At 71.1% G+C, this 113,933-nt stretch carries 99 protein-coding genes, 1 other RNA gene, 1 pseudogene and 1 riboswitch (2 of these 102 cut by a window edge); of the genes and pseudogenes, 61 read left to right on the top strand and 40 right to left on the bottom strand.

From position 1 onward, the window contains the following. Nucleotides 1-1,948, top strand: partial view of a TonB-dependent receptor plug domain-containing protein gene (locus tag EAT51_RS09300; protein WP_130517225.1) — the 3' portion only. It extends 488 nt beyond the left edge of the window; the window shows 1,948 of its 2,436 coding nt (coding positions 489-2,436); its start codon lies off the left edge, out of view; it ends in the stop codon at nt 1,946-1,948. A gap of 8 nt (nt 1,949-1,956) precedes the next feature. Here the strand turns inward: EAT51_RS09300 and EAT51_RS09295 are convergent, their stop codons facing one another. From EAT51_RS09295 to rluD, 3 genes are read right to left on the bottom strand one after another with little or no spacing between them, the layout of a single operon-like run. Next, on the bottom strand, nt 1,957-2,397 hold the full coding sequence (locus tag EAT51_RS09295; RefSeq protein WP_130517223.1) for a thiol-disulfide oxidoreductase DCC family protein: 441 nt from the start codon (nt 2,395-2,397) through the stop codon (nt 1,957-1,959). Then, the gene (gene pgeF / locus EAT51_RS09290; protein WP_130517221.1) at nt 2,394-3,164 is read right to left on the bottom strand and encodes a peptidoglycan editing factor PgeF; all 771 of its coding nucleotides are present in this window, start codon (nt 3,162-3,164) and stop codon (nt 2,394-2,396) included. Before pgeF ends, EAT51_RS09295 begins: the two co-directional genes overlap by 4 nt. Next, nucleotides 3,161-4,165, bottom strand: a complete 1,005-nt coding sequence (rluD, locus tag EAT51_RS09285; RefSeq protein WP_130517219.1) for a 23S rRNA pseudouridine(1911/1915/1917) synthase RluD — start codon at nt 4,163-4,165, stop codon at nt 3,161-3,163. The genes pgeF and rluD overlap by 4 nt, the downstream gene beginning before the upstream one ends. Before the next feature lie 106 nt (nt 4,166-4,271). Here rluD and EAT51_RS09280 point away from each other — a divergent pair, with 106 nt between their 5' ends. Both EAT51_RS09280 and EAT51_RS09275 read left to right on the top strand, forming a co-directional pair. Beyond that, nucleotides 4,272-5,150, top strand: a complete 879-nt coding sequence (locus EAT51_RS09280) for an outer membrane protein assembly factor BamD (RefSeq protein WP_130517217.1) — start codon at nt 4,272-4,274, stop codon at nt 5,148-5,150. 308 nt (nt 5,151-5,458) lie between these two features. Next, nucleotides 5,459-6,319: a PhzF family phenazine biosynthesis protein gene (locus tag EAT51_RS09275; protein WP_205965171.1), complete on the top strand. Its 861-nt coding sequence runs from the start codon at nt 5,459-5,461 to the stop codon at nt 6,317-6,319. On the opposite strand, the gene EAT51_RS09270 is transcribed toward EAT51_RS09275, so the two are convergent. From EAT51_RS09270 to mrcB, 4 genes are all read right to left on the bottom strand, one after another. Further along, the gene (locus EAT51_RS09270) at nt 6,307-7,944 is read right to left on the bottom strand and encodes an NAD+ synthase (RefSeq protein ID WP_130517213.1); all 1,638 of its coding nucleotides are present in this window, start codon (nt 7,942-7,944) and stop codon (nt 6,307-6,309) included. The two genes, EAT51_RS09275 and EAT51_RS09270, sit on opposite strands and share 13 nt — an antisense overlap. Nucleotides 7,945-8,309: 365 nt before the next feature. Next, nucleotides 8,310-10,322: a DNA repair helicase YoaA gene (yoaA, locus tag EAT51_RS09265; protein ID WP_130517211.1), complete on the bottom strand. Its 2,013-nt coding sequence runs from the start codon at nt 10,320-10,322 to the stop codon at nt 8,310-8,312. A gap of 31 nt (nt 10,323-10,353) precedes the next feature. Then, nucleotides 10,354-10,881, bottom strand: coding sequence for a tetratricopeptide repeat protein (locus tag EAT51_RS09260; protein ID WP_130517209.1), 528 nt, complete (start codon nt 10,879-10,881; stop codon nt 10,354-10,356). Continuing rightward, nucleotides 10,878-13,307 (bottom strand): penicillin-binding protein 1B, encoded by a 2,430-nt coding sequence (mrcB, locus tag EAT51_RS09255; RefSeq protein ID WP_228257870.1) that lies wholly within the window; start codon nt 13,305-13,307, stop codon nt 10,878-10,880. The genes EAT51_RS09260 and mrcB overlap by 4 nt, the downstream gene beginning before the upstream one ends. Nucleotides 13,308-13,404: 97 nt before the next feature. On the opposite strand from mrcB, the gene EAT51_RS09250 reads away from it, so the two are divergent. Further along, on the top strand, nt 13,405-15,510 hold the full coding sequence (locus EAT51_RS09250; RefSeq protein WP_130517205.1) for a glycosyltransferase: 2,106 nt from the start codon (nt 13,405-13,407) through the stop codon (nt 15,508-15,510). 63 nt (nt 15,511-15,573) lie between these two features. Here the strand turns inward: EAT51_RS09250 and EAT51_RS09245 are convergent, their stop codons facing one another. From EAT51_RS09245 to EAT51_RS09235, 3 genes are all read right to left on the bottom strand, one after another. Next, entirely contained in the window at nt 15,574-16,434 is an 861-nt protein-coding gene (locus EAT51_RS09245; RefSeq protein WP_130517203.1) for an EcsC family protein, read from the bottom strand. 2 nt (nt 16,435-16,436) lie between these two features. Next, nucleotides 16,437-18,038: a hypothetical protein gene (locus EAT51_RS09240; RefSeq protein WP_228257869.1), complete on the bottom strand. Its 1,602-nt coding sequence runs from the start codon at nt 18,036-18,038 to the stop codon at nt 16,437-16,439. Nucleotides 18,039-18,415: 377 nt separating this feature from the next. Continuing rightward, complete coding sequence (locus EAT51_RS09235; RefSeq protein WP_130517201.1) at nt 18,416-20,587, bottom strand: RelA/SpoT family protein; 2,172 nt, start codon at nt 20,585-20,587, stop codon at nt 18,416-18,418. A gap of 225 nt (nt 20,588-20,812) precedes the next feature. Here EAT51_RS09235 and EAT51_RS09230 point away from each other — a divergent pair, with 225 nt between their 5' ends. Continuing rightward, the gene (locus EAT51_RS09230) at nt 20,813-22,564 is read left to right on the top strand and encodes a chloride channel protein (protein WP_165421951.1); all 1,752 of its coding nucleotides are present in this window, start codon (nt 20,813-20,815) and stop codon (nt 22,562-22,564) included. Between the two features lie 172 nt (nt 22,565-22,736). Here EAT51_RS09230 and hrpA read toward each other — a convergent pair whose 3' ends face one another. Continuing rightward, nucleotides 22,737-26,921: an ATP-dependent RNA helicase HrpA gene (hrpA, locus tag EAT51_RS09225; RefSeq protein WP_130561541.1), complete on the bottom strand. Its 4,185-nt coding sequence runs from the start codon at nt 26,919-26,921 to the stop codon at nt 22,737-22,739. 84 nt (nt 26,922-27,005) lie between these two features. Between hrpA and EAT51_RS09220 the strand changes: the two genes are divergently transcribed. The 3 genes from EAT51_RS09220 to EAT51_RS09210 all read left to right on the top strand — a co-directional run bounded on the left by EAT51_RS09220 (nt 27,006) and on the right by EAT51_RS09210 (nt 30,217). After that, entirely contained in the window at nt 27,006-27,554 is a 549-nt protein-coding gene (locus EAT51_RS09220) for a Dps family protein (protein ID WP_130517195.1), read from the top strand. 257 nt (nt 27,555-27,811) lie between these two features. Next, complete coding sequence (gene recQ, locus EAT51_RS09215) at nt 27,812-29,611, top strand: DNA helicase RecQ (protein WP_130517193.1); 1,800 nt, start codon at nt 27,812-27,814, stop codon at nt 29,609-29,611. Between the two features lie 36 nt (nt 29,612-29,647). Beyond that, the gene (locus EAT51_RS09210) at nt 29,648-30,217 is read left to right on the top strand and encodes a DNA-3-methyladenine glycosylase I (RefSeq protein ID WP_130517191.1); all 570 of its coding nucleotides are present in this window, start codon (nt 29,648-29,650) and stop codon (nt 30,215-30,217) included. Nucleotides 30,218-30,814: 597 nt separating this feature from the next. Here EAT51_RS09210 and EAT51_RS09205 read toward each other — a convergent pair. The 4 genes from EAT51_RS09205 to EAT51_RS09190 all read right to left on the bottom strand — a co-directional run bounded on the left by EAT51_RS09205 (nt 30,815) and on the right by EAT51_RS09190 (nt 34,573). Further along, nucleotides 30,815-31,510 carry a YitT family protein gene (locus EAT51_RS09205; RefSeq protein ID WP_165421950.1) on the bottom strand — a complete coding sequence of 232 codons (696 nt, stop codon included), beginning with the start codon at nt 31,508-31,510 and terminating at the stop codon, nt 30,815-30,817. Nucleotides 31,511-31,647: 137 nt separating this feature from the next. Next, the gene (locus tag EAT51_RS09200; RefSeq protein ID WP_130517189.1) at nt 31,648-32,217 is read right to left on the bottom strand and encodes a hypothetical protein; all 570 of its coding nucleotides are present in this window, start codon (nt 32,215-32,217) and stop codon (nt 31,648-31,650) included. A gap of 60 nt (nt 32,218-32,277) precedes the next feature. After that, nucleotides 32,278-33,408, bottom strand: coding sequence for a PilT/PilU family type 4a pilus ATPase (locus EAT51_RS09195; protein ID WP_130517187.1), 1,131 nt, complete (start codon nt 33,406-33,408; stop codon nt 32,278-32,280). A 127-nt stretch (nt 33,409-33,535) separates the two neighbouring features. After that, on the bottom strand, nt 33,536-34,573 hold the full coding sequence (locus EAT51_RS09190; RefSeq protein ID WP_130561540.1) for a type IV pilus twitching motility protein PilT: 1,038 nt from the start codon (nt 34,571-34,573) through the stop codon (nt 33,536-33,538). Between the two features lie 101 nt (nt 34,574-34,674). Here EAT51_RS09190 and EAT51_RS09185 point away from each other — a divergent pair, with 101 nt between their 5' ends. From EAT51_RS09185 to EAT51_RS09170, 4 genes and pseudogenes are all read left to right on the top strand, one after another. Further along, a complete protein-coding gene (locus EAT51_RS09185; protein WP_130561539.1) occupies nt 34,675-35,355 on the top strand; it encodes a YggS family pyridoxal phosphate-dependent enzyme in 681 nt (226 codons plus the stop codon). 241 nt (nt 35,356-35,596) lie between these two features. Then, nucleotides 35,597-35,722: pseudogene (locus EAT51_RS09180) on the top strand (YggS family pyridoxal phosphate-dependent enzyme); the annotation flags it as partial. A 319-nt stretch (nt 35,723-36,041) separates the two neighbouring features. After that, the gene (gene proC / locus EAT51_RS09175; RefSeq protein WP_130528448.1) at nt 36,042-36,893 is read left to right on the top strand and encodes a pyrroline-5-carboxylate reductase; all 852 of its coding nucleotides are present in this window, start codon (nt 36,042-36,044) and stop codon (nt 36,891-36,893) included. A gap of 5 nt (nt 36,894-36,898) precedes the next feature. Continuing rightward, nucleotides 36,899-37,369, top strand: coding sequence for a DUF4426 domain-containing protein (locus tag EAT51_RS09170; RefSeq protein WP_130561538.1), 471 nt, complete (start codon nt 36,899-36,901; stop codon nt 37,367-37,369). Nucleotides 37,370-37,388: 19 nt separating this feature from the next. Here the strand turns inward: EAT51_RS09170 and soxR are convergent, their stop codons facing one another. Next, nucleotides 37,389-37,823 (bottom strand): redox-sensitive transcriptional activator SoxR, encoded by a 435-nt coding sequence (soxR, locus tag EAT51_RS09165; protein WP_130517177.1) that lies wholly within the window; start codon nt 37,821-37,823, stop codon nt 37,389-37,391. 94 nt (nt 37,824-37,917) lie between these two features. On the opposite strand from soxR, the gene EAT51_RS09160 reads away from it, so the two are divergent. Continuing rightward, entirely contained in the window at nt 37,918-39,288 is a 1,371-nt protein-coding gene (locus EAT51_RS09160; protein ID WP_205965170.1) for an MFS transporter, read from the top strand. Nucleotides 39,289-39,291: 3 nt separating this feature from the next. On the opposite strand, the gene EAT51_RS09155 is transcribed toward EAT51_RS09160, so the two are convergent. From EAT51_RS09155 to pdxH, 3 genes are read right to left on the bottom strand one after another with little or no spacing between them, the layout of a single operon-like run. After that, nucleotides 39,292-40,086 (bottom strand): ABC transporter substrate-binding protein, encoded by a 795-nt coding sequence (locus EAT51_RS09155; protein WP_130517653.1) that lies wholly within the window; start codon nt 40,084-40,086, stop codon nt 39,292-39,294. Between the two features lie 5 nt (nt 40,087-40,091). Next, nucleotides 40,092-40,553 (bottom strand): aminoglycoside 6'-N-acetyltransferase, encoded by a 462-nt coding sequence (gene aac(6') / locus EAT51_RS09150; RefSeq protein ID WP_228257868.1) that lies wholly within the window; start codon nt 40,551-40,553, stop codon nt 40,092-40,094. A 55-nt stretch (nt 40,554-40,608) separates the two neighbouring features. Continuing rightward, the gene (gene pdxH, locus EAT51_RS09145) at nt 40,609-41,223 is read right to left on the bottom strand and encodes a pyridoxamine 5'-phosphate oxidase (RefSeq protein WP_130561537.1); all 615 of its coding nucleotides are present in this window, start codon (nt 41,221-41,223) and stop codon (nt 40,609-40,611) included. Nucleotides 41,224-41,271: 48 nt separating this feature from the next. Here pdxH and EAT51_RS09140 point away from each other — a divergent pair, with 48 nt between their 5' ends. The 3 genes from EAT51_RS09140 to aroB all read left to right on the top strand — a co-directional run bounded on the left by EAT51_RS09140 (nt 41,272) and on the right by aroB (nt 43,800). After that, nucleotides 41,272-42,081, top strand: a complete 810-nt coding sequence (locus tag EAT51_RS09140; RefSeq protein ID WP_205965169.1) for a kinase — start codon at nt 41,272-41,274, stop codon at nt 42,079-42,081. 64 nt (nt 42,082-42,145) lie between these two features. Continuing rightward, nucleotides 42,146-42,691 carry a shikimate kinase gene (locus tag EAT51_RS09135; RefSeq protein ID WP_130517171.1) on the top strand — a complete coding sequence of 182 codons (546 nt, stop codon included), beginning with the start codon at nt 42,146-42,148 and terminating at the stop codon, nt 42,689-42,691. After that, nucleotides 42,688-43,800 carry a 3-dehydroquinate synthase gene (gene aroB, locus EAT51_RS09130; protein ID WP_130561536.1) on the top strand — a complete coding sequence of 371 codons (1,113 nt, stop codon included), beginning with the start codon at nt 42,688-42,690 and terminating at the stop codon, nt 43,798-43,800. The genes EAT51_RS09135 and aroB overlap by 4 nt, the downstream gene beginning before the upstream one ends. A gap of 15 nt (nt 43,801-43,815) precedes the next feature. On the opposite strand, the gene EAT51_RS20615 is transcribed toward aroB, so the two are convergent. After that, nucleotides 43,816-44,760: an isochorismatase family protein gene (locus EAT51_RS20615; RefSeq protein ID WP_130561535.1), complete on the bottom strand. Its 945-nt coding sequence runs from the start codon at nt 44,758-44,760 to the stop codon at nt 43,816-43,818. A gap of 94 nt (nt 44,761-44,854) precedes the next feature. Between EAT51_RS20615 and EAT51_RS09120 the strand changes: the two genes are divergently transcribed. From EAT51_RS09120 to hemE, 4 genes are read left to right on the top strand one after another with little or no spacing between them, the layout of a single operon-like run. Next, nucleotides 44,855-45,805, top strand: a complete 951-nt coding sequence (locus EAT51_RS09120; RefSeq protein WP_130561534.1) for a helix-turn-helix domain-containing protein — start codon at nt 44,855-44,857, stop codon at nt 45,803-45,805. Between the two features lie 29 nt (nt 45,806-45,834). Continuing rightward, complete coding sequence (locus tag EAT51_RS09115; RefSeq protein WP_130517162.1) at nt 45,835-46,092, top strand: WGR domain-containing protein; 258 nt, start codon at nt 45,835-45,837, stop codon at nt 46,090-46,092. Between the two features lie 2 nt (nt 46,093-46,094). Next, nucleotides 46,095-46,652 (top strand): GNAT family N-acetyltransferase, encoded by a 558-nt coding sequence (locus EAT51_RS09110; RefSeq protein WP_130561533.1) that lies wholly within the window; start codon nt 46,095-46,097, stop codon nt 46,650-46,652. Between the two features lie 32 nt (nt 46,653-46,684). Further along, on the top strand, nt 46,685-47,755 hold the full coding sequence (hemE, locus tag EAT51_RS09105) for a uroporphyrinogen decarboxylase (protein WP_130517649.1): 1,071 nt from the start codon (nt 46,685-46,687) through the stop codon (nt 47,753-47,755). 31 nt (nt 47,756-47,786) lie between these two features. On the opposite strand, the gene EAT51_RS09100 is transcribed toward hemE, so the two are convergent. The 3 genes from EAT51_RS09100 to EAT51_RS09090 form a co-directional block, all read right to left on the bottom strand. Continuing rightward, nucleotides 47,787-49,535: a hypothetical protein gene (locus EAT51_RS09100; protein ID WP_205965168.1), complete on the bottom strand. Its 1,749-nt coding sequence runs from the start codon at nt 49,533-49,535 to the stop codon at nt 47,787-47,789. 127 nt (nt 49,536-49,662) lie between these two features. Continuing rightward, nucleotides 49,663-53,178 carry a hybrid sensor histidine kinase/response regulator gene (locus EAT51_RS09095; RefSeq protein ID WP_130561531.1) on the bottom strand — a complete coding sequence of 1,172 codons (3,516 nt, stop codon included), beginning with the start codon at nt 53,176-53,178 and terminating at the stop codon, nt 49,663-49,665. A gap of 437 nt (nt 53,179-53,615) precedes the next feature. Further along, nucleotides 53,616-57,137: a hybrid sensor histidine kinase/response regulator gene (locus tag EAT51_RS09090; protein ID WP_130561530.1), complete on the bottom strand. Its 3,522-nt coding sequence runs from the start codon at nt 57,135-57,137 to the stop codon at nt 53,616-53,618. A gap of 188 nt (nt 57,138-57,325) precedes the next feature. Here EAT51_RS09090 and EAT51_RS09085 point away from each other — a divergent pair, with 188 nt between their 5' ends. From EAT51_RS09085 to EAT51_RS09070, 4 genes are all read left to right on the top strand, one after another. Further along, nucleotides 57,326-58,006 carry a YceI family protein gene (locus EAT51_RS09085; RefSeq protein ID WP_130561529.1) on the top strand — a complete coding sequence of 227 codons (681 nt, stop codon included), beginning with the start codon at nt 57,326-57,328 and terminating at the stop codon, nt 58,004-58,006. Then, complete coding sequence (locus EAT51_RS09080; RefSeq protein ID WP_130524258.1) at nt 58,003-58,581, top strand: cytochrome b; 579 nt, start codon at nt 58,003-58,005, stop codon at nt 58,579-58,581. Before EAT51_RS09085 ends, EAT51_RS09080 begins: the two co-directional genes overlap by 4 nt. Before the next feature lies 1 nt (nt 58,582). Next, the gene (locus EAT51_RS09075) at nt 58,583-59,152 is read left to right on the top strand and encodes a YceI family protein (protein WP_130524259.1); all 570 of its coding nucleotides are present in this window, start codon (nt 58,583-58,585) and stop codon (nt 59,150-59,152) included. 303 nt (nt 59,153-59,455) lie between these two features. Beyond that, nucleotides 59,456-59,905, top strand: a complete 450-nt coding sequence (locus EAT51_RS09070; protein WP_165421944.1) for a nuclear transport factor 2 family protein — start codon at nt 59,456-59,458, stop codon at nt 59,903-59,905. A 13-nt stretch (nt 59,906-59,918) separates the two neighbouring features. Here the strand turns inward: EAT51_RS09070 and EAT51_RS09065 are convergent, their stop codons facing one another. Then, a complete protein-coding gene (locus tag EAT51_RS09065; protein WP_130524261.1) occupies nt 59,919-60,149 on the bottom strand; it encodes a glutaredoxin family protein in 231 nt (76 codons plus the stop codon). A gap of 179 nt (nt 60,150-60,328) precedes the next feature. Here EAT51_RS09065 and EAT51_RS09060 point away from each other — a divergent pair, with 179 nt between their 5' ends. The 4 genes from EAT51_RS09060 (at nt 60,329) to EAT51_RS20285 (ending at nt 64,012) form a co-directional block, all read left to right on the top strand. Further along, entirely contained in the window at nt 60,329-61,054 is a 726-nt protein-coding gene (locus EAT51_RS09060) for a GntR family transcriptional regulator (RefSeq protein ID WP_130561528.1), read from the top strand. Between the two features lie 33 nt (nt 61,055-61,087). Next, nucleotides 61,088-62,470, top strand: coding sequence for an L-serine ammonia-lyase (locus EAT51_RS09055; protein ID WP_130561527.1), 1,383 nt, complete (start codon nt 61,088-61,090; stop codon nt 62,468-62,470). Between the two features lie 169 nt (nt 62,471-62,639). Then, on the top strand, nt 62,640-63,638 hold the full coding sequence (locus EAT51_RS09050) for an alpha/beta fold hydrolase (protein ID WP_130561526.1): 999 nt from the start codon (nt 62,640-62,642) through the stop codon (nt 63,636-63,638). A 215-nt stretch (nt 63,639-63,853) separates the two neighbouring features. Next, nucleotides 63,854-64,012 (top strand): hypothetical protein, encoded by a 159-nt coding sequence (locus EAT51_RS20285; RefSeq protein WP_165394628.1) that lies wholly within the window; start codon nt 63,854-63,856, stop codon nt 64,010-64,012. A gap of 165 nt (nt 64,013-64,177) precedes the next feature. Here the strand turns inward: EAT51_RS20285 and EAT51_RS09045 are convergent, their stop codons facing one another. The 3 genes from EAT51_RS09045 to metX are packed head-to-tail and all read right to left on the bottom strand — an operon-like array spanning nt 64,178 to nt 67,511. Continuing rightward, the gene (locus EAT51_RS09045) at nt 64,178-65,263 is read right to left on the bottom strand and encodes a homoserine dehydrogenase family protein (RefSeq protein ID WP_130561525.1); all 1,086 of its coding nucleotides are present in this window, start codon (nt 65,261-65,263) and stop codon (nt 64,178-64,180) included. Next, the gene (locus EAT51_RS09040; protein ID WP_130517135.1) at nt 65,260-66,477 is read right to left on the bottom strand and encodes an O-succinylhomoserine (thiol)-lyase; all 1,218 of its coding nucleotides are present in this window, start codon (nt 66,475-66,477) and stop codon (nt 65,260-65,262) included. Before EAT51_RS09040 ends, EAT51_RS09045 begins: the two co-directional genes overlap by 4 nt. Beyond that, nucleotides 66,474-67,511 (bottom strand): homoserine O-succinyltransferase MetX, encoded by a 1,038-nt coding sequence (gene metX / locus EAT51_RS09035; RefSeq protein ID WP_130517133.1) that lies wholly within the window; start codon nt 67,509-67,511, stop codon nt 66,474-66,476. The genes EAT51_RS09040 and metX overlap by 4 nt, the downstream gene beginning before the upstream one ends. Before the next feature lie 92 nt (nt 67,512-67,603). Beyond that, nucleotides 67,604-67,729, bottom strand: a riboswitch (SAM riboswitch). Between the two features lie 131 nt (nt 67,730-67,860). Here metX and EAT51_RS20610 point away from each other — a divergent pair. From EAT51_RS20610 to EAT51_RS09005, 6 genes are all read left to right on the top strand, one after another. Continuing rightward, entirely contained in the window at nt 67,861-68,955 is a 1,095-nt protein-coding gene (locus tag EAT51_RS20610) for an NHL repeat-containing protein (protein ID WP_130517131.1), read from the top strand. Then, nucleotides 68,943-69,860 (top strand): M23 family metallopeptidase, encoded by a 918-nt coding sequence (locus EAT51_RS09025; RefSeq protein WP_425478226.1) that lies wholly within the window; start codon nt 68,943-68,945, stop codon nt 69,858-69,860. The genes EAT51_RS20610 and EAT51_RS09025 overlap by 13 nt, the downstream gene beginning before the upstream one ends. Before the next feature lie 54 nt (nt 69,861-69,914). Next, nucleotides 69,915-70,433, top strand: a complete 519-nt coding sequence (locus EAT51_RS09020) for a MarR family winged helix-turn-helix transcriptional regulator (protein ID WP_228257866.1) — start codon at nt 69,915-69,917, stop codon at nt 70,431-70,433. Beyond that, nucleotides 70,430-72,580 (top strand): FUSC family protein, encoded by a 2,151-nt coding sequence (locus EAT51_RS09015; protein ID WP_130517127.1) that lies wholly within the window; start codon nt 70,430-70,432, stop codon nt 72,578-72,580. The genes EAT51_RS09020 and EAT51_RS09015 overlap by 4 nt, the downstream gene beginning before the upstream one ends. Continuing rightward, a complete protein-coding gene (locus EAT51_RS09010) occupies nt 72,567-72,770 on the top strand; it encodes a DUF1656 domain-containing protein (protein ID WP_228257865.1) in 204 nt (67 codons plus the stop codon). The genes EAT51_RS09015 and EAT51_RS09010 overlap by 14 nt, the downstream gene beginning before the upstream one ends. A gap of 70 nt (nt 72,771-72,840) precedes the next feature. Further along, nucleotides 72,841-73,851 (top strand): HlyD family secretion protein, encoded by a 1,011-nt coding sequence (locus EAT51_RS09005; protein WP_130517123.1) that lies wholly within the window; start codon nt 72,841-72,843, stop codon nt 73,849-73,851. Nucleotides 73,852-74,314: 463 nt separating this feature from the next. On the opposite strand, the gene EAT51_RS09000 is transcribed toward EAT51_RS09005, so the two are convergent. The 9 genes from EAT51_RS09000 to gmk all read right to left on the bottom strand — a co-directional run bounded on the left by EAT51_RS09000 (nt 74,315) and on the right by gmk (nt 84,098). Next, nucleotides 74,315-75,595 (bottom strand): citrate synthase, encoded by a 1,281-nt coding sequence (locus EAT51_RS09000; RefSeq protein ID WP_130517122.1) that lies wholly within the window; start codon nt 75,593-75,595, stop codon nt 74,315-74,317. 247 nt (nt 75,596-75,842) lie between these two features. Beyond that, nucleotides 75,843-76,085, bottom strand: a complete 243-nt coding sequence (locus EAT51_RS08995) for a type B 50S ribosomal protein L31 (RefSeq protein WP_130517121.1) — start codon at nt 76,083-76,085, stop codon at nt 75,843-75,845. Between the two features lie 71 nt (nt 76,086-76,156). Further along, nucleotides 76,157-77,095, bottom strand: coding sequence for a nucleoside hydrolase (locus EAT51_RS08990; protein ID WP_130517119.1), 939 nt, complete (start codon nt 77,093-77,095; stop codon nt 76,157-76,159). A 149-nt stretch (nt 77,096-77,244) separates the two neighbouring features. Then, a complete protein-coding gene (gene recG, locus EAT51_RS08985; RefSeq protein ID WP_130517117.1) occupies nt 77,245-79,479 on the bottom strand; it encodes an ATP-dependent DNA helicase RecG in 2,235 nt (744 codons plus the stop codon). A 101-nt stretch (nt 79,480-79,580) separates the two neighbouring features. Beyond that, nucleotides 79,581-79,967 (bottom strand): RidA family protein, encoded by a 387-nt coding sequence (locus tag EAT51_RS08980; protein WP_130517115.1) that lies wholly within the window; start codon nt 79,965-79,967, stop codon nt 79,581-79,583. An 83-nt stretch (nt 79,968-80,050) separates the two neighbouring features. Then, on the bottom strand, nt 80,051-82,219 hold the full coding sequence (locus EAT51_RS08975) for a RelA/SpoT family protein (protein ID WP_130517113.1): 2,169 nt from the start codon (nt 82,217-82,219) through the stop codon (nt 80,051-80,053). A 191-nt stretch (nt 82,220-82,410) separates the two neighbouring features. Further along, complete coding sequence (gene rpoZ, locus EAT51_RS08970; protein ID WP_130517111.1) at nt 82,411-82,707, bottom strand: DNA-directed RNA polymerase subunit omega; 297 nt, start codon at nt 82,705-82,707, stop codon at nt 82,411-82,413. Between the two features lie 145 nt (nt 82,708-82,852). Continuing rightward, nucleotides 82,853-83,440, bottom strand: coding sequence for a macro domain-containing protein (locus EAT51_RS08965; RefSeq protein ID WP_130517645.1), 588 nt, complete (start codon nt 83,438-83,440; stop codon nt 82,853-82,855). Nucleotides 83,441-83,483: 43 nt separating this feature from the next. Next, nucleotides 83,484-84,098 (bottom strand): guanylate kinase, encoded by a 615-nt coding sequence (gene gmk, locus EAT51_RS08960; protein ID WP_130517109.1) that lies wholly within the window; start codon nt 84,096-84,098, stop codon nt 83,484-83,486. Between the two features lie 143 nt (nt 84,099-84,241). Between gmk and EAT51_RS08955 the strand changes: the two genes are divergently transcribed. The 10 genes from EAT51_RS08955 to EAT51_RS08910 all read left to right on the top strand — a co-directional run bounded on the left by EAT51_RS08955 (nt 84,242) and on the right by EAT51_RS08910 (nt 94,693). Beyond that, a complete protein-coding gene (locus EAT51_RS08955) occupies nt 84,242-84,778 on the top strand; it encodes an RNA polymerase sigma factor (protein ID WP_130517107.1) in 537 nt (178 codons plus the stop codon). 103 nt (nt 84,779-84,881) lie between these two features. Next, on the top strand, nt 84,882-85,943 hold the full coding sequence (locus EAT51_RS08950) for a FecR family protein (RefSeq protein ID WP_130517106.1): 1,062 nt from the start codon (nt 84,882-84,884) through the stop codon (nt 85,941-85,943). A gap of 129 nt (nt 85,944-86,072) precedes the next feature. Continuing rightward, nucleotides 86,073-89,210: a TonB-dependent receptor gene (locus tag EAT51_RS08945; RefSeq protein ID WP_130517103.1), complete on the top strand. Its 3,138-nt coding sequence runs from the start codon at nt 86,073-86,075 to the stop codon at nt 89,208-89,210. 88 nt (nt 89,211-89,298) lie between these two features. After that, the gene (locus EAT51_RS08940; RefSeq protein ID WP_130517101.1) at nt 89,299-90,060 is read left to right on the top strand and encodes a Slam-dependent surface lipoprotein; all 762 of its coding nucleotides are present in this window, start codon (nt 89,299-89,301) and stop codon (nt 90,058-90,060) included. 182 nt (nt 90,061-90,242) lie between these two features. Next, the gene (locus tag EAT51_RS08935) at nt 90,243-91,655 is read left to right on the top strand and encodes a surface lipoprotein assembly modifier (RefSeq protein WP_130517643.1); all 1,413 of its coding nucleotides are present in this window, start codon (nt 90,243-90,245) and stop codon (nt 91,653-91,655) included. A gap of 65 nt (nt 91,656-91,720) precedes the next feature. Continuing rightward, entirely contained in the window at nt 91,721-92,326 is a 606-nt protein-coding gene (locus tag EAT51_RS08930; RefSeq protein WP_130517100.1) for a biliverdin-producing heme oxygenase, read from the top strand. A 31-nt stretch (nt 92,327-92,357) separates the two neighbouring features. Beyond that, nucleotides 92,358-92,738 (top strand): YbaN family protein, encoded by a 381-nt coding sequence (locus tag EAT51_RS08925; protein ID WP_130517098.1) that lies wholly within the window; start codon nt 92,358-92,360, stop codon nt 92,736-92,738. Nucleotides 92,739-92,784: 46 nt separating this feature from the next. Beyond that, nucleotides 92,785-93,519 (top strand): tonB-system energizer ExbB, encoded by a 735-nt coding sequence (gene exbB, locus EAT51_RS08920; protein WP_228257864.1) that lies wholly within the window; start codon nt 92,785-92,787, stop codon nt 93,517-93,519. Between the two features lie 8 nt (nt 93,520-93,527). Further along, nucleotides 93,528-93,953, top strand: coding sequence for a TonB system transport protein ExbD (gene exbD / locus EAT51_RS08915; protein ID WP_130517096.1), 426 nt, complete (start codon nt 93,528-93,530; stop codon nt 93,951-93,953). Continuing rightward, nucleotides 93,950-94,693 carry an energy transducer TonB gene (locus tag EAT51_RS08910; RefSeq protein WP_130517094.1) on the top strand — a complete coding sequence of 248 codons (744 nt, stop codon included), beginning with the start codon at nt 93,950-93,952 and terminating at the stop codon, nt 94,691-94,693. The genes exbD and EAT51_RS08910 overlap by 4 nt, the downstream gene beginning before the upstream one ends. A 24-nt stretch (nt 94,694-94,717) precedes the next feature. On the opposite strand, the gene EAT51_RS08905 is transcribed toward EAT51_RS08910, so the two are convergent. Further along, nucleotides 94,718-95,578 carry a YicC/YloC family endoribonuclease gene (locus EAT51_RS08905; RefSeq protein ID WP_130517092.1) on the bottom strand — a complete coding sequence of 287 codons (861 nt, stop codon included), beginning with the start codon at nt 95,576-95,578 and terminating at the stop codon, nt 94,718-94,720. A gap of 103 nt (nt 95,579-95,681) precedes the next feature. Here EAT51_RS08905 and rph point away from each other — a divergent pair, with 103 nt between their 5' ends. The 7 genes from rph to pepQ all read left to right on the top strand — a co-directional run bounded on the left by rph (nt 95,682) and on the right by pepQ (nt 103,692). After that, nucleotides 95,682-96,410 carry a ribonuclease PH gene (gene rph / locus EAT51_RS08900; protein ID WP_130517090.1) on the top strand — a complete coding sequence of 243 codons (729 nt, stop codon included), beginning with the start codon at nt 95,682-95,684 and terminating at the stop codon, nt 96,408-96,410. Beyond that, on the top strand, nt 96,407-96,793 hold the full coding sequence (locus EAT51_RS08895) for a VOC family protein (protein WP_130517088.1): 387 nt from the start codon (nt 96,407-96,409) through the stop codon (nt 96,791-96,793). The genes rph and EAT51_RS08895 overlap by 4 nt, the downstream gene beginning before the upstream one ends. Next, nucleotides 96,793-97,389: an RdgB/HAM1 family non-canonical purine NTP pyrophosphatase gene (gene rdgB, locus EAT51_RS08890; RefSeq protein WP_165421949.1), complete on the top strand. Its 597-nt coding sequence runs from the start codon at nt 96,793-96,795 to the stop codon at nt 97,387-97,389. The genes EAT51_RS08895 and rdgB overlap by 1 nt, the downstream gene beginning before the upstream one ends. Nucleotides 97,390-97,470: 81 nt before the next feature. Next, nucleotides 97,471-98,664 carry a radical SAM family heme chaperone HemW gene (gene hemW / locus EAT51_RS08885; protein WP_228257883.1) on the top strand — a complete coding sequence of 398 codons (1,194 nt, stop codon included), beginning with the start codon at nt 97,471-97,473 and terminating at the stop codon, nt 98,662-98,664. 420 nt (nt 98,665-99,084) lie between these two features. After that, complete coding sequence (locus EAT51_RS08880; protein WP_165421943.1) at nt 99,085-101,403, top strand: DUF1631 domain-containing protein; 2,319 nt, start codon at nt 99,085-99,087, stop codon at nt 101,401-101,403. Continuing rightward, nucleotides 101,400-101,738: a PilZ domain-containing protein gene (locus EAT51_RS08875; RefSeq protein ID WP_130517082.1), complete on the top strand. Its 339-nt coding sequence runs from the start codon at nt 101,400-101,402 to the stop codon at nt 101,736-101,738. Before EAT51_RS08880 ends, EAT51_RS08875 begins: the two co-directional genes overlap by 4 nt. Before the next feature lie 628 nt (nt 101,739-102,366). Continuing rightward, nucleotides 102,367-103,692, top strand: coding sequence for a Xaa-Pro dipeptidase (pepQ, locus tag EAT51_RS08865; protein ID WP_130517078.1), 1,326 nt, complete (start codon nt 102,367-102,369; stop codon nt 103,690-103,692). A gap of 663 nt (nt 103,693-104,355) precedes the next feature. Here the strand turns inward: pepQ and EAT51_RS08860 are convergent. Both EAT51_RS08860 and EAT51_RS08855 read right to left on the bottom strand, forming a co-directional pair. Beyond that, nucleotides 104,356-105,684: an aminopeptidase P N-terminal domain-containing protein gene (locus EAT51_RS08860; protein WP_130517076.1), complete on the bottom strand. Its 1,329-nt coding sequence runs from the start codon at nt 105,682-105,684 to the stop codon at nt 104,356-104,358. Beyond that, nucleotides 105,684-106,223, bottom strand: coding sequence for a UPF0149 family protein (locus EAT51_RS08855; protein WP_130517074.1), 540 nt, complete (start codon nt 106,221-106,223; stop codon nt 105,684-105,686). The genes EAT51_RS08860 and EAT51_RS08855 overlap by 1 nt, the downstream gene beginning before the upstream one ends. 216 nt (nt 106,224-106,439) lie before the next feature. Between EAT51_RS08855 and EAT51_RS08850 the strand changes: the two genes are divergently transcribed. The 7 genes from EAT51_RS08850 to rpiA all read left to right on the top strand — a co-directional run bounded on the left by EAT51_RS08850 (nt 106,440) and on the right by rpiA (nt 111,718). Next, entirely contained in the window at nt 106,440-108,626 is a 2,187-nt protein-coding gene (locus EAT51_RS08850) for a putative bifunctional diguanylate cyclase/phosphodiesterase (RefSeq protein WP_205953506.1), read from the top strand. A gap of 68 nt (nt 108,627-108,694) precedes the next feature. Further along, nucleotides 108,695-108,916: a TIGR02449 family protein gene (locus tag EAT51_RS08845; protein ID WP_130517071.1), complete on the top strand. Its 222-nt coding sequence runs from the start codon at nt 108,695-108,697 to the stop codon at nt 108,914-108,916. Continuing rightward, on the top strand, nt 108,913-109,209 hold the full coding sequence (locus tag EAT51_RS08840) for a cell division protein ZapA (RefSeq protein WP_130517069.1): 297 nt from the start codon (nt 108,913-108,915) through the stop codon (nt 109,207-109,209). Before EAT51_RS08845 ends, EAT51_RS08840 begins: the two co-directional genes overlap by 4 nt. Nucleotides 109,210-109,678: 469 nt before the next feature. Continuing rightward, nucleotides 109,679-109,863, top strand: a non-coding RNA gene (gene ssrS / locus EAT51_RS08835) — 6S RNA. Between the two features lie 53 nt (nt 109,864-109,916). Continuing rightward, nucleotides 109,917-110,504, top strand: a complete 588-nt coding sequence (locus EAT51_RS08830) for a 5-formyltetrahydrofolate cyclo-ligase (RefSeq protein WP_130517067.1) — start codon at nt 109,917-109,919, stop codon at nt 110,502-110,504. Beyond that, nucleotides 110,501-110,974 (top strand): EVE domain-containing protein, encoded by a 474-nt coding sequence (locus tag EAT51_RS08825; protein WP_130517065.1) that lies wholly within the window; start codon nt 110,501-110,503, stop codon nt 110,972-110,974. Before EAT51_RS08830 ends, EAT51_RS08825 begins: the two co-directional genes overlap by 4 nt. A gap of 96 nt (nt 110,975-111,070) precedes the next feature. Further along, on the top strand, nt 111,071-111,718 hold the full coding sequence (rpiA, locus tag EAT51_RS08820) for a ribose-5-phosphate isomerase RpiA (RefSeq protein WP_130517063.1): 648 nt from the start codon (nt 111,071-111,073) through the stop codon (nt 111,716-111,718). Nucleotides 111,719-111,970: 252 nt separating this feature from the next. On the opposite strand, the gene EAT51_RS08815 is transcribed toward rpiA, so the two are convergent. Continuing rightward, nucleotides 111,971-112,396: a helix-turn-helix domain-containing protein gene (locus tag EAT51_RS08815; protein ID WP_130517061.1), complete on the bottom strand. Its 426-nt coding sequence runs from the start codon at nt 112,394-112,396 to the stop codon at nt 111,971-111,973. A gap of 155 nt (nt 112,397-112,551) precedes the next feature. Here EAT51_RS08815 and EAT51_RS08810 point away from each other — a divergent pair, with 155 nt between their 5' ends. The 3 genes from EAT51_RS08810 to EAT51_RS08800 all read left to right on the top strand — a co-directional run. Next, a complete protein-coding gene (locus tag EAT51_RS08810) occupies nt 112,552-113,046 on the top strand; it encodes a hypothetical protein (RefSeq protein ID WP_130517059.1) in 495 nt (164 codons plus the stop codon). Nucleotides 113,047-113,127: 81 nt separating this feature from the next. Then, nucleotides 113,128-113,583, top strand: coding sequence for a DUF192 domain-containing protein (locus tag EAT51_RS08805; protein ID WP_130517057.1), 456 nt, complete (start codon nt 113,128-113,130; stop codon nt 113,581-113,583). A 60-nt stretch (nt 113,584-113,643) separates the two neighbouring features. Continuing rightward, on the top strand, nt 113,644-113,933 hold the 5' end (the start) of the coding sequence (locus EAT51_RS08800) for a SirB1 family protein (protein WP_130517055.1). The gene runs 556 nt beyond the window's last position; 290 of the gene's 846 nt are visible here — the first part of the coding sequence; its start codon is at nt 113,644-113,646; its stop codon lies off the right edge, out of view.

Here is a 113,933-nt window from a genome sequence, read left to right as displayed (position 1 = left end):
ATACGGCTCGGATGCGGTGGCCGGGGTGATCAACGTGATCCTGGACGACGATCCGGACGCCAGCGCGATCGAGGCCAGTTTCGGCGCCAACCACACCGATGTCGAACCGATCCACCGCGAGATCACCGACGGCCAGACCAGCTTCTTCAGCGCCAAGGTCGGCGATCGCATCGGCGAGGACGGCTTCTTCAAGCTGGGCGTGGAGCTGAAGAACCGCGAAGGCACCAACCGCGCCGGCTTCGACCAGATTCCCTTCTTCGAGGAGCAGACGCCGGACAACCTGGCCCTGGCCGGCAAGCGCAACTACGTGCTGGGCGACGGCAAGTCCAAGGACCTCAACGCCTGGATCAACGCCGCGGTGCCGTTCGGCGCCACCTCCGAGTTCTATGCCTTCGGCACCTTCAACCAGCGCGACACGCAGGGCGCCAACTACTTCCGCTATCCCGACAGCGTGGCCAACTGGAAGCAGGTCTACCCGCGCGGCTACCGCCCAGTGTCGCTGGGCGAGAACCGCGACGCCCAGGCCGTGGCCGGCGCGCGCGGCCAGTGGGGCGAATGGGCTTACGACGCCAGCCTGGACTACGGGCACAACGACTTCACCTACCGGCTGAAGGATTCGCTCAACGCCTCGCTCGGCCCGGGCAGCCCCACGCGCTTCAAGACCGGCGACTACGCCTTCGACCAGACCGTGGCCAACCTGGACCTGAGCCGGGTGTTCGAGGCCGGCACGGCCACCCACACGCTGGGCACCGGCGTGGAGTTCCGCCGCGAGCGCTACGAGACCGGCGCCGGCGACCCGGCCAGCTACGCGGCCGGCCCCTACACCGACCGCCCGACCGGCTCGCAGGCCGGCGGCGGCCTGACCCCGCAGGACGTGGCCGACCTGTCGCGCAACGTCGCCAGCGCTTACGCCTCGCTGTCCAGCCAGTTCGGCGAGCACTTCTCCACCGACATCGCCGGCCGCTACGAGCACTACCAGGACTTCGGCGGCCAGTGGACCGGCAAGCTGGCCGCGCGCTACGAGTTCGTGCCCGCCTTCGCCGTGCGCGCGGCGGTGTCCAACAACTTCCGCGCGCCCTCGCTGAGCCAGATCGGCTACGAGGCCACCTCCACCGGCTACGACGCCGCCGGCCGCCTGGTGCAGGGCCGGCTGCTGTCGGTCAACAACCCCATCGCCCAGGCGCTGGGCGCCCAGCCGCTCAAGCCGGAGAAGTCGCACAACTACAGTCTCGGCTTCACCAGCCGCATCGGCAGCCAGTTCGACCTGTCGCTGGACTTCTTCCAGATCGACATCGACGACCGCGTCGCGCTGTCCGAGGACATCACCGGCGATGCGCTGACCGATTTCGTGCAGGACCGCTTCGGCGTGGGCGGCGTGCAGAGCGCCAGCTTCTTCGTCAACGCCGCCGACACTCGCACCCGCGGCGCGGAACTGGTCAGCAACTGGCGCCAGTCCGTCGGCGATGGTCAGCTGCTGCTGACCGGCACCTGGAGCTACGCCAAGACCGAGTTGAAGCATCTGGTCGCCACGCCCGGGCAGCTGCTCGCGCTGGACCCGGACTACGTGCTGTTCGGCGTGGAAGAGAGCAACACGCTGACCGAGGCCACGCCGCGCACGCGCGCCGCGCTGGCGGCGAGTTGGAGCGACGACAAGTGGTCGCTGACCTCGCGCCTGAGCCGTTATGGCAAGGCCACGCGCGTGTTCGACTTCGGCGACGGCTTCGTTCCGCGCCAGACCTATAGCGCCGAGTACCAGCTTGATGCGGAAGTCGAATACCGCATCACGCCGCAGTGGAGCATCGCCCTGGGCGGGCAGAACCTGCTCGACCAGTATCCGGACCGCTCGATCCCGGATATCGCCTACTTCGGCAACCTGCCCTACGACGTGCTCTCGCCGATCGGCAGCAACGGCGCGTACTACTACGGGCGGGTGCGCTTCACCTTCTGAAGCCGCCCTCAGTCCAGGAAGCGGTCGCGTTGCTCGGGGCTGGGCACGGTGCAGGTGGCGCCGGCCCAGCGCCGGCGGTTGCGGGCGACCCAGCGATAGACGCGGTCGCGCGCGCCGCGCGGCACGGCGCGCGCGGCCGTAGCCAGCACCGGCCAGCCGCCGCCGAGGCCACCGAGCACGCGCGCGATGGCGTCGGTCTCGACGTGGGCGCCGTCGCGGTCTACCAGCAGGAACGAGGACGGGTCGTGCGGGTCCAGGCCGTGCTCGGCCAGCAGGGCCGCGCCGGTGCGGCCCTGCATGGCGGCGAAGCGATAGCGCGCGGCGCGATCGTGACGCAGCAGGAAGCGCACCCAGCCGTTGCACATGGCGCACGCGCCGTCGAACACGATGATCGCCGCGCCCCGCGTCTCCACGGCGGAATCGCCGCCGGAGGGCGCGGGCGCGCTCATGTCGGCGCCCGCCACACCAGGGTGGCCATGCGACCGCTGCGGCGGTCGCGGCGATGCGAGAAGAAGCGCTGCGGGTCGCCGATGGTGCACAGCGTGCCGCCGTGCACGTCGGTCACGCCGACCGCGGCCAGGCGTCGGCGCGCCAGCGCGTACAGGTCCACGCGCCAGTGGCCGGGGCGGGTCGCGACGAAGGCCGCGGCGGCGCCGGGGTCGCTCGCGGTGAACGCGTCGAACACGTCCTGGCCGATCTCATAGGCCTCCGGTCCCGCCGCCGGGCCCAGCCAGGCGCGCACATGCGCGGCCGGCGTGCGCATCGCGGCGACGGTGCGCTCCAGCACCCCATCGGCCAGCCCGCGCCAGCCAGCGTGGGCGGCGGCCACCTCGCTGCCGTCGGCGGCGGCGAACACCACCGGCAGGCAGTCGGCGGTGAGGATGGCCAGCACCACGCCGGGTACGTCGGTGACGGCGGCGTCGCCTTCCGGTTCATCGTCCTGCGCGCGCGGCGCGCCGAGCGGTGTCTCGAAGCGCGCCACACCGGTGCCATGCACCTGGCGCAGCCAGTGCGGCAGCGACGGCAGGCCCGCCAACGCGGCCAGCTCGGCGCGGTTGGCCTCCACCTGTGCGGGGTCATCGCCCGCGGCGGCGCTGCGGTTGCCCAGGTTGAAGGTGTCAAACGGCGCAGCCGAGCCGCCGGCACCGAAGCGCAGCGTCACCAGCGCGCGCACGCCGGGCGGCGCGGGCCAGTGCGCGGGCAGCAGGGCGCTCACTTGCGCTTGTGCGCGGCCGCGTCGTCGCGCAGCGCCGCCATCAGCGCCAGCATGTCGGCCGGGACCGGCGCACTGGTGCGCACCGGCTCGCCGGTGGTCGGGTGGCTGAACTCCAGCGTCTCGGCGTGCAGGGCCTGGCGGCGGAAGCCGCGCAGCTGGGCGTTGAGTTCCTCGCTCGCCCCGCGCGGCAGGCGCAGCGGACCGCCGTAGAGCGGATCGCCGACGATGGGAAAGCGCAGATGCGCCATGTGCACACGGATCTGGTGGGTACGGCCGGTCTCCAGCCGGCACTCGACCGCGGTATGGCCGCGGAAGCGTTCGCGCAGGCGCACGTGGGTGACCGCATCGCGCCCGTCCTCGCGCACGGCCATCTTCAGCCGGTCGCGCGGATGGCGGTCGATCGGCGCATCGACGGTCGCGCCGGACACCATCGCGCCGACCACCACCGCCAGATACTGCCGATGCACCTCGCGTGCCGAGAGCTGCGCCACCAGCGAGTTGTGCGCCGGCAGGGTCTTGGCCACGACCATGACCCCGGAGGTGTCCTTGTCCAGGCGATGGACGATGCCGGCGCGCGGCAGCGCGGACAGCGCCGGGTCGCGGAACAGCAGGGCGTTGACCAGGGTGCCGGTCGGGTTGCCGGCGCCGGGGTGGACCACCAGCCCGGCCGGCTTGTCCAGCACCAGGACCTCGCTGTCCTCGTACAGCACCTGCAGGGGGATGTCCTCGGGCTGGGCGTGGGTCTGGGGGTCCAGCACGGCGTCCAGCGTGGCGACCTGGCCGGGGGTGACCGGGTCGCGCGGGCGCACCACCTCGCCGTCCAGGCGCGCGTCGCCGGACTTGATCCATTCGGACAGGCGCGAGCGGGAAAACTCGGGGAACAGCTCGGCCAGCACCGCGTCGAACCGGCGCCCGGCCGCGTGCGTGGGTACCTGGGCGCTGCGCGGGACCTGTGTGGCGGGGGCGTCCAGGGGGGCGTCGTCGTCGGCTACGGCAGTCATCCGGTCAAGCGGTTCCAGTGAAGAAGTTGGCCGGAATTCATGGCCCGGCAGCCGCCTAGGCTATCATCGCCCCCTCGTTTCCCCGATGCGGCCCGTCCGCCAGCCCATGTCCCAGCGTTTCGCAGCCCCGTCCGCCCGCGCCACCGTCCGCGTCCTGCTCCTGCTCCTGGTGGTGGCCCTCACGGCCACAGGCTGCGGCCGCAACAAGAAGGACAAGGCGGTCGACTCGCGCCCGGTCGAGGCCATCTACACCGAAGCCCACACCGACATGACCCGCGGCAACTGGTCCGGTGCGGAGAAGCAGTTCCAGTCGCTGATCGCCCAGTACCCGTACGGCCCGTACACCGAGCAGGCGCAGATGGAGCTGGCCTACGCGCAGTACAAGTCGGGCAAGCTGGAGGAGGCCGTGTCGAGCATCGACCGCTTCCTGCGCACCTACCCGACCCAGCGCAACGTGCCCTACATGTACTACCTGCGCGGCCTGGCCAATTCCAACCGCGACACGGTGTTCCTGCAGAAGGTCTGGAGCCTGGATTCCAGCCGCCGCGACCTGTCCACCCCGTTGCAGGGCTATAGCGACTTCAACACCGTCTCCGAGCGCTACCCCAACAGCCGCTACGCCGCCGACGCGCGCCTGCGCATGGTCCAGCTGCGCAATACCTTCGCCCGCCACGAGATGGACACCGCGCTGTACTACCTGCACCGCGGCGCCTACACCGCCGCCGTGGGCCGCGCCAAGTACATCCTGGAGACCCTGCCGCAGAGCGAGTACCAGTACGACGCCGTCGCCCTGCTGGGCGAGGCCTACACCCGTCTGGGCAACAAACAGCTGGCCGACGATGCGCGCCGCGTGCTGCAGATGAACGACCCGCAGCACCCTTGGCTGGCCGGCAAGTGGCCGGACTTCCCCTCGACCATACGCAAGCTCAACCCCTTCGCCGGCGAGAAGTCGGCGCTGGATAACGAGCGCGAAGACGCCCACTGAGCGAAGCGGATCGTTGTGGGATGAAAGGGGCCTTTGAGGCCCCTTTTCTTTTTTGGTGGCAGAAGGCGCCAACAAGAGCGGGGTCGCGCGGAAGCGCTGAGCCTTCTCTGGCGTTCGGCACGAAAGTCCCTGGGTTCCCGCTTTCGCGGGAACGACGATGGTGGTGTGATCGGTTGGGCGACGATATCCGCGCCATTGACGACTCCAAGGCACGGCTGCGGTTGGAATCCAGCATCGCGCCGTGGCGCTGGGCCGCGTGCGCGCCACGCCCTAAGCTGAGGCGACTCTCCCGCTCCCAAGGTCCGTGCGTGTCCTCACCTCATGTCCTGCACTACAGCGCCTTCACCGATCGGCCCGAGGGCGGCAATCCGGCCGGCGTGGTCCTCGATGCCTCGGGCATGGCGACGGCGGACATGCAGGCGCTGGCCACGCGGCTGGGCTATTCCGAATCGATCTTCGTCCAGCCGGGCGAGGCGGGCGCGTTCGACGTGCGCTACTTCAGTCCGCTGGACGAAGTGCCGTTCTGTGGGCACGCCACCATTGCCGGCGCGGTCGCGCTGGCGCAGCGCGACGGCCCGGGCACGCTGCGCTTCCGCACCCGCGCCGGCCTGGTCGAGGTGGTCACCGCACGCGAGGACGCCGGCATCGGCGCGACCCTGACCAGCGTCGCCCCGCACGTGCTGCCCGCGCTGCCGCCGGGCCTGCTCGACCTGGCCCTGACCCGGTTGCGCTGGAGCGCCGACGAGCTGGACCCGGCGCTGCCGCCGGCCATCGCCTACGCCGGCGCGCGCCACCTGATCCTGGCCGCTGCCACGCGCGAGCGGCTGGCGCGGCTGGACTACGACTTCGCCGGGCTCAAGGCGCTGACGCAGGCGCACGAGCTGGCCACGGTGGCGCTGGTCTGGCGCGTCTCGGAGCACGCATTCGCCGCGCGCAATCCCTTCCCCGCCGGCGGCGTGGTCGAGGATCCGGCCACCGGCGCGGCCGCGGCGGCCTTCGGCGCCTATCTGCGCGCGCTCGGCGCGGTCCAGGCGCCGACCGACCTCCACATCGTGCAGGGCGAGGACATGGGCCGGCCGAGCCAGCTGCGGGTGCACATCCCGGCGGCGGGTCCGATCCGGGTGAGCGGGCGCGCCGTGCCGATTCCGGCGCCGGCTCAGGCCGGGTAGCGGTTGCTGATCGGGTAGCGGCGCTCGCGGCCGAAGGCGCGTAGGGAGACCTTCGGGCCGGGGGCGGCCTGCTGGCGCTTCCATTCGTTGACCCGCACCAGGCGCAGCATACGGTGGACGGTGTCGGCGTCGAAGCCGGCGGCGATGATCTCCTCGCGCGACTGCTCCAGATCGACATAGCGCAGCAGGATCGCGTCGAGCACGTCGTAGGGCGGCAGCGAGTCCTGGTCGAGCTGGTTCTCGCGCAGCTCGGCCGAGGGCGGGCGGTCGATCACCGCCGGCGGGATCACCGGCGCGCCGCCTACGGTGTTGCGCCAGCGCGACAGCGCGAACACCTCGGTCTTGTACAGGTCCTTGATCGGCGCATAGCCGCCGCACATGTCGCCGTAGATGGTGGCGTAGCCGACCGCGTACTCGCTCTTGTTGCCGGTGGTCAGCAGCAGCCCGCCGAACTTGTTGGACAGGGCCATCATGATCGCCCCGCGCGCGCGCGACTGCAGGTTCTCCTCGGTGGTATCGACCGGGTGGCCTTCGAACAACGACCCCAGCGCCTCCAGGTAGCCCTTGAACGGCGCCTCGATCGCCACGGTCTCCATGCGCACGCCCAGCGCGCGGCACTGTTCCTCGGCCAGCGAGTTGGACAGCCCGGCGGTGTAGCGCGAGGGCATGCGCACGGCGGTGACGTTGTCGGCGCCCAGCGCATCGACGGCCAGCGCCAGCACCATCGCCGAGTCGATGCCGCCGGACAGCCCCACCCAGACCTTGCTGAAGCCGTTCTTGCCACAGTAGTCGGCGATGCCGCGCACCACCGCGCGCCAGGCCAGCCCGTCGCGGCTCTCGTCGCCCTCGTCGCGCCACAGCACCGGCGAGAACACGCGCGTGGCGGCGTCGTAGTCGGCCACCAGCCACTGCTCGGCGAAGGCCACCGCCGCCGGCGAGATCTCGCCGTTGCCGCTGGCCACCACCGAGGCGCCGTCGAACACCAGCGCGTCCTGGCCGCCGACCACGTTGAGATAGGCCAGCGCCACGCCGGTCTCGGCCACGCGCTGGGCCAGCAGCGCATCGCGCTGGGCGTGCTTGCCGTGTTCGAACGGCGAGGCGTTGGGCACCAGCACCAGCTGCGCGCCGGCGCGCGCGGTGTCGGCCAGCGGTTCGGCGAACCACAGGTCCTCGCAGATCACCACGCCCACCGGCACGCCCTTGACCTCGAACACGCAGCTGCCGCCGTCGGGATCGACGTGGAAGTAGCGGCGTTCGTCGAAGACGTTGTAGTTGGGCAGTTCGCGCTTGCGATACGTCGCTTCGATGCGGCCGTCGCGCAGCACGCTGGCGGCGTTGTAGAGCACGCTGCCGGCGCTCTCGGGCCAGCCCACCACCGCGACGATGCCGGTCGCGGCCTGGGCGACCTGGGCCAGCGCGCGGTGGCAGTCGGCCAGGAACGAGGGCCGCATCAGCAGGTCCTCCGGCGGATAGCCGCTCAGCGCCAGCTCGGGGAACAGCACCACGTCGGCGCCGTATTCGTCGCGGGCGATGGCGATCTGCTCGATGATGCGCCGGGTGTTGCCCGCCACGTCGCCGACCGGATAGTCGAACTGGGCCATGGCGATGCGAAGCGTTGCGGGCATGGGTCACCTGATGCGATGCGGGACAGACCCGCGCATTATTTCAGAAGCGCCCGGTCGGCCTGTGCGAACGACGCGGCGGGCGCGACCGTCGGTAAAGTCGGACCTCGTCGGTAAAGCCTCATCGTCACCCAGGCGGATCCCCGCTGTGTAGAGCGGAGCTTGCTCCGCTGGGGCTTTCCCGAAGACCGATCGAAACGCAGCGGAGCAAGCTCCGCTCTACAAGGAGGCGGCGGCTTGATCTGGGGATTGTCTCCCCACCCAATCCACCGCCGTGCCTTTGCTCGGTGTGAACCGCCATGCCGGCGATGGGCTTTCCCTGGCCTCCTCCCTCAAATTCCGCACCGGCTCCCCAATCAGCGCTTCGCTCACTTGCCGAAGAACGCCGCCACATCGGCCACTTCGCGGGTCCGCGCGAACGGCGGCAGCGATTGCATGAACACTCGGCCATAGGCCTTGCCGGACAGGCGCGGGTCGCACAGCACCAGCACGCCGCGGTCGGTCTCGCTGCGGATCAGCCGGCCCACGCCCTGCTTGAGCGCGATCACCGCCTGGGGCAGCTGTTCGTCGCGGAAGGGGTTGCCGCCGGCGTTGCGGATCGCCTCCAGCCGCGCCTCGAACACCGGGTCGTCCGGCGCGGCGAAAGGCAGCTTGTCGATGGCGACCACGCTCAAGGCCTCGCCGACCACATCCACGCCCTCGCGGAAGCTGGCCGAGCCCAGCAGCACGCCATTGCCCGATTCGCGGAAGCGCTGCAGCAGCGTGGCGCGCGGCGCCTGGCCCTGCACGAACAACGGCCAGGGCGCATCGCGCAGCGCCTCGGCGGCCTCGCGCAGCGCGCGGTGCGAGGCGAACAGCAGGAAGGCGCGCCCGTCCGAGGCATGCAGCACCGGCAGCAGCGCGGCGACCAGCGCCGTGCCATAGCCGCGCGCATTGGGATCGGGCAGCCCCGGCGGCTGATAGCACAGCGCCTGGCGCGGCCAGTCGAACGGGCTGGGCTGCAGCAGCGTGTGCGGGTCATCCAGTCCCAGGCGCTGGGCGATGTGGTCGAAGCCACCGCCCACCGTCAGCGTGGCCGAGGTGAACACCCACGCCGCATGCGAGGCCTGCCGGTGCTGGCGCAGGGGCCCTGACACATCGAGCGGCGTGCGCTGGCAGCGGAAGCCGCGCGGGGTCAGTTCGTACCAGAACACATCGGTCGAGGCGTCGTGCGGCGCGTCGTCCGGCGCCAGCGGCAGGTCGTCGAGGTCCGCCGGGGGCACATCGGCATGGCGCAGCAGGGCTTGTGGCCCGTTCGCCGAGGGATCGCCGAGCCAGCGCAACAGCCGCCCCTCGATATCGCGGCAGCGCGCGTTGCAGGCGTCCAGGCCGGGCGTGGTGTCGGCCAGCGGCGCCAGCGCGCGGGCCAGGTCCTCCAGCGCCACGACCAGGGCGTCGAAGCCCTCGCGCACCGGCGCGCTGCCCAGCGCGCGCTCGCGCGTGCCGCGCGGCGGCAGGAACTCCATCGCCGCGCGTAGCTCGCGCAGGGTCTGCTCCGCCGTGGCCACCGGCGGCTGCAGCGGCGCCAGCGCGCCGGGCGCCTGGCGCGCCTCGACCAGGACATCGCGCAGCAGTTCCTGCAGCGGGCGCAGGCCGAAGCCTTCGCCGAAAAAGTTCGCCGCCAGCTCCGGCAGCTGATGCGCCTCGTCGATCACGAAGGCCTGCGCGCCCGGCAGGATCTCGCCGAAACCCTCCTGCTTGAGCGCCAGGTCGGCCAGCAGCAGGTGATGGTTGACCACCACCACGTCGGCGGCCTGCGCGCGCTGGCGCGCCTGGACCACGAAGCAGTCGTCCCAGAACGGGCATTCGGTGCCCAGGCAGTTGTCCACGGTCGAGGTGACCATGGGCAGCAGCGGCGAATCCTCGGGCAGCGATTCGAGCTCGGCCATGTCGCCGTAGCGGGTGCGCCCGCTCCACACCACGATGCGCTGGAACTGGTCGGCCTGTTCGCGCGAGACGAAGCGCGGCTCGCCGCGCGCCTGCGCCAGCCGGTAGCGGCACAGATAGTTGGCGCGCCCCTTGAGCAGCGCCGCGCTGTGGCCCACGCCCAGCGCGGCGCGCACGCGCGGCAGGTCGCGGTGGAACAGCTGATCCTGCAGCGCGCGGGTGCCGGTGGACAGGATCGCCTTCAGACCGGACAGCAGCACCGGCACCAGGTAGGCGTAGGTCTTGCCGGTGCCGGTGCCGGCCTCGGCCAGCAGGGTCTCGCGCGCATCCAGCGCATCGGCGATGGCCCCGGTGAGGGCCAGCTGCGCCTGGCGCGGGACGAAATTCTCGAGGCGCTGTGCCAGGGCACCGCCCTCGCCCAGCGCCTCGCAGCTGGCCTGCGACAGCTGCGCCATCAGCGCGCCGCGCGGCGGCGACCGGCGCCGCTCACATCCGGTCGAAGCCGGCCACAGTGCAGGCCGCGATCTGGGCGTGCGCCGAGGCGGCGTTCTGGGTCTCGCCGCGGGCGATCTGCGACTGCTCGATGGTCGACCAGTGGCGCCGGCACAGCGGGCCGGTCTTCGAGCCCAGCGACAAGGCCTTGCGCGCCAGGGTCTCGGCGCGCTCCCAGTCGCCCAGGGCCAGGGCGACCTCGGCCCGCTCCTGCAGCACGGCCGGGTCGTCCGGGCTGATCAGCAGGGCCTGGTTGAGCGCCTCGGCCGAGGCCTGCCAGTCGCGGCGGCGCTGGGCGGCGACCGAGGCCTCGCGCAGGTCTTCGACCTGCGGGTCGCGGATCGGCTGCACGTCCAGCTCGCGGTCGTCGGTCTTGGCCACGGCCAGCACGGCGTTCAGCGCCTGGGTCGGGGTCAGGCGCGGCGGCGCCGGGGCGGCCGGCGGCGGCGGCGGTTCGGTCACGCAGGCGGCCAGCGGCAGCAGCAGCGCGCAGGCCAAGGCAAGACGGCAGGGACGGGTCATAGCGGGCTCGTGGACGGCGGCGGCGGGGTCGGGGTCGGCAGTTCGCGGGCCGGGGTCTCCGGCTCCTCCTTGGGCGGCAGGCCGAACCAGCGCCGCCAGCCGCCGGACTGTTCCTCCGGCGTGGAGAACTGCTGGCAGGCCTGGTACGGCGGCGCGTGGCCGGCCACGAACGGGAAGCGGCGCGCGCCCGGGCAGCTGGCGTCGGTGGCGGCCGAATCGGCCACCCACTGCCAGTCCAGGCCCTGGCTGGAGACCTGCAGCGGGGCGCTGGGCAGGCGCGAGAAGATGCCCGACCAGACCTTCATCGCGCCAGTGGCGCCATACAGGCCGGTCTCCAGGTTCTGGTCGTTGCCCATCCACACCACGGCCAGGTGATCGCCGGTGTAGCCGGCGAACCAGCTGTCGCGGCCATCGTTGCTGGTGCCGGTCTTGCCGGCCGGCGACAGCCGGCCCAGGCCGTCGCTGAGCAGCTGGCGGCCGGTGCCGTCGGTGACCACCGCCTGCAGCGCCACGGTGACCAGGTGGGCGGCGATCGAATCGCCCTCCTGCGCCTTGGCCGGGGTCTTGTCGTAGCGGTTGAGCACCCGGCCCTGGGCGTCGATCACGCCGCGCACGGCGTGCAGCGGCTGGATCTGCCCGCCGGAGGCCAGGAACTGATAGGCCTGCGCCATCGCATACGGGCTCTGGTCGGTCGCGCCCAGGATCAGTGAGGGGTTGGGCTCGGCCTCGACGCCGGCCAGCACCTTGAGCAGGTCGGCCACGCGCTGCGGGTCGACCTTCAGGCCCACGCGCACGGTGGCCTGGTTGTAGGAATGGGCCAGCGCGTCGATCAGCCGCACCCGGCCGTGGCTGCGGTTGTCGGAGTTGGACGGGCTCCAGCTCCGGCCACGACCCAGCGGCACGGTGATCGGCTCATCGTCCACCCAGCTGGCCAGCGACCAGGTGTCCGGCTGCGACAGCGCCAGCAGGTAGACGAAGGGCTTGATGATCGAGCCGACCTGGCGCTGGGCCTCGACCGCGCGGTTGAAGCCCGGCACGGCCACGTCGCGGTTGCCGATCACCGCCAGCACGTCGCCGTTGTGCGTGTCGGTCAACACCAGGCCGGCCTGCAGCGGCGGGCGCTTGCCCTTCTGCAGCTGGTCGATGGTGCGCTTGACCGCGCCTTCGGCGTAGGCCTGGGCCGAGGGCGACATGCCGGTCATCACGGTCAGGCCGGCGCCCTGCAGGGCGTCGGACGGATAGTCGTGGGCCAGCTGGCGGCGCACCAGGTCCACATAGGCCGGGAAGCGGTTGGCCGCGGTGATGCCCGGGTCGGTGGTCACGCCCAGCGGGGCCTTCACCGCGCGGTCGAATTCCTTCTGGTCGATCAGCCTGGTCGCCAGCATGCGGCGCAGGGCCAGGTCGCGGCGCTCGCGGGCGCGCTCGGGATGGCGGCGCGGATCGTAGTAGGACGGGCCTTTGACGATGCCGATCAGCAGCGCCATCTGCTCGGTGGACAGGCTGTCCAGATCGCGGCCGAACCAGAACTCCGAGGCCGCCGACACGCCGTGGATCGCCTGGCTGCCGCGCTGGCCCCAGTACACCTGGTTGAAGTAGGCCTCCAGGATGGTGCGCTTGTCGTAGCGCGCCTCCAGGATCAGCGCGTACAGGATCTCGTTAAACTTGCGGCCCACGGTCTGCTCGCGGCCGATGCCGAGCAGGCCGCTGCGGGCCAGCTGCTGGGTCAGCGTGCTGGCGCCCTGGCGCACCTGGCCGCCGCTGCTGACGAACTCCCAGCCCGCGCGCGCGATGCCGGACAGGTCGATGCCGTGGTGGGTGGCGAAGTCGCGGTCCTCGACCGCCTGCAGGCCGGTGACCAGCAGTTCGGGCACGTCCTCCAGCCGCACCAGCCGGCGCTCTTCCTGCTGCTGGCCGTAGAGGGTGGCGATGCGCGCCGGGTCCAGCCGCGCCGAGCGGATGTTGCGGCCGCGGGCCAGGTCGCGCAGGCCCTGCACCTCGCCCGCCGACAGCGTCACCTGGATGCGCGTGGCCGGGATGATGTAGTCCACGTCGGTGAAGCCGCGGCTGGCGATGGTGAAGCGGTTGCCGTCGCGCGCGTAAGTGCCGGGCAGCTGGCCCTTGCCGTCGTCCTGGTAGGAGGCCGCGTCCAGCTCGGTCTTGAGCGTGGCCGCGTCCAGCGCCTCGCCCTCGGCCAGCGGCAGCGGGCGGGCGTAGACGCGGGTGGGGATCTGCCACTGCAGCGCGCCGAAGCGCTGGCTGACCTGGTGGTTCAGGTAGGCCACGTACGGAATCATGAAGCCCAGCCCAAGCCCCAGCAGCGCCAGAACGGCGGTGATCAGGCGGCTGCGCCAGGCCGGGGGGGCCGTTGTGGCCTCGTCGTGCTCGTCGTCGTACGCCTCGTCGGCGTCGTAATCGTTGCGGGCCACAGGTGGTGCGACAATGAAAAGGACAGGAGAGTCTAGCGCAGCCCCGCACGCGGCCGGCCGCGCGGCCTTCCGCCCGATCAGCCGGAGTTGAGTTCTGATGAGGATGTTGTGGGATGAGGCGCGCTTTGCCTGGACGCGCGCGGCCTCCACCCTGCGGCGCGTCATCGCCAGCGCGCGCAGCCGCGGCCTGGCCCCGACCGCCCGCCGCGCCTGGCAGCGCCTGGCCGGCGCCCTGAACCGCCCCGCCCCGGCCCGGCCGCTGTGGCTGCCGGCCTCGCAGCCGTTCTCGCCCTTCGCCGTGCCGGCCGCCGAGGCGCCGCTGGCCAGCCTGGTCATCCCGGTCTACGGCCAGCTGCAGATGACCCTGGACTGCCTGCGCGCGCTGGCCGCCCGGCCGCCGGCGCTGCCGGTGGAGATCATCGTGGTCGACGACGGCTCGCCCGACGACACCGCCGCCTGCCTGCCGCAGGTGCAGGGCCTGCGCTACCACCTGCGCCCGCGCAACGGCGGCTTCATCGCCGCCTGCAACGACGGCGCGGCGCTGGCGCGCGGACGCTACCTGGTCTTCCTCAACAACGACACCCTGCCCCAGCCCGGCTGGCTGGAGGCGCTGCTGGGCACCTTCGACACCCATCCGGGCACCGGGCTGGCCGGGGCGAAGCTGGTCTATCCGGACGGCCGCCTGCAGGAGGCCGGCGGCGTGGTGTTCGCCGATGGCTCGGCCTGGAACTACGGCCGCTTCGACCCGCCCGACGACCCGCGCTATGACTATGTTCGCGCGGCCGATTACCTCTCCGGCGCCGCGGTGGCGATCCCGCGCGCGCTGTTCGAACAGGTCGGCGGCTTCGACACCCGCTACGCGCCGGCCTATTACGAGGACACCGACCTGGCCTTCGCCGTGCGCGCGGCCGGCCGGCGCGTGCTGTACCAGCCGGCCTCGGTGGTCGTGCACCGCGAAGGCGCCACCGCCGGCAACGACACCGGCAGTGGCATCAAGGCCTACCAGGTGCGCAACGCCGCCGTGTTCGCCGACAAGTGGCAGGCCACGCTGCAGGCCCATCCGACCCAGCGCAGCGAACCCTCGCCCGCCAGCCTGCACGCGCACCAGCGCCAGGTGCTGCTGATCGATTCGATGACGCCGCGGCCGGACCGCGACTCGGCCTCGCTGCGCCTGGTCAACCTGATCGCGCTGCTGCAGGAGGAAGGCGCGCACGTGGTGTTCGTCGCCGCCGACCTGGCCCATGTGCCGGGTTATACGCAGGCGCTGCAGGCCATGGGCGTGGAGGTCTGGTACGCGCCGTTCGCCACGGCCCTGCCGCGCTTCCTGCGCCAGCACGGCGCGCGCTTTACCACGGCGATGGTGTGCCGCCACTACGTGGCCGACGCGGTGGTGCCGCTGCTGCGCACGCATGCGCCGCAGGCCAAGGTGGTGTTCGACACCGTGGACCTGCACTACCTGCGCGAGCAGCGCGGCGCGCAGACCGGCGGCGATGCGGCCATGCTGCGCCAGGCGCAGGCCACCCAGGCGCGCGAACTGGCGGTGATGGCCGCGGCCGACACCACCGTGGTGGTCAGCCCGGTCGAGGCCGAGGAACTGGCGCGCGTGGCGCCGCAGGTGCGCGTGGAGATCCTGTCCAACCTGCATCGCCCGGCCACGCCCGGCGGTGCGTTCGAGGACCGCGCCGATCTGCTGTTCGTCGGCGGCTTCCACCACCCGCCCAATGTCGATGCGGTGGTGTGGTTCGGCGAGCAGGTGCTGCCGCTGATCCTGGCCCGCGCCCCGCGCCTGCGCCTGCACGTGGTGGGCATGGACCCGCCGCCGCAGGTGCGGCGCCTGGCCGGCGCCCATCTCATCGTCCACGGCCACGTGCCCGACCTGCAGTCGCTGCTGGACACCAGCCGCATCGCGCTGGCGCCGCTGCGCTTCGGCGCCGGGGTCAAGGGCAAGGTCAACCAGGCCATGGCCCACGGCCTGCCGGTGGTGGCGACCTCGATCGCGGTCGAAGGCATGCACCTGCGCGACGGGCTGGATGTGCTGGTCGCCGACACGCCCCAGGCCTTCGCCGACGCCGTACTGCGCCTGGACGGCGACGCCGCGCTGTGGCGCCAGCTGTCCGACAACGGGCTGGACAATGTGCGCCGGCACTTCTCGCTGGACGCGGCGCGCGCGACGGTGAGGCGGCTGTTTTTGGAGCAGGAGTGAGGGGAGATGAGTGAGTGAGCGAATGCAGGCGCTCGCTTCCGCTCACGCCTCACTTCTCTTCGCTCACTCCTCCATCAGTCGCGCCAGCGCCTCATACGCCACGCGCACCGTCTCCGGGCCGTGCAGGCGTTCGAGGCGGCGGACGACGAAGTGGCCGCGGGCCATGCTCTGGAAGTGGTCGGTGAACACGGCGTTGACCGTCGCCCCGCCCAGCGCGCCCAGTACCGGCATCCACTGCGCGGCGGCCTTCTCGCTGACCTGGATCGAGTAGCGCTCGGCGATCGCCTTGACCAGGCCGACCAGCACCGGCGCGCCTTCCTTCTGCAGGCCGTGGCGGGCCACGTGCGTGGCCGCGTCGGCGACCATGCGGCTCATCGCCTCGCGCGCGGCGTAGTAGCCGACCTCGGTCGCGTCGTCGGCCGACGACGGCCCGCCCATCGCCAGCACACGCACGCATTCCAGGCGCACGGCCGGGTCGTTGAGGTCGGCGCCCTCGCTGCGGGCGATGTCGGCGATGGAGCGCAGCATGATCGTGGTGGTCAGCGGCAGCTCGATCGCCAGCGCGGTCAGGCCGAACGCGCCGCCGAACGCGCCGGTGGCCGAGGTCGCGCCCAGGTGCCACCAGTCCGAGGACTTGCGCGCGCCTTCGGCCGGCACGCGCGTGTCCAGCGTGGTCAGCGACAGGCGCAGGGCCGCGCCGATGGCCTTGCGTGTGGCCGCGGCGATCAGCGCATGGGCCCGACGCGGCAGGAAGCCGACCAGCCGCTCCACCGGTGCGCCGACCAAGTTGGCCACGCGCGCGCCGAAGCTGGGGTGTTCCAGCCTGCGCACGGCCTGGCGCAGCTGTTCGAGCTCGTGCGGGCCGAGCGTGCCGGCCTGGCCTGCCGGGATGAGTTCGCCGACCAGCGGCTGTGCGCGGGCCATGCTCAGCCGCCTCCGGCGCGGGCGTGGGCGATGCGCGCGGCGAAGTCGGCCAGCCCCGGCGCGCTGCGGTCCAGGCCGCGGGCGCGCTGCAGGGCCTCGCTGGCCACGCCCAGCTCGCCGGCGCCCAGGCGCTCGCTGCCGATGTCGATCCAGCGCATCGCCAGCTGCCGGCGCGCCGCCGCCAGGCTGGCATCGCCCGGCGCCATCGCCTGCCAGGCGTCCAGGCAGGTCTGCGCGGCGCGCACGCGGTTGGCGGCCAGCGCGCGGCTCACGCAGCCCTGCACGTTGGGCAGCAGGCGTTGCGCGGCGCGGCGCACGGCCGCGTCGTCCGGCGCCAGCGCCTGGGCGGCGCGCAGCTTGTCGTAGGCGCTTTCGCCCGGCGGGTCGACCCAGTCGCCGCGGGCCTGGGCGCGTTCGGCCTCTTCCAGCAGGGCGATCACGCGGCGCTGGCGCTGCGGCGAGGGTGGCGCGGCGTGCTCCATCCGCGCCTGGCTGCGCTGGGCGCGCTCGATCGCGCGCGTGGCCTCGGCCACGGCCGACGACTGCGGCGCCAGCGCGCGGGCCTGGGCCAGCGCGGCGCGCGCCTGCTCGAAATCGAAATCCGCCGCCTGCCGCTCTGCGTCCTCGGCGTAGGCCCGGGCGACCTGCTGCACGCCACTCGTGGCGGCGGCATCGCCGGGCGCGGCGGCGAGGACGGCGCGGTAGCGCTCCAGCGCCGCTTCCAAGCGGCCGCGGCGCAGATCGGCTTCGGCCTGGCGACGCTGATCGTCCAGGGCGCGCGCCAGCTGCGCGCGCGCGGCCGGCAGGTCGAAGTGGCCGGCGTCGAAGCCGCGCACCTGCTCGATCAGCTGCGCGCCCTGGGCCAACTCCCCGGCGGCCAGTTCACGGCGCGCCTGCTGCAGCTGGTCGGACAACAGATCCTCGCGGCCCTCCAGCGCGGTGGTGTTGTCCGGCTGCAGCGCCAGCACGCGCTGGAATAGCGGCAGCGCGGCATCGTCGCCACCGACGATGCGCCCGGCCGCACGCGCGGCCACGGCCTGGGCCAGCAGCGTGCCGATACCTGCGGCGCGGGCCTCGCGCTGGCGCAGTTCGGCCGCGATCGCGTCGGCGTCGGCGCGCGGTACCTGCAGTTGGCGGGCCAGGTCCAGTGCCGCGCCCGCACCTGCGAGGTCGCCTGCATCCAGCGCGGCGCGCGCCTGACCGATCGCGGCGCGACCGACGCGGGCCAGGCCGTCGCGTGCCTCGCTGCGGTCGTTGTCCAGCGCCAGCGCGGCCTCGAAACGCTGGCGCGCGCCGCTGCCGTCCGGCGCGCTCAGCCGGCCCTGTTTGAGCGCCGCCTCGCCCTGGTCGAGCAGGGCCTGCACGCGCGTGCCTTGCCAGAGCCGATCGGCGATCGGCTGGCGCAGCGCCACCGCCGCGACCAGAAGCGCGAGCACGGCCGCACCCAGGATCCACGGCCAGCGCCGGGTCTGGCGCGGAACCGGCAGCGGGCGCACGCGATCCGGCTCGCCTGGCGTGGCCTGCCAGTCGATGCGCGGTTCGATCCTGCCGTCAGGCAATCGGTCGTGCGGCTCCATCACGCGCGGCAGTATCCGCCAGCCCACGTGACAAGCCGTTCCCTATGCTGAACGGCAGATTTGCGGGAGAAGGCGGGGCACCGAGATCCACCGTCATTCCCGCGAACACGGTGGATCCAATGCCTCTCGCGCTGCGTGCACAAGGCTGGGTTTCCTAAGTCCACGGGAACGATGATCAAAGAGGTCATCTGCCCCTCCCCTTGCCCGCGCGGGCAGGGGGAGGTTGGGAGGGGGTGCTTTTCGCGCGGCGCCTGAAGTGCAAGAGCAAAAAAGCACCCCTCCCCAGCCCTCCCCTTCGTGCTACGCACGAAAGGGCGGGGGCCTAAAGCTGCGGTGGAACAGCTGCGCGGCGGCGCAGCCGGAGGCGCGCTTCCCGTGTGGCAAAAGCGCTTTGAAAGCTGCGCTCAGCCGGCGCGACGCGCGTCCTGCACGCCGGGCAACGCGTCCAGCTTGCCCAGCAGGGTGGAAAGCTGACCGTAGTCGGAGACCTTCAGCCTCAGCCGGAAGCGGATCTTGCCGGCGCCGCCGGCGCTGTCGCTGTGGATGTCCAGCACGTGCGCATCCTCCTGCGCGATCAGCGTGGTGATGTCCTTGAGCAGCCACTTGCGGTCGATGGCGCTGATCAGCGCATCGACCTCGTAGCCGCCGCCGGCCACGCCCCACTCCACCGGCAGCACGCGCTGCGGATGCTGGGCGGCCAGCCGGCGCAGCGCGGCGCAGTCGCGCCGGTGCACGGTGACGCCGCGGCCGCGGGTGAGGTAGCCGACGATGGGTTCGCCGGCCACCGGCTGGCAGCACTTGGCCAGCTGCACCAGCAGATTGCCCACGCCCTGCACGGTGAAACGCGACTTGTCCGCGCCGGGGGCGCGCTGCACGGGGCGGCGGATCGGATTCTGCGGCGGCAGCGGGCCGTCGCCGGCCTGCGCACGCTGCTCTTCCTGCAGCGCACGGGCGACCTGGCTGGGGCCGGTGTCGCCCAGGGCCACCTGGATGTACAGCTCCTCGGCGGTCTCGGCGCGGAACTTGCGCAGCGCCGGTCCCAGGTCCAGCTGATGCAGATGCAGGCGCTTGAGCTCGCGCTCCAGCAGCTCCTTGCCGGCGGCGATGTTGCCGGCGCGGTCGAGCTTGTGGAAATACGCGCGCACCTTGTCGCGCGAACGCGCGCTGGCCAGAAAGCCGTTGGCCGGCAGCAGCCAGTCGCGCTTGGGCTCGCCGGTCTTGGCGGTCATGATCTCCACGCGGTCGCCGCTGCGCAGCACGTGGCCCAGCGGCACGATGCGGCCGTTGACCTTGGCCCCGCGCGTGCGGTGCCCGACCATGGTGTGCACGTGGTAGGCGAAATCCAGCACCGTGCCGCCGCGCGGCAGGTCGATCACTTCGCCCTTGGGCGTGAGCGTATAGATGCGGTCCTCGGCCAGCTCGGCGGCGAACTCCCCGCCCAGCGCGGCCTCGGCCTTGGCCGTATCGCCCGCTTCGCTGTCGCCGGCATGCTCCAGCAGCCGGCGCATCCAGGCGATCTTGCGGTCGAAGGCGGCATCGCCGCCGCCCTCCTTGTAGCGCCAGTGCGCGGCCACGCCCAGCTCGGCCTGGGCGTGCATCTCGTGGGTGCGGATCTGCACCTCCAGCGCGCGCCCTTCCGGGCCGATCACGGCGGTGTGCAGCGAGCGGTAGTCGTTGGCCTTGGGCCGGGCGATGTAGTCGTCGAACTCCGACGGGATCGGCGTCCACAGCGCATGCACCACGCCCAGCGCCGCGTAGCACTGGGCCACGTCGCTGACCGCGATGCGCACGGCACGCAGGTCGAACAGCTCGTCCAGCGCCACCTGCTTGCGCTGCATCTTCTTCCAGATGCTGTAGATGTGCTTGGGCCGGCCGCTGACTTCGGCGGCGATGTGGTGCGCGGCCAGGGTCTGCCGCAGGTTCGCCTTGACCTGCTCGATGTAGCGCTCGCGCCCGCCGCGCTTGTCGTCCAGCTGCGCGGCGATGGAGCGGTAGGTGTCCGGCTGCAGGTAGCGGAAGGAAAGGTCTTCCAGCTCCCACTTCAGCTGCCAGATGCCGAGCCGGTTGGCCAGCGGCGCATGGATGTCGCGGGTCAGCAGGGCCAGCTCGCGGCGCTGGTCGGCCGGCAGCGTCGCGGCCGTGCGCATGCGCGCCAGCTGCCGCGCCAGCAGGATCGGCACCACGCGCAGGTCGTGGACCATGGCCAGCAGCAGCCGGCGCAGGCCTTCGGTGTTGCGCGCCGAGGCCGGCTCGGCATGCAGCGCCCAGACCTGCGCGGCGGCGGCCTGGCCATCCAGCAGCGCCGGCAGGCCGGGATGGCGCGTGCGCAGCGTCCCCAGCAGCGCCGGCTGCAGGCCCGGCAGGCCGAACAGCAGGGCGGCGCCCAGCACCTCGGCATCGGCGGACAGCCCGGCCAGGGTCGCCAGAGTGTTGGCCAGCACCGGCCACGGATCGGGCATGCCGTCCTGCGCGCCGGGCTGGGCCAGGGCGGGCTCGACCTGGTCGCGCAGGCCGGCGGGCAGCACGGACAGGGCGGCGTCGGAGGCGGACAGCGGCAGCGTCGGTGAAACGGACATCAGGCGTGCACCATCACACGGTGGGGATCGAAGGGTACGACTACACTAACGGCCTGCCCCTCGTTGAAGAACACCCATGCCGCGCACACACCGTGCGATCCGCCCCCGGCGCCCCGCGCATCCCTGCGCCGCGCCGGTCTGCGCGTACACAGGCAGGGACCGTTCGCGTGCGTATTGATGCAAGGCCTCGCCGATAGGCTGCAGCCGCTGGCGCACTGGTGCGGCATGCAGGCGCACCGTCCGCTGGACTGGCTGCGCCGCCAGTTCCGCGCCAGCGACCTGTGGTTCATCGGCCTGGCCGCGCTGGTCGGGCTGATCGCCGCGGCGCTGACCGTCCTGCAGAGCGGCATGGCCCATCGCCTGCAGGCCTGGCTGTACGGCCTGGCGCCGGACCAGCGCCTGAGCATGCTCGACCATGTCAGCCTCAGCCAGCTGCTGGTGCTGCCGCTGGGCGGCCTGCTGGTCGGGCTGGTGACGCTCATCGCGCGGCGGCGCAAGCGCGCGCTGATCGACTCGGTCGAAGCCAACGCCCTGCACGGCGGCCGCATGTCGATGCGCGACAACCTGATCGTCGCCGCGCAGACGCTGCTGTCCAACGGCTTCGGCGCCTCGGTCGGGCTGGAGGCCACCTACACCCAGATGGGCTCGGGCGCCGGTTCGCAGCTGGGCCGCATCCTGCGCGTGCGCCGCACCGACATGCGCACCCTGGTCGGCGCTGGCGCGGCCGGGGCGATCGCCGCGGCCTTCGGCGCGCCGCTGTCCGGGGCGTTCTACGCCTTCGAGATCGTCATCGGCGCCTACGTGCCCTCGGCGCTGGCGCCGGTGGCCGCCGCCGCACTGGCCGGGGCGTTCATGGCCGACACGCTGGGCGCGTCGGCCTATACGCTGCCGGCGGCCACCGCCTACCAGCTCGAGCCGCGCGACTACGCCATCTACATCGCCCTGGGGCTGACCTGCGCGCTGATCGGCATCGCGGTGATGCGGCTGGTGGCCGGGATCGAACGCGGCGTCGGCAAGATCCAGCTGCCGATCTGGGGCCGGCCGGTGATCGGCGGCCTGCTGCTGATCCCGCTGGCGCTGGTCTCGCCGCAGGTGCTGTCCTCCGGACACGGCGCGCTGCACCTGGACATCGGCGGGGACAACACCTTGCAGCTGCTGGCCACGCTGCTGGTGCTCAAGTGCCTGGCTTCGGGCATCTGCCTGGGTTTCGGCTTCCGCGGCGGCCTGTTCTTCGCCTCGCTGTTCATGGGCTCGCTGGTCGGCGCGTTCTTCGCGGTGGGCATGAACCAGCTGGTCCAGGCCTCGGTGGTGGACGTCACCGGCGCGGCATTGGTGGGCATGGCGGCCCTGGCCGCGGCCATCGTCGGCGCGCCGATGACCATGGCCATGCTGATCCTGGAGGGCACCCACGATTTCGTGCTGACCACCGCGGTAATGGTGGCGGTGCTGGTGGCCAACACGGTGGTGCGCCAGGCCTTCGGCTATTCGTTCTCGACCTGGCGCCTGCACCTGCGCGGGGAAAGCATCCGCAGCGCGCGCGACGTGGGCTGGGTGCGCAACCTGTCGGCCGGCAAGATGATGCGAAAGGACGCCAACCACACCCTGCAGGACACCAGCGTGGCCGAGTTCCGTCGCCGCTTCCCGCTGGGTTCGACCCAGCGCGTGGTGCTGGAGGACGAGGGCGGCCACTACGCCGGGCTGGTGCCCCTGTCGACGGTCTACGCCGACCGCGTGCGCGAGGACGCCACCGTGGCGCAGTACGCCCAGCACCGCGACACGGCACTGACCGCCGACACCGACATCGTCTCGATCATGAAGGTCTTCGACGCCACCCAGGCCGACGAACTGGCCGTGGTCGACGACGAGCGCAAGGTACTCGGCGTGCTGTCCGAGAATTTCGTGCGCAAGCGCTATGCCGAGGAGCTGGAGAAGCGGCAACGCGAGCTGATGGGCGAGCGCGTCAGCGGAGATGAGTGATCCCTGGGCGCTGCCGCGCCCCTCCCCCTCCCCCTCCCCCTCCCCCTCCCCTTGCCCGCGCAGCGGGCAGGGGGAGGCTGGGAGGGGGGGCTTTCGCGGAGCGCCTGAAGAGCCAAAGCAACAGCACCCCTCCCCAGCCCTCCCCTTCGCTACGCGAAAGGGAGGGAGCGTGTCAGCGCCCCTGGAGGGCGGCCACGCGCTGGGCCAGCTTCTTCGGGCTGACGCCGCTGCGGGCGCCCAGCTCCTGGGCGAACAGCGACACGCGCAGTTCCTCCAGGTCCCAGCGCAGCGCCTGCCAGTCGTCCGAGGCGGCGCGGCCCAGCGCGGCGGCATCCTCGAGCGCCTGCATGAACGGCACCAGCTCCAGCATGCGCTGCTGGTCGCGGGTCGGATCGCGCTTGGCCCGCTCGGCGCGCAGCTTCATCGCCTTGAGATAGCGCGGGAACTGGGCCAGCGCCGGCGCCGGCGTGTCGCGCAGGAAGCCCGGATGCACCAGCGCGGCCAGCTGGGCGGTGAGATCGTCCAGGTTGCCGCGCGCCCAGCCCATCAGCGGCGCCTCCAGCTCGGGCTTGAGCTCGGCCACGCCGGCCAGGATCGCCTCGGCCAGCTTGAGCCGCTCCATCGCCTCGCCGAACAGCGCCTTGCCGGCCGCATCGCGGCGCTGGGCGAAGCTGCCCGGGTCGCGGATCTCGCCCAGGCCCTCGGCCAGCACCGCATTGAGGGCCGCATCGACGATATCGCCGCGCAGGCGCTCCTGCGACTCGATGGCCGCATACAGCAGCCCGGTCTTGGGCGAGACCGGCAGCTGCTTGCGCGCCTGCTTGACCTTGTCGGCCAGCGCCAGCTCCAGCAGGCGCCGCACGCCGCGGGGATGCGCGGAAGCCGCCTGCGCGCGGTCGGCGAAGATGCGCAGCGCGGCGCTGTCGCCCTCGTCCACCAGCGCCGGATACGCCGGCACGCCGGCTTCGCCGGGCACCTGCAGCGGGATCGGGTCGTGCGGGAAGGCGTGCAGGCCCTCGCTGGCCAGCGCACGCCCGGCGCGCGCGGCGAAGGCATGGCCGGCCTGCGTGCCGAAGCGCTCGCGCAGCGTCTCCAGATCGCGCGAGGACGCCAGCACCTTGCCCTGCTCGTCGCGCAGCCGCAGGTGCATGCGCAGATGCGGCTCCAGCGCGGCCTCGTCGAAGTCCAGCGCGCTCACCGCCACGCCGGTGGCCTTGGCCAGGAAGCGCGCCAGCTCGCCGCGCAGATCGTCGCCGGAGGGCTTGCGATGCGCCTCGAAGAACGCACGGCCGAAGTCCGGCGCCGGCACGAAGTTGCGCCGCTGCGCCTTGGGCAGCGTGCGGATCAGCGCGGCCGCCTTCTCCGCGACGAAGCCCGGCGCCAGCCACGACAGCCGCGCCGCCTCCAGGGCGTTCAACAGGTGCAGCGGCACCTCGAGGGTGACGCCGTCGTCCTCCGCGCCCGGCTCGAAGGTGTAGTGCAGCGGCAGGCGCGCATCGCCCAGCGCGAAGTACTTCGGATAGCGATCAGCCTCGCTGCCCTCGCCGGGCAGCAGATCGGCCAGCGACCAGCGCAGCCGGCCGCGCTTGTCGTCGGGCAGCGTCTTCCACCAGGCGTCCAGGCCTGCGGCCGAATGCAGCTCGCCCGGGATGCGATCCAGATACCAGCGCGCCTGCCAGTCCTCGTCGGCGACGATGCCGGCGCGGCGCAGCTTGGCCTCTTCCTCGTGCGCGGCGGCCAACACCTTGCCGTTGTCGGCGGCGAACGAGGCGCGCGTGTTGATCTCGCCCGGCACCAGCCCCTGGCGCACGAACAGCTCATGCGCCTCCTGCGGCGCGATGCGGCCGTAGTGCACAGGCTTCTTCGGCGCCAGCACCAGGCCGAACAGGCTGATCTGCTCGGAGGCCAGCACCTGCCCCTGCGCGCGCGACCAGTGCGGGTCGAAATGCTTGCGCGCCAGCAGCTGGGGCACCTCGGCGATCACCCAGTCCGGCTCGATCGCCGCGTTGGTCAGGCCCCACACGCGCTGGGTGTCCAGCAGCGTGGCGGTGAGCACCCAGGCCGGCGGCTTCTTGGCCAGGGCCGAGCCGGGGAACAGGTGGAACCGGCGCTGGCGCGGGGCCAGGAAATCGCCCTTCTCGGTGCGATGCCCGACCTGGGTCGGCAGGCCCGCAATCAGCGCGCGGTGCAGCGACTGATAGGCCGCGCTGCGCTCGCGCTCGCTGATCCGCGGCGCGCTGTCGTCCTGCGCCGCGGGCGCAGGCGCGGCCTGGGCCGGCGCTGCGCCCGGCGGCGAGGCCTTGCCCTCGCGCGCCAGGCGCGCGGCGCGATGCAGTTCGCCGCGCGTGGGGCGCGAAGCGGGCTTGCCGTCCTGCCCCAACGGCGCGGCGGGCGAGCCGGCCAGCAGCGGCGCCATCGCGGCGGCGGCCGGCTCCTCGGCCCAGCCCAGTTCCTCGCACAGCACCCGCAGCTGGCGATGCAGCTCGCGCCACTCGCGCATGCGCAGGAAGCCCAGGAAGTGGCGCCCGCACCAGTCGCGCAGCTTGGACTGGGTCAGCTCCTCGTGCGCCTGCGCATAGCCGTCCCACAGCCGCAGGATGCCGACGAACTCCGAGCGCGCATCGGCGAACTTGGCATGCGCGTTGTCGGCCGCCTCGCGCGCCTCGGGCGGGCGCTCGCGCGGATCCTGGATCCCCAGGAACGCGGCGATCACCAGCATCGGCCGCAGGCAGCCGTGCGCCTGCGCGGCGACCAGCATGCGCGCCAGCTTCACGTCCACCGGCAGGCGCGCCATGCGCCGGCCGACCTCGGTCAGCTTGCGCAAGCCGTGGCGGTCGGCCTCGGTGACCGCGCCCAGCTCGACCAGCTGCTGCCAGCCATCGGCGATGGCGCGCTCGTCCGGCGCCTCCAGGAACGGGAAATCCTCGATCCGGCCCAAGCCCAGCTGCAGCATGCGCAGGATCACGCCGGCCAGCGAGGAACGCCGGATCTCCGGGTCGGTATAGCGCGGACGCGCCTCGAAATCGGCCTGCGCGTACAGGCGCACGCAGATGCCTTCGGCCACGCGCCCGCAGCGGCCCATGCGCTGGTTGGCGCTGGCCTGGCTGACCGGCTCGATGTGCAGGCGGTCCAGCTTCTGCCGTGGGCTGTAGCGCTTGACCCGCGCCAGGCCGGGATCGACCACGTAGCGGATGCGCGGCACGGTCAGCGAGGTCTCGGCCACGTTGGTGGCCAGCACGATGCGCCGCTGCGCGCCGGGATTGAACACCGCGTCCTGGTCCTTGGCCGACAGCCGCGCGTACAGCGGCAGCACCTCGGTGTGGCGGTACTTGCGCCGTTCCAGCGCCTGGTGCGCATCGCGGATCTCGCGCTCGCCAGGCAGGAAGATCAGCACGTCGCCGCGCGCGTCTTCGCGGGTGATCTCGTCGACCGCCGCGACGATCGCCTCGTTGACGGTGAGGTCGGGAGTGGGGATTCGGGAGTCGTGATTGGCGGAAGCACGGGATGTCGAGCGCTCGCGGGCATCCGCGGTCTCCAATCCCGAATCCGCACGCTCCACTCCCGGCTCCGCCAGGGGGCGATAGCGCACTTCCACCGGGAAGGTGCGCCCTTCCACGCTGACCACCGGCGCGTCGTCGAAGTGCGCGGCGAAGCGCGCCGTGTCGATGGTCGCCGAGGTGACGATGACCTTCAGGTCGCGGCGCTTGCGCAGCAGCTGCTTCAGATACCCCAGCAGGAAGTCGATGTTGAGGCTGCGCTCGTGCGCCTCGTCGACGATGATCGTGTCGTAGTTCGACAGCCAGCGGTCGCTGGCGATCTCCGCCAGCAGGATGCCGTCGGTCATGAACTTGATGCGCGTGTCGTCGCCGACGTTGTCGTTGAAGCGCACCTGGTAGCCAACCGCGCCGCCCATGGGCACCTGCAGCTCCTCGGCCACGCGCCGGGCCACCGCGCGCGCGGCGATGCGGCGCGGCTGGGTGCAGCCGATCATGCCGGCCGCGCCGCGCCCGGCCGCCAGGCACAGCTTGGGTAGCTGGGTGGTCTTGCCCGAGCCGGTCTCGCCAGCGATCACCACGACCTGGTGCTGGCGGATCAGCTCGACGATCCGCTCGCCCTCGCGCGCGATCGGCAGCGCCTGGTCCAGGGTCACCGCCGGCAGGTTGGCCGCGCGCGCCTGGCAGGCGGCCACCGACTCGGCCAGCGCCTGGCCGAAGCGCGCGCACAGCTGCGCGTCCTCCGGCGCGGCCTTCCAGCGCGACCACAGGCCGTGCAGGCGGCCACGGTCGCGGCTCAGCGCGCCATCGATGGCGCGCCGCGCGGCGTCGGGCTGGGCGGGAAGCGGGGCGATTGAAGCCATGAATCGTTCTGCGTGAATCTTTTGATTACCAATCTTCATCTGCGGCGTTTATTGTGACGCATCGCCACTGATGAGGAGTTGCACATGGCCAAGACCAAGACCAAACCCGCCACCAAGAAGAAGGGCACGCCGCTGGCCGCCGCCGCGCCGAGCGCCCCGCGTGTGGATATCGGGATCAGTCCGGCCGATCGCAAGGACATCGCCGCCGCCCTGTCGCACTACCTGGCCGACGCGTACACGCTGTACCTGAAGACCCATAACTTCCACTGGAACGTGACCGGGCCGATGTTCAACTCGCTGCACCTGATGTTCGAGACCCAGTACACCGAACAGTGGGGCGCGCTGGACGAAGTCGCCGAGCGCATCCGCGCCCTGGGCTACAACGCGCCGGGTTCGTACCGCGAGTTCGTCGCGCTCAGCTCCATCCCCGAGGAGGCCGGCCTGTCCGACAGCGCCGACTGGAAGGAGATGGTGCGCCAGCTGGTGGTCGGCAACGAGGCGGTCTGCCGCACCGCGCGCCAGACGCTGAAGACCGCCGAGAACGGCAGCGACGACCCGACCGTGGACCTGATGACCCAGCGCCTGAACACCCACGAGAAGTACGCGTGGATGCTGCGGTCGCTGTTGCAGTAATCCCTTCGGGACTTCGTCCCTGCGGGCTTACCCCAAAGTTTCGCCTTTGGCGAAACCTTGGGCCCCTGCTCACTCGTCTGCCAGATCCCCGCGCCTTCGGCGCGCCCCCTTGACTCAAGGGGGCTCTCCACCAGCCAGTGCATCGGGGGCTGCAGCCGGCACCCAGACATTTCCGACGTGTTTTGTAGTCGATGCCCGGCCCTGCGCCGGGCATTGCGTATCTGGGGGATGAGACCGCGGCCCGGTATCCTGTGCACATGCAGGAACGTGCGCTAGAAATCCTCCACCGGGTGTTCGGACACCCTGGTTTCCGCGGCGAGCAGGCCGCCATCGTCGAGCACCTGGCCAGCGGCCACGACGCCCTGGTGCTGATGCCCACCGGCGGCGGCAAGTCGCTGTGCTACCAGGTGCCGGCGCTGCTGCGCGAGGGCACGGCGATCGTGGTCTCGCCGCTGATCGCGCTGATGCAGGACCAGGTCGAGGCGCTGCGCCAGCTGGGCGTGCGCGCCGAGTTCCTCAACTCCTCGCTCGAGGCCCAGGCCGCCCAGCAGGTCGAGCGCGACCTGCTGTCCGGCGAGCTGGATCTGCTGTATGTCGCGCCCGAGCGGCTGTTGACCCCGCGCTTCCTGTCGCTGCTCGATCGCGCGCGGGTGAGCCTGTTCGCCATCGACGAGGCGCACTGCGTGTCGCAGTGGGGCCACGACTTCCGCCCCGAGTACCGCCAGCTCACCGTGCTGCACGAGCGCTGGCCGCAGGTGCCGCGCATCGCGCTGACCGCCACGGCCGATCCGCCGACCCAGGCCGAGATCGCCGAGCGCCTGCAGCTGGAGGACGCGCGCCGCTTCGTCAGCTCCTTCGACCGGCCCAACATCCGCTACACCGTGGTACAGAAGGACAACGGCCGCCGCCAGCTGCTGGACTTCCTGGAGGACCACAAGGGCCAGGCCGGCATCGTCTACTGCATGTCGCGCAAGAAGGTCGAGCAGACCGCCGAGTTCCTGCGCGAGAAGGGCTTCGACGCCCTGCCCTACCACGCCGGCCTGGATGCGCGGCTGCGCGCCGAGAACCAGCGCCGCTTCCTGCGCGAGGACGGCATCGTCATGTGCGCGACCATCGCCTTCGGCATGGGCATCGACAAGCCGGACGTGCGCTTCGTCGCCCACACCGACCTGCCCAAGTCGCTGGAGGGCTACTACCAGGAGACCGGTCGTGCCGGCCGCGACGGCGAGCCCGCGCAGGCCTGGCTGGCCTATGGCCTGGGCGATGTGGTGCTGCTCAAGCAGATGATCGAACAGGGCGAGGCCGCCGAGGAGCGCAAACGCCTGGAGCGGCGCAAGCTCGACCAGCTGCTGGGCTATTGCGAATCGATGCAGTGCCGGCGCCAGGTGCTGCTGGCCGGCTTCGGCGAGACCTATCCGCAACCCTGCGGCAACTGCGACAACTGCCTGACCCCGGCCGCGACCTGGGACGCCACCGAGGCCGCGCGCAAGGCGCTGAGCTGCGTCTACCGCACCGGCCAGCGCTTCGGCGCGGCGCATCTGATCGACGTGCTGCGCGGCGCCGACACCGAGCGCATCCGCCAGCTCGGCCACGACCAGCTCACCACCTATGGCATCGGCAGCGATCTCGATGCGGCGACCTGGCGCGGCGTGTTCCGCCAGCTCGTGGCCGCCAGCGTGCTGGAGGTCGACGCCGAGGGCCACGGCAGCCTGCGCCTGACGCCCTCGGCCAAGCCGGTCCTGCAGGGCCAGCAGACCCTGCTGCTGCGCAAGGATTCGCCCAAGCTGCGCCAGCGCAGCGGCGGCACCAGCCCGGCCGCCGCCGAGGTCCCCGAGACCGACCAGCCGCTGTTCCAGGCCCTGCGCCGCCTGCGCGCGCAGCTGGCCAAGGAGCAGAACGTGCCGGCCTACGTCATCTTCCACGACGCCACGCTGCGCAACATCGCCCAGCAGCGCCCCACCGACCTGCGCGCCCTGGCGCGCGTGGGCGGCGTGGGCGGCAGCAAGCTGGACCGCTATGGGCCGGCGCTGATCGACGTGGTCCGCGAGGCGGGCTGACGCCTGCCCCTCCCTTCACCGACCCGGACTGCCCCCATGAGCGGCTACTGCGCCATCGCCCTCGGCCACCCGATCCACGGCGACTACCACGACACCGAATACGGCTTTCCGCAGCGCGAGGAGTCGGTGCTGTTCGAGCGCCTGCTGCTGGAGATCAACCAGGCCGGCCTGAGCTGGGAGACCATCCTGCGCAAGCGCGCCGCGTTCCGCGCCGCCTACAGCGGCTTCGACGTGGACCAGGTGGCCGCCTACGGCGAGGCCGACATCGCGCGGCTGCTCGCCGACGCCGGCATCATCCGCAACCGCCTCAAGGTGCTGGCCGCGATCCACAACGCCCAGGTCATCCAGACCCTGCGCGCCTCGCACGGCAGCTTCGCCGCCTGGCTGGACGCGCACCACCCGCTGGAGAAGGCGGACTGGGTGAAGCTGTTCAAGCGGACTTTCCGCTTCACCGGCGGCGAGATCACCGGTGAGTTCCTGATGAGCCTGGGCTACCTGCCCGGTGCGCACCACGAAGGCTGCCCGGCGTTCGCCGCGGCGGCCAGGCACAAGCCGGCGTGGATGCAGGCGAGCAGGCCACTGAGGTCGGCGAAGACGAAGAAGTAGCGCCAGCGCTTCGTCACTTGCCCCAAGCCCCACTCCCCGCGGACACGGGCACTTCATCGTTCGCGCCACTCCCTGCAAGTGCGCGAATCTCGCGGTTCGCTCTACTCCGTCGCTCTCACGGAAGCGGGACCTCGTCGCCCTCGCTACTCCGTCATTCCCGCGAGCACTTGAACCTGTTCGTTCACCCCATTCCGTCATTCCAGCGAGCGCTTGAATCTCTTCGTTCACTCCATTCCGTCATTCCCGCGAAAGCGGGAATCCAGGGACTGTGCGCTTTTCGCTTTTGCTGCTGCTTTTCCAGCAGCTTAAGGCAGGATGAATAGACATGACGAAACGCGCAGAGCCGACCGATATCGCTGACGCGGAAACCCATGCGTCGATGCGTCGTGTGCCGGGACGGGACGTGAACCCCTGCGAATCCCATGGCGCGTGGTGAGCCGTCTCGACGACAGCGCATGGCGTTTGGGACCGGCTAAGTCACTTATCAAAAGCCTGAAAAGCAACGTCCCTGGATTCCCGCGTTCGCGGGAATGACGACTCAAAGATTCAAGCGGCCTGTCACTGAGGTGCACATCCGGCGCTCGCTTAAGCCCCGCCTCAAACGCCCATATACCGATGCGGCCGGTGGTTGAACATCAGTACCAGGCTCAGCACCACCGCGCCCAGCGCCGAGTACAGCACCTTCGACGGCGCCAGCGTGAAGCAGGCCACGCCCATCAGCACCGCATCGAAGGTCATCTGCACCTTGCCCGCGCTGATGCCGCGCGTGCGCTGCAGGTAGACGGCCAGGATGCCCACGCCGCCCAGGCTGGCGTGGTGGCGGATGAAGAACAGGATGCCCATGCCGACCAGCGCGCCACCGACCAGCGCCGAGTACAGCGGCGTCATCTGCGCGTACGGCGCCCAGTGCGGCAGCAGGTCGGTGAGCACACCGCACGCGCCGACCGCCACGAAGGTCTTGAGGGTGAACTCCCAGCCCATGCGCCGCACCGAGAGCCAGTAGAACGGCAGGTTCACCAGCACGAACATCAGACCGAAGTTCCAGCCGAAGGTGTAATGCGCCAGGAAGGCCACGCCCGCCATGCCGCCGATCATCAGCCCGCCCTTGGCGAACACCGCCAGTCCCAGCGAGGCGGTCAGCGTGGCCAGCACCATGCCCTGCACGTCTTCGGCCACGGAGTGGTGGAACGCCCGATCATCGACCACCGTGCCTTCCGAATCCGGCGGCGGCGTCAGCGGCCCCGAGGTGACTACCACGCCCGGCGGCGAATGATCGGCGCCGCCATCGTCCAGGCCGATCTCCTGCGCAGGCGTATCGAGGGCAGAAGCGTCGGAAGGCGACTTGTCAGGTGTCACGGCGGGCGGCAGCAAGGAGGAGGCGCGTGCAGTTTAGCGAGCCAAGTCCCGACTTTCGTTACGCCGGAAACTCTTCAAGCCGAATCTGGAAAGAATTCCACACCCCAACCCAACGCGAACAGGCAGAACCCGAGGACCACGAGGGTCCATGCACCCCAGGAAAGTCGACCATCAGCACACACATCTTCCGCGCTGGACCGCGCGGTGGCACGAACGCGCAGGTTGACCCATAGCACCGGAAGCGGCGCCAGGATCGCGATCATCGAGAACGGGTCAGGTGTGTACGCCATCACCGAGAGCGCCAGGTACAGCAGAGCCATCAGGCCGCCATGGAGCTGCACGGACTGGCGTTCCAGACGCTTGGCGAGAAGATCCTCCATCTGCTTGAAGCAGAAGTAGGCGGTCACATCGGAGAAGAATGCACGCGCCACAGGGGACAGCGAGACCTGTCGCGCGCGACGGACGGCAACCCAGTTGCGATAGAACCAGATAAGGAGATAGAGGTTAAGCGTGCTGAAAGACAGCAGCAGGAACTTCCAAGCCGGTGGGGCGTAGAGCAGAAGTCCTCGAATGGCCGGGGCGGCAGGCGCACTGTCAAGCGGCGCGCGCGGCGACTGATACGGATTTTCCGCCTGCAGTTCCATCAACGTCCCCTGTCGCTACTGGCGGTGCGGACCAACCGACGCCGATTCCTGATGACCGGCTCAGCGCGCCTCGGCGACCTCGACGCCATCCAGGCCCTGGGCCAGGGTGCGCGCGTCGCCGCCCTGGGCCAGCTTGATGCGCAGGCGCACCTCGTTCTGCGAGTCGGCGTAGCGCAGGGCGTCCTCGTAGGAGATCTCGCCGGCCTGGTAGAGCTCGAACAGGCTCTGGTCGAAGGTCTTCATGCCCAGGTTGGTGGACTCCTTCATCACTTCCTTGAGCTTGTGGATCTCGCCGTCGCGGATGTAGTCCTGGATCAGCGGCGTGCCCAGCATGATCTCCATCGCCACCCGGCGCGCCTTGCCGTCGGGGGTCGGCACCAGCTGCTGGGCGACCACGCCCTTGAGGTTGAGCGAGAGGTCCATCAGCAGCTGGCTGCGGCGGTCCTCGGGGAAGAAGTTGATGATGCGGTCCATCGCCTGGTTGGCGTTGTTGGCGTGCAGGGTGCACAGCACCAGGTGGCCGGTCTCGGCGAAGGAGATGGCGTGGTCCATGCCCTCGCGGGTGCGCACCTCGCCGATCATGATCACGTCCGGCGCCTGGCGCAGGGTGTTCTTCAGCGCGTTCTCCCAGCTGTCGGTGTCGATGCCGACCTCGCGCTGGGTGATGATGCAGCCCTCGTGCTTGTGCACGAATTCGATCGGGTCCTCGATGGTGATGATGTGACCGGTCGAGTTCTGATTGCGGTAGCCGATCATCGCCGCCAGCGAGGTCGACTTGCCGGTGCCGGTGGCGCCGACGAAGATGATGATGCCGCGCTTGGTCATCGCCAGGGTCTTGATGACCGGCGGCAGGTTGAGCTCATCGACGCTGGGGATCTTGGTCTCGATCCGGCGCAGCACCATGCCCACCTGGTTGCGCTGATAGAAGCAGCTCACGCGGAAGCGGCCCACGCCGGCCACGCCGATGGCGAAGTTGCACTCGTGGGTCTTCTCGAACTCCTCGCGCTGGGCGGGGGTCATGACGTTGAGCACCAGGTCGCGCGACTGCTGCGGCGTCAGCGGCGTCTGCGTGATCGGGGTGAGCTTGCCGTGCACCTTGATCGACGGCGGCATGCCCGAGGTGATGAACAGATCCGACGCCTTCTGATGCGCCATCAGCTTGAGAAACGAGGTGAAGTCGATGGCGCTCATGCGTGCTCCTTCGGAGCTGGGAATCGGGAATGGAGAATCGGGAATCGCGGCAGCGGGCACCTCGGGAGCGGAAAGCGCGGGATGGCGGCCTGCCCCATTCCCGATTCCCTACTCCCGATTCCCGGCCTTACTCGAACAACCGCTTGTCCTTGGCGTATTCCTTGACCTGGTGGCGCGTGATCTGGCTGCGCTTGACCAGGTCCTGCAGGTGCTGGTCCAGGGTCATCATGCCGTACTGCTGGCCGGTCTGGATGGCCGAGTACATCTGCGCGACCTTGTCCTCGCGGATCAGGTTGCGGATGGCCGGGGTGCCGACCATGATCTCCCAGGCGGCGGTGCGGCCGCCGCCGACTTTCTTCAGCAGCGCCTGGCTGATCACCGCGCGCAGCGATTCGGACAGCATCGAGCGCACCATCGGCTTCTCGCCGGCGGGGAACACGTCGATGATGCGGTCGATGGTCTTGGCCGCCGAGCTGGTGTGCAGGGTGCCGAACACCAGGTGGCCGGTTTCCGCAGCGGTCAGCGCCAGGCGGATGGTCTCCAGGTCGCGCAACTCGCCGACCAGGATGTAGTCGGGGTCTTCGCGCAGCGCCGAGCGCAGCGCTTCGTTGAAGCCGTGCGTGTCGCGGTGCACCTCGCGCTGGTTGATCAGGCACTTCTGCGAGGTGTGGACGAATTCGATCGGGTCCTCGACGGTGAGGATGTGGCCGTATTCGCTCTTGTTGATGTAGTCGATCATCGCCGCCAGCGTGGTCGACTTGCCCGAGCCGGTCGGTCCAGTCACCAGGATCAGGCCCTGCGGCTGCTGCACCATCTCGCGGAACAGCGGCGGGCAGGCCAGGTCCTCCAGGGTCAGCACCTCGGACGGGATGGTGCGGAACACGGCGCCGGCGCCGCGGTTCTGGTTGAAGGCGTTGACGCGGAAGCGCGCCAGCGAGGGGATCTCGAAGGAGAAGTCGACCTCGAGGAATTCCTCGTAATCGCGGCGCTGCTTGTCCGACATGATGTCGTAGACCAGCGCGTGGACCTGCTTGTGATCCAGGGCGGGGATGTTGATGCGGCGCACGTCGCCATCCACGCGGATCATCGGCGGCAGCCCGGCGGACAGATGCAGGTCCGAGGCCTTGTTCTTGACCGAGAAGGCCAGTAGTTCGGCGATATCCATGCGTCTGGTTTGCCCCTGTGGAAAGTGTTGCGAACTGGAACCCTACATCCCCGAAAGGCAGTATAGCGCCCTTCCCGACACTGCCAACGGGCCTGTTTACCGTGCTTTCCGAGCGTCTGAGCGACACCCTGAACAGGCTGCGGGACGCAGCCGACGCGGCCAAGCGGCCCATGCCCACGCTGGTGGCCGTGTCCAAGTTTCATCCGGCGCAGGCGGTGGCCGAGTTGGCCGCCGCGGGCCAGCGCGTGTTCGGCGAGAACTATGTGCAGGAGGCGCAGACCAAGCGGGCCGAGCTGTCCGCGCTGGCGCTGGAGTGGCATCTGATCGGCCATCTGCAGTCCAACAAGGCGGCCCTGGCGGCCGAGCTGTTCGACTGGGTGCAGACGGTGGACCGGCCCAAGCTGGTCGCGGCCCTGGCGGCGGCGCGGTCGCCGCAGCGCGGGCCGCTCAACGTGCTGATCCAGGTCAACATCGACGATGAATTGAGCAAGCATGGCTGCGCGCCCGAAGCGGTCGAGGCGCTGGCCGAGGCGATCGCCGCGCAGCCGCGGCTGGCGCTGCGCGGGCTGATGGCGATCCCGGCGCCGCACGAGGATCCGGCGCTGCGCCGGGCCGCGTTCGTGCGCATGAAGCAACTGTTCGATGCGCTGGCGGCGCGCCATGCCGGCGTGGATACGCTGTCGATGGGGATGAGCGAGGACTGCGCGCTGGCCGTGGCCGAGGGCGCGACGATGGTGCGGGTAGGCACCGCCCTCTTCGGCGCGCGGCCGGTCAAAGCCTGACGCTTGGTGGGAGCCACTGTCCCTCAAATCTCGCAGCCGCCTGGCTGTAGAGCGGAGCTTGCTCCGCTGGGGCCTTCCCACGCACCGAGCGAAGAGCAGCGGAGCAAGCTCCGCTCTACAGGTGGGAGCCGCCCTCGTGGCCTTTTTAGCCAATGGCGGCGCGAGGCTCTACCGGGAAAGCCTCATCGCCGCCATGGCGGCTCCCACAGGAGCAAGGCGAAGCGACTACATGAATGCGCCACGCCGCGCCGCAATGGATACGTTGTCGATGGGGATGAGCGAGGACTGCGCGCTGGCCGTGGCCGAGGGGGCGACCATGGTGCGGGTGGGCACCGCCCTGTTCGGCGCGCGGCCGGTCAAGGCCTGACGCTTGGCGGAGCCACTGTCTCTCAGGTCTCGCAGCGGCCTGCCTGTAGAGCGGAGCTTGCTCCGCTGGGGCTTTCCCGCGAACTGAAGGAAGAGCAGCGGAGCAAGCTCCGCTCTACAGGTGGAGCCGCCCTCGCGGCCTTTTTGGCCAATGGCGGCGATGAGGCTCTACCGGGAAAGCCTCATCGCCGCCATGGCGGCTCCCACGGGGGGAAGAGGCTTCGAAAGGGAGAGAGAATCCCACAGGAGGCTTCCACATCGGTGCGCCGGGAACGGCGATAATCCGGGTGATCCTTCACCGCACCGGGCATCAGGCCGCCATGACCGTATCGAGTTCCGAATCCGCAGCGCCGGCCGTCGACACGGTCGCCTTCATCGGCGGCGGCAACATGGCGCGCAGCCTGATCGGCGGGCTGATCGCGCGCGGCGCGGCGCCGGCCAGCATCCGCGTGGCCGAGCCGGTGGCCGAGCTGCGCGAGGGCCTAGCCCGGCAGTTCGGCGTGCAGGTGTTCGCGGAGGCCGGCGAGGCCGTGCAGGGCGCCTCGCTGTGGCTGTTCGCGGTCAAGCCGCAGGTGATGCGCGGGGTGTGCGAAGGCCTGGCCGCTGCGGCGCAGTCGGCCAGGCCGCTGGTGGTGTCGATCGCCGCCGGCATCACCGCCGCGCAGCTCTCGCGCTGGCTGGGTGGCGAGGTCGCGGTGGTGCGCGCCATGCCCAACACGCCGGCGATGCTAGGGGCGGGCGTGACCGGCCTGTTCGCCACGCCGCAGGTCGACGACGCCGGGCGGGCGCGCACCGATGCCTTGCTTTCCAGCGCCGGCCCGACCGTGTGGATCGACACCGAGGCGCAGATGGATGCGGTCACCGCCGTGTCCGGCAGCGGGCCGGCCTATGTCTTCCTGCTGGCCGAGGCGATGGAGGCGGCCGGCATCGCCCAGGGCCTGCCCGCCGAAGCGGCGCGCGCGCTGACGCTGCAGACCGTGCTCGGCGCGGCGCGCATGCTGACCGAGGCGGGCGAACCGCCGGCCGAACTGCGCCGGCGCGTGACCTCGCCCAACGGCACCACCCAGGCCGCGATCGAGACCTTCCAGGCCGGTGGCTTCGAGGCGCTGACCGCCCAGGCCATCGCCGCTGCCGCGCGGCGCGGCGGCGAACTGTCGGCGGCCAACGACTGATCGCCATGCCGGCGCGTCTGCCCTCGCGCTTGCTCCTGCCGCTGGCGAGCCTGCTGGCGCTGGCCGCGTGTTCGGGCGGGCAGGCGCCGCAGCGCGTGCAGCCGGTGGCGCCGGTGGACAGCGTGCGCACGCTGGGCGCGCTGCAGGTGCGCTACAACGCCCTGCCCAGCCTGGCGCTGCCCGAATCGGCGGCCGAGGCCTACGGACTGGACCGTGGCGCCGGCCGGGCGCTGGTGATCGTGGCGCTGCGGCAGCGGCAGGGCGACGACGAGGTGCCGGTCCAGGGCAGCGTGCGCGGCGTGGCGGTGGATCTGTCCGGCCGTCGCCAGCAGATCACCTTCAAGCCGGTGCGGACCGGCGATGCGGTCGATCAGGTCGGCAGCGTGGAGATCAGCCCGCGCGACACGCTGCGCTTCGAGCTGGACGTGGCCAGCGACATCGGCGGCGGCCCGCTGCGCTTCGAACGCAGTTTCTGAAGCGCCCTCGAAAGCGCGCCTACTCCACCTGCCACCGCTGCGGGCCATCGCCCTGGGCGCCCAGCGCATCGCCCGGATTGCTCAGCCGGCAGCGGCGCAGGGACAGGCAGCCGCAGCCGATGCAGTCGGTGAGCTGGTCGCGCAGCTGGTGCAGCGCGAGGATGCGCTGATCCAGCTCGTGCTTCCAGGCGGCCGACATGCGCGCCCACTCGGCCCGGGTCGGCGTGCGCGATTCGGGCAACGCGTCGAAGGCGCGCCGCACCGATTCCAGCGGCACGCCCACGCGCTGGGCCACGCGGATCACCGCCAGACGCCGCAGCACATCGCGCCGGTAGCGCCGCTGGTTGCCGGCGGTGCGCAGACTGCGGATCAACCCCTTCTTCTCGTAGAAGTGCAGCGCCGATACGGCCATGCCGCTGCGCTGGGCCACCTCGCCGACCGCCAGTTCCTGCATGGCTTGACCTCAAGCAAAGTTGAGGTTGCATGCTGCCGTCCCCGCCGCCGCCAGGCAAGCGTGTCCGCCGCGGCGCCTGAAGAGCAAAGTTCGCATGAATGCTTCCGTTTCGACTTCCACGCCCGAGCAGGGCATCGCCGTCACTTCGGTCCTGGCGCCGCGCTACCGGGCCACCACGCTGGGCATGGTCGCGCTGGTCTCGCTCAGCGCCTTCGAGGCCCTGGCCATCGCCGCGGCGATGCCGACGGTGGCCACGGCGCTGAACGGCCTGCCGCTGTATGCCTTCGCCTTCGGCAGCACGCTGGCCACCAGCGTGGTCGGCATGACCGTGGCCGGGCGCTGGTGCGACCGGCGCGGCCCGGCCGGTGCGCTGTGGGGCGGGCTGGCCTGCTTCGTCGTGGGCCTGCTGCTGGCCGGGTTGGCGATCGGCATGCCGATGCTGATCGCAGGGCGCCTGGTGCAGGGCCTGGGCGCCGGCGCGCTGTCGGTATCGCTGTACGTGCTGGTCGGCCGGCAGTATCCGCAGGCGCTGCGGCCGAAGATCTTCGCGGCGTTCTCCGCGGGCTGGGTGGTGCCCTCGCTGATCGGTCCGGCCTTGAGCGGGCTGGTGGTCGAGCACCTGGGCTGGCGCTGGGTGTTCCTGGCGGTGCCGGTGCTGGCGCTTCCGGCGGCCTGGCTGCTGCGGCCCGCGCTGGCCGCCCTGCCCGCGCCGACGCAGGCGAGCGCGCCGGGACATGCGATCGGCTGGGCCGTCGGCGCGGCGATCGGCGTATGCGCACTGTCCGTGGCCGCCCATCTGCCGGGCGGGCGCGCCGTGCTGGCGCTGCTGCCTGCCCTGGCGCTGCTGCTGGTCAGCGTCTGGCGGCTGCTGCCGCGCGGGACGCTGCGCGGGGCGCGCGGGCTGGCCAGCGTGGTCGGCCTGCGCGGCGTGGCCGCGGCGGCGTTCTTCGGTAGCGAGGCCTTCCTGCCGCTGGTACTGGGCCAGGCCCGCGGCCTGTCGCCCAGCCGGGCCGGCATCGCGCTGAGCGTGGGCGCGCTGGGCTGGTTCTGCGGCTCGTGGTTCCAGGGCCACCAGACCCGCCTGCGCCGCCAGACCCTGGTGCGCACGGGCTGCGCGCTGCTGGCGATCGGCGTGGCCACCACCGTCGCCGTGGCCTGGCCGACGCTGCCGGTCCTGGTGCCGATCCTCGGCTGGGCCTGCACCGGACTGGGCATGGGCCTGCTCTATGCCAGCCTGTCGGTGCTGACCCTGACGCTGTCGCCGCCGGCCGAGCAGGGCCGCAACAGCGCCGCGCTGCAGCTGTGCGAAGCGGTGACGGTGGCCACCATGCTGACCATCGGCGGGGCGGTGTTCGCCGCCCTGCTGGCGCGCGCGCCGCTGCTGGCGCATGCGGCGCCGTTCGCGCTGTCGGTGGGCTGCGCGCGCCTGGCGCTGTGGCTGGCGCGCCGCACCGGCGCCGCCTGAGCGTCAGCGCGTCCGCCGGCTCCAGGCCTGGATGATCGCGGCGATCGCCTGCACGCCATCGGTCAGCGCGGCCGGGCCGGGCTGCAGGATCAGCGGCGACTTGATCTCGTGCAGCTGGCCCTCGCGCACCGCCGGGATCGACTCCCAGCCCGGCCGCGCGGCCACCTGCTCGGGGCGGAAGCGCTTGCCGCACCAAGAGCCCAGGATGATGTCCGGCGCCGCGGCAATCACCGGCGCGCCATCGGCCAGGATGCGGCCCTTGGCCAGCGGCTCGCGCGACAGCGCTGGGAAGGCGTCGCGGCCGCCGGCGATCTCGATCAGCTCGGCCACCCACTGGATGCCGGTGATCAGCGGCTGGTCCCATTCCTCGAAGTACACCGTCGGCCGCCGCGGCAGCGACGCGGCCTGCGCCCGGATGGCATCGAGGCCGCGCTCGAGCGCGCCGGCATACGCCTCGGCGCGCGCCGCGCAGCCGACCAGCGCGCCCAGCCGGCGCACGTAATCGACGATGCCCGCCACGCTGCGGTGATTGGCGATCCACACCTCCACGCCGGCCTTGACCAGGGCGGCGGCGATCTCGGCCTGGATGTCGGAGAAGCCGATCGCCAGGTCCGGCTTGAGCGCCAGGATCTTGTCGATGTTGGCGCTGGTGAATGCGGCGACCTTGGGCTTCTCGCGCCGCGCCTGCGGCGGGCGCACGGTGAAGCCGCTGATGCCGACGATGCGCGCCGATTCGCCCAGCGCGTACAGCGTCTCGCAGGGCTCCTCGGTGAGGCAGACGATGCGGCGCGGGCCGATCGCCATCAGGCCTCGTCGTCCAGCGCCATGCGGAAGTACACCACGCGCTCGGTCTCGGCGAAGCCGCACGCGGCGTGCGCGCGCTGCGCGGCCACGTTGTCCAGCGCGGTGTCGGAGGCCAGCTCGGTACAGCCCTGGGCCTGCGCCCAGTGCCGCACCGCCGACAGCAGCGCGCGTCCGACGCCCTGACCGCGCCAGTGCGCATTGACGTACCAGCCCTCCAGGAAGGCCACCGGCGAGCTGTCGGTGCCGTTGACGTAGTCGTTGCGCAGCGCGGCCTCGGCGAAGCCGACCGCCGTGCCGTCCGCGGCGAAGGCGAGGAAGTTGCCGGCATCGGCGCGCTGCAGCGCCTCGGCCACGTGCGCGCGGGCGTCCAGGTCCTGGTCGGGCCACAGCTCGCCCTGCAGGCTGGCCCAGGCGCGCAGGTCCTGCGCGCTGGCCGCGCGGATCGAGAACGCGGCGCTCAAGACAGCGGCAACAGGACGGTCGGCCGGCGCACCGGCAGGCGTCGCAGGCGGCCGATCAAGGAAACAGCATCCGCTTGGACCAGTGGCCGTCCGGCGCGCGCTCATAGCGCCAGCGCTCGTGCAGGCGGAACCTGGCGCCGTACCAGAACTCGAAGCTGTCCGGCACCACGCGAAACCCGGTCCAGCCATCCGGACGCGGCACCGGGCCGCCGTCGAACTCAGCCTCGACCTGGGCCAGGCGATCGTGGAATTCGGCCGCGTCCTTCAGCGTGTGCGACTGCGCCGAGGCCCAGGCGCCGAGCTGGCTCTCGCGCGGACGCGTGGCGAAGTAGGCATCGGCCTCGGCGTCGGTGACCAGCTGGACCGCGCCTTCGATGCGCACCTGGATGCCGGCCTCGCGCAGCGTGCGCCACAGCAGCAGCAGCGCCGCGCGCGGATTGGCCTGCAGCTCGCGGCCCTTCTGGCTGTCCAGATGGCTGTAGAACACCAGGCCGCGCGCGTCGTGCGCCTTGAGCAGCACGGTGCGCAGCGAGGGCTGGCCGTCCAGCGTGGCGGTGGCCACGCTCATGGCGTTGTACTCGGGCTCGGTGCCGCTCTGGCGGGCTTCTTCGTACAGGGCCGAGAAGGTGTTCAGGGCTTCGGCGTACAGATCGACTTGCACTTCGCTCATCTGGTTGGATACGGCAGCGGCCCGCGGGCGGTGCGCTATTGTCGCCCGATGACGCATCCCACGCACGGCTTCCCCGATTCGCTGGTGTCCGCGGCGCTGCGCAGCGCGCGTGCGCTGCCGCAGGCGGTGCCGGTCTGGGGCCTGTCGGCGCTGCAGGGCACCGGCAAGTCCACGCTGGCCGCGCAGCTGGCGCAGGCCGCGCAGCGCGAAGGCCTGCGCAGCGCGGTGCTGTCGCTGGACGACTTCTACCTGACCCGCGACGCGCGCCAGGCCCTGGCACGCCAGGTGCACCCGCTGCTGGTCACCCGCGGCCCGCCCGGCACCCACGACCTGCCGCTGGCCCTGCACACGCTGCAGGCCCTGCGCGAGGGCCGCCCGGTGGCGCTGCCGCGCTTCGACAAGCTGGCCGACGACCGCGCGGCCGAATCGACCTGGCCGCGGCTGGACGGGCCGGTGGATCTGGTGATCTTCGAGGGCTGGTGCCTGGGCACACCGGCCCAGGCGCAGGCCGCCCTGGTGGTGCCGATCAACGCGCTGGAGCGCGACGAGGACCGCGACGCCACCTGGCGCAGCCACTGCAACGCCGCGCTGGCGCGCGACTACCCGGCGCTGTGGCGGACCTGCGACACGCTGTGGTTCCTGCAGCCGCCGGGCTTTGAGCATGTCGTGGACTGGCGCTGGCAGGCCGAAAAAGGCCTGCAGGCCGAGCATCCCGCGCGCGCCGCCATGACCCGCCCGCAGCTGGAGCGCTTCGTCCAGCACTACGAGCGCGTCAGCCGCCAGGCGCTGCGCACCCTGCCGGCGCTGGCCGACCACGTGGTCCGCGTGGACGCGCAGCGGCGGGTGATCGCCGGCTGAGGCCGCAGTTTCGCCTGCAACGGCCGTGGCCGGTGCGCGCGAGGCGCCAGTATCATCCGGAGCGATGAATCCCGCCCCCAACCTCGTGATGGTCGGCCCGATGGGCGCCGGCAAGACCTCGATCGGCCGCCGCATCGCCGAACGCTTCGGCCTGCGCTTCGTCGATGCCGACCACGCCGTGGTCGAGGCCGCCGGGTCGAGCATCCCGGAGATCTTCGAGCACGAGGGCGAGGCCGGATTCCGCGCCCGCGAACGCGCGGCGCTGGCGCAGCTGCTGGCCGGCGAAGGCCAGGTCGTGGCCAGCGGCGGCGGCGCGGTGCTCGATGCAGATAATCGAGCGCTGATGCAGGCGCGCGGCTTCGTCATCTATCTGCGCGTGGACGTGGAGACCCAGCTGCGGCGCGTGGCCCGCGACCGCAACCGCCCGCTGCTGCAGAACGTCGACCGCCGCCAGGTGCTCACCGACCTGATCGCCGTGCGCGATCCCCTCTACCGCCAGGTCGCCGACCTGGTGCTCGACGCAGACCGCCTCACGCCGGGCGAAGCCACCGCCGCCCTGGTCGGGCGGCTGGCGCGCGACTGGCAACCCACCGGAGCTTCCACCGCATGACCCCCGCCACCCAGACCGTCCACGTCGGCGGCGACGCGCCCTACGCCATTCACATCGGCCCCAGCCTGCTGCGCGCGGGCAAGGCGCTGGCCCAGCACGTGCGCGGCCGCCATGCGCTGCTGGTCAGCGATACCCACGTGGCGCCGCTGTATGCCGACGCGGTGGCGCAGGCGCTGAGCGAGGCGCGCCCGGAGCTGCAGCTGGCGCGCTTCGTGCTGCCGGCCGGCGAGGAGTCCAAGACGCTGGCCCACTTCGGCGCGGCCATCGAGGCGCTGGCCGAACTGGGCGCCACCCGCGATGCCTGCGTGTTTGCCCTGGGCGGCGGCGTGGTCGGCGACCTGGCCGGCTTCGCCGCGGCGTGTTGGATGCGCGGGGTGGACGTGGTCCAGCTGCCGACCACGCTGCTGTCGATGGTCGACTCGTCGGTGGGCGGCAAGACCGCGGTGGACATCCCGCAGGGCAAGAACCTGGTCGGCGCCTTCCATCCGCCGCGCGCGGTGTTCGCCGACACCACGGCGCTGACCACGTTGCCGCCGCGCGAACTGCGTGCCGGGCTGGCCGAAGTGGTCAAGTACGGCGCGCTGGGCGATCCGCTGTTCTTCGAATGGCTGGAGGCCGAGCACACCGCGCTGCTCGATGGCGATGCCGGTGCGCTGGCCACCGCCATCGCACGCAGCTGCGAGGCCAAGGCCGCGATCGTGGCGCGCGATCCGCTGGAGAAGGGCGAGCGCGCCCTGCTCAACCTGGGCCATACCTTCGGCCATGCCATCGAGACCGAACAGGGCTACGGCGGCGTGGCCAACGACAACCTCAACCACGGCGAGGCGGTGGCCGTGGGCATGGTGCTGGCCGCGCGGCTCTCGGCCAGGCTGGGCATGAGCGAGGCCGCCGACACCGAGCGCCTGATCGCGCTGCTCACCGCCTGCGGCCTGCCCACCGACATCCCGCCCGGCCTGTCGCCACAGGCCCTGCTGGCGCGCATGCGCCTGGACAAGAAGAACATCGCCGGCCGCCTGCGCCTGGTGCTGTGGCGCGGCATCGGCAAGGCCGAGGTGGTGCCCGACGTGGACGAGGCCCAGGTGCTGCCGGTGCTGGCCGGCATGGGCTGAAGCTAGGCCGCGCCGCTAGACACTGCCCTCGCGCTCGATCACCAGGATGCGCGCCGCGCCCTGCGGATGGGCGACGTGCTCGGTGCCTTCCGGCGCGTGGAAGACATCGCCGGCTTCCAGCAGCGCGGTCCGCTCGGCGCCGTCCTGGCGCCAGTGCATCCGCACGCGTCCGTCGAGCACGGCGAAGACCTCCTGCCCGTCGTTGACGTGCCAGACATAGGGCTGATCGGTCCAGTGCAGGCGCACGCCGACGCCGTCGAGCCGCGCGATCGGCAAGGCCTCCCAGGCGTGCGTCCCGGTGAAGTCGCGGCTGCGGATCACCGTCGGCATTGGCTGGGCCGTGGCGGACCGCGCGCACTGGTGGGAGCTCAGCACATTGTCCGGCCGCAGCGCCTGGCCGGCCTGCAGCGCCGCGATCCAGGCGTCGGTGCTCACCACGGCGGCGAAGTTGCTGTGGAAGACCACGCTGAAGACGCGGTGGATTTCTTCTGCGCTGGCCTGGCCGGCGGCGTTGGCGTAAGGCAGCGCGCCGCTGGCATCGCCGAGCACTTCCACGCGCAGGCCGCGATGGAAGGCCTCCAAGACGCTGGACGCGTTGCAGTTGTGGGTCATGTAGCCGACCACCGTCACGGTATCGATGTCGCGCGCGGCCAGCCACGCGGCCAGGTCGGTGGCGGTAAACACGCTGGGATGCGCCTTGAGGAGGTGGTGATCGCGCGGGCGTGCCGCCACATCCGGATGCAGCGCCCAGCCGTCGCTGCCATCGGCGAACACCGGCGCGTCGGCCGCCATGGTGTGCTGGAACACGACCACCGGTACCCGCTGCGCGCGGGCGGCGTCGATGGCGCGGACGATGTTGGGCAGCGATGCGGACACCGGCGGGTGGGCGATGCGCAGCTGGCCGGTGAAGTATTCGTTCTGGACGTCGATGACCAGCAGGGCGCGACGGGGAGCGGGCATGGCGGCAGCCTTTCGTTGAAGAAGGCGGCCAGTCTGGGCACCGGTCGCGGGGTCGACGAGTGGCCCGATGCGCGACTTTCGATAGAATCGGGCCATGTCGCCGCATCGCATCGCCGTAGTCGCCTTCGACCGCATCAGTCCCTTCCACCTGGCCGTGCCATGCCAGGTGTTCGAGCCGCGCGCGGAGCCGGGGTTGCCCGCCTTCGAGCTGCGCGTCTGTGCCGCCGAGCCCGGTCCGCTGCGCACCGATGCCGGCTTCAGCGTCCAGCCGGCTTACGGACTGGAAGGCCTGGACGGCGCCGACACGGTGATCGTCCCCTCCTGGCGCGATCGGGACGAACCGGCGCCGGCCGTGCTGATCGACGCGCTGCGCCGCGCTCACGCCGTCGGTGCGCAGTTGGTGGGGCTGTGCCTGGGCACCTTCGTGCTGGCCGATGCCGGGCTGCTCGACGGCCGCCCGGCGACCACGCACTGGGCCGCGCTGGAGACCTTCGCCCGGCGCCATCCGCAGGTGCGGCTGCAGCCGGATGTGCTGTACGTGGATGACGGCGACGTGCTGACCTCGGCCGGCACCGTGGCCGGCATCGACTGCTGCCTGCATCTGGTGCGCCGCCTGCACGGCGCCGAGGTCGCCAACCGCATCGCGCGGCGGCTGGTGGTCGCGCCGCATCGCCAGGGCGGGCAGACCCAGTACATCGAGCAGCCGTTGCCCACCGACCCGGGCGACGCACGGCTGGCGCAGGTTCTCGAATGGGCGATGACCCACCTGGACCAGCGCCTGGGCGTGGACGCGCTGGCCGCGCGCGCGCTGATGAGCCGGCGCACCTTCACCCGACGATTCCGCCAGGCGACCGGCGCCAGCCTCGGCGACTGGCTGGCGCACCAGCGCTTGGCGCGCGCGCAGCGGCTGCTGGAAACCAGCGACCTGGTGCTGGATCGCGTCGCGGCCGAGGCGGGATTCGGCAGCGCCATCTCGCTGCGCCAGCGCTTCGCCGCGACGCTCGGCACTTCGCCCTCGGCCTATCGGCGCAGCTTTCGCGGTTGAACCAGAGCGGCTTGGCTACAATCGCCGCCATGCGCGTCCTTCTCCAGCAACACCCCAGCGTGGGCCAGACGCCCCGCTACCTGCAGCTGACCCTGCAGCCGGACCTGTTCGGCGGCTGGGAGCTGCTGCGCGAGGCTGGCCAGGTCGGGGGGCGTGGGCAGCTGCGACGCGAGCAGTTCATGGCCCAGGCCGAGGCCACCGCCGCGTTCGAGAAGCTGCGCGACACGCACATCAAGCGCGGCTATCAGGTGATGTTCGTGCACGGCTTCGAGGCGCCGCGCGCCTAGCCATGCAGCCGGTCCTCGACACGGCGCGCCTGCGGCTGCGTCCGTACCTGCCTTCGGACGCGGCCGACGTGCAGCGCCTGGCCGGCGATGCGCGCGTGGCCGACACCACGGCCAATATTCCTCACCCCTACCCCGACGGCGCGGCGCAGGCCTGGATCGCCGGACTGGCGCCGGCGCTGGCCGCCGGCACGCGCATCGCCTACGCGATCACGCTGCGCCAGGACGGTGCCCTGATCGGCACCGTCGCCCTGCACGAGATGTCCCGCACCCACGCGCGGGCGATGCTGGGCTACTGGATCGGCGTGCCCTACTGGGGCCAGGGCTATGCCACCGAAGCGACGCGCCGCCTGATCGATCATGGCCACACCGCGCTCGGCCTGAGCCGCATCGGCGGCGCCTGCCTAGCGCGCAATCCGGCCTCGGCCCGGGTCATGGAGAAGGCCGGCCTGCGTCTGGAAGGCCGCCTGGTGTCACACGAATGCAAGCACGGGGTCTTCGAGGACCTGCTGCTGTACGGCCTGATCCTGCCCGGCCGCCTCCCCGCGCCCTCCCCCGCCTGATTCCCTCTCTTTACGGAAGACCTGCCTTGTCCCTGCCGCCGCTCAAGAACGACCGCCTGCTGCGCGCCCTGCGCCGCCAGCCCACCGATCGCACGCCCGTGTGGCTGATGCGCCAGGCCGGGCGCTACCTGCCCGAGTACCGCGCCACCCGCGCGCGCGCCGGCAGCTTCTTAGGCATGGCCAAGCACCCCGAGATCGCCTGCGAGGTCACGCTGCAGCCGCTGGCGCGCTTCGAGCTGGACGCGGCGATCCTGTTCTCCGACATCCTCACCATCCCCGATGCGATGGGGCTGGAGCTGTACTTCGTCGAAGGCGAAGGCCCCAAGTTCCGCCACACCGTACGCAGCGCCGACGAGGTCGCGCGCCTGGGCGTGCCGGACATGGAGACCGAGCTGCGCTACGTCATGGACGCGGTGCGCCTGATCCGCCGCGAGCTGGACGGCCGCGTGCCGCTGATCGGCTTCTCCGGCAGCCCATGGACGCTGGCCTGCTACATGGTCGAAGGCGGCGGCAGCAAGGACTTCGCCCGGATCAAGGCGATGGCGCTCAACGACCCGGACACGCTGCACGCGCTGCTCAAGGTCAACACCGATGCGGTGATCGCCTACCTGGCCGCCCAGCACGCGGCCGGCGCGCAGGCGCTGCAGGTGTTCGACACCTGGGGCGGCGTGCTGAGCCCGGCCATGTACCGCGAGTTCTCCCTGCCCTACCTGCAGCGCATCGCCGCCGAGCTGGAGCGCGGACATGGCGCCGAGCGCGCGCCGCTGATCCTGTTCGGCAAGGGCAACGCCGCGCACCTGGAGGCGCTGGCCGCCAGCGGCACCGAGGCGGTCGGCGTGGACTGGCTGGTGGAACTGGAGGAAGCCGCGCGCCGCACCGCCGGCACGGTGGCGCTGCAGGGCAATCTCGACCCGGCCGTGCTGTACGGCTCGCCCGCGGCGATCGACGTGCAGGTCAAGCGCGTGCTGGACAGCTACGCCGCCGGCAACGGCGGTTCGCGCGATGGCCACGTCTTCAACCTCGGCCACGGCATGTCGCCGGACATGAACCCCGATCACGTCACCGCACTGGTCCAGGCCGTGCATCGGCACAGCGCGCGTTAAAGCGCGACAACCCGACTTCGCGCGCCGGGCTTCAGCCGCGGGCCATCGTCGCCTGGCGCTCCTGCTGCTGCGCCGGATCCTGCGGCTGCGGCATCGTCAGCAACTGGGCGCCGGTCTGCTGCGCCTGCGGCGCCGGCTGACGCAGATCCACCCCGGCGCGCTGGCCTGGCTGATCGCCCGCCAGCCACAGGGTCTGGTCGTGGACGCCGACCTGCCGCAAGCGCTCGACCGTGATGCCTTCCTGACGCGCCAGCAGCGTGGCGCGGGCGAGATGGTCTTCGCTCACGCCGGCCGGGGCGCGGTCCCGGATCGCGGCGAAGAGGGGCGTATCGGGATGGCCGGCATGGCCCAGCTGCGGCAGCGAGGTCGCGGCGGTGTTGAAGTCGACCTTCGGTGCGGCCGACGATGGCGCCCCCGGGGCGGGCGCCCGCGGTGCCTGCACCGCGGCGCCTTCCAGCTGCCCGGGCAGCGGCGAGAACGACAGCGGCCGTCCGCGCGCCTCTTCGCCCGAGCGCAGCGCGACGGTGTACAGGGTCGAAGGCAGGCCGGCCAGCGTGCTGGGATTGTGGATCAGGTCGATGGCGAAGCGTTCCGGCGTGCGCTGGCCGCCCTGCGGCGTCGGCTCGGCCAGCAGGCGGATCGCATCGTTGCCGCCGGTGCGCGCGATGTTCTGGTTGGCCCGCAGGGTCTGCGCCTGCAGCCCCGCCATCTCCTGCTCGGTGAAGCGCAAGGTGGCCTCCTGGCCGGCCTTGAACGGCGTCGCGCCCTCGCGTCCGTAGACCGCGTTGAGCTGACCGGCCTGGGTGGCGTCCGGGGTGAAGCGATAGCGATAGCTGCGCTCGCCCGGCGTGCCATCGGCGGCGAAGGACTGGTCGATCCGCAGGCTGACATCGTGCTCGCGGTAGCGCAGCGTGCGCGAGACCTCGGCGCTGCCGTCGCCGTGCACGGTGCGCACGGCCTGGCCGCTGTTGACGCCGGTCGATAGCGAGGTCGAGCGTGCGCCCAGGCCAAGATCGACCTTGCCTTCCGAACGCAGGTCCAGGCGCGAGACCGTGCTGACCTCGGACAGCCCGGGCGCATCGCGTTCGGGCATGACCCCGGAGCGCATGAAGGCGTCGTAGGCCTGGCGGCCCTGCGGATTGGACAGATCGAACTGCGCGGTGTGCAGCGTCCCGCCGGAGACGTGATCCTCGCGTCCGAGCATGGCGCTGGCCGGGCCGAGCTTCAGGCCGACGCCGTGATAGGCCTCCACCGCCTCGCGCGGACCGGCCACGACGCGCACGCGCTGGCCTTCCAGCGCCTCGATCGAGACCTGGACGCCCTGCTCCTGCCCGACGCGATCCCGGGTGGCCAGCTGGCGCAGCCGGGTGCCGACCTCGACGCTGCCGGTGTGCGCCGCGTCCATGCTGATGCACGTGCCCACCGGCATCGACGCCGGGTCGAAGGGATTGACCGAACGCGGGTCGATCTCGCGCGCGGCACGCTCGGGCACCGCGGCCTCGAACCTGACCGTGCCGCCCTCCTGCACGCGGGCGTCGACGCCGAAGCCGCGCGCCGCCGCGTTGCCTTGGACGAAACCGCTCAGGCGGCCTTCCAGCGTGTAGCGCACCTGGCCCTCGGCGTGGGTGATCGCGCCTTCGACCCTGGCATCGAGCCCGGCCTTGAGGTGTTCGCCGCCGGCGCGCAGCTGGCCTTCGGCCTGCGCGCCGTGCTCGGTCAGCCGGCCATCGAGTTTGCCGGTAAGCGCAGTCGGCGGCGGATCGGCACGGACAGCGGACAAGGGCGGCGTGGAGGACTCATCCATGACGAGAGCTCGACAGCGGATCGGAGGCGGGATGCTACCAAGCGCTGTACCGGGTCCTCGCCGAAGCGCGCGCAAACCTAGACGGAATGCTCACCAGCCCACCTCACCGACACAGCGCCGCGATCGCCCCCTCGAGCAGGTCGCCGGTGACCGGCTTGCGCAGGAAGCCGTCGAAGCCGGCGGCGCGCGCCAGCGGTTCTGCCTCGGCGTCGGCGCGGGCCGTGACTGCCAGCAGCGGCAGGTCCAGGCCCTGGGCGCGCAGCTGGGTGGCCAGGGCCAGGCCATCCAGGCCGGGCAGGTCGAGGTCGAGCAGGGCGATGTCGAAGCGCTCCACGCGCGCCTCGGCCAGGGCCGCCAACCCGTGCGCCACCGCACGCACGCGGTGGCCGCATGTCTGCAGCAGGCCGCTGATGACCGCGGCGACGGTGGGGTCGTCCTCGACCAGCAGCACGGACAGCGGTTGCACCTGCTGTGCGGGGCGATCGCGTACCGCCGGCTCCGGTGCATCTTCCGAGGCAGGCAGCGGCAGGTGCGCCAGGAAGCGCGTGCCCTGCCCCGGCGCGCTGTCCACCGTGATCCGCCCGCCCATGGCCTGGGCCAGCTCCTGGCAGATCGCCAGGCCCAGGCCGCTGCCGCCGTAGCGCGCGGTGGTGCGTGCGCCCTCGGCCTGCTCGAAGCGCTGGAACAGCCGCGCCTGCTGTTCGGCGCTCATGCCCGGTCCGGTGTCGTTGACGATCAGCACCACGCCCGCCTCCGCCGCCTGCGCGTGCAGCGCGACGCGGCCGCGCGCGGTGAACTTGACCGCATTGCCCAGCAGGTTCATCGCGATCTGGCGCACGCGCAGCGGATCGCCGCGCAGCGCGCGCGGCACCTCCGCGTCCACCTGCCAGTCGAAGACCAGGCCCTTGCGCTCGGCGTTGGGTGCGATGAGCGCGGCGACCTCGCCGAGCAGCTCGCGCAGGTCGAAGTCCTGCACGTCCAGCGCCAGCCGTCCGGCCTCGATGCGGGCCAGGTCCAGCGCGTCGTTGACCAGTCGCAGCAGATGCGTGCCGGCCTTCTGGATCGCCGCCACATAGCCGCGTTGGTTGGCGTCCAGCGGCGTGGCGGCGAGCAGTTCGCTCATGCCCAGCACGCCGGTCATCGGCGTGCGCACCTCATGGCCCAGCGTTGCAAGGAAGTGGGTCTTGGCCTGCGAGGCCTGTTCGGCCAGCACGCGCCTGTGCTGGGCCATCTGCCATTCGCTGCGCCGCTGCACACGGCGCCGATACGCCCAGGCGCCGGCCAGCAGCAGGCACAACCCCAGCAGCGAGAGCACCAGCAGGCCGGCCACGCTGCGCCACCACGGCGGGGCCACGCTGAAATGCAAGCGATGCACGGCGGAGGCGTTGCCGCTGGCGTCGAAGCCCTGCAGCGCCAGCGTGTAGTCGCCCGGTGCCAGCGCGGAGAGCACGCGATCGCCGCTGGCGCCCTGATCGACCCAGTCCGGATCCAGGCCGAGCAGGCGCGAGCGGTAGCGGCTGCCGGCCACATCGTCGAAGGCCAGCAGCCGCATGCCCACGCGCAGCTCGCGGTCGTCGGGCCGCAGGCGCGGCGTCGGCGCGGGCAGCGCCTCGATGCGGCCCTCGCGCACGACCGTGGGCGGTCGCAGCAGCAGCGGCGGCGAGATCGCGGCGCGGTCGGGTGTGGCCGGGTCGATCAGCACCAGCGCGCCATCGCTGGTGGTCGAGGCCAGCACGCCGCTTTCGAGCCGGTACAGGCATTTCTCGAGGAACTCCTGGCTGCTCAGTCCGTCGCGCACGCCGAAGGTGCGTACCACCGCGCGCTGCGGATCGGACACGTCCACGCGCAGCAGGCCGCGCTGGGTGGCCAGCCACAGCCGGCCCTGGCCGTCGCGCTGCATGCCGTTGGCGCTCACGTTGGGCAGACCGGCCTCGATGCGGCGCGACAGTTGCCAGCGGCCCTCGCGCCATTGCCAGCGTTCCAGTTCCCCGATGCGGAACACCCACAGCGCCTGCGCCGATTCGGGCACGAAGCCGGACACCTCCAGCGCGCCGTCCGGCCCGTCCACCGGCAGCAGGCGCCGCGTGGCCGGCTCCCAGCGCAGCAGGCCGGTGCCGCTGGCGATCCAGGGTTCGCCATCGGGCCCCAGGCGCAGCTGCTGGAAGGCCAGTTCGTGGCCGGTGACGGGATGCCGGGCGAATGCGTCCAGGACCTCTCCGCTGCGGCCATCGCGACGCTGCACTACGCCCGGCGTGCCCAGCCACAGATCGCCGCGCGCATCCTCCAGCAGGGTCTCGGGCGCGAACGCGACCTGCCCGGCGCTGTGCAGCGGCCAGTCGCGGCGCGCGCCTGTGGCCAGATCCAGCCGCACCAGCGCGGCCGGGCGCACGCCCAGCCACAGCGCGCCGCGCCGGTCCTGCACCGCGCTAGTCAGGCCAAGATGCAGCGGGTCGATGCCGCGGAAGACGGTCACCGTCACCGCGCCGCTACGGCTGTCGACCTGCTCCAGCGTGCCGGCCGCGTCGGCCTGCCACAGCACGCCGTGGCGGCCGGGGGCCACGCTGCAGTACGGGCTGATTGAGGTGCCCTTGGCCGCGGGCAGCACGGCCATGCGCCGCCAGTCCGGGCGCAGATACGCCAGGCCCTTGCCGACCACGCCCATCCACAGCCCACCGCCGGCCACGGTCTGGAAGCTGGTGACGAAGTGGCGGTCGAACAGTCCGTCGCGATCGCGCACCCACTGCGGCGCCCGCGCGCCATGCGTCAGCCACAGGCCGTTGGCGGTGCCGAGCCAGGATTCGCCGTCGCCCGCATCGGCGGCGGCCAGGATCTGATTGGCGCCCTCGAACATCGCCGACCACGGCGGCGTGCGCCAGACCTCGTCGCGGCCCAGGACGCGCGGCCCGGCGCGGGTGCCGGCCCACAGCGTGTCGCCGACGCGGGTCAGCGAGAGCACGGCCAGCGCGCCGGGGCCGCCTGCGGGCAGCGCGTGGAGTCGGCCGCCCTGCACATAGGCCAGCCCGGCTTCGGTGCCGACCCAGAGCCGGCCGCGCGCATCGACGGCCAGGCTGGTGACCACATCCGAGGGCAGCACGCCGCCGGTGTTGGCGTGGTCGAAGCGGGTCAGCGCGCCGTCGGCGTCGATGCGGTACAGGCCGCCGCCGTTGGTGCCGAACCAGACGTGGTCGTCCAGGCCGGCGATGGCGTACACGTCGTCGCTGCGCATCTGCGGATACTGCGCGCGGCGATAGTGGCGGAAGCCGCGGCGTTCGGCATCGAGCACGCTCAGGCCGGCGCTGGCCACCCAGACCTGGTCGTGCGGATCGACATACAGCGCCTGCTGCAGGTTGCCGGCCACCGAGGCGGGGTCGCGCGGGTCGTGCTGCCAGACGGTGAACTCGGCGCCGTCGAAGCGCGCCAGTCCGTCGTAGGTGGTCAGCCACAGGTAGCCGGTGCGATCGGTGGCCAGGGCGGTGATCGAGGTCGAGGGCAGGCCTTCGGCGGTGGCGGTCAGGCGGAACGCGGGCCGCTGCGGCACCTGCGCGTGGGCCTTCGCCACGGCGCAGCACAGCGCCAGCGTCCAGAGCACACGGCGCAGCCCCTCGCACCGGCATTCCATGCTTCGGCTCACTCCATCGATGTCCCCGGGGGGTCATCCTCGCAATGCGCATCGATGCACGCAAGCGCCGGTGCGATGCGAAACGGCTCAAAGCGGTTCTTTCGTCGATTGCGGGTGACGGCACGTGCGCATTACGGCTTCGGAGGGGCAGCGGGCGTCAGGTCAAAGACTCCGGGTCGAAGAGGCCCTGATCTTTCTTCTCGCGGGCGCCGGCCCACTCCCTGTGGGAGCAACTGTCTCGTCAAATCTCGCAGCCGCCTGCCTGTAGAGCGGAGCTTGCTCCGCTGCTCTTCGTTCGGTTCGTGGGAAAGCCCCAGCGGAGCGAGCTCCGCTCTACAAGTGGGAGCCGCCAAGCCGTGGGGCGCGGCCGATCTTTTCGCATCGCGGAAGTCGCCGGGTTCCCGCGTTCCCGGGAACGACGACACCCGCGGCCAGCGCTATTCCTTGCGCAGATTGGCTGCCGCGCGCGCGGCGGTCATCGCGGCGGCGAGCAGTTCGCCGGTCACCGGCTTGCGCAGGAAGGCGTCGAAGCCGGCCTCGCGCGCCTGTACTTCGGCCTGCGCGTCGGCGCGCGCGGTCACCGCCAGCAGCGGCTGGGCGAAGCCCTGGCGGCGCAGTTCGCGCGCCAGCGCCAGCCCATCCATGCCGGGCAGGTCCAGATCGAGCAGGGCGATATCGACCGGCGCCAGCGCCAGTTCGGTCAGCGCGGCCAGCCCGTGCGGCACGGCGCGCACGCGGTGGCCGCGGGCCTGCAGCAGGCCGACGATCACCTCGGCGATGGTGGCGTCGTCCTCGACCAGCAGCACCGACAGCGGCACGTCGCCGGCGTCGGCCTGGACCGCGCCGGCCGCATCGCCCTGCGCCACCGGCAGCGGCAGGTCGACCACGAAGCGCGTGCCCTCGCCCGGGGTGCTCTCCACCGCGATGCCGCCGCCCATCGCCGCGGCCAGCTCCTGGCTGATCGCCAGCCCCAGGCCGCTGCCGCCGTAGCGCGTGTGCGCACCGTCGCCCTGCTCGAAGCGCCGGAACAGCCGCGCCTGCTGCTCGGCGTTGATGCCCGGGCCGGTGTCGCTGACCACCAGGCGCAGGCCCTGGCCGTCCAGCGGCAGCGCCTGCAGGCGGACCTGCCCGCGCTCGGTGAACTTGACCGCGTTGCTCAGCAGGTTGAGCAGGATCTGACGCACACGCACCGCATCGCCGCGCAGCGCGGCCGGCAGGCGCGGATCGATCTCGCTGGTGAAGGTCAGGCCGCGCCGTTCGGCCATCGGCGCGGTCAGCGCGACCACTTCGTCCAGCAGTTCGCGCAGGTCGAAGTCCTGCTGATCCAGCTCCAGGCGGCCGGCCTCGATGCGCGCCAGGTCCAGCGCGTCGTTGACCAGCCGCAGCAGGTGGCGACCGGCGTTCTGGATCGAGCGGATGTAGCGGTGCTGGCGCTCGTCCAGCTTGGTCGCCAGCAGCAGTTCGCTCATGCCCAGCACGCCGGTCATCGGCGTGCGCACCTCGTGGCCGAGCGTGGCCAGGAACTGGGTCTTGGCCTGCGAAGCCTGCTCGGCCACGCTGCGCCGGTGCTGGGCCATCTGCCATTCGGTGCGGCGGCGCAGGCGCCGGCGGTAGGCGTGCATCCACCAGGCGATCAGCACGATCAGCAGGCCGACCATGCAGGCCACGCCCCACGGGCTCTGCCACCACGGCGGAGCCACGCGGAAACGCAGTGTCTTGACCTGCGACCACACGCTGTCGCTGCTGCGGCCCTGCACTTCCAGCGCGTAGCGGCCCGGCGGCAGGCGCGAGAAGATGCGCTCGCCGGTGTTGCCCACCTCGACCCAGCCCGGGTCGTAGCCGCTGAGGCGGAAGCGATAGGTAGTGCCCTCGGCGCCGGTGAAGGACAGCAGGCGCGCGATCACGTGCAGATCGCGGTCCTCGCTGTCCAGCAGCGGATGGCCGACATGGGTCAGGTCCAGGCCGCGATCGCCGCGGCGCACGCCGACGAATTCGAACTGCAGGTCCGGCCGCCGCGCCGAGGGCACCAGCCGCGCCGGGTCGAACAGCACCAGGCCATCGGGCGTGGCCATCGACAGCTGGCCACTGACGGCCTGGACCAGGGTGCCGTGGCGGATCTCGGGATTGGGCAGGCCGTCGCGCACGCTGTAGGTGCGCACCGTGCCCTGGATCGGATCGACCCGCGCCAGGCCGCGGCTGGAGATGGTCCACACCACGCCGCGCGCGTCCACGCGCATCCCGGTCGGGGCGATGGACGGGAAATCCTGCGCGATGCCGATCGACTGCCGCCAGCGCAGGCGATGGCCATCCCAGGCGTAATGGTCCAGCTGGCCCATGCGCCCGGTCCACAGGCTGCCGTCGGCGGCCAGGTCCAGCGAGAACACGGGCTGATCCGGCGCGCCGGGCACGGCGGCCAGGCGCCCACGCGCGGCATCCCAGGTCAGCACGCCCTGGTTGGTGGCCAGCCACAGGCGCTGGTCGGCGTCGCAGCGCATCTGCTGAACGACCAGGCCGGAGGGATAGTCGGCGGTGCCGCGTTCCAGATTGCGCAGCACATGGCCCTGCTCGTCGCGCAGCTGCAGGCCGGCCGAGTTGGTGCTGATCCACAGCTGCGCGCCGCAGCGGCGCAGTTCGACGATGCCGCCGGGCAGCGGCTTGTCGCGGGCATCGTCCACGGTCCACTCGCGCCGCTGGCGGGTGGCCGGGTCGTAGCGCAGCAGCTTGTCGATCAGCCCGACCCAGACCCGACCCTGGCTGTCCTCCTCCACCGACTGCGGCCAGTTGACCGGATCCAGCGGCTGGATGTGCTGCTCCACCCGGCCGGTCGCCGGATCCAGCCAGTCCAGCGCGCCGCGGGTGCCGACCAGCCATAGCCCGCCGCGTCTGGACGGCGCCTGCGCCAGCACGAACGGGTTGGTCATGGTGCTCGGGTCGCTGGCGTCGTTGGTGAGCACGGCGAACTGGCGCCAGTTGGCCGGCAGATGCCACAGCCCCGCGTTGAGGCTGGCGAACCACAGGCCGCCGTCGCGGTCCTCGTAGCCGCCCATCCAGTTGGGCTTGACCACGCCGCGCGCCGAGACGCTGTACAGCGGCACATTGCGCACCGTGCCGTCGGCGGCCTTGTAGCCCATGCCGGCGGCGGTATCGAGCCAGTAGGTGCCGGCGATGTCGCGCAGCATGGTCTGCAGGATCGGGATGTGGGTGACCGGCCGCCACGGGTCGCGCACCCAGCTGCCGTCAGGCTTGCGCAGCGACACGCCGCGACTGGTCGCCACCCACAGGCTGCCGTCGGCCTCGACCGTGAGGCGGTTGATGGTGGGCGAAGGCAGCGCGGAGGCCGGCACGCGTTCGAAGTCATGCCCGGTCCAGCGCGCCAGGCCGCTGCGCGTACCCACCCACAGGCTGCCGTCCGGCGTCACCGCCATGTGCACCACATCGCGCCCGGGCAGCGCGCGCGGGTCGTCGGGCCGGGCCCGGTAAAGCGCGAAGCGCCCGTCCGGCAGGCGCCGGGTCAGTCCGCCGGCCGAGGTGCCGAACCACAGGCTGCCATCCGGCGTGGCGGCGATGCACCAGATGGAATTGCTGCGCAGCTGCGGGGTGTTGGCGCGGTTGTAGAAGCGGAAGCTGCGGCGGTCGGCGTCGAAGACCGCCACGCCCTCGTTTTCGGTGCCGATCCACAGCTGGTTCTGCGCATCGACGTAAAGCGCCCACAGCTGGTTGTCCCTGAGCCCGTGCTCCATCCGCCAGATGCGGAAACCGCGCCCGTCATAGCGCGCCAGACCGTCGCTGCTGGCCATCCACAGATAGCCCAGGCGGTCCTCGGCGAAGGCGTTGATGGTGGCGTTGGGCAGGCCGTCGGCCACGCCCATCTGCCGCGGCTGCGGGGTCAGCGGGACAAGCGCGCCCGCCAGCCCGCTCCAGGCCAGCAGGCTCCACAACACGATCGCGCGTCCCCACATCCGGATCTCTTCCTTCACCCGCCTGCGCGCGCCATCACGACCCGCCTGCGGGCCATCGTGCAGGCCCGTGGCCGGGGCTGGCAACTGCGCACGCCGCGGGTCCGGCCTGAACGCCATTGCGCGCCGCGCAATGGAATGTTGCCGCGGGGCCCGAAGCGCGCGACCGGCGGCATGCCTAGAATCCCCCCATGCCCAACCCATCCCGCCTCCGCACGCTGCGCTCGCGCCTCTGCCTGCTCATCGCCCTGGCCATGCCGGGCGCCGCCTGGGCCGCCAGCGAGACCTACCAGCTCGATCCGGTCCACACCCGGGTGCTGTTCTCCGTCTCGCACGCCGGCTTCTCGCAGGCGATGGGCACGGTCTCGGGCAGCACCGGGCTGATCGAATTCGACCCCGACGACTGGAGCCGCGCGCGCGTGCAGGTCAGCGTGCCGCTGGACCGCGCCGATCTGGGCGATGCGGCCTGGAACAAGGCCGTGGCCGCCTCCAACCTGCTCGACGTCAAGGACCATCCGCGCGCCGAGTTCGTCTCCACCCGGGTCATGCCGCGCGGCGGCGACCAGTTCGACGTGGTCGGCCAGCTGACCCTGCACGGCGTCACCCGCGAGGTCACCCTGGCGGTGACCTTCAACCAGCTCAAGCGCCATCCGCTGCCGCCGTTCCGGCGCACGGTGGGCTTCTCGGCCACCACCACGCTCAGCCGCGCGGCCTTCGGCATCGATGCCTGGCCCTCGGTGATCGGCGATGCGGTGCAGCTGAACCTGCAGGTGGAGGCCACGCGCACGCGCGAGGCGCTCGAACCCGCCGCCGCCACGCCCGCCGACCCCACCTCCCCGTCCACGCCCGCCCAGGAACCCGCCACGCCATGACCCGAGCCAACGCCCAACGCTGGGGCGCCGTCAGCCAGACCCTGCACTGGCTGATCCTGCTGTTGCTGCTGGTGCTTTGCGTGGTCGGCCTGACCATGGGCGACCTGCCGCGCACGCCCAAGTACTTCTGGGTCTATACCGCGCACAAGTCGCTGGGCATCACCGTGCTGGTGCTGGTGGCGCTGCGCCTGGCCTGGCGCCTGTACGCCGGCGCGCCGCCGCCGGTGCCGGGCACGCCGCGCTGGCAGCACGCCATCGCCACGCTGACCCACGTGCTGCTGTATGGGGTGATGTTCGCCATGCCGCTGTCGGGCTGGCTGTACGACTCGGCCAGCGGGCTGCGGCCGTTCAAGTTCTTCGGCCTGTTCGAGATGCCCAAGCTGGTCGCGCCCGACGAACACCTGCGCCACCTGGCCCATTCGGCGCACGAATGGGGCCTGTACGTGCTGATCGTGCTGGTGGCGCTGCACGCCGGCGCGGCGTTCTACCACCACCTGTTCCAGGGCGACGCCACGCTCGCCCGCATGCTGCCGCGCGGCTGGTTGCGCGTGTCGGCCCAACCGAAGGATGCATGACATGTCCCGCCATTTCCTCAGCCCCGCCCTGACCGCCGCCGCCCTGGTGGCCGCCTTCGTCGCCGCCCCGGCCCGCGCCGCCACCTACGTGCAGGCGCCCGGCTCGACGCTGGTGTTCGCCAGCAGCTACGACGGGGAGACCTTCACCGGCAAGTTCGGCAAGTTCGACACCAAGGTCAGCTTCGATCCGGCACACCCGGAGTTGGGCACGATCGACGTCACCATCGGCCTGGCCGGCACCAGCAGCGGCAACGGCGACCGCGACTCGACCCTGGCCAGCGCGGACTTCTTCGACGTGGGCAAGTTCGCCCAGGCCACCTACAAGGCCAAGGGCTTCAAGTCGCTGGGCGGCGATCGCTACAGCACCGACGGCGTGCTGACCCTGCGTGGGGTCTCCAAGCCGGTGACGCTGACCTTCGTGTGGACGCCGGGCGCGCAGCCCACGCTGGCCGGCAAGGCCACGGTCAAGCGCCTGGACTTCGGCGTCGGCGGCGGCGACTGGAAGGACACCAAGACCATCCCCGACGCGGTGGCGATCAGCACCAAGGTCGTGCTCAAGCCTGGCAGCTGAGCGGGAAAGATGGGTAGGGGCGGCCACGGCGGCGATGGAGCTTTCCCGTTAAAGCCCTATCGCCGCCGTGGCGGCTCCCCCCTGTAGAGCGGAGCTCGCTCCGCTGGGGCCTTCCCCACGCACCGAACGAAGAGCAGCGGAGCGAGCTCCGCTCTACAGGCAGGCCGCTGCGAGATTTGAGGAGACAGTGGCTCCCACAATCCGGGGAAGCACTAGGCCAGAGGTGCGCATGACTTCCCGGCCATGCGCGGGTCGGCGCGCGCAGCGCATCGTGCCGGCACTTCCCTTGCCAGGCCTTCGAGCATGCGTGCGCCCCTGATCGCGATGTTGTTGTCCGCCGCGCTGTCGCTGCCCGCGGCTGCCGCGCCGTCCGCCCTGCCGGCCACGCCGGAAGACGCCCTGCGCCAGTATCAGCAGGCCGAACACGACTTCGACCTGGCGCGCCTGCGCCAGGTGCTGGATGCCTCGTTCGTCGAGATCAGCCCGCTGGGCCAGGTGGACGAGCACGACGCGGTGCTCTCGTTCTACGCGCCGGACAAGAAGGTCGCCGCGCCGCCGGTGACGATGGACGAGGTGGTCGTGCGCGCGCATGGCGACGCCGCGGTGCTCTCGGCGCAGCTGCACTACGTGGTCGGCGAGCGCGCGATGGCGCTGCGCCTAAGCGCCACCGCCAAACGCACGCCGCAGGGCTGGGTGCTGGTGTCCGCGCAGTACACGCCGATCAAGGCGAATACGCCGCCGCCGGCGCACTGAGTTTGCCGGGCCCTCAGCGCGCCAGGAAGGCGCGCACCGCTTCGATGGTGAAGGGCCAGTCCAGTTCGGCCTGCGAGCGCGCGTCGCGCAGCACCGGCACGCGCAGGCCGTAGCGCGCCTCCAGCGCGGCATCGTCGTCGATGAACACGCTGGCCGGCTCCGGCACGCGCGCGGCGGCCAGCACGGCCAGGGCCGCATCGCACAGGTGGCAGTCGTCGCGCTGGTAGAGCAGCAGGTCGGTCATGCGGGCGTGGCGGGCAGGCGAGCGGCTGAGTTAACCCGCGCGAAGATGCCGCGTCGAGTGTCGGCCGCGGCGTGGTTCCTGGGCGCATCCGGCGACGGGCGTGAATATCGAAATTAAGTGCAGTAAGGCTGGCCTACAATGCATTTCGAGCCCGCATCCCTGCCGATAATTTCGATTTTATGGACGCCGCCGTTACCGGCACCCTGGCCAGCCGCATCCACCAGCAGCTGCGGCACGACATCGTGCGCGGCCGGCTCAAGGCCGCCGCCAAGCTGAAGCTGGCCGAGCTGCAGCAGCGCTACGGCATCGGCCTGGCGCCCCTGCGCGAGGCGCTTGCGCGCCTGTGCGGCGAGCAGCTGGTGGTCAGCGCGGACCAGCGCGGCTTCTGGGTGGCGCCGCTGTCGCTGCAGGAGCTGGACGACATCGCCAAGGTGCGCGTGCTGGTGGTGGACGAGGCGATGAACGACTCCATCCTGCACGGCGATGCGGCCTGGGAGGCGCAGGTGGTCCAAGCGCTGGACGCGCTGGCGGCGATCGAACGCGACCTCTCCGGCAGCACCACCCAGCCGCCGGGCGATGTGCTGGACGAACTGGAGGCGCGCAACTTCGCCTTCCACCGCGCCCTGCTCGGCGCCTGCCGCTCGCCCTGGCTGCTGCGCCTGCAGGACATGTTCTATCACCAGGCCGAGCGCTACCGGTACGCCGCGCTGCCGCGCGCGCGCGACAAGCGCTTCTCGCTGGACGAGCACATGGCCATCGCCGATGCGGCCCTGGCGCGCAACGTGATCAAGGCCTGCCGCCTGCACGACGAACACATGGCCCGCACCCACGCCAGCGTGCGCGCGGCGCTGGCCCGCCACCTGCAGCCCGATGCGCCAGCGCCGCAGGCGCGCGCCTCGCGCTGACCTCATCAACGCAACCCCTGCCTGGAATCCACCGTGGCCGTCAGTACCTTCGACCTGTTCAAGATCGGCATCGGGCCGAGCTCCTCCCACACCGTCGGGCCGATGCGCGCGGCCGAGCGCTTCGTGCACCGCTGGCTGCTCGATCCGGGCCAGCTGGCGCGTACCGCGCGGCTGCGCGCCGAGGTGTTCGGCTCGCTGGCGCTGACCGGCCGCGGCCACGGCACCGACAAGGCCGTGCTGCTGGGCCTGGAAGGCCACCGCCCGAACCTGATCGACCCGGACATCATCCCCGCCACCCTGGCGCGCATCCGCGGCGAGAAGCGCATCCGGCTGATGGGCGAGCACGCCATCGACTTCGACGAGAAGCGCGACCTGGTGATGAACAAGCGCCAGAAGCTGCCGTTCCACACCAATGGCATGCGCTTCTCCGCCTTCGATGCCGCCGACAACGTGATCGCCACGCGCGACTACTACTCGGTCGGCGGCGGCTTCGTGGTCAATGCCGACGAGGCCGCCGAGGACCGCATCGTCGCCGACGAGACCGCCCTGCCGCATCCCTTCGCCAGCGGCGATGCGCTGATCGCGCGCAGCAACGAGACCGGCCTGTCCATCGCCCAGCTGATGTTCGAGAACGAGCAGGTCTGGCGCAGCCCGGAGGAGATCCGCGAGGGCCTGCGCGAGCTCTGGAGCGCCATGCAGTCCTGCGTGGCGCGCGGCATCCGCCAGGAAGGCACCCTGCCCGGCGGCCTGCACGTGGGCCGGCGCGCGCCGGCGCTGTACCGCGAGCTGTCCTCCAAGCCCGAGGCGGCCATGCGCGATCCGCTGACCACGCTGGACTGGGTCAACCTGTACGCCCTGGCGGTCAACGAGGAGAACGCCGCCGGCGGGCGCGTGGTCACCGCGCCCACCAACGGCGCGGCCGGCATCATCCCGGCGGTGCTGCATTACTTCGACCGCTTCTGCGCCGGGGCCGACGAGGCGCGCGTGTTCGACTTCCTGCTGACCGCCGCGGCGGTGGGCATCCTCTACAAGGAGAACGCCTCGATCTCCGGCGCCGAGGTCGGCTGCCAGGGCGAGGTCGGCGTGGCCTGTTCGATGGCCGCCGCCGGCCTGACCGCGGCGCTGGGCGGCAACACCAGCCAGATCGAGAACGCCGCCGAGATCGGCATGGAACACAACCTGGGCCTGACCTGCGACCCGATCGGCGGCCTGGTGCAGATCCCCTGCATCGAGCGCAACGCGATGGGCGCGGTCAAGGCGATCAACGCCAGCCGCATGGCCATGCGCGGCGACGGCAAGCACAAGGTCAGCCTGGACAAGGTGATCCGCACCATGCGCGACACCGGGCGCGACATGCGCGACAAGTACAAGGAAACCAGCCGCGGCGGCCTGGCGGTGAACGTCATCGAGTGCTGACCGGCGCTACGGACGCGCCGTCGCTGATGCGTTCCCGGCTGGCGCTCGCGCCTGTCATCCAGTGCGTCCCGCGGACTGGGACACGCCGGCACGCCTGCGCGAGGTCCTCACTGCGGCCTCGCCCGGGCCTGCCTACGCTGCGCCTCTCGTCCCTCCACTGGAGTCGCGCATGCCGCGTTCGTTCCTGGCCCTGTGCCTGGCCGCCCTGGCCGCGCCCGCCCTCGCCCAGCAGCAGCCCGCCTACGGCCCGCGCCTGGAAGGCTTCGACTATCCGCATCCGGTCCAGCGCTACGCCTTCAGCGCGCAGCAGCAGGACCTGGAAATGGTCTACATGGACGTGGCGCCGACCGGCCAGGCCAACGGCCAGACCGCCGTGCTGCTGCATGGCAAGAACTTCTGCGCCGCCACCTGGGAGGACACCATCGTGGCCCTGGCTAGGTCCGGCTATCGGGTGATCGCGCCGGACCAGGTGGGCTTCTGCAAGTCGTCCAAGCCGCGCCATTACCAGTTCTCGCTGGCCGGGCTGGCCGACAACACCCATGCATTGCTGACCAGTCTGGGCATCGACAAGGCGGTGATCGTCGGTCACTCGATGGGCGGCATGCTGGCGATCCGCTATGCGCTGATGTTCCCTGGCGAGGTCAGCCACCTGGCGCTGGTCGACCCGCTCGGCCTGGAGGACTGGAAGGCCGTCGGCGTGCCCTACCAGAGCGTGGACCAGTGGTATGCCGGCGAGCTGAAGACCAGCTTCGAGAGCATCAAGCAGTACCAGCTGGACGTGTACTACGCTGGCACCTGGAAGCCAGCCTTCGAGCGTTGGGCACGCATGCAGGCCGGCCTCTACGCCGGCGCCGGCAAGGAGATCAACGCCTGGGACCAGGCGCTGACCTACGACATGGTCTACAACCAGCCGGTGGTCTACGAGCTGCCCAGGATCGCCGTGCCTACCACCTTGTTCATCGGCCTCAAGGACCGCACCGCGATCGGCAAGGGCAAGGCGCCGCCGCAGATCCGCGCCACGCTGGGCAACTATCCGGTGCTGGGCAAGCGCGCGGCCGCGGCGATCCCGGGCGCGAAGCTGATCGAGTTCGACGACCTGGGGCACTCGCCGCAGGTGCAGGATCCGGCGCGGTTCAATGCGGCGCTGCTGAAGGCGCTGGCGCCATGACGAGCGTGCGCCGCGTCGCATTTCTCGATGTCTGGGCGCGAATCCGAAGCGAAGTCACAGTTTCGCCCGCGAAGTTGGCACGCCCCATGCGCGATCCCTCCCCATGCATTCCAACCAATGCCAGGGGACAGGCCGTGCTACCCGATTCCATGACCGCAAGATGCTTCTGCTGCGACCAAAAACTGTATTTCGCGCCAGATTCTGACGCGGGCCGTGTGATCGAACGCTACGGCATCGTGGTGTGCGCCACGTGCTTCGAAAGCAGCGCCAGCGGCTGGAGCGCCGAGCACGAGCCCCGCGTGTTGCAGCAGCTGCAGCTCAGCCGCCTGGCGCCGCCGGCGCGCAACGCCCACGGGCTGCTGCCGCGCGACTGACGCGCGCAGCCATGACGCATCGCGAAGGCGCAAGGAAGGCGGCGATGCGCGGAACATTCGCGCCGAAGCGCGGTATCGCGCGCTTGCCATCCCTGTCCGCCCGATACGCCAATGAACAACGGACAGCATGCAATCGCTGACCGCCTGAGGCTGCCAGCACCAACGTCACGCGGCCAGTGAGGCCCGACCCGGCAACACGGCCAACACATCGTCCAGCAGCGCCGCGGCGGTGACCTCGGCGCCGGCGCCCGGCCCCTGGATCAGCAGCGGCTGCTGCGCATAGCGATCGCTGTGGATCGCCACGCGATTATCGGTCCCGGCACCACCGCACAGCGCATGTCCCGCGGGCAGGGCCTGCAGCGACACGCTGGCGCCGCGCGCATCGAAACGTCCGACGAACCGCAGCTGCGCGCCTTCTGCACGTGCCGCGCGCAGGCGCTCCTCAAGCGGCGCATCCAGCGTGTCCAGCAGCGCATCGACCTGCGCGTCGGACGCGCTGGCCAGCACCTGCGGCACCAATGACTCGACCCGCACATCGCCGACCTGCAGCGGCACGCCGGCCGCGCGCGCCAGGATCAGCAGCTTGCGGCGCACGTCCTCGCCGGACAGGTCGATGCGCGGATCCGGCTCGGTGAAGCCGGCCGCGCGCGCCTGGCGCACGCAGGCCGAGAACGGCGTGCGGCCGTCGAAGCTGTGGAACAGGAAGGCCAGCGAGCCCGACAGCACGCCCTCGACCGAGGCGATCGCATCGCCGCCGGCGACCAGCGCGCGCAGGCTGCGCAGCAGCGGCAGCCCGGCGCCGACCGTGGCGCTGTCGCCGTAGCACGCCGCGCCCTCGCGCGCGGCCTCGGCGATCGCCTGGGCGCGCAGCAGATCGGCGCCGCGGCCGAGCTTGTTGGCGGTCACCACGTGCACGCCGCGGCCCAGCCACTCGGCGTGGCGCAGCGCGATGGCATCGCTGGCCGTGGCGTCGATGACGATGTCGCCGGCGTCCAGCGCATCGGCCTCGGCCCAGGGCGGCACGATGCGCGCATTGGCCGGTGCGGCGCGCAGCTGCGCCAGGCACTCGTGCAGATCGCCCTCGCCTTCGACCACGCCGCGCGAGTTGGCGATCCAGGCGAACGCCGGCAGCGCCACGCCGCGCGCCTGCAGGCGCTGATAGCGGCCCACCAGGGCACTGCCGACCACCCCGGTGCCCAGCAGCGCCAGGCGCGGCGCGCGGCGCGTGCCCAGGCGGATCACCGCGCTCATGCGTCGACCGTTTTCCGGCTTGCCTGGGCGATCACCGCCTGGGCGCGGGACAGGCCGGCGCGCAGGTCGGCGACCAGGTCCTCGGCCAGCTCGATGCCCACCGACAGGCGCAGCAGGCCGTCGGAGATGCCGGCCTTGGCGCGCGCTTCCGGGGTCATCGCCGCGTGGGTCATGGTGGCCGGGTGCGCGACCAGGCTCTCCACGCCGCCCAGCGACTCGGCCAGGGTGAAGTAGCGCAGGCCGTCGACGAAGGCGCGCACCGCCGCCTCGCCGCCGTCCAGCTCGAAGGAGATCATCGCGCCGAAGCCCTTCTGCTGGCGCGCGGCCAGCGCATGGCCCGGATGCGAGGCCAGGCCCGGGTAGTAGACCTTGGCCACGGCCGCATGGCCGTCGAGCGCGGCGACGATGGCCGACGCGTTCTCCTGGTGCACGCGCAGGCGCGCGTCCAGCGTGCGCAGGCCGCGCAGGGTCAGGAAGGCGTCGAACGGCGAGCCGGTCAGCCCCAGCGCATTGGCCCACCACACCAGCTGCTGGTGCAGCTCGGCCTCGCGCGCGATCACCGCGCCGCCGACCACATCGCTGTGGCCGTTGACGTACTTGGTGGTCGAATGCAGCACCAGGTCGGCGCCGAACTCGATCGGCCGCTGCAGCGCCGGCGAGAGGAAGGTGTTGTCCACCACCACCTTGGCCCCGGCCTTGTGCGCGGCCTCGATGACCAGGCGCAGGTCGGTGATGCGCAGCAGCGGGTTGGACGGGGTCTCGATCAGCACCAGCTTGGGCGAGGCCGCCAGCGCCTCGCCCAGCGACACCGGATTGGTCAGGTCGGCGGTGATCAGCTCGAAGTGCCCCTTGGCCGCCAGCGCGTTGAACAGGCGCCAGCTGCCGCCGTAGGCATCGTGCGGCACCACCAGCTTGTCGCCCGGCTGCAGCAGCGCGTTGAGCACCAGGTTGATCGCGCCCATGCCGGTGGAGGTGATCACCCCGCCCGCGCCGCCTTCCAGCTCGGCCAGCGCCTCGCCCAGCAGGTCGCGCGTGGGATTGCCGCTGCGCGTGTAGTCGTACTGGCGCTTGTTGCCGAAGCCGTCGAAGGAGAAGTTGGACGACAGCACGATCGGCGGGGTCACCGCGCCGTAGGCGGTGTCGCGATCGATGCCGGCGCGTACGGCGGCGGTGGCGGCGCTGCAGGGAATGGCGTCGTGGGATGAATGGCTCACGGGGTGTCTCCGGTGGGGCGAAGGGCGGTGGCGAGGATCGCGTCGATGCGGTCGGTTTCTTTCAGGAAGGCGTCGTGGCCGTAGGGCGAGCGCAGCACGCGCAGGCTGCCGCGCTTGCCCAGCCCTTCGACCAGGGTGACCAGGTCGGCCAGCGGCACCAGGCGGTCGCCCTCGACGGCCACCACGAGGGTGGGCACGGCGATGGTCGAGGGGTCGATGCGGTGCAGGTCGATGGATTCGGACAGGCGCAGGAAGGCGGTGACCGGGGTACGCGCGACGTAGGTCGCGCCGGCGGCGTCCAGGTAGTCCTCGGCGGCCACGCGCACGCGGCCGTTGACCAGCTCGGGCGCGGCGTCGAAGCGCTCGCCGAACTCCTCGGGCGTGCGGTAGCTCAGCATCGCGAACTGGCGCGCCAGCGACAGGCCCTGCTGGTCGGCGCACTGCAGCTGGCCCAGCGCCACCGCGTGGCGCTGCAGCGCGCGCCAGGCCGAGGCGAACGGATGCGGGCGATGCGCGCCGCTGACCGCGACCAGGCGCTCGACGCGCTGCGGATGGCGCGCGGCCAGGTGCTGGCCGACCAGCGCACCGTAGGAGTAGCCGACGAAGGCGCGCAGCGCGGTGATGTCCAGCGCATCGAGCAGCGCGACGATGGCATCGGCCTGGTCGGCCGGATCGATCGGCGCGTCGAGCTGGCCGTCGGCGCCGATGAAGTCGAAGGACAGGATGCGCACGCGCGCCGGATCCAGCGTGCGGCCGGCGCGGACCAGGTCGTTGGCCCAGCCGTTCTCGGGGAACTGCGCGCTGGCAGCGACGTGGCGGTGCGCGGAGATGCCGCCGGCCACGAACACCACCGGCGCGCCGGCCGGGCCGTGCAGTTCGTAGCGCAGGCTCAGCGTGCGCGCGCCGGCGTGGCGCAGGGCCAGGGCCACCGGCAGTTCGCCGCGGATCGCGGCCACGGCGCTGACCTGGGCACCGGCACAACAGGCATCGACGTCGGGAGATTCGGGGAGGGCGGCGGCGTTCACGAGGCTCATGGCGGATCCGGGAAGGAGCGGCCATCGAGCTTTCGCGGGGAAGCTCGCGTTCGTCGTGCGCTTCGAACGGCCATGCCGTCGATGCATCGTACGAACCATCTTTCGGTCTAAACGCGTAGGCGTCGCCGCAGGATTTGGCACCGACCACGAGGCGCTTGCGCGTCCCGCTGGCTGCCCCGGCTTCAAAGGGCCTGTCCCTCTGCCGGTCTCGATGGTGGGCGCAGGTTGCCAGCGCCGGAAGCGGTTGTCAATCGCTCCATCGCGATGGAGCGATGCTTCCACCTGAAACCGCCTCCCGCCTGCCGAATGGACACGGTCTGCGCGGAGCGCTCGCGCATAATCGCCGCCCATGAACCGCGCCCCCCTGCTCCTGCTCGCCGGCCTGCTGCTGGCCGGCTGCACCAGCCTGCCCCGCCCCGCCCCTGGCCCGACCCCGGAGACCGTGCTGAAGGCGCCCGCGCCCGACGCGGTGGTGAGCGAGGCCTGGATCTCCGAACCGCTGCCCCAGGCCGAGTTGGACTCGCTGGCGGTCTGGCCGACCGAGGACGGCGGCGCCTGGGTGATCGTCACCGCCAAGGCCAGCAACCAGCTGATCGTGTTCGATGCCGACAGCGGTAAGCGCCTGCGCACGGTCGGCGGGCCGGGCGAGGGGCCGGGCCAGTTCGGGCGGCCCAACGGCATCGCGGTGTGGGGCGATACGGTGTTCGTGGCCGAGCGCGACAACCACCGTGTGCAGGCGCTGTCGCTGCCGGATTTCAAGACGCGCGGCTTCATCGGCGCCGACACGCTCAAGGTGCCCTACGGGCTGTGGCTGCGCGAGACCGCGCCGGCTCTGCTCGAATTGCTGGTCACCGACAGCTTCATGGCCGATTTCCGCACCGGGCAGCTGCCGCCGCGCGAGCAGATGGACCAGCGCGTGCGCCGCTTCGAGGTGGACCTGCAGCCCGATGGCGGCCTGCAGGTGCGTGAGGCCGGCAGCTTCGGCGATACCGGCCAGGCCGGCATGCTGCGCATGGTCGAGTCGATCGCCGGCGATCCGGCGCACGACCGCCTGCTGATCGCCGACGAGGACCGGCGCGTGGGCTCGACCTTCCGCGACTACACGCTGGAGGGCCGGTTCCGCGGCGCCAGCCTGCCGGTGTTCCTGGCCGATGCCGAGGGCATCGCGCTATGGGACTGCGACCTGGACGACGGCTGGTGGATCGCGGCCGACCAGCTGACCCCGACGCTGTTCCGGGTCTATCGCCGCGACACGCTGGCGCCGGTGGGCACCTTCACCGGCAAGGTCGTGGCGCAGACCGATGGCGAGGCGCTCTACGCGGCGGGCACGACGCGCTTCCCGGACGGCGCGCTGTTCGTGCAGCACGACAACCAGGCCATCGCCGCCTTCGACCTGCGCGACATCGGCCGCGCCCTGCGCCTGCGCGGCAGCTGCCAGCCGTGATCCGGCGCGCGGCGTGCGGCGTCGCGCTGGCCCTGCTCCTGCCGGGCCCGACGCGCGCCGCGCTGCCGTGGTGGAACACGGTCCGCCCCGCGCCTCAGGCCGCCGCGCAGGCGCGTACGACGTCCGCTGTAGACGGGAACCCGCAAGCGCCCGCCGCGAGTCGCGACTCCGCGGATGGCACCCTCGCCCGCCTGCGCCTCGAACGCACGCCCACCCGCACCCTGGCCTGGGTCGAGAACCCGCTGCCCGGGCCGGTCCAGGTGCAGCTGGACGCGCTGCGCCTGCGTGGCGTGGTCGCCTCGCCCACCCTGCCCGTGCGCAAGCTGCTGCCGGCGCACGGACGCGCCCTGGTCGCCACGCTGATCGTGGCCGATCCCCAGGCCGGCAGCGATTTCCAGCTCAAGCTCGACGCGGTCCCCGGCGATCCGCAGGCGCGGCCGCTGCAGGCGGTGTATCGGCTGCCGTTCGACGCGCCGGTGCGCGTGGACCAGGGGCCCGGCGGGCATTTCAGCCACGACGATGCGGAAAACGCCGACGCGCTGGACTTCGCCCTGCCCGAGGGCACGCCGATCCTGGCCGCGCGCGCGGGCGTGGTGCTGCAGGTGCAGGACGGGTTCGAACACGGCGGGCCGCAGCGCGAGGCCTTGCGCGGGCGCAGCAACTTCATCCGCATCCTGCACGCCGACGGCAGCATGGCCCTCTACGCGCACCTCCAGCCCGAAGGCATCCTGGTGCGTCCAGGCGAGTCGGTCGCCGCCGGTCAGCGCATCGGGCTGTCCGGCAACACCGGCTTTTCCTCCGCCCCGCACCTGCACTTCGTGGTCCAGATCAACGCCGGCATGCGTCTGGTCTCGGTGCCGGCGCGCCTGGTCGGCCCCTTGGGAGAATTGCACCTGGCCCATTGACCCGTTCAGGTCGCGTTGACGACAGGATTTACTACATAAGTGTAATATTAGCTTGTGAACAGAATCCCTCCCGCCACCAGCCGCTTCGATGCGACCGAACAGGGGCTGGCCGCCACCAGCCGCCGCCACCCCGGCTTCCCGCGCCCCGCCGCCACGGTGGTTCGCCTGGTCAAGCTGCTCTACAAGCTCACCACCGATCACGGCAACGAGTCCATGCGTGAGCACGGCCTCACCTACGCCGAGTACAACGTGCTGATGATGATCGAGGCCAGCCCGGACGGTGCGATCAACCCCTCGCAGATCGCCGATGCGACCAGCGAGAAGTCGGCCAACATCACCCGCCTGACCCAGCAGCTGGTCGACAAGGGCCTGGTCGAACGCGAGCCCAGCCCGCACGACCGGCGGATGTGGCTGCTGCGCCTGACCGAGGCCGGACGCGCGCGCGTGACCGCCCTCATCCCCGACATCAGCGCCGTGCTGCTGGCCTATACGCGCCATCTCCAGGCCGATGAGCTGGAGCAGCTCAAGCTGCTGCTGGCCAAGCTGCTGCGCGGCGTGGAGGAGGCGCAGTGAGCGCCGCACCCACCGCCGCGAGCCCCGCAAAGGTGCCGCTGTCCACGCAGGTGCGCGAGGTGCTGCGCGGCGAGGGCCCGGCTTGGCTGTTCGTGTTCAAGGTGCTGTTGTCGATGTACCTGGCGGCCTGGATCGCCATGCGCATGGGCTTCGCCTCGCCCTCGACCTCGATGGTCACCGTGATCGTGCTGATGAACCGGCAGAGCGGCATGGTCCTGGCCAAGTCGTTCTACCGCGCGTTGGGCACGATCGTGGGCAGCATCGCGGCGGTGACCATCACCGCGCTGTTCCCGCAGCAGCCGGTGCTGTTCCTGCTGGCGCTGTCGCTGTGGGTGGGGATGTGCGCCGGCGGCGCGCTGGCGTTCCGCAACTTCCGCTCCTACGGCTTCGTGCTGTCCGGCTACACCGTGGCGATCATCGCCCTGCCGGCGGTCAATACGCCGATGCACGTGTTCGACCTGGCCATCGCGCGCCTGACCGAGGTGCTGCTCGGCATCCTGGTCAGCGCGGTGGTGTTCGACGTGGTGTTCCCGGTGCGTCTGCGCAACAGCCTGCGCACAACGGCCACCGCGCTGATGGACAGCTTCCTGGACTTCGTCCGCGACGGCACGCGCGGGACGATCCCGCGCGCGCAGATCGAGCAGGCGCATCTGCGTTTCGTGCGCCAGAGTATGGCGCTGGAGGACCTGCGCGCCTCGGTGGTGTTCGAGGATCCGGAGGCACGCGTGCGCAGCCGGCGCATGCGCCTGCTCAACCAGCGCTTCATGGCCGCCTCCACGCGCTTCCAGTCGCTGCACCATCTGATGAACCGGCTGCAGCAGCGCGATCGCGACGACCCGGTCTTCGCCGCGCTGCTGCAGCTGTATCGCCCGCTCGGCGATGCGCTGGCCGAGCGCGCCGCCGGCGCCGACTACGCGCAGCTCAGCGAGCGCCTGGAGGCGGTGTACGAGGCGCAGCCGGCGCGCGCGACCGCGCTGCGCGCCAGCCTGGCCGCGCCGCTGCTGGACGATTTCGATACCGGCGCCTCGCTGCTGCGGCGCCTGACCGGCGAACTGCGCGACCTCACCCACACCGCCGCCGCCCTGCAGCAGCCGGGCGTGAGCGCGCCGCTGCGCCGCGCCAACGAGCAGATACGCTTCCACTACGCCACCGACCGGGTCGCGGTGGCGGTGACCGTGGCGCGCAGCTTCCTGGTGACCTTCGTGCTGGGCCTGGCCTGGATGCAGAGCGGCTGGACCAGCGGTGCCGGCGCCATGGCCAACGTGATCGCCTTCACCGCGATCCTGGCCTCCGGCGCCAATGCGCATATCGCGGCGGCGCAGACCACCAAGGGCATCTTCCTGGGCCTGCTGTCGGCCTTCCTCTGCTTCACCCTGGTGCTGCCGCGCATCGACAGCTTCGGCATGCTGGTGCTGGGCAGCGCGCCGTTCTTCATGGTGGCCGTCTACCTGTCGACCCGGCCGACGCTGTTCGGCCTCAGTCTGGGCATGTGCCTGGGCAGCGTCGTGGGCCTGGGCCTGGGCCTTGCGCCCAACCTGGATACCTCCAGTTTCATCAACGGTGCAGTGGCCCTAGGGATCGGCGCGCTGCTGGCGATGCTGGCCTTCCAGCTGATCCCCTCGGTGATCGGCACACCGGGGCAGCGCCGCCGCCTTCTGATCGAACTGCGCCGCCAGGTCGCGCTGGCCGCGCGCGCGCCGCTGAGCGGACTGGCGCCGCGCTTCGAGAGCGTCAGCCGCGACCTGTTCCTGCAGGTGGTCAACCACACCCAGCAGGGCAGCGACGAATCGCGCACCCTGCTGGCCTGGGCGCTGTCGGTGCATGAGACCGGCCGCACCCTGATCGAGCTGCGCCACGACAGCATCGACGCCGCCGTGCCGCCGTCCATCGAGGCGCATATCGACGCCGCCGTTGCCGCCATCGGCCGCCTGTACGACCACCTCTCCCCGGCCGACCACGAAGCCGCGCTGGCGCACCTGGACGCCGCGCTGAATCAGACCCTCATCGAAGGCGCCGTGCCGCCGTCGCTGCAGCCGGTGCGCGAGCACCTGCACCTGCTGCGCAGCGCGCTGCGCGATGCCGACTCGGTGCTGGCCGGCGCCGCCGGCCGCGCCCCTGCCCCGGAGCCTGCCCGTGCTACCTCCTGAAATCTCCATCGGCGGCGTCTACGTCCCCGGCCTGCTGGTGCTGGCCTCCGCCCTGTTCGTGGTGTTCTGGCTGCTCGACGGCCTGGCCGCGCGCGCCGGCCTGTATCGCTACGCCTGGCATCCGCCGCTGTTCCGCCTGGCCGTGTACGTGTGCGTGTTCGGGCTGCTCGGCCTGCTGTTGCTGAACTGAACCCGCCAACGCCCGGCCACTCGCGGCAAGCGCCACGCTCCCTATCCAACCCCTTTTAACCCCAACCGCCATGAACACCCAATCCCTGATCCGCACCGCGCTGACCACCCTCGTCGTGCTGGCCGCCGCCCTGATCGGCTACGCGCTGTGGAAGCACTACATGTATTCGCCGTGGACGCGCGACGGCCGCATCCGCGCCGAGATCGTGCGCATCGCCCCGGACGTGTCCGGCCTGGTGGCCGAGGTCGACGTGCAGGACAACCAGGCCGTGAAGGCCGGCGATGTCCTGTTCCGCATCGACCCGCGCCGCTTCGAGCTGGCCGTCGCCCAGGCCCAGGCCGACCTGGCCGCCGCGCAGGCCGCCGCCCGCGCCGCCGGCGCCAACATTTCCGCCGCCGCGGCCAGCACCGCCGCCAGCCAGGCCGACTACCAGAAGTACGCGGCCCAGGCCCAGCGCCGCGAGGCCGCCGCCGCGGTGATCTCGGCCGAGGCCCGCGCCGACGCCAGCGCCACCGCGCGCGCCGCGCAGGCCGCGGTCGAGCAGGCCCGCGCCAACCGCAACGCCGCCACCGCCTCCCAGTCCAAGGCACTGGCCGCGGTCGAACAGGCCCAGGCCGCGCTGGACCTGGCCCAGCTCAACCTGGAGCGCGCCACCGTGCGCGCCGCCGCCAACGGCTACATCACCAACCTCAACGTGCGCGTGGGCGACTACGCCAGCGCCGGCGCGGCGCGCATGGCGCTGGTGCGCAGCGACACGATGTGGGTCTACGGCTACTTCGAGGAAACCAAGCTGCCGCACATCCGCCCGGGCGACCGCGCCGACATCCGCCTGATGAGCGGTGGCCACGCCCTGCGCGGCACCGTCGAAGGCATCGCGCGCGGCATCACCGATGCCGACAATCCCACCAGCAGCAGCGACCTGCTGGCCACCGTCAGCCCGACCTTCAACTGGATCCGCCTGGCCCAGCGCGTGCCGGTGCGCGTGCGCATCGACCCGGCCAGCGTGCCGAAGGACACCCTCCTGGCCGCCGGCATGACCGCCTCGGTCACCGTGCATCCGGGCACGCACGCGCGGGACTGAGCCGGGCCGGCACCGCGCCCGCGACGCACGTCTGAAGCGCCAACGACGCCATGGCGGCTCCTGCAAGGCCCACCTCACGCGTCAATGCGTTCGCAGCACATCGCAATCCGGGCTCGGCAGGAGCAACCGTCTCCTCAAATCTCGCAGCAACCTGCTGTAGAGCGGAGCTTGCTCCGCTGCTCTTCGTTCGGTTCGTATGGGAAGGCCCCAGCGGAGCAAGCTCCGCTCTACAGGTTCCTGCTCGCTAGGCGCGGGCACCGCCCGCCGGCCCGCTGCCTCGCGCGGCAGGTCAGAAGGCTTCGGTCTGAGCCCGCTCCCTTTCGCCGCAGGCGAAGGAGAGGGGGCAGAGCGCCTGCTCAGTTCCTTCGAGCTGGAAGGAGTCCTGCGCTATTCGTCGCCGCACCCGAGGCAAAAAAAAGCCCCGCAACCGCGGGGCTTCTTCTTGCGCGATCGCAAAGACCAATCAGGCCTTCGGGTAGTCGCGGCTCGGCGAACCGACGTAGATCTGGCGCGGACGGCCGATGCGCGCGTCCGGGTCGACCTGCTGTTCCAGCCAGTGCGACACCCAGCCCGGCGTGCGGCCGATGGCGAACAGCACGGTGAACATCTCGGTGGGGATGTTGAGCGCCTTGTAGATGATGCCGCTGTAGAAGTCCACGTTGGGATACAGCTTGCGCTCGACGAAGTAGTCGTCCTTCAGCGCGGCCTCTTCCAGCTTCATCGCCACTTCCAGCAGCGGATCGTTGACACCCAGCTCGCCCAGCACCTTGTGGGTCATCTCGCGGATGATCTTGGCGCGCGGGTCGAAGTTCTTGTACACGCGATGGCCGAAGCCCATCAGGCGGAACGGGTCGTTCTTGTCCTTGGCGCGCTCGACCGCCTTGGCGACGTGCTTGGCATCGCCGATCTCGGCCAGCTGCTTGAGCACCGCCTCGTTGGCGCCGCCGTGCGCCGGGCCCCACAGCGCGGTGATGCCCGCGGCGACCGAGGCGTAGGGATTGGCGCCGGTCGAACCGACCAGACGCACGGTCGAGGTCGAAGCGTTCTGCTCGTGGTCGGCGTGCAGGATGAACAGCAGATCCATCGCCTTGGCCACAACCGGGCTGAGCTCCAGGTCCTCGCTCGGCACCTCGAACATCATGTGCAGGAAGCGCTCGACGTAGCCCAGATTGTTGCGCGGGTAGCGGATCGGCTGACCCAGCGCGTAGCGGTGCGCCGCGGCGGCCAGGGTCGGCATCTTCGCGATCAGGCGGATCGCCGCCAGACGGCGCTGCTCGGGATCGTTGAGGTCCAGGGTGTCGTGATAGAACGCCGACAGCGAAGCCACCGAGGCGGCCAGCATGGCCATCGGGTGGGCGTCGTAGTGGAAGCCCTTGAGGAAGCTCTTGAGCGACTCGTGCATCATCGTGTGATGCGTCACTTCGTGCTCGAACTTGGCCAGCTCGTCCTTGGACGGCAGCTCACCGTTCATGAGCAGGTAGGAGACCTCGGTGAAGCTGGAATGGGCGGCCAGCTGCTCGATCGGATAGCCGCGATACAGCAGCACGCCCTTGTCGCCATCGATGTAGGTGATGGCGGACTTGCAGGCGGCGGTGGCGCCGAAGCCGGGATCGTAGGTGAAGAGACCCGTTTCCTTGGTCAGCTTGGAGATGTCGACGCAATCGTTGCCAAGCGTGGGTTTCAGTACAGGCAGAGTCGCCGATTTGTCGCCGGCGCTCAGCGTGGCCTGGTCAAGTTCGGACACAGTGCACTCCTTCGTGGGGAAGCGCCAAAGCCTGTCGGCCGTGGCGCGTAGACAGGATCCGCGACGACTGGAAACCTAGCCGCGCAGTCCGAGGATTATCGCATACGGCCCGGTATCGAGGGCCGTGACGGACCGTTCCCGTCAGACCAAAGGATGATGCCGCCCGGCGCCGGGGCGCACACGCGAAAACGGCCGTGTCCCGCGAGGGACACAGCCGTCATTCGAACCGCTCAGGAACCGCGTTCGATCAGCGCGCGTAGCGCTTCTGGAACTTGTCGATGCGGCCGCCGGTGTCCATGACCTTGTGCTTGCCCGTGTAGAACGGGTGCGAGGCGGAGGACACTTCGACCTTGACCAGCGGGTATTCGTTGCCGTCTTCCCACTTGATCGTTTCCTTGCTGGCAAGGGTCGAGCGGGTCAGGATCTTGAAGTCGGAGGTGACATCGTGGAAGACGACGTCGCGGTACTGCGGATGGATGTCGGCCTTCATGGCGGGCACCAGATGTCGAAAAGGTGAGCCGCGCATTGTAGCGGCCCACCCCACCCCGTGCAAGACCTGGCTTACGCGGCGGCCAGGGCTGCCTCGACCAGCGCCTCGAACCGCGCCTGGTCGTAGCGCAGCAGCAGCCGGGCGTTATCCGGCCGGCCGGTCTGGCGGTTCCAGTCGGTGACGGTGGCGCCCCGGGTCAGGGTGCCGGCCAGTTCGACCGCCAGCGGGCGCTCGACCAGCTCGGTGGCGCCGTCCGGATGCAGGGCCAGGGCCATGGCCAGCGCATCGGCGCTATGCCAGTGATCGCCGCGGCGATCGGCCGACCACAGCCGCGTCTGGCGCGAGATGGTCTCGTAGAAGGCCGCGCGCGGCGACGGCGCGGCCAGCCACTGCTCCACCCGGCGGTGGTGCAGCCCGTGGGCGAGCGTGGCCTCCCAGTCGGCCACGTCGAACTGCGGGAAGGCCTGGAACACCAGGTGCGCCGCCTCCGGGTCGAAGGCCACGTTGAACTCGGCCGCCGGGGTCAGGTTGCCGTGCGCCGACGCCGCCCCGCCCATCACCACCAGCCGCGCCACACGCTGCGGCAGGGTCGGATCGAGTTTCAGCGCCACCGCCACGTTGGTCAGCGGGCCCAGGGTGACCAGCAGCAGGCGGCCGGCGTACTCGTGCGACAGGCGCAGGATCGCCAGCGCGGCGTGCTCGGCCTGGGCGCCATGCGCCGCCGGCGTATAGCCGGTGTCGCCGAAGCCATCCAGGCCATGCACATCGGCGGCGTCGGGCGAGGGATGCAGCAGCGGTGCGGCGCAGCCGGCGAACACCGGCACCTCGCTGCGGCCGGCGACCTCGCACAGCTTGAGCGCATTGCGCACGGTGTGCTGCAGGCCGACGTTGCCGGCGGCGATGGTCAGGCCGACCACGTCGTGGGCGGTGTCGTTGAAGGCCATCAACAGCGCGAGCGCGTCATCCACGCCCGGGTCGGTATCGATGAGAAGCGGAATCTTCGCGGTCATGCTCCGGGAGCTCTCATGGAACGGTCGCCGAGTCTGACATAGCCGGGAGCTGGAGGAGACAAGCAAGAAGTGAGTGGAGAGGAGTGAGGCGCGAGAAAAGGCGGCGACCGCTCACGCCTCACTCCTCCGCGCTCACGCCTGCCAGCGCCTCAGGCGCTGGCGTAACGCGCGGCGCCGCCGATCCAGCGCGCGATCAGGCGATCGGCTAGCGCCGGATCGGTGTCGAGCAGGCGGTCGGCCAGCGCGTGCACCTGCGGCAGCAGGCCCGCATCGCGCGCCAGGTCGGCCACGCGGAAGGCGGCCAGGCCGGTCTGGCGCGTGCCGAGCAGTTCGCCCGGGCCGCGCAGCTCCAGGTCCTTCTCGGCGATGAGGAAGCCATCGTTGGTCTGGCGCATCGTGTCCAGGCGCTCGCGCGCCATCTGCGACAGCGGTGCCTGATAGAGCAGCACGCACGAGGAGGCCATCGCCCCACGGCCGACGCGCCCGCGCAGCTGGTGCAGCTGCGCCAGGCCCAGGCGCTCGGCGTTCTCGATCACCATCAGCGAGGCGTTGGGCACGTCCACGCCCACCTCGATCACCGTGGTGGCCACCAGCAGGTCGCACTCGCCCTGCTTGAAGGCGCGCATGACCGCCTGCTTCTCGGCCGGCTTCATGCGGCCGTGCACCAGTGCCACGCGCGCCTGCGGCAGCGCCGCGGTCAGCTGCTCGAAGGTGGTCTGCGCGGCCTGCGCCTCGAAGCGCAGCCCCGGGCCGGCGCTGCCGGCCTGCGCCTTGGCGTCGTCGTCGGCCTCTTCGATCAGCGTGCACACCCAGTAGACCTGCCGGCCTTCGGCGCAGGCCACGCGGATGCGCTCGATCAGCTCGGGCCGACGCTCGGCGCTGAGCACGATGGTCTGCACCGGCGTGCGGCCCGGCGGCAGTTCGTCGATGGCCGAGACGTCCAGATCGGCATAGGCGGCCATGGCCAGCGTGCGCGGGATCGGCGTGGCGGTCATGACCAACTGGTGGGGAGACAGACGCCGATCGATCGCCCGATCACCGTCCCGGGTGCCTTGCCGCTCGCCATCCCTGGCTCGCCCGGATGGCGCCTGCGGCGCCGCCCGACCTTTATCGCGCAACGCCAGGCGCTGGTGCACGCCGAAGCGGTGCTGCTCGTCGACGATGGCCAGGGCCAGGTCGTGGAAGGCGACCGCTTCCTGCATCAGCGCGTGGGTGCCGACCACGACCTGGGCCGCGCCGCTGGCGACGTCTTCGAGCACCTTGGCGCGTACCTTGCCGGTGACCTTGCCGGCCAACCAGGCCACGCGCACGCCCAGCGGCTCGAGCCAGCCGCGCAGGTTGGCCAGGTGCTGTTCGGCCAGCAGCTCGGTCGGCGCGGCCAGCGCCACCTGCTTGCCGGATTCGACCGCCAGCATCGCCGCCAGCGCCGCGACCACGGTCTTGCCGCTGCCGACATCGCCCTGCACCAGGCGCAGCATCGGCCGCGACTGGGCCAGGTCGGCGCGTATCTGTGCGAACACCCGCTGCTGCGCGCCGGTCAGCTTGAACGGCAGCGTCTTGAGCAGCTTGGCCACCAGCGCGCCCTTGCCCGCCAGCGCATGCGCGCCATGCTGCTGCAGGGCGATGCGCTGGCGCCGCAGGCTGAGGTGATGGGCCAGCAGCTCCTCCAGCGCCAGACGCCGCTGCGCCGGATGCGTGTCGGCCGACAGCGCCGCCACGTCCGCATCGCGCGCCGGGCGGTGCATGGTCAGCAGCGCCTCGCGCAATGAGGGCAAGGCCTGGCCGTCGGGCAGGCGCTGCTGGCGCAGCAGCGGTTCGGGCAGCAGCTCCAGCGCGGCCTGGTCCGGCAGGCGATCCAGCGCCTGCGAGATCAGCTTGCGCAGCACCGCCGGCCCGACGCCTTCGATGGCCGGATACACCGGCTCCAGCGTCTCGCCCAGCGGCGTATCGCCCTGCGCGTCCAGCAGCCGGTAGCTGGGATGGATGATCTCCAGGCCCTGCTGGCCCTGGCGCGGCACGCCATACACGCGCAGCCGCGCACCGACGGCGAACTGTGCCACCTGCGCCGCGCGGAAATGGAAGAAGCGCAGCACCAACGTGGCGCGCGACGCATCGCCGATCGCCACCCGCAACACCGGGCGGTAGCGGAAGCCGCGCTCGACCGCCTCGACGGTGCCCTCCACCTGCGCCGCCACGCCGGGCTGCAGCCGCGCGATCGGCGTCAGGGAGGTGCGGTCCTCGTAGCGCAGCGGCAGCAGCAGCCACAGGTCCTGCAGAGTCAGCAGGCCGCGCGCGGCGAGTTTTTCGGCCAGCTTGGGGCCGGCGCCGCTGAGCCCGACGATAGGCTGGTGGAAGGCGGGCTCCAGGCTGCGGACGGCGGGCATCGTGGGGCCGGTCATAGGCCGCTAGGATGCCGGCCGTCCTGCGCGATTGCTACTTCAGATCGACGCATGCGCACGTCGGACAACGCCGCATGCAGGCCCGATCACGCGCCCAGCACCATCACCGCGTCGACCTCGAACAGCGCGCCCTTGGGCAGGCCGGAGACCTCGATGGTCGAACGGGCCGGGAACGGCGCGCTGAAGTACTCCTGCATCACCGCATTGACCGCGGCGAACTGGCTCAGGTCGGTCAGGTACAGGCCCAGGCGCACCATGTCGCCCAGCGACCCACCCGCGGCCTCGGCCACGGCCTTGAGGTTGTCGAACGAACGCCGCGCCTGCGCGGTGATGTCGCCCTCGACCAGGTTGCCGGTGGCCGGATCCAGCGGAATCTGGCCGGAGAAGTACACCGTGTCGCCGGCACGCACGGCCTGCGAATACGGGCCGATCGCGGCCGGCGCGTGGTCGGTGTGGATGATCTGCTTGGTCATGGTGTTGGGGTTCTGGGGACAGGGCTGGGTATTTTAGCTGGGTGGGATTCGGGACGAATCCCGAATCCCGAATCCCCGCCCCACTACGCCCGCCGAACCCCCAGCACCGTCTGCAACCGCCGCAGGCGACGCATCACCTCGGCCAGATGGTTGCGATCGCGCACCTGGATGTTGAAACGCAGCACCGCGGCGTTGATGTCGCGCTCCAGGTACTCCACGCGCTCGATGTTGGACTGGCTCTGCGCCACCGCGGCGGCGACCTGGGCCAGCACGCCGGTGCGGTTCTCCACTTCGATCAGCAGGCTGGCGTCGTAGTCGCCGCTCACGCCCGGGTCCCAGTCGATCGCCACCCAGCGATCCGGCGACTTGCGGAACTCGGCCACGTTGGGACAGTCCAGGCGGTGCACCACGATGCCCTTGCCGGCGGTGTGGAAGCCCATGATCTCGTCGCCCGGGATCGGCTGGCAGCAGTTGGCGAAGCTGATCACGCCGCGCTCGCCGCCGGTGATCAGGATCTTCTCCTGCGAATGCTTGGAATGCCCGCCGCTGCGCAGGTCGGCGAAGGCCATCATCGCCTGCGCGGCCTGGGCCGGCATCCAGTTGCCCAGCGCCACGTCCTCCAGCAGCGCCTCCAGGCGCGGGTACTTGTGCTCGATCAGGAAGCTCTCCAGCCGCTGCGCCGGCAGGCGGTCCAGCGAGCTGTCCAGGTCCTCCAGCGCGCGGTCGAGCATGCGGTGGCCCAGCTGCACCGCGTCCTCGTGGCCGAGCTGCTTGAGCTGGTGACGGATGGCGGTGCGCGCCTTGGAGGTCACCACGAACTCGAGCCACTGCGGCTTCGGCGCGGCCGACTTGGCGGTGATGATCTCCACGCTCTGGCCGCTGGTGAGCTTGGTGCGCAGCGGCACCAGCTTCTTGTCCACGCGCGAGGCAACCGCCTGGTTGCCCACGTCGGTGTGCACCGCATAGGCGAAATCCAGCGCGGTGGAATTGCGTGGCAGCGACAGGATCTTGCCCTTGGGCGTGAACAGATAGACCTCGTCGGGGAACAGGTCGACCTTGACGTTGTCCAGGAACTCCAGCGACGAGCCGGCCGAGCGCTGGTTCTCGATCAGCTCGGAAATCCAGGCATGGGCGCGGCTCTGCGCGCTGTTGGGCATCTGCGTGCCGAACTTGTAGGTCCAGTGCGCGGCGATGCCGCGCTCGGCCACCAGGTCCATCTCCTCGGTGCGGATCTGCACCTCGATCGGCGAGCCGTACGGGCCGAACAGCACCGTGTGCAGCGACTGGTAGCCGTTGGCCTTGGGGATCGCGATGAAGTCGCGGAAGCGCCCGTCCAGCGGCTTGAACTGCCCATGCGCGGCGCCCAGCGCGTGATACACGTCCGGCACGCTGGTCACCACCACGCGGAAGCCGAACACGTCCATCACCTGGTCGAAGCTTTTGCCCTCGCTGCGCATCTTGGTGTAGATGCTCCAGGCGGTCTTGACCCGGCTCACCAGCCGATGGGCGATGCCCTCGCGGGTCAGGCTCTGGGTCAGCTGGGTCTCGATCTGCGCCAGCGCCTCGCGGCGCATCACCGGCTGGCTCTGGATGTGCTTGCGGATGATCGCGTGGCGCCAGGGATACATGGCGGCGAAGCTCAGGTCCTGCAGCTCGGACTTGACCAGGCTCATGCCCAGGCGCTGGGCGATGGGCGCGTAGATGTCCAGCGTCTCGCGCGCGATGCGGCTGCGCGCCTCGGCGCTCTGCGCGCCAAGCGTGCGCATGTTGTGCAGGCGGTCGGCGAGCTTGATCATGATCACGCGCAGGTCGCGCGACATGGCCAGCAGCATCTTGCGGAACGACTCGGCCGCCGCTTCCTTGCGGTCGCGGAACTTGAGCTTGTCCAGCTTGGTCACGCCATCGACCAGCTCGGCCACCGCCTCGCCGAACTCGCCGGCGATCTCCTCGCGGGTCAGCGGCGTGTCCTCGATGGTGTCGTGCAGGACCGCGGCGATCAGCGTCTCCACGTCCATGCCCAGCTCGGCCAGCACCTGGGCCACGGCCACCGGATGGGTGATGTAGGGCTCGCCGGACTTGCGCGTCTGGCCCTCGTGCGCGGCCGCGCCGACCTGCCAGGCCCGGCGCAGCAGCGGCAACTGATCGGCGGGCAGATAGCTGGCGGCCGCCTCGAAGCGACGCACGTACTCGGGTACGTCGTCCTCGTGCGGCGGTGCGGGTTGGATGGCTTTGCTGGAACGCCCGGGAGTCATGCGCGAAGCCTATGCCAGCGGCCCGGTCGCAGCAATGCACCATGGGCGCGCATGCGCTGCATCACACGGGTTCATGCAGCGCGCGTTCCAGCCAACGGCACCCGCTCGCGCCTGCGCTCGAACCGGCACCGGAAACGACAACGGCCCGCCATGGGCGGGCCGCTGCATCAGGCGAGAACGCCGATGGGCTTTTAGTCGTCGCCCTTGGACATGTCGTCGTCGGCGACCACTTCGGCGGCGGCCCACTCCAGCGCCTCGCGCTCGGCGCGCTCGCGCTCGGCCTTCTCGACGCGATCGATCAGGTCGTTATCGACCTTGCGCGCGGCGATCTCGCGCAGCGCCAGCACGGTCGGCTTGTCGTCGGTCTCGTTGTCGATGGTGGCCTCGACGCCGTTGGCCAGCTGGCGGGCGCGCTTGGCGGCCATCATGACCAGCTCGAAACGGTTGTCGACGACTTCCAGGCAATCTTCTACGGTGATGCGGGCCATGTGGGCTCCTGGCGGCCATCCACCGGACAGGTGGGCCGCGCGACTAGCGGAAAGGGACCGGCAATTCTAGGGATCGCCGGCCCCAATTGCAATCCATCTCTTGAAAATCAATAGGTTAAGCGCGTCCAGCCCCTTCGAATTGGCTTCAGTCGAGGAGAAAGGCGTGCCGAGCCAGGATTCCACGTGCCGAATCCCGCCAATCCGCACATGCGAGAACGACCTCCTCCCACGCGGCCCACATCTGCCGCGCAACCCGCTCGACCGGCATGCCGCCGATGCCTGCGCCGAGCGCGGGACAGAGGAGCGAACGGATCGCCACACCGCCCGCGGCGTTGTGTCGTTGCACGGCCAGGAGCGCCGCGCGGAATGCGAGATAGACATTCACCGTCGACCCGATCCGTGACGGCACGCGCATCGTCGGCGCGCTGACCATAAAGGGAATGGCCGCATGGCCCGTCGGGATGACCGCAGCTTGCCCCACCAGGAGTTCGCCGTCGTGCGAAGCTGCGATGCAAGCCTGGAGGCGATCCTGGAATTCCCAGCCGAAGGCGTTGACGTAGTGCAGGTCGATGCCACCGTCCATGAAGCCAAAGCTGTTGGCGGGACTGACGATGGCGTCGGCCCGCGCCGCCAGGATGTCCCCCTGGACGACCGCGATTTCATTTGTAAACGCGGCGCGCCACGCTGCGACCATCTGCGCATCCAGCGCCCGCAACTCGAGTCTGAGCTCCATCTGCACCCCGCTGCGGATCGCCTGATCCGCGCCTGCCGCCAGCTTACTGCGCCAGCAGCGCCTCGATCAGGGCGCGGTGTTCGGCGGCCTGGCGCTCGCGGCGCAGGCGGCTGGCGGTGAAGATGGCGCACATCTCCTCCACCGCGGTGTCGAAGACTTCGTTGACGATCACGTAGTCGAACTCGCCGTAGTGCGACATCTCCTCGCGCGCGGCGGCCAGGCGCTGGGCGATGACGTCCTCGCTGTCCTGTCCGCGCTTGCGCATGCGCTCCTCCAGCGCGTCGCGCGAGGGCGGCAGGATGAACACGCTCACCGCCTCGGGCACCTTCTCGCGCACCTGGCGCGCGCCCTGCCAGTCGATCTCCAGCAGCACGTCCTGGCCGGCGGCCAGCTGCGGCTCGACCGACTGGCGCGCACTGCCCTTCCAGTCGCCGTGCACACGGGCGTATTCGAAGAACTCGCCGGCGTCGATCATCGCCTGGAACTGCGCTTCGCTGACGAAGTGGTAGTGCTGGGCGTGGCGCTCGCCCGGGCGCGGCGCGCGCGAGGTGAACGAGATCGACAGGCTGATGCGCGGGTCGCGCGCCAGCGTGGCATTGACGATGCTGCTCTTTCCGGCGCCCGACGGGGCCGCGACGATATACAGGGTGCCGCGCATGGCGATGGCCTTAGCTGCCGCGCCGGAGCGCGACGGTCGTAAAAGGCGCGCAAGTCTAGCAAAGACCCTGCCCATTCAATTGAGAATGAATCTCATCTAAATTAGACTCGCCGTCTTCCCCACGGTCTTTCGGGATGGATGCCATGCCCCCTCCCTCTCCTCCGTCCGTCCCGGCACCGCTGGCGGAGGCGCTGGAAAGCCATTACGAGGATCTGCAGCGCTATGCCGCACGCAAGTACGCCGGGTCGGCCAGCGATCTGGTGCACGACGCCTGGGTGCGCCTGGCCACCCGCGGCGCCGAGGCCGATGCGGACGGCGTGCGCGACCTGGCGCGCTATCTGCGCCGCGTGGTCGACAACGTCGCCATCGATCAGGGCCGCGTGGCCGCCTCGCGCAGCCGCTTCCTCGCCGCCAACGACGCCAGCCACGAGGCCCCGAGCCCGGCGCCGTCGCCCTACCAGAACGCGTTGAGCCGGCAGGAGTACGAGGTGCTGCTGCAGGCGATCCGCGAGCTGCCGCCGCAGGCGCGGCGCGTGTTCGTGCTGTTCCGCGGCCGCAGTCTGAGCACCGCGCAGATCGCGCAGCAGCTGGACATCTCCCCGCGCACGGTGGAAAAACACATCGCCGTGGCGGTCACCCACTGTCGGCGGCGCCTGCGCGAGGCCGGCCGCGCGGTCTGATCGGCATCACTGGGGGAACGCACGCCCTCGACCCGTCGTTCCCTTCATACCCCGGCGTCCGCCTGCGCGGAGGCCCGACCCATTCCTGATGGATAGGCAACCGATGCTCGCGCCCGCCCAACCCGATGACAGCGTGTTCGAACAGGCGGTCCACTGGATCCTGCGCCTGGAGGCGGACGCCGACGACGCCGGCACGCGCCGCGCGCATGCCGCTTGGCTGGCGCTGGCGCCGCAGGCGCATGCGCAGGCGATGGCCGAGGCGCGCGCGATGCTCGGCGTGCTGCAGGCGCCGGCCGCGGCGGTCGGCGACGAACTGGGGATCGAGGCCGCGTCGGCGGCGGCGCCTGTCGCCCTCAGGCCAACAGCGCGCGATGTTTCGCTATCCGGACCTCGGCGGTCGCGTCGGCCGGCCTACGCCGCGGCGGCGGCGCTGGTCCTCGCGGTGGGCGGCGGCGCCTGGCTGAGCGGCGGCGGCCTGGACCGGCTGCGCAGCGATGCCTATACCCGGGTCGGCGAGATCCGCGAACTGCGTCTGGACGACGGCAGTGTGGTCACCCTCAACACCGACAGCGCGATCGCCGTGGACCTGCGGGCGAACCTGCGCTCGGTGCGGCTGCTGCGCGGCGAGGCGCTGTTCCAGGTGACGCACGATCCGCACCGGCCGTTCGTGGTGGACAGCGCCGGCGGCAGCGCGCGGGTGCTGGGCACGCGCTTCGACGTCCGCGTGCAGGGCGATGCGGCCGAGGTCGGCGTGATCAACGGCCGGGTCGCCGTGCGGGCGCCCGACGGCGGCGAGGGCACGGTCCTGAGCGCCGGCCAGCGCGCGCACCTGCACGGCGACCGGGTGCGCCGCGAGGCCTCGGTCGATCCGCTGGCGGTGGGCGCCTGGCAGCGCCGGCAGCTGGTCTTCAGCGCCACGCCGCTGGCGCAGGTGCTGGAGGAGCTCTCGCGCTACCGGCACGAGCGCATCCTGGTGCGCGACGCGAACCTGCGCGCCCTGCCGGTCACCGGCGCCCTGGACATCGCGGACCCCGAGCGCGCCCTGCGCACCCTGCTCGACAGCCTGCACCTGGACGCGCTCGACCTGGGCGTGGTCACCCTCGTCGGCCGGCGCACGCCGGATGCGAGCGCCCGCGCCGATGCGCAGCGCATGAACGCAAAATAAACAGAACGGACCGCAACGCCCGACGTGGGCAAGCGTGGCTAGGGGATGGGCAGAGGCGAGCCCGTCTAAGGAGGACGAACGGAATGCGTTTCGTTCTCATCTTTTATCCTCCTTCTGCCTGGCGACCGCATGCCCACCGCCCCCTCCGCCGCGCGCACCCGCGCCGCGCCGCGCCTGACCCTGCTCAGCAGCACCCTCTCCCTGGCCCTGCTCAGTGCGGGCGCCCTCGCCCAGACGACGACGCCGACGCCCAGCGCTGCGGCATCGGACCGCCACGCGATCGACCTGGAGGCGCAGCCGCTGCCGCAGGCGCTGCTCAAGCTGTCGGCGCAGACCGGTCTGCAAGTGCTGTACGGCGGCCGCATCGGCGACGGGGTGATCGCCCCCGCGGTGAAGGGCGACTACAGCGCCGAGCAGGCGCTGCAGCGTCTGCTGCAGGGCAGCGGCCTGATCGCGCGCCGCACCGGCGTCCATGCGATCACGCTGGAGCAGGCCACCGCGCCCGCCGGCGCGATCGTCACCGATACGCTGAAAGTGGCCGGCGACAACCGTAGCGCCGGCGGCGAGGCCCGCGACCAGCGCGGACGCGACGCGGTCTACGACCTGGACCTGTCCAGCGCCTACATCGGCCGCACCGAGGTGGAGCGTTACAAGGGCACCACGCCCTCGGACCTGGTCAAGGGCGTGGCCGGCGTCTTCAGCGGCGATGCGCGCAACAGCGGCGCACTGGATCTCAACATCCGCGGCATCCAGGGCCCCGGCCGGGTGCCGGTGAGCATCGACGGCACCGAACAGGCGCTGACGGTGTGGCGCGGCTACAACGGCGCCAGCAACCGCAACTACATCGACCCGTTCCTGATCGGCGGCGTCCAGATCCTCAAGGGGCCCTCGCTGACGCGCAACGTCAACACCGGCATCGGCGGGGCGATGGTGATCAACACCCTGGACGTGGACGACATCCTCGATGCCGGCCAGCGCTTCGGCGGTGAGCTGCGCGTGGAGGGCAGCAGCAACGCGACCCGGCCGCGGTTGCCGACCCTGCACACCGGTCAGGACTACCGCACCGTCCCGGATTTCCCGCAGGCCACACCCAACATCCCCTACACGGACCCGACGCTGATGATCAAGCCGAGGGGCGGCGGCGGTGGCTACAACGTGTTCAGCGGCAAGGACGTCGCCTATCGCCTGGCGCTGGGCTGGCGCCCGACCCAGGACCTGGACCTGCTGGCCGCCTACGCCTATCGCGAGCGTGGCAACTATTTCTCGGGCAAGCACGGCGCCGGCTACTACAGCCAGCCGAGGAGCTCCTCGGCCGACGACTACATCCTGTCGATGGCCAATTACTGGCTGCCCGGCAACGAAGTGCCCAACACCTCCAGCCAGATGGAGTCCTGGCTGTTCAAGGCCACCTGGCGCCCCACCGACAGCCAGGCCCTCCAGCTGGGCTATCGCGACAGTCTCTCGCACTACGGCGAAGTGATGCCCTCGCGCATCATCGAGTCCAAGGACCGTGCCGCCATCCAGTGGCCGTTGAGCCGGGTCGATGCCCAGGCCTGGAACCTGGAATACACCTGGCGCCCGGCGGACAGCCGCTGGATCGACCTGTACGCCAACCTCTGGCGCACCAGCACCGAAAGCGACACCTACACCGCCGGCGGCTTTCCCAACTTCGCCAACCCCTATTGGCAGACCGGCGACGGGGCCAGCCCGATCATCCGCAACACCGCGCTGGCCAATGCCAGCAACGCGCGCAACGGCCTGACGTTTAGCAACAAGATCGCCCTGGCCGACACGCTGGATCTGACCCTGGGCGGCAGCTTCCAGCACGAGAAGCTGCGCTCGCGCGACCCATACTTCGGTACCAGCGACGGCTGGCGCATGTATCCGCGCGCGGGCCGGCGCCAGGAGTGGCAGGCCAACTTCAACCTGGAATGGCGGCCGGTGGATTTCCTGACCCTGAGCGGCGGCGCGCGCTATGCCAGCTACTGGGCCTTCGACGACTTCCTGGCCGCGCACCCCGGCCAGATCAGGCAATCGGTGGCCACAGGTTACGACGTCCACTACAAGACCACCGAGACCTATACCCAGCAGCAGCGCGAAGCGCTCGTGGCCGACAACATCGCCGGCTACAAGGAGCTGCTGGACCTGGGGATCTTCACGCAGGAGGAGTACGACGAGTTCGTGGCCTTCGAATTGAGCAACGTCCCCACCACCTACCAGGTGGACCACCATGCGGCGTGGACGCCGGATGGCAACGGCGACTACACCAAGGCCGGCAACCCCTGCCTCAACGGCTCGGTGGCCGCAATGCCCGGCACGGCGGGGATCACATGCTTCTCCGACCAGGTGTACCACACCATGGAAGGCGAGGCGCGCAAGCGCAAGGACCATGGCTGGGTCCCGTTCTTCTCGGTCACCGCCCATCTCAGCGACGACAGCCGCGCCTACTTTCGCTACGGCGAAACCCTGCGCTATCCCAGCATGTTCGAGAGCACGGTGGCGTTCTCCGCCTCGCTCAATCCGTGGAATCTCAAGCCCGAGCACGCCTACGACTGGGAACTGGCCTACGTCCACGACTTCGGCCCGCAGCTCGGTACCGACACCATCGCCGACATCAAGCTGGCCTACTACGTCAACAAGACCCGCGATGTGATCGAACGCGATCCCAGCTTCAAGTTCGACAACATCGACAAGCAGATCATCCGCGGACTGGAGTTCCAGGGTCGCTACGACAGCGGCAGCGTATTCACCGACCTGGGCGTCAGCTACACCCTGAAGAACCAGGTCTGCGATCAGACCACCGCGGCGCGGCTGAGCGTGACCAACGGCTACGTCATCGGCAGCGGCAGGATCGTGCCGAACTGCGTGGACTACGGCTTCGTCGGCGGCTACCTGCTGACCCAGAGCACGCCGAAGCTGTCGGCCAGCTGGTCGCTGGGAACCCGCCTGATGCAGCGGCGCCTCGAGCTGGGCAGCCGCGTCACCTATTACCGGGAGTACCGCAACCAGGACCTGGAATGGTTCCGCGACAACTCGGTCCAGAAGGAGCAGGGCGCCGGCCGATTGGTCTATACCTTCAACGTGCCGTTCTCCTGGGGCAATACGCTGCTGCTGGACGCCTACGCGCGCTACGCGTTGCGCAAGAACCTGAGCCTGGAACTGGGCGCGACCAATCTCACCGATCGCTACTACGTCGACCCGGCCACGCGTTCGGCCATGGCCGCGCCGGGGCGCACGCTGAAGCTCAGCCTGACCGGGAGATTCTGAATCTCCCGCACCACCGATCAAGGAGCGTGACCGTATCGGACATGGATGTCCCCCCCTTGTTCCAAACCAACCAAGAAGGATCCATCGCATGAACATGAAACACACTTACGCCGCACTGCTGGGGCTGGCCATCGCCGGTGTGCTGGGCAGCGCGCAGGCGGCGACATTCGCTGGCAAGTCGAGCAACGAGGGCTACGCCAAGGTCGGCGAGTCCACCGTCAACGGCGGACCGCACCACGCCGGCCTGGCCGGCATCGCGGTGAACTCGACCGGGCTGGACAAGCCGGTGGATTTCCAGGGCCTGTCGCTGTACGGCGGCGTCGGTTCGGTCAAGGTGCTGAACTTCCCCTACAGCGGCGCGCCGAGCAGCCATGACAACCTGGGCGTGTTCGCCTTCTCCCAGGTCGGCAGCCAGGACGTGTGGTTCGGCGAGTGGTACTCGCGCAAGGACAACGCCGAAGGCCTGGACACCCACACCGTGTACTTCGTCGGCGCCAATCCGGACACCAGCGTGCCCACCTCCGGCACCGCCAGCTACAGCGTGGTCGGCCTCAACGACTACAGCGTGGGCAACCAGTTGACCGGCACCTTCACCGCCAACTTCGGCACCGGCCGCCTGACCGGCTCGATCCAGAACAGTGCCGGCTTCGCGGTCAACATCGGCGCAGCCACCATCAACAGCGACGCCAGCATCTCAGGCACCACCGCCACCGCACGCCAGTCCGGCAGCGTGGTCGCGTCCGGTGGCGCGGTCTCCGGGCAGTTCTATGCCAACCAGTCCGCGCTGGCCGGCATCGCCGACTTCGCCGGGGTGAAGTACGACACCGCCTTCGGCGGCGCCAAGCAGTAAGCCTGCCTGGTACGTCCAAGTTTTCGATCCGCACCCGAGCAGGACACGCCGCGACGATGCCAGTCCTGCTCCGCTTTCGCACCGATCCGTCAATGCCTTGCCCCTTCTTCGCGCGCCGACGCCGCGCCCTCGCGCTCGCCGCGCTGTCGGCATGCCCGTGGCTGGCCGCCACTTCCGTGGCCATGGCCCAGTCGCAGGACGACACCCGGCGCATGCTCGAGCAGCGCGACCAGCGCCAGGCCATCGAGCGCGAACGCACGCTGCTGCAGGAACACGGCGAAGGCCAACGCCCGTCCATCGTCATCGATGGCAAGTCCTACGTGGTCGCGCCGACCGCCAACGACGTCGGCCGCGCCCTGTACCTGTCGCTGCAGCACCGGCAGTGGCCGGCGGTGCAGCGCTTTCTCGCCGAATACCTGACCCTGCCCGATCGCGATCCGTTGCTGGTGCACTACGCGCAGGGCGCGGTCGCGCGCAACGACGGCCGCTACCGCGACGCCGAGCGCGAGTACCGCGCGCTGTTGGCGCTGAAACCCGACTTCCTGCCCGGACGCCTGGAGCTGGCGCGCGTGCTGTTCGAGGACCAGCAGGACCGCGAAGCCGAGCAGGCCTTCGCCGCCATCGCCGCCTCGCTCGACGCCGGCGATCCCAAGACCGAAGGCGTGCGCAACAGCGTCGCCGGCTTCCGCCAGGCGCTGGCCAACCGCCGCGGATGGAACGGCACCGTCGCGCTCGGCCCGGCCTGGAGCGACAACGTCAACCGCACTTCGGCCAGCTCGATCTGCCTGCTGTCGCTGGAAGGGCGCTGCTACTTCAGCCGCAGCACACCCGAGGCGATCACCGCCTTCGGCCTGGATTACGACGCCAGCGCCGAACGCCGCCTGCCGCTGCGCGGCCACCACGGCCTGTATGCGCGCGCGCTGCTGTTCGGTCAGGGCTACCGCGACAACAGCGCCTACAACGAGCTCACCGCCTTCACCCAAGCCGGCTACAGCTATCGCAGCGGACGCCACAGCCTGGCGCTGGCGCCCTCCTTCGACTACTACGCGCTGGGCAACCGGGCGCTGTACGGCGCCTGGGGCGCGCATGCGGAGTGGAGCTGGACGCTGTCGCCGCGCGCGCTGCTCAAGCTGGAGGGCGACTGGAAGGACCTGCGCTATCGCCGCCGCGAATACGCCGCCAGCTACGACGCGGTCGTGCGCAGCGCCTATGCCACCTATTTCCGCAGCCTGGATGCGCGCTGGACGGTGTTCGCCGGCGTCGACGTCAGCGGCAGCGCCGCGGTGCGCGACACCGAGGCGTATGTGCAGCGCGGCGTGCGCCTGGGCGGTTCGCTGCAGTGGCCGGCGGGCGTCAGCGCGGCGCTGTTCGCCTCCTACCGCTGGCGCGACTACGGCGCCTACAGCGCGGCGCTGGGCGCACGCCGCCACGACACCGAACAGGGTTACACCCTGGTGCTGCGCGCGCCACGGCTGGCCATCGCCCGCTTCACGCCGCTGCTGACGCTGCGCCACAACCGCGTCGGCAGCGACGTGGACTGGCTGTACAGCTACCAGCGCAACACGGTCAGCCTGAAGCTGGAGCGTGCGCTGTGACGGCGCCGTCGCATCCCGATCCGCGCGCGGCGCACCCGACCTTCCCCCCACCGAACCCCGATGCCATGACCGACCCGCTCACTCCCACCAGCCGCGCCCAGCGGCTGAAGGCCGCCACACAACAGGCGCATGCGCGCCTGGACCAGTGCATCATGGCCGCCCAGCCGTTCGCCTCGCGCGACCGCTACACCCGCTTCCTGCAGGTGCAGTACCGCTTCCACTGCGACATGGAGAGCGTCTACGCCAGCCCGGTGCTGGCCAGCGTGGTGCCCGATCTGGCCCAGCGCCGGCGGCTGCCGCTGATCGTCGCCGATCTGCACGACCTGGGCGGCACGCTGCCGGCCGATGCGGCGACCGCGCCGCGCCCTGACGGCTATTACCCCCGGCAGGTCGACGCGCTGGGCTGGCTGTACGTGGCCGAGGGATCCAACCTGGGCGCGGCGATCCTGGCCAAGCTGGCGGCGCGACTGGAACTGCACGCGCAGTTCGGCGCGCGGCATCTGGCCGGCGCGGAAGAGGGGCGCGCACGGCATTGGCGCCAGTTCACCGCGGCGCTGGATCGGGTCGCCCTGGATGCCGAGCAGGAGCAGGCGGTGATCGAGGCCGCGCGCGCGGCCTTCGCGCAGGTGCAGGCCTACGTCGACCTGCATCTGCCGGTGGCGGCACAGTGAAGCCGCGGCACCCGCGCGGGCGGCGGCGCGCGTGAGCCGCGCGCTGTGGTGCGGCCTGGGCCTGCTGATGCTGGCGCTGGGCCTGATCGGCGCGCTGCTGCCGGTGATGCCGACCACCATCTTCCTGATCCTGGCGGCGTACTGCTTCTCGCGCTCCTCGCCGCGGCTGGAAGCCTGGCTGCTGTCGCATCCGCGCTATGGCGCGACGCTGCGCCTGTGGCGCGAGCAGGGCGCGATCAGCCGCCGTGGCAAGTGCCTGGCCGTCAGCGGCATGGCGCTGGGCTATCTGGTGTTCTGCTGCGGCGCGCATCCACGCGCGGCGCTGGCGCTGGGCGTCGGCGCACTGATCGCCGCCAGCGCCGCCTTCGTGCTGACTCGCCCGGCGCCACGCGACGCGCCGCCGCCGCGATGAGCCTCCCGCAATCCCTACCCGCTTCGACGACGTCCCGGAGACGCCCATGCCTGCCGTCCTTGCCTCGACCGCCCCTCCTCTGCCATCCGATCTCAACGCCTGGCAGATGTTCCTGCACGCCGATCTGGTGGTGCAGGCGGTGATGGTCGGCCTGGCCATCGCCTCGGTGGCGACCTGGACGGTGCTGCTGGCCAAGCGCCGGGAGCTGACGCGACAGGCACGCGCGCTGCGCGCCGCGCGCGAGGCCTTGCGCCGGTCGCAGCAGCTGATCGAGGCCGAGGCGCATCTGGCGCTGGGCGCGCACCCGGCCCGCGCGCTCCTGCACGAGGCGCGCGCCGAGCTGAGGCAGTCGGCCGATCTAGATGACGCCAACGGCATCAAGGAGCGACTGGCCTCGCGCCTGGAACGGGTGGAACTGGACTACGCGCGACAGTGGCGAACCGGCATCGGGCTGCTGGCCAGCATCGGCGCGACGGCGCCGTTCGTGGGCCTGTTCGGCACGGTGTGGGGCATCATGAACAGCTTCGTCGGCATCGCCCGCGCCAATACCACCAGTCTGGCGGTGGTGGCCCCGGGCATCGCCGAGGCGCTGCTGGCCACGGCGCTGGGCCTGGTGGCGGCGATTCCGGCGGTGGTGATCTACAACCATCTCGCGCGCCACCTGGCGGGATTGCGCCAGTGCATGGGTGATCTGTCGGCCGGCGTGCAGCAACTGGTGTCGCGCGATCTGGACCGCCGCCATGCCGCCCTGCCCGCGGCGGCCGACAGCGACGCGCGGTGAGGCCGGCCATGGCGATCCGCACCGCACGCGAGCCAGACGATGCACCGGAGGAACAGCATGCGATCAACGTCACCCCGCTGATCGACGTGATGCTGGTGCTGTTGATCGTGTTCATGGTCGCCGCGCCGCTGGCGACGGTGGACGTGCCGGTCGAGCTGCCTGCCAGCACGGCCGAACCCAGCGCGCGCGAGCGCGACCCGATCTACCTGAGCCTGGGCGCGGACCTGCGCCTGCGCCTGGACGATGCGCCGATCGCCGCGCAGGCGCTGCAGGCCGCGCTCGACCGGCGCAGCGGCGGCGAGCGCGAGCGCCGCATCTTCCTGCGCGCGGACCGCACGGTGGCCTACGCCGACCTGATGCGGACCATGGACGCGCTGCGCACGGCGGGGTATCTGAAGGTCGCGCTGGTCGCGGTGGAGCCGTCGGCGCGATGAGCGTGGACGCACCGGCGCCGGCGCTGCGCCGCTGGCTGCTGAGCCTGGGCCTGGTGCTGGCGGCGCATGCGCTGGTGATCGTCGCGCTGCTGGCCTGGCCGGCGCGTACGCCGCTGCCGCCGCCGGCCGCACCGCCCCAGGCGCTGATGCTGGAACTGGCGCCGGCGCCGCGCGCGCCGCCAGCCGCGCCGAGCGAGCTGCCCCCCGGCCCGACACAGCGCGCGCGCCAAGCCTCCGCGCGCGCCGCGCCGCCGGCGCGTCCGACACCGCCGCCGGCGCCCGTCGCGCAGGCGCCCGCACAGCCGCAGACGCAGCCTGCGCCCACGCCCGCGCAACACGAGGACGCGACGTCGGATCAGGCCGCCGCGCAGGCCAGCGCACCGCCCAGCATCGCCGCGCCCGCTGCCGACGCCTACGCCGCCGCGCAGTCGCTCGCCGGCGCGACGGCGCAGGCGCACGTCACCTGGCAGGCGCAGCTGCTGGGCCATCTGCAGCGCTACAAGCGCTATCCGCGCACGGCGCAACGGCGCCGCCAGGAGGGCGTGGTGCAGGTGGGCTTCGCGGTGGATCGTCGCGGCCATGCCAGCGAGGTCCACGTGGTCCAGGGCAGCGGCCGCGACACGCTGGACGCCGAAGCGCTGGCCACCGTGCAGCGCGCCGATCCCCTGCCGCCACCGCCGGCGGACCTGCCCGGCGATCCGGTACGGGTGGTCGTGCCGGTGGAATTCTTCCTGCCCTGAGCGCGGCCGGCGCAGCGGCGCGGGTTACTCCAGGTTCTGCACCTGCTCGCGGATCTGGTCGATCAGCACCTTGAGCTCGACGGCGATGTTGGTGGTGCGCACGTCCACCGACTTGGAGCCCAGGGTGTTGGCCTCGCGGTTGAACTCCTGCAGCAGGAAGTCCAGGCGCCGGCCGACGGCCGCCTCGCCCTTGAGTACGCGGCGGATTTCCTTGATGTGGCTGTCCAGGCGGTCCAGTTCCTCGTCCACGTCCAGCTTCTGCAGGGACAGCACCAGTTCCTGTTCCAGGCGGCCCGGGTCGGCCGGCTGGGCCAGCTCGGCCAGGCGCGCCTCCAGCTTCTGGCGCTGGCCGGCGCGGATCTGCGGGATCAGCGTGCGGGCTTCGGCCGCGCGCGCGGCGATGGCGTCCACGCGTTCGGCGATGGCCTGGGCGAGCTTGCCGCCTTCGCGCTCGCGGGCATCGACGAACTGGTCCAGCAGCCGTTCCAGCAGCGCCAGCGCGGCCGCCTGCAGCGCCTCGGCATCGAGCGCCCGGCTGCGCAGCACGCCGGGGAACTGCAGCAGCTCGGTCAGGCTGGTGCGCAGCCCGGGAAAGCGCGCGGCCAGCTGCGCGTTCACCGCCGCCAGGTCATCGACCATGCCCTGGTCCAGGTGCAGGCCGCCCTCGCCTTCGGCGGTGCGCAGGCGCAGCACCAGATCCAGCTTGCCGCGGCCCACGCGCGCGGCCACGCGCTCGCGCAGCGCCGGCTCGAGCGCGCGCAGCTCGTCGGGCAGGCGCAGGCTCAGTTCCAGGAACCGGTGGTTGACCGCACGCAGTTCGGCGCTGAGCGCGCCGCCGTCCACGGGCTGTTCGACGGTGGCGTAGGCGGTCATGGAACGGATCACGGCGGGGCTTTTCCGAAGGGCGAAGAGGGCGTGGATGGTACCCTAGGGTGCCTGGCCGGCCGGTCTCCAGATCGCCGCCCCTCCTCAAGCAGGCATCCCACGCATGACGTTTTCCCGCCCCAGTGGTCGCACCGCCGACCAGCTCCGCCCCGTGTCCATCCAGCGCGGTTTCACCCGCCATGCCGAGGGCTCGGTGCTGGTGTCCTTCGGCGACACGCGCGTGCTGTGCACCGCCTCGGTGGACAACAAGGTGCCGGCCTTCCTGCGCGGCAAGGGCGAGGGCTGGGTGACGGCCGAATACGGCATGCTGCCGCGCTCCACGCATACCCGCTCGGACCGCGAGGCCGCGCGCGGCAAGCAGGGCGGGCGCACGCTGGAGATCCAGCGCCTGATCGGCCGTGCGCTGCGTGCCTGCGTGGACCGCGGCGCGCTGGGCGAACGCACCATCACCCTGGACTGCGACGTGCTGCAGGCCGATGGCGGCACGCGCACGGCGGCCATCACCGGCGCCTACGTGGCCCTGGTCGATGCGATCAACGGGCTGAAGGCGCGGCGCGAGATCAAGCGCGACCCGATCTTCGGCGCGATCGCCGCGGTGTCGGTGGGCATCTACAAGGGCGTGCCGGTGCTGGACCTGGACTATGCCGAGGACAGCGACTGCGACACCGACATGAACGTGGTGATGAACGACGGCGGCGGCTTCATCGAGGTGCAGGGCACGGCCGAGGGCCATGCCTTCCGCCGCGAGGAGATGGACGCGCTGCTCGGCCTGGCCCAGGCCGGCATCGCCCAGCTGGTGCAGGCCCAGCGCGACGCGCTCGCCCAGCCGTGACCCGACGCATCGCCCTGACCACGCTGGTGGTGGCCGACTACGACGAGGCGATCGCCTGGTACACCGGCAAGCTGGGCTTCGCCCTGCTCGAAGACCTCGACCAGGGCCACAAGCGCTGGGTGGTGGTCGGCCCGAGCAACCAGCGCGCCGCGGCCCTGCTGCTGGCCCGTGCGAGCGACGAGCAACAGCGCCAGCGCATCGGCGACCAGACCGGCGGGCGCGTGGGCTTCTTCCTGCACACCGACGACTTCTGGCGCGACCACGCCGCCATGACCGCGGCCGGCGTGGAATTCCTGGAGCACCCGCGCGAGGAGGCCTACGCCACCGTCGCGGTGTTCCGCGACCTGTATGGCAACACCTGGGATCTGCTGGAGCCGAAATGATCAAGCGCCTTGTCCTGGCCAGCGGCAATGCCGGCAAGCTGGACGAATTCGCCGCGATGCTGGCGCACCTGCCCTACGAGGTGGTACCGCAGAAGCGGCTCGGCGTGGAGGACGTGCCCGAGACCGGCCTGACCTTCGTCGAGAACGCCCTGATCAAGGCGCGCCACGCCGCCGCGGTCACCGGGCTGCCGGCGCTGGCCGACGACTCCGGCCTGATCGTCGATGCGCTGGGCGGCGCGCCCGGCCTGTACAGCGCGCGCTACGCCGGCCAGCCCACCGATGACGCGGCCAACAACGCCAAGCTGCTCGAGGCGATGCGGGACGTGCCCGACGACCAGCGTCGCGCGCGCTTCTACGCGGTGATCGTGCTGCTGCGTCATCCCGAGGATCCGCAGCCGCTGATCGCCGAGGGCGCGTGGGAAGGCCAGATCACCCGTGAGCTGCGCGGCAACGGCGGCTTCGGCTACAACCCGCTGTTCCTGGATCCTGACCACGGCCTGACCGCGGCCGAGATGGACACCGCGCTGAAGAACCGGCTGAGCCATCGCGCCCGCGCGCTGGAAGCGCTCGGCCAGCGTTTGACCACGCTGTTCTGATACCGGCGAGCCTGGCCCGATCCGATGCTTCCCGTGGCACCCCCTGTCGATTCCGCCGACGCCCGGCCCGATGACGCGCGGCTGTTCGATCCGCTGCACGCGGCCCAGCCCGCGGACGTGAAGCTGATCCCGCCGCCGCTGTCGCTCTACGTGCATCTGCCCTGGTGCGTGCGCAAGTGCCCGTACTGCGACTTCAACTCGCACCAGGGCAGCGGCACGCTGCCCTTCGATGCCTACATCGACGCGCTGATCCGCGACCTGGACCAGGACCTGCCACTGGTCTGGGGCCGCACGATCCACAGCGTGTTCTTCGGCGGCGGCACGCCCAGCCTGTTCCCGGCCGAGCACATCGACCGCTTCCTGCAGGCGGCCAGCGCCCGGCTGCGCTTCGCGCCCGAGTGCGAGGTGACCCTGGAGACCAACCCGGGCACGGCCGAACACGATCGCTTCGGCGCCTATCGCGCCGCCGGCGTGAACCGGCTGAGCTTCGGCATCCAGAGCTTCGACGATGGCTGCCTGCAGCGGCTGGGCCGCATCCACGACAGCGCCCAGGCCGAGCACGCGGTCAAGCTGGCCCAGGACGCCGGCCTGCACAATCTCAACCTGGACCTGATGTACGCCCTGCCCGGCCAGTCGCTGGCGATGGCGCTGCACGATCTGGAGCGCGCCTTCGCCCTGCAGCCGGCGCACGTGTCGCATTACCAGCTCACGCTGGAGCCCAACACGGTGTTCTTCGCCCGGCCGCCGCAGGGCATCCCGGAGGAGGACGACGCCTACGACATGCAGGAGGCCTGCCAGGCGGCGCTGGCCGGCGCCGGCTATGCGCACTACGAGGTCAGCGCCTACGCCCGCCCGGGACGGCAGTGCGCGCACAACCTCAACTACTGGCGCTACGGCGACTATCTGGGCATCGGCGCCGGCGCGCACGGCAAGATCAGCTCAGGCGCGGGGCAGAGCATCCTGCGCCGCTGGAAGGTCAAGCATCCGACCACGTATCTGGCCAGCGCCGGCACGCCGGCCGGCATCGGCGGCGACGACGAGATCGCCCCGGCGCGGCGTCCGTTCGAATACATGCTCAACCTGCTGCGGCTCAAGGAAGGCTTCGCCCTGCGCGACTTCCAGGTGCGCACCGGGCTGCCGGCCGCGCATCTGGCCACGCCGCTGGCCCAGGCGCAGGCCAACGGCTGGCTGCAGGTCGAGGACGGGCGCGTGGTGCCCACGCCGCTGGGGCTGCGCTTCGCCAACGACGTGATGGCGCTGTTTCTGGAAGGCTAGGCGCACCGCCTTCGCGCGTCCCCATCGCGCGCGCTGTCGCTTGGTGGGAGCATCTGTCTCTCGGATCAAGCCGCGGCCTCCTTGTAGAGCGGAGCTTGCTCCGCTGGGGCCTTCCCCACCAACCGAACGAAGAGCAGCGGAGCAAGCTCCGCTCTACAGGTGGGAGCCGCCATTGCGGCGATGGGGCTTTCCCGGTAGAGCCTCATCGCCGCCATTGGCCGAAAAGGCCACAAGGGCGGCTCCCACGAGGCGCAGAACTCAGCGCCGCGATGACCGGCTGCGGCGCATCCCACCGGCCAGGCCAAGACCCCTCGCAGTGCGGCCATTGTCGGCCTTCGATGGCGTTGTGTTACAAAACCGCCGCAAAGCGCATGACCGCACGGGAACCCGATGGTCGCTCCAGGGGCTGCTTCACCGATCTTGACCGCCACCGACACGCTGGCTTCGGCCGCGTTGCCCGTGCGCGTGCGCCGGATCCTGGAGGCCTTGCTGGCCCAGCTGCAGCAGGCGCTGTTCCTGGGCGTGGAATCCAGCCTGGACGCGCTGGAGCAGGAGCTGTTCCTCAGCGCCAACCGCGCCCGCAGCAACGAGACGCAGACCAGCTACCTGTCGCACCTGCAGCACCTGCGCCGCGACCGGGCCAAGGTCCTGCCGGCGCTGCTGGCGCGGCTGGAGGCCGAGCTGGCCACCCTGCGCAGTCCGCCCCAGCTCCCTCAGGCCGTCGAACAACCGCCCGCGCTGTTGACCCTGGTCGAGGACGCGGTCATCGACCAGAACATCGTCCTGGAGGAGATCGCGCGCCGCCACAGCCATCGCCACCAGCAGGCGCTGCACCTGCTGTCCCAGCGCTTCGGGGTGCTGGCCGGCAGCCCGGCGCTGGACGAGGCGCGCCAGCCGCTGTCGCCGCACTCGCTGTGCCAGGCCCTGCGCGTGGGCGCGGCCACGCTGGAGGTGGACCTGACCTCCCAGCTGCAGTTGTACCGCCTGTTCGAGCAGCACGTGATGTCCGGCTATGGCGAGCTGCTCGAACAGATCGCCCAGACCCTCGGCCGCCAGGGCGTGCTGCCGGGGCTGGTGTTCGCCCCGCAGCGCGCCCGCACGCCGGCCGCACGCAGCGCGTCCGAGCCCGCACCGGCCCCGCCGGCATCCAAGACCGGCCTACCGCCGGTGGAGCTGCCCGGCTGGGTCCGCCCCGGTCAGGCCCGGCGTTCGACCGCGCCGGTGGTGAGCTTCGCCTCGCTGCAGCGGCTGCTCTCGGCCAGCCACGCCCGCGCCAGCGCGCCCCCGCCGGCGGCCAAGGACGCCGGCCTGCTGCCGGCCTGGATGAAGCCCGGCGCCTCGCACCCCGCGCCCCTGTCGCCCACCGCCTCGGCGGGCCCAGTTGCGGGCGGCGCCAACGCCGCCCCACCCTCGGTCGGCGCACCGCACACGGGCGGCTTCGGCGCGGCCAGCGAGGCGTCGCTGCCCACCGCGCACGTGCTCAGCACGCTGCAGACCCTGCAGCTGCAGGTCGCGCAGGGCCAGGTGCCGAGCACGCCGCTGGCGCTGGAGGACATCCGCGAGCGCGTCCTGGCCGGCCTGCGCCGCCTGCACGGCCCGCAGGCCGAGCTGACGCGCGAGGATGCCGACACCTTCGAACTGCTGGACCTGCTGTATCGGCAGATCGGCCGCGAGGTCCGCCGCGGCCCGGCCTCGGACCTGCTCGGCCAGCTACAGGTGCCGGTGGTGCAGGCCGCGCTGAACGACCGCGCCTTCTTCCTGAGCCCGCAGCATCCGGCTCGCGAACTGCTCAATGCCGTGGCCGAGTCCGGCGCCAACTGGCTGGGCGAGGACGACACCGACCCGGTCCTGCTGGCCAAGCTCAAGGCGGCCGTGTCCAAGGTGCTGACCGAATACACCGGCGACGAGGCCGTGTTCGCCCAGGCCCACCGCGACGTGCAGGACCACTTCCAGACGGCCGCGCGCAAGGCCGAGGTGGCCGAACGCCGGCTGGTGGAGGCCGCGCGCGGGCGCGACCGCCTGGAGAACGCCAAGACCGCCGCCGCCGACAGCATCGACCAGGCCCTGGGCGCGCGGCCAATCCCGCCCTTCGTGCAGGCCCTGCTGTCGCAGGCCTGGGCCGACGTGCTGACCCTGATCCGCCTGCGCCACGGCGATGACTCGGACGAATGGCAGGAAGTCTGCGCGCTGACCACGCGCATCGCCGATGCGGTGACCGGGCAGGACACGCCCGAGCCCGCGCTGCCGACGCAGATCGAGCAGGCGCTGGTCAAGGTCGGCTACCACAGCGACGAGGCCGCGGTGATCGCCCGGCGCCTGGCCAACGCGCCCGAGCCCGAGCTGCCCGGCGAGCCGGCGCTGAAGCTGCAGGCCAAGGTCGCCGCCGCCGCGCAGGTCGCCCCGCGCCGGCCCGCGCCGCTGCCGCGCTCGCCGGCCGAACAGGCCAGCTACGAATCGCTGCGGCGGCTGCCGTTCGGCACCTGGTTCGAATTCGTGCAGAACCAGCAGGGCGACCTGCGCCGGCTGCGCCTGTCCTGGTACAACCCGACCAGCGGCCACGCGCTGTTCGTCAGCGCGCGCGGGCAGAAGGTCGGCGAGCACACGCTGGATAGCGTGGCGCGGCTGATGGCCATCGACCAGGCGCGCCCGGTCAGCGAGGAGCACGGCAGCCTGCTCGACCGGGCCTGGCAGGCCGCCCTGGCCAAGCTGCGCGACCTGGCCGGCATGGAGGCCGCATGAGCATCACCGAAGCGCGCCGCGCCCAGCGCCGCAGCCCCGACGGCGCCATCGCCGTCACCGACACCATGACCGGCCAGCTGGTCGGCCGCGTCGGCAACCTGTCCGAGGCCGGCATGCTGCTGGTGGCCGACACGCCGGTACGCGAGGATGCGCTGTACCAGCTGCAGTTCTCGCTGCCGGTCGGCTCCACCGGCCGGGAGACCGATATCGACGTCGGCGCGCACCTGCTGTGGACCGGCGCGGCGCACACGCCCGGCCAGTCGCTGGCCGGCCTGCGTTTCCTCACCGTCTCGGCCGAGCACCTGTCCGCGCTGCGCGACTGGATCGAACGCTAGCGCGACCGCACGCCGACGCGCGGCCGTTGGATTGGCAGTACTACGCCGCTTCATCGTCGTTCCCGCGAAAGCGGGAACCTATCGACTCTGGCGCCGCGAACGTCCCTGGATTCCCGCTTTCGCGGGAATGACGGTAGTGAGGTCTTATTGCTGGTGCGGCGCGAGCCTTGAGCCCACCGGCTCGCCGAACGCCAATCCTCGCTCCACGCGATGCACGCAAAGTTCGTCATCCCCGCGAACGCGGGGATCCAGGGACGTCCGTCCAGGCCGCGCAACGTCCCTTGGATTCCCGCTTTCGCGGGAATGACGGTAGTGTGGTCTTGTCGCTGTCGCTGGTGCGGCGCGAGCCTTGAGCCCACCGACTCGCCGAACGCCAATCCCCGCTGCGCGCGATGCACTCAAAGCCCGTCATCCCCGCGAACGCGGGGATCCAGGGACGTCCGTCCAGTTCGAGCAACGTCCTTGGGTTCCCGCTTTCGCGGGAGCGACGGTTTTGGGCTAGGCGTTTCGACGCCAAGCGCCATCAGGTGCTGCGGACGCACAGCCCCGCGTGCAACACACCGCGACAAGAGCCCCGCACCAGGCGGCGGGTAAACTTCGCGACTCTTCACCGCAACGAGCCGCCGCCATGTCCCTGCCCGATCCCGCCCCGCGCTACGCCGCCCACCTGGACACGCTCAAGGCGCGCGCGGACGAAGCGCTGGCGCGCGGCGGCCTGGACCATCTGGTCATCCCCAGCGGCCGCCTGCACTACCAGCACGCCGACGATCTGAACTACCCCTTCTACGTCAATCCGCAATTCAAGGCCTGGCTGCCGCTGACGCGCGTGCCCGACAGCTGGATCGTGTACACGCCCGGCCAGCGCCCGCGCCTGATCTTCCTGCAGCCGCGCGACTACTGGCACGTGGTGCCGGCCGCGCCGAGCGGCTGGTGGGTCGCGCACTTCGACATCGACATCATCCGCACCGCCGATCAGGCCGCCGCGCTGCTGCCCAAGGACATCGCGCGCTGCGCGATCCTGGGCGAGGCGCACAGCGCGCTGGGCGCCTACGTGCCCAACAACCCCGAGGCGGTGATCGACTACCTGGCCTATCACCGCGCCTACAAGACGCCGTACGAGATCGCGCTGATGCGCCAGGCGCAGGCGCTGGCCGTGCGCGGGCATCGCGCGGCCGAGGCGGCCTTCCGCGCCGGCGCCAGCGAGTTCGACATCCACATGGCCTATTGCGCCGCGGTCGGCCAGGACGCGACCGAGCTGCCCTACGGCAACATCATTGGCCTCAACGAACACGCCGCCGTGCTGCACTACACCGAACTGGAGCGCGTGGCGCCCGCGCAGTCGCGCAGCTTCCTGATCGACGCCGGCGCCAGCGCCGCCGGCTACGCCAGCGACATCACCCGCACCTATGCGGCCGACCCGGGCAGCGAGTTCCAGGCCATGATCCAGGCGCTGGACGCGGCCCAGATCCGCATGGGCCAGGCCGTGGCGCCGGGCGTGGACTACAAGCAGCTGCACCTGGACGCGCACCTGGCGCTGATGGGCATCCTCAAGGACTTCGGCGTCATCACCGTCTCGCCCGAGGCGGCGGTTGCCAGCGGCCTGTCGGCGACCTTCTTCCCGCATGGCCTGGGCCACGCGATCGGGCTGCAGGTGCACGATGTGGCCGGCTTCGCGGCCTCCGACCGCGGCGGGCGCATCGAGCGCCCCGAAGGTCACCCTTACCTGCGCCTGACCCGCGTGCTGGAGCCGGGCATGGTGGTGACCATCGAGCCGGGCCTCTACTTCATCGACATGCTGCTGGACGACGCCAGGGCCGCCGGCCACGGCGAGGCGATCAACTGGGACCGCGTGGCGCAGTTCAAGCCCTACGGCGGCATCCGCATCGAGGACGAGGTGCTGTGCACCGACACCGGCGCCGACAACCTCACCCGCCCGGCATTTGCGGAGCGCTGATGTGGATGGGAGCCGCCATGGCGGCGATGGAGCTTTCCCGGTAGAGCCCCTCGCCTCCATGGCGGCTCCCATGTGTAGAGCGGAGCTTGTGGCAATCCCCTCTTGGGGACTCCGCTGCTCTTCGTTCGGTTCGTGAGAAAGGCCTCAGCGGAGCAAGCTCCGCTCTACAGATGGGCGGCTGCGGGATTTGAGGAGGCAGTGGCTTTCCCGAATCTCAACCGCCGCTGGCCATCACCGCTTCAACCTCATCGGCGCTGCGCGCCAGCGTAGCAATGAGGCTTTACGTGGAGCGCCCTTCGCCGCCATGGCGGCTCCCATGTGTAGAGCGGAGCTTGTGGCAATCCCCTCTTGGGGACTCCGCTGCTCTTCGGCCAGTTCATGAGAAAGGCCCCAGCGGAGCAAGCTCCGCTCTACAGATAGGCCGCTGTGAGATTTGAGCCGCTTCAACCTCGTCGGCGCTGCGCGCCAGCGCGGCAATGAGGCTTTACGTAGAGAGCCCTTCGCCGCCGTGGCGGATTCCACCTGTAGAGCGGAGCTTGTGGCAATCCCCTCTTGGGGACTCCGCTGCTCTTCGGTCAGTTCGTGAGAAAGGCCCCAGCGGAGCAAGCTCCGCTCTACAGATAGGCGGCTGCGAGATTTGAGGAGGCAGTGGCTTCCCGAATCTCAACCGCCGCTGGCCATCACCGCTTCGATCTCGTCGGCGCTGCGCGCCAGCGTGGCGGTGAGCACGCGGTGGCCGTCGGCGGTGATGGCCACGTTGTCCTCGGTGCGGATGCCGATGCCGCGCCACTTGGCCTCCACGCTGGTGTCGTCGGGCGAGATGTACAGGCCCGGCTCGATGGTGAACACCATGCCCGGCTCGAGCAGACGCGACTCGCCCTGCAGGCGGTAGTCGCCTACGTCGTGCACGTCCAGGCCCAGCCAGTGGCCGGTCTTGTGCCGATAGAAACGCTTGTAGCTGCCCTCGGCGATGCACGTCTCCAGCTTGCCCTTGAGCAGGCCCAGCTGCAGCAGCCCCTCGGTCAGCACTTCCACCGCCGCCTCGTGGCCGGCCTCGTAGGGCACGCCAGGGCGCGCCTGCGCCAGCGCGGCGGCCTGCGCGGCGCCGACCAGGTCGTGCAGCTGACGCTGCGGTTTGCTGAAGCGCCCGTCCACCGGAAAGGTGCGGGTGATGTCGGCGGCGTAGTTGCGGTATTCGGCGCCGGCGTCGATCAGCACCAGCTCGCCCGCCCTGGCCTGCGCGTTGTTGGCCACGTAATGCAGGATGCAGGCATTGGCGCCGGCGCCGACGATGCTGCCGTAGGCCGGCCAGGCGTCGCTGGCGCGGAACACGCATTCGATCACCGCCTGCAGCTGGTACTCGCGTACGCCGGCATGGGCGCCGCGCATCGCGGCCAGGTGCGCGTCGATGCTGATCTCGGCGGCGCGCTGCATCAGCTTGAGTTCGTCGGCGGACTTGAACAGCCGCTGCTCGTGCAGCAGATGGCCCAGCTCGAGGAACTCGTGCGGCGGCTGCGCGCCGCCGCGCGCCTGGGCGCGCACCTGGTTGACCCAGCCGATCAGCTTGAGGTCGAACTCGGTGTCGCGGCCGAAGTGGTAGTACACCCGCGAGCGGCCTTCCAGCATGCCCGGCAGGATCTCGTCCATGTCCTCGATCGGATACGCATCGTCCATGCCGTAACCGTCCACCGCGCCCTGCTGGCCGATGCGCGGGCCGTCGTAGACCTCGCGCGCCGGGTCGCGGTCGCGGTTGAACAGGATCACCTCGCCGTGGCGGCGGCCAGGGATCAGCACCAGCACCGCACCCGGCTCGGGATAGCCGGTGAGATACCAGAAGTCCGAATCCTGCCGGTACGGATAGTGCGTGTCGTGGCTGCGCACGCGCTCGGGCGCGGCCGGCAGCACCAGGATGGCGTCCTCGCCGGCCATGCGCATGAGGGCCTTGCGCCGGCGCGCGAATTCGGCCGCGCCGATGCCGGTGGCCGCGCGCATCAGTTCAGGCTTTTGCGATGGCGCGGCGCCAGCACGCAGTCGCCGTGCAGCAGCAGCACGGCCACGCGCACGAATTCCTCGATCTCGGCCAGCGCGTCTTCGTCCTCTTCGCCCTCGCCCAGCTCGGGGCTGGCCTGGGCCAGCTTGCCCAGGTCGGCCAGCGCCTCGGCGCCGTCGTCGGACAGCGGCGCATCGCCGACCGCGGCCAGGCCGAAGCCGCCCAGGAACGCCCGGCACCAGTCGAACAGCGCCTGCGCGCGTTCCTCCAGGCCGGCGGCGGGATCGGGCAGCAGCAGGTCAAAGCCGAAGCCGCGGTCCTCCAACTGGGTGGCGGTGGTGGTGCGCAGCGTGTCCAGCGCGCTGTCGGCCGGCGGCGTCGGCAGCGCCGGGTCGGCCAGTACGCGGGCCGGCCAGTCCTGCGCATTGGCGCCGCCGCCGGCCAGCCAGCCGCACAGCGCGCCGTGGAGTTCGTAAGGGCTGGCGCCGAGGGCCAGCGCGCGCGCGGCCTGGTCGACGTCCTCGGGAGTGGGCAGGCTCATGGGGTCACCTGCGCACGGTCTGACTTGAAAAACGGATGCATCGAACAAGTGTAAATCGAAAGCCCGCAGCGCCGCTTGTTGTGTGACGGCGCTCACGCCTACACTGCCGGGCAGCGCCTGTCCTGGCCGCCGCGGCGGAGCCGTTCCCACGTGATGCCACCGTCCTCCCTGCCCTTCCTGCTTGGCGCTGGCGCCGCTTCGACATCGTTGTCATCGATGTGGATGGCGCTGGCGGCGCTGGTGCTGCTGGGCGTGATCGCGGTCGGCACGCGCGTGCTGTGGCGGCCGTACCTGCCCGGCCGCCGTGCGCACGTATCGACCGCGCCGGAGAGCGAGGATCCGCTCAAGCTGGCGCTGTGGGCCTCTGGCGAGGTGTTCTGGGACTACGACCTGATCGGCCGCCGCCTGCATCGCATGCGCGCCGACGAGCAGTCTCCCGCCAGCCACACCATCGTCATGCTCACCCGCATCGGCGAGATGCCCGCGGTGCATCCGCACGACCTGCCGCTGGTGACCCAGCGCCTGCGCAGCCACCTGCGCGGGCAGGAACCGTTGTTCATGTCCGAACACCGCATGGACCTGCGCGGCGACGGCGACTGGATCTGGGTCCGCGCGCGCGGCCGGGTGGTCGAGCGCGACGCCCACGGCCGCGCCCTGCGCCTGGCCGGCACCGCGCGCGACATCACCGCCAGCCGCCGCGCCGAATACGAGCATCGCGTGGCCAGCGAGGTCATGCGCAGCATGAGCGAGGCGGTGGCCGTGCTCGATGCCGACTACCGCTTCATCACCGTCAACCCGTCCTTCAGCCGCATGACCGGCTACGACGGCGCCGAAGTGGCCGGCCAGCCGCTGTCGCTGCTGGACAGCCGGCAGAAGCTGGGCGACAGCGCCTCGCGCATGAGCCAGCAGCTGGCGCGCGAGGGCCGCTGGTCCGGCGAGGCCTGGAAGGTGCGCAAGGACGGCGAGGAGATCCTGTGCCGCATCGAGACCAACGTGGTGCCCGACGGCAGCGGGCAGCGGCCGATGGTGGTGCTGGTGCTGGGCGACATCACCGAGCAGAAGCGCGCCGAGCAGGAGCTGCGCTACCTGGCCAACTACGACACCCTGACCAGCCTGCCCAACCGCTCGCTGCTGTCCGAGCGGCTCTCGCGCGCGGTGGTGCGCGCGCGCCGCGAGAAGGGCCGCGTGGCGGTGCTGTTCATCGACCTGGACCGCTTCAAGGACATCAACGACTCGCTGGGCCACGCCACCGGCGATCGCATCCTGCGCGCGGCCGCCGCGCGCGTGCAGCAGACCGTCGGCGCCCAGCACACCGTGGCCCGGCTCAGCGGCGATGAGTTCACCGTGGTGCTGGAAGGCATCGCCGCGCCGGTCGATGCCGAGCGCGTGGCCGAGCGCATCATCCAGGCCTTCACCCAGCCGCTGTCCTTCGGCGACCGGCTGGAGCTGGCGGTCTCGCCCTCGATCGGCATCAGCCTCTACCCCGAGCACGCCCAGGTGCCGACCGAGCTGCTCAAGCACGCCGACACGGCCATGTACCAGGCCAAGGCCGCCGGCCGCCACACCTGGGCGGTGTATTCGGAGGTGATGGACGAGAAGACCCGCCACCGCGCCATCCTGTCCAGCGCGCTGCGCCGGGCGCTGGAGCGCGACGAACTGCGCGTGGTATATCAGCCGCGCCTGTCGCTGCATCGCGAGCGCATCACCGGCACCGAGGCGCTGCTGCGCTGGGAAAGCCGCGAACTGGGCGAGATCTCGCCCAGCCTGTTCATCCCGCTGGCCGAGGAGAGCGGCCTGATCGTGGAGATCGGCATCTGGACGCTGCGCCAGGCCTGCCAGACCCTGCGCGCCTGGCACGAGGCCGGCCTGACCCATCTGAGCGTGGCGGTCAACGTCTCGGCCCTGCAGCTGCAGCGCGGCGACCTGGCCGACGTGGTCGCCCGCGTACTGGCCGAGGCCGGCGTCAACCCTTCGCGGCTGGAGCTGGAACTGACCGAAAGCGTGCTGATGGCCAACCCCGAGCAGAGCAGCAGCGTGCTGGAAGCCTGCCGCGCGCTGGGCGTGTCGATCGCGATCGACGATTTCGGCACCGGCTATTCCTCGCTGGCCTATCTCAAGCGCCTGCCGCTGACCACGCTGAAGATCGACCAGACCTTCGTGCGCGACCTGGACCAGAACCTCGAGGACGAGGCCATCACCAGCGCCATCATCGCCCTGGCCCAGTCGCTCTCGCTCAAGGTGGTGGCCGAGGGGGTGGAGACCGCAGCGCAGCTGGCCTTCCTGCGCCAGCGCGGCTGCGACGAGGTCCAGGGCCACTACGTCGCCCGGGCGATGGAACGCCTGCAGTGCCTGGAATTCCTGCGCGACTACGCTCCCGATTCGGACCTGCGCGCCAGCGCCTGAACCCAGGCCTGCATCGCGCGCCCGCCTGCAGCTTGACCGGCCGCCGGCCCCGTGCCTAAGGTGCCGGCATGAATCCGCCCGATGCCATCGAACAGCTGCGCGCCCTGGCCTCGCGCCTGCAGGAGCTGGGCGAGCGCTGCCAGCGGCTGACGGAGGAAAACCGCAGCCTGCGCGTGCAGCAGGAGCAGCTGAGCAGCGAGCGCTCGCAGCTGCTGGCCAAGAACGAACTGGCGCGTTCGCGCGTGGAGGCGATGATCACCCGCCTGCGCTCGCTGGAGCAGCACACGTGAGCAGCAGCGAGCCGGTCAACGTCCATATCCTGGATCGCGAATACACCATCGGCGTCGAGCCGGGCGAGCGCGGCAGCCTGATGGCCGCCGCCAAGCTGCTGGACACGCGCATGCGCGAGGTGCGCGGCGCGCACCGCATGGCCTCGGCCGACCGCATCGCCGTGTTGGCCGCGCTCAACCTGGCGCACGAACTGCAGCAGCTGCGCGACCAGCAGGCCGCACAGGACAGCGAACTCACGCGCACCCTGGCCGACCTGCACCGCCGCCTGGACGGCTGGCTCGAACCGCGCTGACGCGGGTGCCAGGTGGGAGAAGCCATGGCAGCTATCGCAAAAAGTCGTCAGTAGCGCGGTGACGCAGTGATAGCTCCTGCCCTCCGCAGTTCGGCCTGTCGTCCTCGTCATTCCATCCCGCTCTTGTGGGAGCGACTGTCTCCTCAAATCTAGCGGCCGCCCGTCTGTAGAGCGGAGCTTGCTCCGCTGGGGCCTTCCCCACGAACGGAACGAAGAGCAGCGGAGCAAGCTCCGCTCTACAGGTGAGCCATCGCCAGACGCAGTTCTGTCTGTCGTCCTCGTCATTCCCACGCAGGACTGGGAGCCGCTCTCGGGGCGATGAGGCCTTCGCAATCAGCATTCACCTCTGCATCGCAGCGCGCGCGATGCCATGCGTCATCCACACATCCGCTGCACGTCCACCACCGCGCACTGAACCGCGCCGACGAACGGCCTAGGCAAACCTCGACGCATCGCTATACTGGCCACGCATCCTCTGCTGTGATCGACAGCGTGCAAAACATTCGCCTTGTCCCTTAATGACGACCGCGGGGCAGCAACGGAAGCCGGGAGCGCAAGTCCGCCTTGTAGCGGGAAGCCCGATGGCCCCCAAGCTGTCCCACTTGAACCCCGGGTTCAAGGTCGTTTCGCCGCATCGCCATTGGCGGAGGATGTCTTCAATCTTCTAGAATGCCGCGCCCTGCACCAGGACGCGGCATTCTTTTTTCATGAGCGATAGCGACGCCCTGCCCGCCCTGCGCGCGCGCCTGCGCGAACGCCGCCGCGCCTTGCCCGCCGCCGCGCGCATCGCCGGCGCCGAGGCCCTGGCCGCGCGGCTGCTGGCGCTGCCGTTCCTGCCCGAGCGCGGCTACGTCGCCGGCTACTGGGCCACCGATGGCGAGATCGGCCTGCACGCCTTCCAGCTCAAGCTGCCCGCCGGCCTGGTCTACTGCCTGCCGGTGCTGCACGGCGAGGAGCTGCGCTTCGCGCCGTGGCGCGCCGGCGACGGGCTGGTGACCAACCGCTTCGGCATTCCCGAACCCGACGTGGCGCCGTCCTCGGCGCTGGAACCCGAACAGATGGCGCTGGTGGTGATGCCGCTGGTGGGCTTCGATGCCAGCGGCCACCGGCTGGGCATGGGCGGTGGCTGGTACGACCGCAGCTTCGCCATGCGCACCGCGAGCGCGCCGCCGCCGTGGCTGGTGGGCGTGGGCTTCGAGACCCAGCGCACCGACCTGCCGCCGCCGCGCGCCTGGGACGTGCGTCCCGACGTGATCTGCACCGAATCCTCCACGCTCCTCCTGGAACCGCGATGACCGCCCGCCGCCGCTACTGGCTGATGAAGTCCGAACCGGACGACTTCTCCATCGATGACCTTCAGCGCGTGGGCACCGAGCCGTGGACCGGCGTGCGCAACTACCAGGCGCGCAACTTCATGAAGGCCATGCAGGTCGGCGACGGCGTGCTGTTCTACCACTCCAACGCCGAGGTGCCGGGCATCTACGGCGTGGCCGAGGTGGCGACCCCGGCCTATCCCGACCCGAGCCAGTTCGACAAGAAGTCCAAGTACTACGACCCCAAATCCGATCCGGCGCAGCCGCGCTGGGAGCTGGTGGACGTCAAGTACGTGCGCCATCTCAAGCACGGCGTCAGCCTGGCGCAGATCCGCGAACACGCCGATGCGCTGGGCGAGGACTTCGCCCTGATCCGCAAGGGCACGCGCCTGTCGGTGCTGCCGGTGACGGCGGCGCAGTGGAAGCTGCTGCTGTCGTTGGAGCAGGAGTGAGCGCAGAGAAGTGAGGAGTGAGCGAAAGCTCGCCCCCCATCGCCTCGGCTCCTGCCTTTTCTCACTCCTCACTCTTCTCCACTCACATCTGCCCTCATGACCGAAGCCAAGCGCCTGGCCGCCGAAAAAGCCATGGATTACCTCGAAGACGGCATGATCGTCGGTGTCGGCACCGGCTCGACCGTGGCCTACTTCATCGACGCGCTCGGCCGCGACCCGTCGCGCATCAAGGGCGCGGTGTCCAGCTCCGAGCAGAGCACCGCGCGGCTGAAGGCGCACGGCATCGAGGTGCTGGACCTCAACCACACCGGCACGCTGTCGCTGTACGTGGACGGCGCCGACGAGTGCGACCCGCACAAGTGCCTGATCAAGGGCGGCGGCGCGGCGCTGACGCGCGAGAAGATCATCGCCCAGGCCAGCGCGCGCTTCGTGTGCATCGTCGACCCGTCCAAGCAGGTGCCGGTGCTGGGCCGCTTCCCGCTGCCGGTGGAAGTGATCCCGATGGCGCGCAGCCTGGTGGCGCGCGAGATCCTGGCCCTGACCGGCGGCCAGCCGGTCTGGCGCGACGGGGTGGTCACCGACAACGGCAACGTGGTGCTGGACGTGCACAACCTGTCGATCACCGACCCGGTGGCGATGGAGACCGCGCTCAACCAGATCCCCGGCGTGGTCAGCGTCGGCCTGTTCGCGCGCCGCCGCGCCGATGTGGTCATCGTCGGCGGCGAGCCGCCGCAGGTGCTGTAAAGCAGGCCGATCCCCCGTGTAGAGCGGAGCTTGCTCCGCTGGGGCTTTCCCGCGAACCGGACGAAGCGCAGCGGAGCGAGCTCCGCTCTACGCTGCGGGCCTTTTCCGCGAACCGGCCGTAAGAGCAGCGGAGCAAGCTCCGCTCTACGCTGCGGGCCTTTCCCGCGAACCGGACGAAAAGCAGCGGAGCGAGCTCCGCTCTACAAGGGGGCGCGGACTGATCGGAAGCGCCAGTGGCTCCCCCAGGCTGCGTCAGGCGCGCTTGCGGCGGCCGCGGCGCTTGGCGGCGTGGCGCTGGCCCAGCACGCGCACCAGTTCCTGCACCAGCGCCTTCTCCTCCGGCTCCAGCAGCGCCAGGCCCTCGACCAGGGTGCGCTCCTCCGGGCTGTTGGCATGCCAGGCCGCACGCGGCTCCTGCACGCGCAGCTTGCCGCCCTTGCCGTCGAAGGCCAGCTCGGCAGCGTCCATGTTCAGCGCCTCGGCCAGGCCCTCGATCTGCTCCAGCCGGGGCATGTGCTTGCCGTTGCGCCAGTTGGAGACGGTCTGGGTGGTCACCGCGATGCCGTGACGGCCGAACAGCTTGAGCAGCTCGCCGTCGCTGAGCCCCGAACGACCCGAGGTCTCCAGGGCCTTGTTGAAACGGCTGGCGAAGCCTTGCCGTCTGCGCGCGATATCCATGCCACGACGGTAGCGAGGCCGGAGTCTGCAACTTGCGCATCTGACTTTCAAATAAAGTAAAGTTAGGCTTTAGACAAGCCAGACTCCCCGCCCGGCACGGGCCTGTGCTGCACCCAGGCCCCGATGCGCGCGGAACCGCACCGACAGGATGTCGCATGCACCACAGCTCGCCCTACGCCGCCGTCGAAGCCTCCTATCGCTGGATCGACTACCGCCTGGCCTATGCGCAGGTGCTGGAACGGCACGGCGATCCACCGGCCTGCCTGCTGGAGCTGTTCGTGTTCCGCGTCTGGCTGGCGCAGTTCGCGCTGCTGCGGGTGCTCGGCGGCGCGCCGCCCGCGCGCCAGGCCACGCCGCGGCCGCCGTGGTGGCTGCTGTCCAAGCAGGCCGAGGCCACCGGGGTCACCCGGGACGCTGGGCACGCGGGGCTGGCCGCGCTGCTGGAGCAGCGCTTCGGCCAGTACGACGCCGCTGCGCGGGCCGGGACGCCGGACGATCCGCTCGGCCTGGAGGCCGCGGCCGCCGCGCTGGCCGGCCAGCTCTTCGGCCAGCCCGACCCGTCCCTCGTCGATGCGCTGGCGCGCCGCGCGCGCGGCCAGTATGCCGGCATCGCCCAGGCCTACGACGCGGAGCGACCGGACGCGCGGTGACGGCCGCCGGCCGCGGCGCACTTGACCTGCCCCGGGCCTTGCACGAAGGTGCGCGCTCCCGAACGCGCCACGGCTGTCCGCATGTCCCTTCGCCTCGTCCTGCTCGCCGCGCTCCTGCTGATCTGCACCACCGGCTGCGCGCGCACGCCCTGGGTGGAGCTGGCCGGACAGCGCTACCAGGTCGAGATCGCCGATCAGGAAGGCGAGCGCCAGCGCGGGCTGATGTTCCGCGACGAGCTGGCCGCCGACCACGGCATGCTGTTCATCCACGACAACGAGCAGCCGCTGTCGTACTGGATGAAGAACACCCACATCCCGCTGGACATCCTCTACTTCGACCACGACCTCAAGCTGGTCGGCCAGCAGCGCGACGTGCCGCCGTGCAGCGCCGGCAACGCCTGCCCGTCCTACCCCAGCAAGGCCCCGGCGCTGTACGTGCTGGAGCTCAACGCGGGCCAGGCCGCCAAGCTCGGCGTCAAGGACGGCGATACGCTCAAAGTGGACCCCAAGGTCGAGCTGAAAGCCCAGCCCAACTGAGCGCCAACGCGCCGGGTGGGCGGGCTTGATAAGCCGCGCGAATGCCTGCAGTCTGTGGGCATGGGGGATCGACTGACACTGCCGGAATGGGGTTCGTTGGCCAGCCAGGCCGACGATGCGCTGCCGCTGCTGGGCACCGCGCTGCTGATCGCGCGCGATGAATATCCGCAGCTGGATGCCGACCTCTACGACACCCTGGTGCAGAGCCACGCCGAGCATCTGCGCCGGGAGATCGACCTGATCGCCTCCTGGCCGCTGAAGATGGCGGCGATCAACCGGCACCTGTTCGAGGAGCTGGGCTACGCCGGCGACCACGACGAGTACTACGACCCGCGCAACAGCTACCTCAA

Source organism: Pseudoxanthomonas winnipegensis (assembly GCF_004283755.1).
GTDB lineage: Bacteria > Pseudomonadota > Gammaproteobacteria > Xanthomonadales > Xanthomonadaceae > Pseudoxanthomonas_A > Pseudoxanthomonas_A winnipegensis.
Note: the sequence above shows the minus strand (reverse complement) of the source record. Positions and strands in the feature narration are given on the sequence as shown.

Bases quoted from the DNA above. Each gene is read 5' to 3' on its own strand.
- EAT51_RS08980 (WP_130517115.1), bottom strand. From the start codon at position 79,967: ATGACCAAGCAGATCATCCACACCGACCACGCGCCGGCCGCGATCGGC.
- EAT51_RS09230 (WP_165421951.1), top strand. From the start codon at position 20,813: ATGCAGGCGCACCGTCCGCTGGACTGGCTGCGCCGCCAGTTCCGCGCC.
- EAT51_RS09110 (WP_130561533.1), top strand. From the start codon at position 46,095: ATGCAGCCGGTCCTCGACACGGCGCGCCTGCGGCTGCGTCCGTACCTG.
- EAT51_RS08930 (WP_130517100.1), top strand. From the start codon at position 91,721: ATGACCGACCCGCTCACTCCCACCAGCCGCGCCCAGCGGCTGAAGGCC.
- EAT51_RS08940 (WP_130517101.1), top strand. From the start codon at position 89,299: ATGAACATGAAACACACTTACGCCGCACTGCTGGGGCTGGCCATCGCC.
- EAT51_RS09280 (WP_130517217.1), top strand. From the start codon at position 4,272: ATGTCCCAGCGTTTCGCAGCCCCGTCCGCCCGCGCCACCGTCCGCGTC.
- EAT51_RS08815 (WP_130517061.1), bottom strand. From the start codon at position 112,396: ATGGATATCGCGCGCAGACGGCAAGGCTTCGCCAGCCGTTTCAACAAG.
- EAT51_RS20615 (WP_130561535.1), bottom strand. From the start codon at position 44,760: ATGCCCGCTCCCCGTCGCGCCCTGCTGGTCATCGACGTCCAGAACGAA.
- EAT51_RS09260 (WP_130517209.1), bottom strand. From the start codon at position 10,881: ATGACCCGTCCCTGCCGTCTTGCCTTGGCCTGCGCGCTGCTGCTGCCG.
- EAT51_RS09160 (WP_205965170.1), top strand. From the start codon at position 37,918: ATGAATGCTTCCGTTTCGACTTCCACGCCCGAGCAGGGCATCGCCGTC.
- EAT51_RS09200 (WP_130517189.1), bottom strand. From the start codon at position 32,217: ATGGAACTGCAGGCGGAAAATCCGTATCAGTCGCCGCGCGCGCCGCTT.
- recG (WP_130517117.1), bottom strand. From the start codon at position 79,479: ATGCCCGCCGTCCGCAGCCTGGAGCCCGCCTTCCACCAGCCTATCGTC.
- EAT51_RS09140 (WP_205965169.1), top strand. From the start codon at position 41,272: ATGACGCATCCCACGCACGGCTTCCCCGATTCGCTGGTGTCCGCGGCG.
- EAT51_RS09075 (WP_130524259.1), top strand. From the start codon at position 58,583: ATGTCCCGCCATTTCCTCAGCCCCGCCCTGACCGCCGCCGCCCTGGTG.
- EAT51_RS09190 (WP_130561540.1), bottom strand. From the start codon at position 34,573: ATGGATATCGCCGAACTACTGGCCTTCTCGGTCAAGAACAAGGCCTCG.
- EAT51_RS09115 (WP_130517162.1), top strand. From the start codon at position 45,835: ATGCGCGTCCTTCTCCAGCAACACCCCAGCGTGGGCCAGACGCCCCGC.
- rpiA (WP_130517063.1), top strand. From the start codon at position 111,071: ATGACCGAAGCCAAGCGCCTGGCCGCCGAAAAAGCCATGGATTACCTC.
- EAT51_RS08805 (WP_130517057.1), top strand. From the start codon at position 113,128: ATGTCCCTTCGCCTCGTCCTGCTCGCCGCGCTCCTGCTGATCTGCACC.
- gmk (WP_130517109.1), bottom strand. From the start codon at position 84,098: ATGCGCGGCACCCTGTATATCGTCGCGGCCCCGTCGGGCGCCGGAAAG.
- rph (WP_130517090.1), top strand. From the start codon at position 95,682: ATGACGTTTTCCCGCCCCAGTGGTCGCACCGCCGACCAGCTCCGCCCC.
- rluD (WP_130517219.1), bottom strand. From the start codon at position 4,165: ATGACTGCCGTAGCCGACGACGACGCCCCCCTGGACGCCCCCGCCACA.
- EAT51_RS09005 (WP_130517123.1), top strand. From the start codon at position 72,841: ATGAACACCCAATCCCTGATCCGCACCGCGCTGACCACCCTCGTCGTG.
- EAT51_RS08825 (WP_130517065.1), top strand. From the start codon at position 110,501: ATGACCGCCCGCCGCCGCTACTGGCTGATGAAGTCCGAACCGGACGAC.
- EAT51_RS08830 (WP_130517067.1), top strand. From the start codon at position 109,917: ATGAGCGATAGCGACGCCCTGCCCGCCCTGCGCGCGCGCCTGCGCGAA.
- EAT51_RS08995 (WP_130517121.1), bottom strand. From the start codon at position 76,085: ATGAAGGCCGACATCCATCCGCAGTACCGCGACGTCGTCTTCCACGAT.
- rpoZ (WP_130517111.1), bottom strand. From the start codon at position 82,707: ATGGCCCGCATCACCGTAGAAGATTGCCTGGAAGTCGTCGACAACCGT.
- EAT51_RS08845 (WP_130517071.1), top strand. From the start codon at position 108,695: ATGAATCCGCCCGATGCCATCGAACAGCTGCGCGCCCTGGCCTCGCGC.
- EAT51_RS09220 (WP_130517195.1), top strand. From the start codon at position 27,006: ATGGCCAAGACCAAGACCAAACCCGCCACCAAGAAGAAGGGCACGCCG.
- recQ (WP_130517193.1), top strand. From the start codon at position 27,812: ATGCAGGAACGTGCGCTAGAAATCCTCCACCGGGTGTTCGGACACCCT.
- soxR (WP_130517177.1), bottom strand. From the start codon at position 37,823: ATGCAGGAACTGGCGGTCGGCGAGGTGGCCCAGCGCAGCGGCATGGCC.
- EAT51_RS08975 (WP_130517113.1), bottom strand. From the start codon at position 82,219: ATGACTCCCGGGCGTTCCAGCAAAGCCATCCAACCCGCACCGCCGCAC.
- EAT51_RS09235 (WP_130517201.1), bottom strand. From the start codon at position 20,587: ATGTCCGTTTCACCGACGCTGCCGCTGTCCGCCTCCGACGCCGCCCTG.
- EAT51_RS08875 (WP_130517082.1), top strand. From the start codon at position 101,400: ATGAGCATCACCGAAGCGCGCCGCGCCCAGCGCCGCAGCCCCGACGGC.
- EAT51_RS09170 (WP_130561538.1), top strand. From the start codon at position 36,899: ATGCCGGCGCGTCTGCCCTCGCGCTTGCTCCTGCCGCTGGCGAGCCTG.
- hrpA (WP_130561541.1), bottom strand. From the start codon at position 26,921: ATGGCTTCAATCGCCCCGCTTCCCGCCCAGCCCGACGCCGCGCGGCGC.
- EAT51_RS08955 (WP_130517107.1), top strand. From the start codon at position 84,242: ATGCCCCCTCCCTCTCCTCCGTCCGTCCCGGCACCGCTGGCGGAGGCG.
- yoaA (WP_130517211.1), bottom strand. From the start codon at position 10,322: ATGGCGCAGCTGTCGCAGGCCAGCTGCGAGGCGCTGGGCGAGGGCGGT.
- EAT51_RS09065 (WP_130524261.1), bottom strand. From the start codon at position 60,149: ATGACCGACCTGCTGCTCTACCAGCGCGACGACTGCCACCTGTGCGAT.
- EAT51_RS09090 (WP_130561530.1), bottom strand. From the start codon at position 57,137: ATGTGGGGACGCGCGATCGTGTTGTGGAGCCTGCTGGCCTGGAGCGGG.
- EAT51_RS09080 (WP_130524258.1), top strand. From the start codon at position 58,003: ATGACCCGAGCCAACGCCCAACGCTGGGGCGCCGTCAGCCAGACCCTG.
- EAT51_RS08850 (WP_205953506.1), top strand. From the start codon at position 106,440: ATGTGGATGGCGCTGGCGGCGCTGGTGCTGCTGGGCGTGATCGCGGTC.
- EAT51_RS08990 (WP_130517119.1), bottom strand. From the start codon at position 77,095: ATGACCGCGAAGATTCCGCTTCTCATCGATACCGACCCGGGCGTGGAT.
- EAT51_RS08965 (WP_130517645.1), bottom strand. From the start codon at position 83,440: ATGGAGCTCAGACTCGAGTTGCGGGCGCTGGATGCGCAGATGGTCGCA.
- EAT51_RS20610 (WP_130517131.1), top strand. From the start codon at position 67,861: ATGAACCGCGCCCCCCTGCTCCTGCTCGCCGGCCTGCTGCTGGCCGGC.
- metX (WP_130517133.1), bottom strand. From the start codon at position 67,511: ATGAGCCTCGTGAACGCCGCCGCCCTCCCCGAATCTCCCGACGTCGAT.
- EAT51_RS09295 (WP_130517223.1), bottom strand. From the start codon at position 2,397: ATGAGCGCGCCCGCGCCCTCCGGCGGCGATTCCGCCGTGGAGACGCGG.
- EAT51_RS09195 (WP_130517187.1), bottom strand. From the start codon at position 33,408: ATGAGCGCCATCGACTTCACCTCGTTTCTCAAGCTGATGGCGCATCAG.
- proC (WP_130528448.1), top strand. From the start codon at position 36,042: ATGACCGTATCGAGTTCCGAATCCGCAGCGCCGGCCGTCGACACGGTC.
- EAT51_RS09250 (WP_130517205.1), top strand. From the start codon at position 13,405: ATGAGGATGTTGTGGGATGAGGCGCGCTTTGCCTGGACGCGCGCGGCC.
- EAT51_RS09210 (WP_130517191.1), top strand. From the start codon at position 29,648: ATGAGCGGCTACTGCGCCATCGCCCTCGGCCACCCGATCCACGGCGAC.
- EAT51_RS09085 (WP_130561529.1), top strand. From the start codon at position 57,326: ATGCCCAACCCATCCCGCCTCCGCACGCTGCGCTCGCGCCTCTGCCTG.
- EAT51_RS08860 (WP_130517076.1), bottom strand. From the start codon at position 105,684: ATGCGCGCGGCCACCGGCATCGGCGCGGCCGAATTCGCGCGCCGGCGC.
- EAT51_RS09070 (WP_165421944.1), top strand. From the start codon at position 59,456: ATGCGTGCGCCCCTGATCGCGATGTTGTTGTCCGCCGCGCTGTCGCTG.
- EAT51_RS08910 (WP_130517094.1), top strand. From the start codon at position 93,950: ATGAGCGTGGACGCACCGGCGCCGGCGCTGCGCCGCTGGCTGCTGAGC.
- EAT51_RS08945 (WP_130517103.1), top strand. From the start codon at position 86,073: ATGCCCACCGCCCCCTCCGCCGCGCGCACCCGCGCCGCGCCGCGCCTG.
- EAT51_RS09270 (WP_130517213.1), bottom strand. From the start codon at position 7,944: ATGCCCGCAACGCTTCGCATCGCCATGGCCCAGTTCGACTATCCGGTC.
- pdxH (WP_130561537.1), bottom strand. From the start codon at position 41,223: ATGAGCGAAGTGCAAGTCGATCTGTACGCCGAAGCCCTGAACACCTTC.
- EAT51_RS08935 (WP_130517643.1), top strand. From the start codon at position 90,243: ATGGCCCAGTCGCAGGACGACACCCGGCGCATGCTCGAGCAGCGCGAC.
- exbB (WP_228257864.1), top strand. From the start codon at position 92,785: ATGCCTGCCGTCCTTGCCTCGACCGCCCCTCCTCTGCCATCCGATCTC.
- EAT51_RS09095 (WP_130561531.1), bottom strand. From the start codon at position 53,178: ATGGAATGCCGGTGCGAGGGGCTGCGCCGTGTGCTCTGGACGCTGGCG.
- pepQ (WP_130517078.1), top strand. From the start codon at position 102,367: ATGTCCCTGCCCGATCCCGCCCCGCGCTACGCCGCCCACCTGGACACG.
- EAT51_RS08855 (WP_130517074.1), bottom strand. From the start codon at position 106,223: ATGAGCCTGCCCACTCCCGAGGACGTCGACCAGGCCGCGCGCGCGCTG.
- aroB (WP_130561536.1), top strand. From the start codon at position 42,688: ATGACCCCCGCCACCCAGACCGTCCACGTCGGCGGCGACGCGCCCTAC.
- EAT51_RS09045 (WP_130561525.1), bottom strand. From the start codon at position 65,263: ATGAGCGCGGTGATCCGCCTGGGCACGCGCCGCGCGCCGCGCCTGGCG.
- EAT51_RS09245 (WP_130517203.1), bottom strand. From the start codon at position 16,434: ATGGCCCGCGCACAGCCGCTGGTCGGCGAACTCATCCCGGCAGGCCAG.
- EAT51_RS08950 (WP_130517106.1), top strand. From the start codon at position 84,882: ATGCTCGCGCCCGCCCAACCCGATGACAGCGTGTTCGAACAGGCGGTC.
- EAT51_RS09120 (WP_130561534.1), top strand. From the start codon at position 44,855: ATGTCGCCGCATCGCATCGCCGTAGTCGCCTTCGACCGCATCAGTCCC.
- EAT51_RS08810 (WP_130517059.1), top strand. From the start codon at position 112,552: ATGCACCACAGCTCGCCCTACGCCGCCGTCGAAGCCTCCTATCGCTGG.
- EAT51_RS09050 (WP_130561526.1), top strand. From the start codon at position 62,640: ATGCCGCGTTCGTTCCTGGCCCTGTGCCTGGCCGCCCTGGCCGCGCCC.
- EAT51_RS09135 (WP_130517171.1), top strand. From the start codon at position 42,146: ATGAATCCCGCCCCCAACCTCGTGATGGTCGGCCCGATGGGCGCCGGC.
- exbD (WP_130517096.1), top strand. From the start codon at position 93,528: ATGGCGATCCGCACCGCACGCGAGCCAGACGATGCACCGGAGGAACAG.
- EAT51_RS09060 (WP_130561528.1), top strand. From the start codon at position 60,329: ATGGACGCCGCCGTTACCGGCACCCTGGCCAGCCGCATCCACCAGCAG.